The sequence below is a fragment of the Pedobacter metabolipauper genome (genome assembly GCF_004362715.1).
Classification (GTDB): Bacteria; Bacteroidota; Bacteroidia; order Sphingobacteriales; family Sphingobacteriaceae; genus Pedobacter; species Pedobacter metabolipauper.
In genome coordinates, this window is the sequence record NZ_SNYC01000010.1 from 1 (window position 1) to 83,887 (window position 83,887).

79 protein-coding genes are annotated in these 83,887 nt (G+C 39.9%); 35 read left to right on the forward strand and 44 right to left on the reverse strand.

Going from position 1 to position 83,887, the window contains the following annotated elements; translation table 11 throughout:
* The coding region (locus ATK78_RS22200; protein WP_208112424.1) for a putative Ig domain-containing protein at window positions 1-7,259 on the reverse strand (7,259 nt) is incomplete at its 3' end.
* 220 nt (window positions 7,260-7,479) lie between these two features.
* Window positions 7,480-9,444: a glycoside hydrolase family 97 protein gene (locus tag ATK78_RS22205; protein ID WP_133578345.1), complete on the reverse strand. Its 1,965-nt coding sequence runs from the start codon at window positions 9,442-9,444 to the stop codon at window positions 7,480-7,482.
* A gap of 366 nt (window positions 9,445-9,810) precedes the next feature.
* On the opposite strand from ATK78_RS22205, the gene ATK78_RS22210 reads away from it, so the two are divergent.
* On the forward strand, window positions 9,811-10,335 hold the full coding sequence (locus ATK78_RS22210) for a protease (RefSeq protein ID WP_133578346.1): 525 nt from the start codon (window positions 9,811-9,813) through the stop codon (window positions 10,333-10,335).
* Between the two features lie 149 nt (window positions 10,336-10,484).
* Here ATK78_RS22210 and ATK78_RS22215 read toward each other — a convergent pair whose 3' ends face one another.
* The 5 genes from ATK78_RS22215 to ATK78_RS22235 form a co-directional block, all read right to left on the reverse strand.
* On the reverse strand, window positions 10,485-11,066 hold the full coding sequence (locus tag ATK78_RS22215; RefSeq protein WP_133578347.1) for a hypothetical protein: 582 nt from the start codon (window positions 11,064-11,066) through the stop codon (window positions 10,485-10,487).
* On the reverse strand, window positions 11,067-11,300 hold the full coding sequence (locus tag ATK78_RS22220) for a hypothetical protein (protein WP_133578348.1): 234 nt from the start codon (window positions 11,298-11,300) through the stop codon (window positions 11,067-11,069). It lies immediately after the preceding gene.
* Between the two features lie 44 nt (window positions 11,301-11,344).
* Window positions 11,345-12,241 carry an Rpn family recombination-promoting nuclease/putative transposase gene (locus tag ATK78_RS22225; RefSeq protein ID WP_133578349.1) on the reverse strand — a complete coding sequence of 299 codons (897 nt, stop codon included), beginning with the start codon at window positions 12,239-12,241 and terminating at the stop codon, window positions 11,345-11,347.
* Window positions 12,242-12,601: 360 nt separating this feature from the next.
* Window positions 12,602-14,515 (reverse strand): ATP-dependent DNA helicase, encoded by a 1,914-nt coding sequence (locus ATK78_RS22230; RefSeq protein WP_133578350.1) that lies wholly within the window; start codon window positions 14,513-14,515, stop codon window positions 12,602-12,604.
* 23 nt (window positions 14,516-14,538) lie between these two features.
* Window positions 14,539-15,330, reverse strand: a complete 792-nt coding sequence (locus tag ATK78_RS22235; RefSeq protein ID WP_133578351.1) for a DUF6266 family protein — start codon at window positions 15,328-15,330, stop codon at window positions 14,539-14,541.
* Window positions 15,331-15,693: 363 nt separating this feature from the next.
* On the opposite strand from ATK78_RS22235, the gene ATK78_RS22240 reads away from it, so the two are divergent.
* From ATK78_RS22240 to ATK78_RS22260, 4 genes are all read left to right on the forward strand, one after another.
* Window positions 15,694-16,332 (forward strand): cyclic nucleotide-binding domain-containing protein, encoded by a 639-nt coding sequence (locus ATK78_RS22240; RefSeq protein ID WP_133578352.1) that lies wholly within the window; start codon window positions 15,694-15,696, stop codon window positions 16,330-16,332.
* A gap of 117 nt (window positions 16,333-16,449) precedes the next feature.
* On the forward strand, window positions 16,450-16,731 hold the full coding sequence (locus ATK78_RS22245) for a DNA-binding protein (protein WP_133578353.1): 282 nt from the start codon (window positions 16,450-16,452) through the stop codon (window positions 16,729-16,731).
* A 379-nt stretch (window positions 16,732-17,110) separates the two neighbouring features.
* Window positions 17,111-17,518: a hypothetical protein gene (locus ATK78_RS22255; protein WP_133578355.1), complete on the forward strand. Its 408-nt coding sequence runs from the start codon at window positions 17,111-17,113 to the stop codon at window positions 17,516-17,518.
* Between the two features lie 259 nt (window positions 17,519-17,777).
* The gene (locus ATK78_RS22260; protein ID WP_133578356.1) at window positions 17,778-18,428 is read left to right on the forward strand and encodes a DUF6266 family protein; all 651 of its coding nucleotides are present in this window, start codon (window positions 17,778-17,780) and stop codon (window positions 18,426-18,428) included.
* 86 nt (window positions 18,429-18,514) lie between these two features.
* On the opposite strand, the gene ATK78_RS22265 is transcribed toward ATK78_RS22260, so the two are convergent.
* On the reverse strand, window positions 18,515-19,282 hold the full coding sequence (locus tag ATK78_RS22265; protein ID WP_133578357.1) for a hypothetical protein: 768 nt from the start codon (window positions 19,280-19,282) through the stop codon (window positions 18,515-18,517).
* Between the two features lie 91 nt (window positions 19,283-19,373).
* Here ATK78_RS22265 and ATK78_RS22270 point away from each other — a divergent pair, with 91 nt between their 5' ends.
* On the forward strand, window positions 19,374-19,793 hold the full coding sequence (locus ATK78_RS22270) for a hypothetical protein (protein ID WP_133578358.1): 420 nt from the start codon (window positions 19,374-19,376) through the stop codon (window positions 19,791-19,793).
* Between the two features lie 9 nt (window positions 19,794-19,802).
* On the opposite strand, the gene ATK78_RS22275 is transcribed toward ATK78_RS22270, so the two are convergent.
* The 8 genes from ATK78_RS22275 to ATK78_RS22310 form a co-directional block, all read right to left on the reverse strand.
* A complete protein-coding gene (locus tag ATK78_RS22275; RefSeq protein WP_133578359.1) occupies window positions 19,803-21,635 on the reverse strand; it encodes an ABC transporter ATP-binding protein in 1,833 nt (610 codons plus the stop codon).
* 71 nt (window positions 21,636-21,706) lie between these two features.
* Entirely contained in the window at window positions 21,707-24,406 is a 2,700-nt protein-coding gene (locus ATK78_RS22280; RefSeq protein WP_133578360.1) for a PAS domain S-box protein, read from the reverse strand.
* Window positions 24,407-24,521: 115 nt separating this feature from the next.
* On the reverse strand, window positions 24,522-25,007 hold the full coding sequence (locus tag ATK78_RS22285) for a hypothetical protein (RefSeq protein ID WP_208112425.1): 486 nt from the start codon (window positions 25,005-25,007) through the stop codon (window positions 24,522-24,524).
* The gene (locus tag ATK78_RS22290) at window positions 24,940-25,305 is read right to left on the reverse strand and encodes a hypothetical protein (RefSeq protein WP_133578362.1); all 366 of its coding nucleotides are present in this window, start codon (window positions 25,303-25,305) and stop codon (window positions 24,940-24,942) included. The genes ATK78_RS22285 and ATK78_RS22290 overlap by 68 nt, the downstream gene beginning before the upstream one ends.
* Before the next feature lie 123 nt (window positions 25,306-25,428).
* Window positions 25,429-26,613 carry a TlpA disulfide reductase family protein gene (locus ATK78_RS22295; protein ID WP_166664947.1) on the reverse strand — a complete coding sequence of 395 codons (1,185 nt, stop codon included), beginning with the start codon at window positions 26,611-26,613 and terminating at the stop codon, window positions 25,429-25,431.
* Complete coding sequence (locus ATK78_RS22300) at window positions 26,600-28,003, reverse strand: RagB/SusD family nutrient uptake outer membrane protein (RefSeq protein WP_133578364.1); 1,404 nt, start codon at window positions 28,001-28,003, stop codon at window positions 26,600-26,602. The genes ATK78_RS22295 and ATK78_RS22300 overlap by 14 nt, the downstream gene beginning before the upstream one ends.
* Window positions 28,004-28,014: 11 nt before the next feature.
* Window positions 28,015-31,311: a SusC/RagA family TonB-linked outer membrane protein gene (locus tag ATK78_RS22305; RefSeq protein ID WP_166664948.1), complete on the reverse strand. Its 3,297-nt coding sequence runs from the start codon at window positions 31,309-31,311 to the stop codon at window positions 28,015-28,017.
* Between the two features lie 263 nt (window positions 31,312-31,574).
* Window positions 31,575-32,717: a FecR family protein gene (locus ATK78_RS22310; protein WP_133578366.1), complete on the reverse strand. Its 1,143-nt coding sequence runs from the start codon at window positions 32,715-32,717 to the stop codon at window positions 31,575-31,577.
* 456 nt (window positions 32,718-33,173) lie between these two features.
* Between ATK78_RS22310 and ATK78_RS22315 the strand changes: the two genes are divergently transcribed.
* Together ATK78_RS22315 and ATK78_RS22320 are read left to right on the forward strand one after the other, a co-directional pair.
* On the forward strand, window positions 33,174-33,488 hold the full coding sequence (locus ATK78_RS22315) for a hypothetical protein (protein ID WP_133578367.1): 315 nt from the start codon (window positions 33,174-33,176) through the stop codon (window positions 33,486-33,488).
* Window positions 33,464-34,684: an alpha/beta hydrolase gene (locus ATK78_RS22320; protein ID WP_133578368.1), complete on the forward strand. Its 1,221-nt coding sequence runs from the start codon at window positions 33,464-33,466 to the stop codon at window positions 34,682-34,684. The genes ATK78_RS22315 and ATK78_RS22320 overlap by 25 nt, the downstream gene beginning before the upstream one ends.
* Before the next feature lie 128 nt (window positions 34,685-34,812).
* Here the strand turns inward: ATK78_RS22320 and ATK78_RS22325 are convergent, their stop codons facing one another.
* Together ATK78_RS22325 and ATK78_RS22330 are read right to left on the reverse strand one after the other, a co-directional pair.
* Window positions 34,813-35,385: an RNA polymerase sigma-70 factor gene (locus tag ATK78_RS22325; protein ID WP_133578369.1), complete on the reverse strand. Its 573-nt coding sequence runs from the start codon at window positions 35,383-35,385 to the stop codon at window positions 34,813-34,815.
* Window positions 35,386-35,519: 134 nt separating this feature from the next.
* Window positions 35,520-36,317 carry a hypothetical protein gene (locus ATK78_RS22330; RefSeq protein ID WP_133578370.1) on the reverse strand — a complete coding sequence of 266 codons (798 nt, stop codon included), beginning with the start codon at window positions 36,315-36,317 and terminating at the stop codon, window positions 35,520-35,522.
* Window positions 36,318-36,429: 112 nt separating this feature from the next.
* Here ATK78_RS22330 and ATK78_RS22335 point away from each other — a divergent pair, with 112 nt between their 5' ends.
* Window positions 36,430-37,419, forward strand: a complete 990-nt coding sequence (locus ATK78_RS22335; protein ID WP_133578371.1) for a 2-hydroxyacid dehydrogenase — start codon at window positions 36,430-36,432, stop codon at window positions 37,417-37,419.
* 299 nt (window positions 37,420-37,718) lie between these two features.
* Here ATK78_RS22335 and ATK78_RS22340 read toward each other — a convergent pair whose 3' ends face one another.
* Entirely contained in the window at window positions 37,719-38,204 is a 486-nt protein-coding gene (locus ATK78_RS22340) for a PRC-barrel domain-containing protein (protein ID WP_133578372.1), read from the reverse strand.
* 232 nt (window positions 38,205-38,436) lie between these two features.
* On the opposite strand from ATK78_RS22340, the gene trhA reads away from it, so the two are divergent.
* The 4 genes from trhA (at window position 38,437) to ATK78_RS22360 (ending at window position 43,136) form a co-directional block, all read left to right on the forward strand.
* The gene (gene trhA / locus ATK78_RS22345; RefSeq protein ID WP_133578373.1) at window positions 38,437-39,069 is read left to right on the forward strand and encodes a PAQR family membrane homeostasis protein TrhA; all 633 of its coding nucleotides are present in this window, start codon (window positions 38,437-38,439) and stop codon (window positions 39,067-39,069) included.
* Between the two features lie 188 nt (window positions 39,070-39,257).
* A complete protein-coding gene (locus ATK78_RS22350; RefSeq protein ID WP_133578374.1) occupies window positions 39,258-40,253 on the forward strand; it encodes an aldo/keto reductase in 996 nt (331 codons plus the stop codon).
* Window positions 40,254-40,601: 348 nt separating this feature from the next.
* A complete protein-coding gene (locus ATK78_RS22355; RefSeq protein ID WP_133578375.1) occupies window positions 40,602-41,516 on the forward strand; it encodes a helix-turn-helix domain-containing protein in 915 nt (304 codons plus the stop codon).
* Window positions 41,517-41,672: 156 nt separating this feature from the next.
* Window positions 41,673-43,136 carry a serine hydrolase gene (locus tag ATK78_RS22360; protein ID WP_133578376.1) on the forward strand — a complete coding sequence of 488 codons (1,464 nt, stop codon included), beginning with the start codon at window positions 41,673-41,675 and terminating at the stop codon, window positions 43,134-43,136.
* A gap of 41 nt (window positions 43,137-43,177) precedes the next feature.
* On the opposite strand, the gene ATK78_RS22365 is transcribed toward ATK78_RS22360, so the two are convergent.
* From ATK78_RS22365 to ATK78_RS22390, 6 genes are all read right to left on the reverse strand, one after another.
* Window positions 43,178-43,648, reverse strand: a complete 471-nt coding sequence (locus ATK78_RS22365) for a hypothetical protein (RefSeq protein ID WP_133578377.1) — start codon at window positions 43,646-43,648, stop codon at window positions 43,178-43,180.
* A 43-nt stretch (window positions 43,649-43,691) separates the two neighbouring features.
* Window positions 43,692-43,892 (reverse strand): hypothetical protein, encoded by a 201-nt coding sequence (locus ATK78_RS22370; RefSeq protein WP_133578378.1) that lies wholly within the window; start codon window positions 43,890-43,892, stop codon window positions 43,692-43,694.
* Complete coding sequence (locus tag ATK78_RS22375) at window positions 43,889-45,040, reverse strand: PepSY-associated TM helix domain-containing protein (protein WP_133578379.1); 1,152 nt, start codon at window positions 45,038-45,040, stop codon at window positions 43,889-43,891. Before ATK78_RS22375 ends, ATK78_RS22370 begins: the two co-directional genes overlap by 4 nt.
* A 191-nt stretch (window positions 45,041-45,231) precedes the next feature.
* Entirely contained in the window at window positions 45,232-47,685 is a 2,454-nt protein-coding gene (locus tag ATK78_RS22380; protein ID WP_133578380.1) for a TonB-dependent receptor, read from the reverse strand.
* 249 nt (window positions 47,686-47,934) lie between these two features.
* On the reverse strand, window positions 47,935-48,174 hold the full coding sequence (locus ATK78_RS22385) for a hypothetical protein (RefSeq protein WP_133578381.1): 240 nt from the start codon (window positions 48,172-48,174) through the stop codon (window positions 47,935-47,937).
* A 171-nt stretch (window positions 48,175-48,345) separates the two neighbouring features.
* Window positions 48,346-49,299: a hypothetical protein gene (locus ATK78_RS22390; RefSeq protein ID WP_133578382.1), complete on the reverse strand. Its 954-nt coding sequence runs from the start codon at window positions 49,297-49,299 to the stop codon at window positions 48,346-48,348.
* A 239-nt stretch (window positions 49,300-49,538) separates the two neighbouring features.
* Between ATK78_RS22390 and ATK78_RS22395 the strand changes: the two genes are divergently transcribed.
* Window positions 49,539-50,132 carry a hypothetical protein gene (locus ATK78_RS22395; RefSeq protein ID WP_133578383.1) on the forward strand — a complete coding sequence of 198 codons (594 nt, stop codon included), beginning with the start codon at window positions 49,539-49,541 and terminating at the stop codon, window positions 50,130-50,132.
* A gap of 177 nt (window positions 50,133-50,309) precedes the next feature.
* Here the strand turns inward: ATK78_RS22395 and ATK78_RS22400 are convergent, their stop codons facing one another.
* The gene (locus ATK78_RS22400; protein WP_133578384.1) at window positions 50,310-50,900 is read right to left on the reverse strand and encodes a hypothetical protein; all 591 of its coding nucleotides are present in this window, start codon (window positions 50,898-50,900) and stop codon (window positions 50,310-50,312) included.
* 83 nt (window positions 50,901-50,983) lie between these two features.
* Here ATK78_RS22400 and ATK78_RS22405 point away from each other — a divergent pair, with 83 nt between their 5' ends.
* From ATK78_RS22405 to ATK78_RS22415, 3 genes are all read left to right on the forward strand, one after another.
* Window positions 50,984-51,652, forward strand: a complete 669-nt coding sequence (locus tag ATK78_RS22405; protein ID WP_133578385.1) for a DUF6624 domain-containing protein — start codon at window positions 50,984-50,986, stop codon at window positions 51,650-51,652.
* 97 nt (window positions 51,653-51,749) lie between these two features.
* Window positions 51,750-52,097, forward strand: a complete 348-nt coding sequence (locus tag ATK78_RS22410) for a hypothetical protein (protein ID WP_133578386.1) — start codon at window positions 51,750-51,752, stop codon at window positions 52,095-52,097.
* Window positions 52,098-52,226: 129 nt separating this feature from the next.
* Window positions 52,227-52,937, forward strand: coding sequence for a membrane or secreted protein (locus ATK78_RS22415; RefSeq protein ID WP_133578387.1), 711 nt, complete (start codon window positions 52,227-52,229; stop codon window positions 52,935-52,937).
* 1 nt (window position 52,938) lies between these two features.
* Here the strand turns inward: ATK78_RS22415 and ATK78_RS22420 are convergent, their stop codons facing one another.
* Window positions 52,939-54,390 carry a TlpA family protein disulfide reductase gene (locus ATK78_RS22420; RefSeq protein WP_133578388.1) on the reverse strand — a complete coding sequence of 484 codons (1,452 nt, stop codon included), beginning with the start codon at window positions 54,388-54,390 and terminating at the stop codon, window positions 52,939-52,941.
* 184 nt (window positions 54,391-54,574) lie between these two features.
* Here ATK78_RS22420 and ATK78_RS22425 point away from each other — a divergent pair, with 184 nt between their 5' ends.
* The 5 genes from ATK78_RS22425 (at window position 54,575) to ATK78_RS22445 (ending at window position 58,581) form a co-directional block, all read left to right on the forward strand.
* Entirely contained in the window at window positions 54,575-55,330 is a 756-nt protein-coding gene (locus ATK78_RS22425) for an SDR family oxidoreductase (protein ID WP_133578389.1), read from the forward strand.
* Window positions 55,331-55,541: 211 nt separating this feature from the next.
* On the forward strand, window positions 55,542-55,904 hold the full coding sequence (locus ATK78_RS22430; RefSeq protein WP_133578390.1) for a VOC family protein: 363 nt from the start codon (window positions 55,542-55,544) through the stop codon (window positions 55,902-55,904).
* Complete coding sequence (locus ATK78_RS22435; protein WP_243732606.1) at window positions 55,898-56,506, forward strand: Crp/Fnr family transcriptional regulator; 609 nt, start codon at window positions 55,898-55,900, stop codon at window positions 56,504-56,506. Before ATK78_RS22430 ends, ATK78_RS22435 begins: the two co-directional genes overlap by 7 nt.
* Before the next feature lie 92 nt (window positions 56,507-56,598).
* Window positions 56,599-57,579 carry a quinone oxidoreductase family protein gene (locus tag ATK78_RS22440; RefSeq protein WP_133578391.1) on the forward strand — a complete coding sequence of 327 codons (981 nt, stop codon included), beginning with the start codon at window positions 56,599-56,601 and terminating at the stop codon, window positions 57,577-57,579.
* 12 nt (window positions 57,580-57,591) lie between these two features.
* The gene (locus ATK78_RS22445; protein ID WP_133578392.1) at window positions 57,592-58,581 is read left to right on the forward strand and encodes a toxin-antitoxin system YwqK family antitoxin; all 990 of its coding nucleotides are present in this window, start codon (window positions 57,592-57,594) and stop codon (window positions 58,579-58,581) included.
* 263 nt (window positions 58,582-58,844) lie between these two features.
* On the opposite strand, the gene ATK78_RS22450 is transcribed toward ATK78_RS22445, so the two are convergent.
* Window positions 58,845-61,325, reverse strand: coding sequence for a TonB-dependent receptor (locus ATK78_RS22450; RefSeq protein ID WP_133578393.1), 2,481 nt, complete (start codon window positions 61,323-61,325; stop codon window positions 58,845-58,847).
* Between the two features lie 213 nt (window positions 61,326-61,538).
* Between ATK78_RS22450 and ATK78_RS22455 the strand changes: the two genes are divergently transcribed.
* A complete protein-coding gene (locus ATK78_RS22455) occupies window positions 61,539-62,726 on the forward strand; it encodes a winged helix-turn-helix domain-containing protein (RefSeq protein ID WP_133578394.1) in 1,188 nt (395 codons plus the stop codon).
* Window positions 62,727-62,773: 47 nt separating this feature from the next.
* Here ATK78_RS22455 and ATK78_RS22460 read toward each other — a convergent pair whose 3' ends face one another.
* Window positions 62,774-63,298 (reverse strand): tetratricopeptide repeat protein, encoded by a 525-nt coding sequence (locus tag ATK78_RS22460; RefSeq protein ID WP_133578395.1) that lies wholly within the window; start codon window positions 63,296-63,298, stop codon window positions 62,774-62,776.
* Window positions 63,299-63,672: 374 nt separating this feature from the next.
* Here ATK78_RS22460 and ATK78_RS22465 point away from each other — a divergent pair, with 374 nt between their 5' ends.
* From ATK78_RS22465 to ATK78_RS22480, 4 genes are read left to right on the forward strand one after another with little or no spacing between them, the layout of a single operon-like run.
* Window positions 63,673-64,185, forward strand: coding sequence for a hypothetical protein (locus ATK78_RS22465; RefSeq protein WP_133578396.1), 513 nt, complete (start codon window positions 63,673-63,675; stop codon window positions 64,183-64,185).
* 1 nt (window position 64,186) lies between these two features.
* On the forward strand, window positions 64,187-65,773 hold the full coding sequence (locus ATK78_RS22470; protein WP_133578397.1) for an ankyrin repeat domain-containing protein: 1,587 nt from the start codon (window positions 64,187-64,189) through the stop codon (window positions 65,771-65,773).
* A gap of 47 nt (window positions 65,774-65,820) precedes the next feature.
* On the forward strand, window positions 65,821-66,792 hold the full coding sequence (locus tag ATK78_RS22475) for an ankyrin repeat domain-containing protein (RefSeq protein WP_133578398.1): 972 nt from the start codon (window positions 65,821-65,823) through the stop codon (window positions 66,790-66,792).
* A 14-nt stretch (window positions 66,793-66,806) separates the two neighbouring features.
* On the forward strand, window positions 66,807-67,364 hold the full coding sequence (locus tag ATK78_RS22480) for a hypothetical protein (RefSeq protein WP_133578399.1): 558 nt from the start codon (window positions 66,807-66,809) through the stop codon (window positions 67,362-67,364).
* A 47-nt stretch (window positions 67,365-67,411) separates the two neighbouring features.
* Here the strand turns inward: ATK78_RS22480 and ATK78_RS22485 are convergent, their stop codons facing one another.
* A complete protein-coding gene (locus ATK78_RS22485; RefSeq protein ID WP_133578400.1) occupies window positions 67,412-67,966 on the reverse strand; it encodes a DUF7010 family protein in 555 nt (184 codons plus the stop codon).
* A gap of 166 nt (window positions 67,967-68,132) precedes the next feature.
* On the opposite strand from ATK78_RS22485, the gene ATK78_RS22490 reads away from it, so the two are divergent.
* The gene (locus tag ATK78_RS22490; protein ID WP_133578401.1) at window positions 68,133-68,666 is read left to right on the forward strand and encodes an SMI1/KNR4 family protein; all 534 of its coding nucleotides are present in this window, start codon (window positions 68,133-68,135) and stop codon (window positions 68,664-68,666) included.
* Between the two features lie 61 nt (window positions 68,667-68,727).
* Here the strand turns inward: ATK78_RS22490 and ATK78_RS22495 are convergent, their stop codons facing one another.
* Window positions 68,728-69,033 (reverse strand): hypothetical protein, encoded by a 306-nt coding sequence (locus tag ATK78_RS22495; RefSeq protein ID WP_133578402.1) that lies wholly within the window; start codon window positions 69,031-69,033, stop codon window positions 68,728-68,730.
* Window positions 69,034-69,153: 120 nt separating this feature from the next.
* Window positions 69,154-69,597 (reverse strand): hypothetical protein, encoded by a 444-nt coding sequence (locus tag ATK78_RS22500; RefSeq protein WP_133578403.1) that lies wholly within the window; start codon window positions 69,595-69,597, stop codon window positions 69,154-69,156.
* Window positions 69,598-69,933: 336 nt separating this feature from the next.
* Here ATK78_RS22500 and ATK78_RS22505 point away from each other — a divergent pair, with 336 nt between their 5' ends.
* On the forward strand, window positions 69,934-70,281 hold the full coding sequence (locus ATK78_RS22505; RefSeq protein ID WP_133578404.1) for a hypothetical protein: 348 nt from the start codon (window positions 69,934-69,936) through the stop codon (window positions 70,279-70,281).
* Between the two features lie 321 nt (window positions 70,282-70,602).
* Here the strand turns inward: ATK78_RS22505 and ATK78_RS22510 are convergent, their stop codons facing one another.
* From ATK78_RS22510 to ATK78_RS22530, 5 genes are all read right to left on the reverse strand, one after another.
* The gene (locus ATK78_RS22510) at window positions 70,603-71,481 is read right to left on the reverse strand and encodes a hypothetical protein (protein ID WP_133578405.1); all 879 of its coding nucleotides are present in this window, start codon (window positions 71,479-71,481) and stop codon (window positions 70,603-70,605) included.
* The gene (locus ATK78_RS22515) at window positions 71,481-72,944 is read right to left on the reverse strand and encodes a DUF3696 domain-containing protein (protein ID WP_133578406.1); all 1,464 of its coding nucleotides are present in this window, start codon (window positions 72,942-72,944) and stop codon (window positions 71,481-71,483) included. Before ATK78_RS22515 ends, ATK78_RS22510 begins: the two co-directional genes overlap by 1 nt.
* A gap of 331 nt (window positions 72,945-73,275) precedes the next feature.
* Complete coding sequence (locus tag ATK78_RS22520) at window positions 73,276-73,716, reverse strand: protein-export chaperone SecB (protein WP_133578407.1); 441 nt, start codon at window positions 73,714-73,716, stop codon at window positions 73,276-73,278.
* 3 nt (window positions 73,717-73,719) lie between these two features.
* The gene (locus ATK78_RS22525) at window positions 73,720-74,268 is read right to left on the reverse strand and encodes a hypothetical protein (protein WP_133578408.1); all 549 of its coding nucleotides are present in this window, start codon (window positions 74,266-74,268) and stop codon (window positions 73,720-73,722) included.
* A 6-nt stretch (window positions 74,269-74,274) separates the two neighbouring features.
* Window positions 74,275-74,673: a hypothetical protein gene (locus ATK78_RS22530; RefSeq protein ID WP_133578409.1), complete on the reverse strand. Its 399-nt coding sequence runs from the start codon at window positions 74,671-74,673 to the stop codon at window positions 74,275-74,277.
* 252 nt (window positions 74,674-74,925) lie between these two features.
* Between ATK78_RS22530 and ATK78_RS22535 the strand changes: the two genes are divergently transcribed.
* Window positions 74,926-75,936 (forward strand): helix-turn-helix transcriptional regulator, encoded by a 1,011-nt coding sequence (locus tag ATK78_RS22535; RefSeq protein WP_133578410.1) that lies wholly within the window; start codon window positions 74,926-74,928, stop codon window positions 75,934-75,936.
* A gap of 74 nt (window positions 75,937-76,010) precedes the next feature.
* Here ATK78_RS22535 and ATK78_RS22540 read toward each other — a convergent pair whose 3' ends face one another.
* The 5 genes from ATK78_RS22540 to ATK78_RS22825 form a co-directional block, all read right to left on the reverse strand.
* A complete protein-coding gene (locus ATK78_RS22540; RefSeq protein ID WP_133578411.1) occupies window positions 76,011-76,661 on the reverse strand; it encodes an SEC-C metal-binding domain-containing protein in 651 nt (216 codons plus the stop codon).
* Complete coding sequence (locus ATK78_RS22545; protein WP_133578412.1) at window positions 76,654-77,598, reverse strand: CBASS cGAMP synthase; 945 nt, start codon at window positions 77,596-77,598, stop codon at window positions 76,654-76,656. Before ATK78_RS22545 ends, ATK78_RS22540 begins: the two co-directional genes overlap by 8 nt.
* A gap of 1 nt (window position 77,599) precedes the next feature.
* Window positions 77,600-78,622, reverse strand: a complete 1,023-nt coding sequence (locus tag ATK78_RS22550) for a CBASS cGAMP-activated phospholipase (protein WP_133578413.1) — start codon at window positions 78,620-78,622, stop codon at window positions 77,600-77,602.
* A gap of 189 nt (window positions 78,623-78,811) precedes the next feature.
* Entirely contained in the window at window positions 78,812-79,522 is a 711-nt protein-coding gene (locus ATK78_RS22555) for a HEPN domain-containing protein (RefSeq protein ID WP_133578414.1), read from the reverse strand.
* Window positions 79,474-79,668, reverse strand: coding sequence for a hypothetical protein (locus ATK78_RS22825; protein ID WP_166664949.1), 195 nt, complete (start codon window positions 79,666-79,668; stop codon window positions 79,474-79,476). Before ATK78_RS22825 ends, ATK78_RS22555 begins: the two co-directional genes overlap by 49 nt.
* A gap of 368 nt (window positions 79,669-80,036) precedes the next feature.
* Between ATK78_RS22825 and ATK78_RS22560 the strand changes: the two genes are divergently transcribed.
* The 3 genes from ATK78_RS22560 to ATK78_RS22570 all read left to right on the forward strand — a co-directional run bounded on the left by ATK78_RS22560 (window position 80,037) and on the right by ATK78_RS22570 (window position 81,329).
* A complete protein-coding gene (locus ATK78_RS22560) occupies window positions 80,037-80,294 on the forward strand; it encodes a helix-turn-helix domain-containing protein (RefSeq protein WP_133578415.1) in 258 nt (85 codons plus the stop codon).
* A 170-nt stretch (window positions 80,295-80,464) separates the two neighbouring features.
* The gene (locus ATK78_RS22565; RefSeq protein WP_133578416.1) at window positions 80,465-80,962 is read left to right on the forward strand and encodes a hypothetical protein; all 498 of its coding nucleotides are present in this window, start codon (window positions 80,465-80,467) and stop codon (window positions 80,960-80,962) included.
* Window position 80,963: 1 nt separating this feature from the next.
* Entirely contained in the window at window positions 80,964-81,329 is a 366-nt protein-coding gene (locus ATK78_RS22570) for a hypothetical protein (RefSeq protein ID WP_133578417.1), read from the forward strand.
* A gap of 137 nt (window positions 81,330-81,466) precedes the next feature.
* Here ATK78_RS22570 and ATK78_RS23030 read toward each other — a convergent pair whose 3' ends face one another.
* Both ATK78_RS23030 and ATK78_RS23035 read right to left on the reverse strand, forming a co-directional pair.
* On the reverse strand, window positions 81,467-82,126 hold the full coding sequence (locus tag ATK78_RS23030) for a site-specific integrase (RefSeq protein ID WP_243732607.1): 660 nt from the start codon (window positions 82,124-82,126) through the stop codon (window positions 81,467-81,469).
* 49 nt (window positions 82,127-82,175) lie between these two features.
* Entirely contained in the window at window positions 82,176-82,682 is a 507-nt protein-coding gene (locus tag ATK78_RS23035) for an Arm DNA-binding domain-containing protein (RefSeq protein ID WP_243732608.1), read from the reverse strand.
* A 293-nt stretch (window positions 82,683-82,975) separates the two neighbouring features.
* Between ATK78_RS23035 and ATK78_RS22580 the strand changes: the two genes are divergently transcribed.
* Window positions 82,976-83,341 carry an ISAon1 family transposase N-terminal region protein gene (locus tag ATK78_RS22580; RefSeq protein ID WP_133578418.1) on the forward strand — a complete coding sequence of 122 codons (366 nt, stop codon included), beginning with the start codon at window positions 82,976-82,978 and terminating at the stop codon, window positions 83,339-83,341.
* A 10-nt stretch (window positions 83,342-83,351) separates the two neighbouring features.
* The coding region (locus ATK78_RS23040; protein WP_449415940.1) for an ISAon1 family transposase at window positions 83,352-83,887 on the forward strand (536 nt) is incomplete at its 3' end.

Sequence of the window (83,887 nt, forward strand, 5' to 3'; positions counted from 1 at the left end):
AAAGCAGGACTAATGCTGTAGCTGGTTACTGCACCACCGCTAATGGTCGGAGATAACGAGGTAATCGCTGTTCCTTTTGTAAACACGTTTGGCGTAGTATAGCTCAATGCAGAAGGGGTAACATCATTAACCGTAATGTTCAAGCTCGCCGTGGTATTGCCACCAGTATTAGTAGCAGTTACGGTATAATCGGTTGCTGTTTTAAGTACGGTTGGAGTTCCGCTGATTACACCAGTTGTGGTACTGAAACTTAAACCAGTCGGCAAAGCAGGACTAATGCTATAACTGGTTACCGCACCGCCACTCACTGTTGGAGACAACGAAGTGATTGCAGTTCCCTTAGTAAACACATTTGGCGTAGTATAATCCAATTCAGACGGAGCAACGTCAATAACAGCGATATCAAGCGAAGTCGAATGACTTCCGCTTTCATTAAACCCAGTGATGGTATACATATTTAATTCAGTAGGCGCCGTAGGCGTGCCGCTGATTATACCCGTATTATTATCGATAGTCAGTCCAGCTGGTAAAGCCGGACTCACAAAATACCCGGTTCTAAATAGCTTTGAAACAATGGCATCGGTATTATCCACTCCATATAAAGCTCCTGAAGGATCGACGGTAAGACCAGTTAAGAAATTTGAGTAGGCAAGCGTGCTGATAGATCCATTAGCTGCATCAATCCTTCTGACCGGACCTTGCTCTGCGGCTACATATACATTACCTGTGGCATCTATAGTCAAATCTATTGGTGTAAAACCAGTCGCTATAGTTGTGATCGAACCATCAATTGCCGAGATTTTTTTAACAGCACGATGATCAGTATCCGATACGTAGATATTTCCAGCGACATCAAGCGCTACGCCGAATGGATGGCTAAATTCAAGCGGTGGGCCAAAGTAAGTGACCTGAGACGTTGAGACATCTATTTTTCCGATGGCATTATTTCCACGGTCTGCAAAGTAAATATTGCCGGCGGCATCTACTACCAGGCTTTGTATATGGTTAAAACCAGAAGCGATGGTGACGGTATTTGCCCCATCTGCAGTTCGCCTTTTAATTGGACTAGTCAGACCACCGGGGCTCGTTTCCGCATAATAAACATTACCTGAGGCATCTAAAGCCAATCCTAAAAATCGCTGATTTGTATGTGTAGCAATCGTACTTAAAGATCCATCTGTTCCCGATAGTTTAATGATCTTAGGAATGTAATCAGCACCATCAATACTGAGGTACATATTTCCAGCAGCATCCAATGCAATGTCATTCAATCGACCATAATCAGAGCCAATGGTGTAAGTTGGTGGAGATGATGGAATAGTGCCTCCGGTATTCACAGGCGACAATGATGTAATGGCATCATTTACAGTATATGTCTGCGGACCATTATAAGCAATGACCGGTGAAGAGACCGCTACAGAAATCCGGATCACCGCGGTGATGCTTCCGCCACTGTTTGCAGCGGTTACCGTATAATTTAACACCGGACTAAACTGAGATGGGGTTCCGCTGATGATTCCGGTTTGAGAATCAATGTTAAGGCCAGCAGGTAAAGCCGGACTAATACTGTATGCGGTAACCGCCCCGCCGCTAACTGTAGGTGTGAGGTCGCTAATTGCAGTGCCTGCTTGAAACGCGGAAGGTATTTGATAACTTAAAGAGGATGGAGCGACATCATTTACCGTAATATTGAGGGTAGTCTGATTGCTTCCAGACGCATTAAATGCAGTGATCGTATAATCTGCTGATGCTGAAATACCTGTCGGAGTTCCACTGATCTCACCCGTCTTTCCATCAAATGCCAATCCGGCAGGTAATTCCGGACTAATGGTATAGCCGGTTATCGCTATCTTTTTCACTACATTTTGTCCGGGCTCTGTCACATAAAGATTCCCCAGATCGTCACATTCCACGTCTCCCGGCGCATCAAATCCGGATCCAATTATACTGATCGTTCCATCGTGAACAGATATTTTCTTCACCTGAGAGTTGCCATGATCTGCAATGTAGAGGTTTCCGGAAAGGTCAGCAGATATCCCGGTTGGATGGGAGAATCCAGAACCGAGGATGGTAACTGCTTGGTTGATATCCATTTTCTGGATCTCGCCGGTTGCATCGTCGCCCATGAAAAAATTTCCGTTGGCGTCTTTTTCCACAGAGATTATTTTTCCACCGTTATAAAAAGGATATCCACGACCGCTGGTTACTCTTTTTAACCCGCGTCCGTTAGCTACGTAACGATCTAATAATGCATCAGTGACTAAACGTGTTGCTCCCAGTACCGTATCACCACCAATGTATTCAGATAGTCCATAAGCCCGTACTACCATTCTATTATCATATTGAGTGTTATTGCTTATGATCATATTAATATCACCATTGCCATCTATTGCGACATCATACGGGAACTTTGTATTGCCACTCGCAGGTGTAATAGCACCATCAATTGACGAGATTTTTTTTATTAATTTATTATCTGTATCCGCGATGTACATATTACCAGCACCATCTTTTCCGGCGCCATTTGGGTTATTAAAACCGGTAAAAGTTTCGGTAACGGCTCCATAAACGGTTGCGGGAACTGTACCGCCAGTATTGGAAGGGGAGATGGCGGTAACTGTAGTTCCTTTTTGATAAATCTGCGGCGCTGAATAGGCGATGGCCGGAAGGGGCGGCCTGGTCATAAAACTTATTACAGAACCATACGAAGTGCCTGCCGCATTGGTTGCATACGCCCTTACATAATATAGGGTAGCCGGATTAAGTCCGGATGCAGTAGCATAAAAAAATCCGGTACCGCTGCCAGATGAAACTTTGGTATCTGATAGCATTGGTATAGTATTGGATGATGACAACACAATTCCCCTTTCGCTTACCTGGTTTCCACTGTCCGATGTTACCTCACCAGCAATAGTCGCATTGTTTCCCTCAAGTGCAGTTAAACCAGAAGTGGTTACGTCAGCCGATATAAGCATTTCGTATGCCCCGAGGTCTATGGCTGCGCCGGCTATCCTGCCGTTGCCATCCAGATCCCTGATGATAGCTGATAATTCAGGTGTTTGTCCGGAATCAAAAAAGCTATTACTCCCCATATTATTTAAAGGACTGCCAGGTTGTAAATGATAATCACCATCAGATGTAGTTGCCGGAACTAAAGGATTAACGAATAACGGATCTGCATTGCCATCGATGTTTCCATTATTAGTGTCAGATAAGCCCTGGATCAAACTGTAGTAATTGGTTAATGAAGAATTGTCGTTATTTACAATTCCAGAGCTATTGTTATAAATAATACTGTTGCGGATATTTATAAGGACACCTTGCCAATTCATCATGGCAGCATAGACATTACCACTAATTGTGACATTTGTCAATGTGATTACTCCCCCGTAGTTTTCCATAGCACAGCGATCATTGCCGCTTAACACTACATTCGTTAATATTGGAGAGGATTGTCTGTTAACCATACCGCCTCCACCACTAGCATGATTACCCGTTATAGATACATTCGTAATTATTGGATTAGAATCTATATTATAGATACCTCCACCCAAATGAGCACTTGGAAGTGAATTGTTACTAATTACTGTGTTTGTAATGATTGGATTTGAGCCGGAGTTATATATGCCTCCGCCGTAATCCCGGGTTGTATTTCGATCAATGATCAGGTTGGTCAGTTTTGGAGACGAAGATTCACTATATATTCCACCACCAGCATAGGTATGAATCCCGTATCCATTGATCAGGTAATCGGGATTATTTCCATAATCAAATATGGTTGAATTTCCTCCGGTAACTGTAAAACCATTCAACTCTGCTGTACCAACGTCCCCAACACTTACAACTACATGGAATGCATCAACTCCATTGGTTTGTGTTCCGCTATTGTCAATATCACCGCTTAAAATGGTTGTATTGGCTTTCCAATCGCGACTGGCTAAGTCTGGTTCTGTGCCTGCGAAACCACCAAATATCTTCACGTTGGGTAAAAGAACAAAGGTCTTATGCTGATCTGTAGCTCCATTTCCAGCTTTTTTTGCGGGTTTATATGTACCCTTTGCCACCCATAGTTCATCATTAGGAATGGCTGCTTCCAGTGCAGTCTGCAAATCTGTAAACGCATCCGTCCAACTATCGCCATTATTAGCACCTGAAGCATCCCATTTTACAAACAATGTCTTCGGGTTTCTAACGGTAATGGTTATTACCGCAGTTGTTGTCCCTATACTGTTTGCAGCACTTATCGTGTAATTTGCTGTTGGAGTAAGTGAAGCAGGTGTTCCACTGATCACACCTGTGGTGGGGTTAAGACTTAAGCCCGCCGGAAAATTTGGACTTACGCTATAATTTGTGATGGTTCCACCAGTATTTACAGGCGTCAAGTCTGTAATGGCTACACCTGGGGCATAAGTTTTTGAGGTATTATAAATTAATCCAGAGGGTGCTATTTCATTAACGGTAATGTTTACAACGGTAGTTGTACTTCCTTTAGAATTTGTCGCTGTAACTGTATAGTCTGTAGCGGCGCTAAAATTTGCTGGCGTTCCGCCGATCACACCCGTTGTTGTGTTTAAATTTAATCCTGCAGTTAAAGCTGGACTGATGCTATAGCTAACTACGGTTCCGCCATCAACAGACGGCGTTAGATCGGAAATGGTTGTTCCTCTTGTAAATGTATTTGGTGTACTGTAACTTAAGTTAGACGGAGGAATATCATTCACTGTAATATTGAGGGTGGTCTGGTTGCTTCCTGAGGCATTGTAAGCGGTAATCTTATAATCCGTAGAAGCTAATATACTTGTTGGCGTTCCACTGATTTTTCCTGTAGTTCCATCGAACACTAAGCCGGCCGGTAATTCCGGACTAATGGTATAGCCAGTTATAGTCATCTTTTTTATTTGGCCTTGATTTAATTCCGTTATATAAAGGTTTCCTAAATCATCACATTCCACATCCTGGGGGCTATCAAATCCTGGTCCGACTGTAGAGATGGATCCGTCATGGACTGAAATTCGTTTGACGTTCTTATTACTCCTGTCGGCGACGTATAAATTGCCTGCTGGATCTAAAGATAAACCAGTAGGCTCGGAGAATCCTGAAGCAATTGTTGTAATTATACCATTAACATCTCTTTTTCTAATCTCTCTGGCTCCGAAAACAGCAATAAACAGATTTCCGTTAACGTCTTTATCTATAGATGTGAGGAATGCGGAAGAACTAAAGGGTGTGCTGGTTAAAACGCCGCTTATTTTCCTCACAATTGGTCCATCAGTTACATAAATGTCGCTCAACTCATCAACAATTAAGCTACGTGGTTCATTCATGTTAGCGACTATTGCTATAGAACCATCTGCAGTAGAAATTTTCTTAATCTGATGGTTAAGAAAATCCGAAACATAGATGTTTCCGAAGATATCCGTTGCAGCATCTAGAGGCGCATTAAAGCCAGTAGCTAATGTAGTAATTGCACCATTACTTGCGGCAATCTTTTTTAGTACATTATTGTATGTATCTGCACAATAGATATTACCTAAACCATCTTTCCCGATACCAAGTGGACTATTATATCCCGCGAAAGTTTGTGTAACCGTGCCGTAAATGGTCGCCGGAACAGCACCTCCGGTATTTGATGGAGATATATCAGTTATAGCAGTACCTTTAGTGTAAACTTGCGGTGCTGCATAAGAAATATTTGGCGGGGGTGGAGCGGTTGTAAAATCAATTATATTACCATAAGCGGTTCCTTCGGTATTGATAGCATATGCACGTGTATGATATAATGTCCCTGCACTTAATCCGGCTGCAATTGCGGAGAAAGCACCCATGCCACTGCCAGATATTATTTTAGTGTCGGAAATGGTTGGCCTGGTATTGGATGCGGATATTACAATACCACGTTCTGTTACCATGGTTCCATTATCTGCTGTCACGTTGCCTCCAAGAACCGCTTTGTTTTGTGTGATATAGGTAAGCGGACTGGTACTGATCGTTGTGATCATAGGCAATTCATAAGCGCCAGGTTCAGGGGCATTTCCCATCATCCTGTCATTTCCATCTAAACCCGTTTTTATAGAAGAAAGATCGGGTGTTAGTCCGGCTGCATAATAAGTATTGCTGCCTAAATCTCTTATTGGACTGCCAGATTGTAAATGGTAATCGCCTGAAGATGTAGCGTTGAACGATGGATTTATTGGATTAACAAATAATGGGTTTGTACTCCCATTGATGTTTCCATTGGTTGTAGCTGTCATCCCTTGCACCAAACTGTGGCTGACGAGGAGGGTGCCTAATATTCCGGTATAGATTCCAATCGCATTGTTATATATAATGCTGTTAAATACCTTTATCTGAGTATTACTGGAAATGTCTATACCATACATACTCCCACTTATGGTCACGTTGGTTAATGTGGCGGTTCCTGAATAGGTTTCTATTGCATTCATGCGACCGTTTCCGCTAAAAACGGCATTTGTTATTGTTAGATTGGAAAATTCACTATATATCCCTCCGCCATAAAGTGCTGTATTGCCAGTTACCTGGACATTGGTAAGTGTGGGATTGGAATTTTTCACATAAATTCCTCCACCCCATTGTGAGTCGGACTCTCCATTGTTGCTGATTACTGTATTACTAATCATCAAATCTGAATTGGAAACAAAAATGCCATGACCATTCCCAACCGCGCCCTTATTTCCGTAAACAATCAGGTTAATCAATTTTGGAGCAGAGGATTCACTATATATTCCTCCGCCATAAGATGTGGATATTTGTAATCCATTCACTATGCGTGAATCGCTGGGCACATATACATTCCCTCCGGTAATCGTAAAGCCGTTCAGTTCAGCAGAACCAACCGCTCCGGAACTGATTACCACATGTGCTGCATCAGCGTTAGTCAATGTTCCGCTGTTGTCAAGATCACCGCTTAGAATGGTTGTATTGGTTGTCCAGTTGCGACCGGCTAAATCCGTCTCTGTACCTGCAAAGCCACCAAAGATCTTCACATTTGGTACCAGCACGAAAGCTTTATCTTGATCCCTAGTTCCATCTCCAGCTCTCACCGTTGGATGATACGTTCCCTTAGCCACCCAAATCTCGTCGCCAGCAACGGCAGAAATCAACGCAGATTGCAAAACGGTATATGCATCATTCCAGCTGGTGCCATTATTTGCACCCGTAGCATTCCAGTTTACGTACTTAATGGCTGCAGAAGTATGTAATGCAATTAAAGAAAAAATTAAAAGTAGAAGTTTTTTCATCCGGGATAGATTGAGGGGACCATTTAGATTCTTGTTAAAATGGCTTAAATTTAATACAAACGAAAGGCTTGTACTCCTAAAAAGAGTAAACCTACCCCAATGGGTAGTCTGATCAAACTGCATAAAAAACCCCGGTAAAGTTTCTTACTTTACCAGGGTTTCAAATAGTCAATAATGAAGGGGCATTGCCCTTTTGATCAGTACCGTTTTAAAAGTACGATTACTGAATCACAGCAGCAAAACCACCATTTCGTACCATTTTTACCGGGATCTGATCGCCGGATTTTACAGATATTGTTTTCTTACGGTAATCCATAGCTTGTCGGCCGGCATTGATGCCATCTTCAAAATAGGTCATGGTATAGGTTTTTCCTTTTTCCAGGAAATCCAGGTTCAGCTGTACATTCCGTTCCTTCTCTTTACCATTGGTGATGCCGCCGATAAACCATTTTTTGTCTTTTCTTTTTGCGACAACGGCCAGTTCACCAACCTTTGCAGCCAGTGCTTTTGTTTCGTCCCAGGTTGTCGGCACCTGCGTAATAAATTCCGTGCAGTCCAGGTTTCTGTAATACAGGGTAGGATTGTCGGCCAGCATCTGGATGCCGCTTTCAAAAACAACAAACAGGGCCAACTGATATGCGCGGGTACCGATACTTGCCGAATTCGGACGTTCAGAACGGTATACTTCCGGCTGCATGCTGATCATGGCTCCAGGCGTATAGTCCATCGGGCCAACAGCATTCCGCATAAACGGAAGGAAGAGGCTATTGTCTGGCAAGGTTCCGCCCATTTGTTCCATCCCGCGAACGCCCTCGTAAGAAATTACATTCGGATATTTGTACTCTAGTCCAGAAGGCTTAAATGAGCCATGAAAGTCGACGAACAACTCGTATTTTGCCGCCTCTTTCGCTACATTTTCATAGTACTTTACCATCCATTGGTCGCTGCGGTCCATGAAGTCAATCTTAACCCCTTTAACGCCCCATTCCTGGAAGGTTTTAAATACATCCATGTTGTTGTGTACGGTAAGCCAGGTGAGCCACAAGACAATGCCAACACCCTTTTCTTTTCCGTAACGGATCAGCTCATGGACATCAACGTCTGGATTTGGTGTATACGGATCGCGGGTGGTTTTGGCCCATCCCTCATCCATAATGATATATTTAATACCAAACTTAGCCGCAAAATCGATGTAATATTTATAAGTAGCGAGGTTGTATCCGGAAACAAAGTTTACATCCGGTCCATAAGGGGCAGCATCGTTCCACCATTCCCAGCTTGCCTGTCCGGGTTTAACCCAGCTGGGGTCTTTTATTTCACTGGGTGCAGCGAGTTTTAAGGTCATTGTATTTTCCATCAGCTGCTTGTCGTCCGCTGTAATGACAAAGTAACGCCATGGAAAATTACGGGAGCCGGCAGTCTTAGCGATGTAACCGGCCTCTTTAAGGATCTTTAAACTGCGGTCGCCATCATCACCAAATTCAAGCGGTGTTTTAGGAAAAGTCGACACCATGCCGTTATTCCCGGAACTTTTTAAGAACATACCCGGATAATCAGAAAGGTCTGATTCACTGATCAGGATCTTATATTGTTTCTTCGTATCAATCAGCAGCGGCAGGTTAGACATTTTATCTGTTGCCTTCCAGTCTTTGGATTCCATCTTCGAGTACCGTTCTTCATAGGCTGTTTTAAAACCTCCCGGCTGCTGCAGGTGCAGCAAATAATCCGCTGGAAAATTGACGGCGAAGTCCTCGCTTAATACTTCGATGCTGTCTTTTTTACTGGTGATGAACCGATAAGCAACGCCATCATCAAATGCGCGGAACTCTACCGCATAACTGCCTTTAAAAGAAAGCAGTACGGAGTTGTAATTGTTTTTAACCGTAGAAAACTTTAAAGCGATATAGGGCTTAATAAGGGTATTGCCTGTTTCTTTTTTTGTGCTGGTCAGTTTAGGGTTTTGACCGGAAGTACCGTCCTTTAGTTGGAGCGACAAGTAATTTTTGCTCAGTAAAGGTTCGTTGTTCGCAGAAATGGTGTAATAGATCTTATCAGAAACAGTTAAGGAGACTTTAATGCTGCCATTTGGAGATTGCAGATCCATTCCTTTTTCCTGGGCAGACAATGCATTGGAGAGTCCGAAGAAAACCAGGAATGTGCATAATAATTTATTCGTAAAGTTCATTATAGTTGGTTATGGTTCATATTGTGATGCCTTAAATGTAATCATTCTCCTGCAGGATTTTAATAGCGACAGGAATCTTTTACCTAAAGGAACCAGCTTAATTTATAACAATAGTAATTTCATTTGCTTGCTGCAGGCTGTTGGTTAATATGTCATAGCACGATGAAGCTGGTGCTTTTAACTAATGTCCAAACAGTCTTTGATTTGGGCAAAAGAGACGTGCTTTGAATACACTAGATATTTGTTTCATTTGCCGGATTAATTTGAAACCGATGCATTGTGGTACGTGCTTTGATTAACAATTAAATAATAAACGAAGCGCAATCTCAGAAATAATCAACACATAAAAAGAATTACTTTTGCCACATGAAAAACCTTAAGTTATTATTACCTGCTGCATTATTGGCACTATCAGCCTGCAGCCAAAACACACGTACAACAGATAAAGATGCGGCGACAACCGACTCAACAACTACAGTGACGGATTTAAAATCAGAAGAAAAAGGGTTGTTTGCAACGATGCAGATGGCTGATACCATTAAAACCGGTCAACCGGTACAGTTAAAATTTACAGTGTATAATCACGCAGATACCGCTCAGCAGTTTTGTAAATGGCATACTCCATTTGAACGGTTAATGAGTAAATACCTGGATATTGTAGACGAAAATGGGGCAGAAGTGTCTTATAAAGGTGCTATGGCAAAAAGAATGATGCCGCCTCCTGCAGACAGCTACATTAAGATCAATCCAAAGGACAGCCTGGTATCTGATGTAAATGTATTGGAAGGATATGACCTTAAAAACTCAGCCAAATACACAGTTAAATATGTTGGACAAAATATGAGCGGTCTGATTGTTAAAGACAGCATCTCTTTCGTTTACATCAAGTAATCAAATTGCTTTTCTTTCAGGATTCATTACGGATTGAGCCTGCAATTGTAACTTGTCAATCCGCGGTAAATGAAGGTCTGGAACAATAATAATGGGGCTATGCATTAAGTATGGCCCCATTTTAATTAAATGGGAGCAATGGTATGTGATTACCCGGCGTAAGTAATGTCGATTATAGAAATTTCCTGACCATTCATCCTAAAACGGATTAACTTATCGGATCCATAACACTCGGAGCGTCCGTCCTCATCCACCATATAGTAGTTTGTTACCTGAAAGAGGTAACTGTCATCTTCTTTAATGTGCCTCAATGAGATTTCATCCATACATTCGCTTGAATCCCGATAAGGGGCGAGGGATTTTTTAAAATCATATTTCCTGGATGCCCCGGATTCTGAATTTACTTTTGAAAGATCGGCATCTGCAAAGAAATCTTTCAGGTAGCTGTCAGTCAGGGTAACTACTTGGTTGTCTTCCTTGTATTTGGATGTGCTGTCCCCTTTTTGTTTATACCATGAATCAATGGCATCCAATAAGGCCTGCTGCATATGCGGCTGCTTCAATTCATCTATAGGATTGTACTTCGGCTCAATATGGATTTCTGCGGTGCTGACCTCAGGTTGTACTGAAACGGCCGTTGCAGAATCTGTTGTGTCAGAAGTTTTTTTCTCCGTATCATTACAGGCCGAAAGCAAAATGATCAGAAATAATAAAAGCGTATTTTTTTTCATTTACAGCTCTTCAATTTTTGTAATAGAAAATCCGGTTATTTCAGCGATTTTAGAATCAGGCATTCTTTCTGTTTTTAATTTAACAGCGATCTCAAGCTTACCCTCAAGTTTCCCTTTAATAATGCCCTTAATTTCCCCTTCAAGTTTGCCTTTCAGTTCTCCTTCAAGCTTATACGCTTCAGCAACACTATAATTATCGCGTTCAACTTTTAAAAATCTTTGATATTCAGTCATCTCTTCTGGATTTAAGCCACCTGTTGTTGGTAAATAATAAACACTTAATTTATTTTTAGGCCTTCAATTTTTGTAATAGAAAATCCGGTTATTTCAGCGATTTTAGAATCAGGCATTCCTTCTGTTTTTAATTTAACAGCGATCTCAAGCTTACCCTCAAGTTCCCCTTCAATAATGCCTTTAAGTTCCCCTTCAAGCTTATACGCTTCAGCAACACTATAATTATCGCGTTCAACTTTTAAAAATCTTTGATATTCAGTCATCTCTTCTGGATTTAAGCCACCAACTTTGGCTATTGAAAATAATTTTACAAATTCCTTCTTAACTAAAGATACGGGAATTCGTTCCATTTTGTTTAAATTATTTAACATAAAAAGCCATTTGTCTTGTGCGGTTTCAAGCTCATTTATCTTTTTCCTGAATTTCGGCATCTCGACATAAATATAGGTCAGCTTGTTATAAAATACCTGCTTGGTATCGATGTCTGTAAGCATTACCCGATGCAGGTACTGTTCTGCAGGGCTATCTTCAAAACAAAAATCCATTATGGCAATCAGATAAACTTCGGGAAGTAAATAGTTCCAGCCAGGTTTCACAGATATTCCCTGTTCCTGAATTAAAGCAGAAGTATAAAAGATACTCCGGTCTTTAAAATACAACGGCTTTGCCCGCTGCATCTCGATAATAAATTCCTCCCCGTTTGTTCCGGTACAATACAGATCAAACAGGGTCTTCCGATACTTATGCTGTGGTCCCCGCCGTTCTGAATTGCCATACTGTAAATCATAGATTACTTTATGGCCTTCAAGAATGCTGTTCAAAAAATCAATCAGCAGGTCTTTGTTCAGTTCCTTACCGAAGTAATGCTTAAACCCAAAATCACTGTAAGGATCAATATATTCCGGAATTAAAGGTATAGCTGGTCTCGGTTGGTTTTTCATATGGATTGCCCAATGCGACCTTATCCAATATTAATCATCAAGCCAAGTTTTGCACAAAACTATTTTTTGAGAAATAAATCAAAAAGATTATGAATCGGGCAATTGAGCTTGATTACGCAGAATTAAGCTGCATTTTAAATCCAGTCCAGGTTAATTTTAATAACAAAATAAATTAAGGATAGTGGCGGCGTGCCAGACTTTCATGAAGGTTGCAGGATCTAAATATTTAAATCGGCCCGTTGAATGAGATCGTATTGGGTTGTGTCTTCCCATTGATTTTGCCGAAAGGTACTTTGTATGATAAAAAATGGAGGGCATCAACAGCTAAATTGTAACCATTGCCGTCTCGGTAATGAAAAACTAAAACAATTGTAGCGTAACCGATTGAGGCCCTGACGATGAAGTGCCTGGTTTCGCATTGGCTTTCGCTTTTTGCATTTCAATCCAGCTACTATATACTTCAGGCCTGACCGGTTCTTTCAATAGGCCTGAAGCCACCTGCATCAGCGCAATCCTGTTTTCAATCACGGACCTGTATTTTTGCAGTTCATGCTGGATTTGCTGCTGGATCTTATTCTTTGGCTTAATGCGGATGTTCTTATTTACCGGGTTTAACAGTTGCATGGTAATCTCTTTGGTAAAATAGGCAAGGGCCGATTCGATCCGTGTCTGCAAGGCCTGCTGGTCTGTAAAGCCACTTTGCTTATGCAGCTGTCGCACTTGTGCCTGGAACCGGTCAGACACTACGATCAGATCGTTCACCGATTTATTCAGCTGGGTCAGTACCGCTTTAAATTCCGGAAGATGGGATTTAACAATTTCTGGGTTAGCAGCGATAGTATCCAGTCCGCTGAGGATGGTATAGAAAGAGAAATGATCCAATACCAGCTGCAGGATGAATTTTTCCTGTTCTGCGATCAGCATAGCGTCCAGTTCTTCTGCTTTGGCCGGGTTCATATATTTTATTACTTCGGCATTTGACCGGAGGCTTTCTGTACTGATCTTCGACTTTAGAACAAGCCCGTTAAGCGTTCTCACGCGGCTTAGCGCCACATAGACCTGTCCGGCTACAAACGACTTGCCTGCATCAATGATGGCACTGTCAAATGTTAGTCCCTGGCTCTTATGAATGGTCACCGCCCAGGCCAGTTTGATCGGGTATTGCGAAAATTCACCAACCTGCTGCTGTACGATCACCTGTTCCGGATCTGTCTTGTATTCAAAGGATTGCCAGGAAGCTTTTTCCAGCAGCAGGTCTTCCTCCTGTGGAAACGAAATGTAGATCTCGCCCGCTTTGATGGACTTCACCTTTCCAATCTTACCATTATAGAACTTGCGGTCGTCACCACTATCGTTCTTGATGAACATGATCTGGGCTCCTTCCTTAATTTTGAGGGAATGCTCTGCCTGTAGTCCAAGATCGCGGAATTCTCCGCTTATTTCTCCTTCAAACGTATGTTCCTCAGTAGTCAGTTCATCCAGTTTCTCTTTATTGACTGCATTTGCTTCTGCATTGTGCGAGGTGATGATGATCGGGTTCAGTTCATCCGAAGCACTGAACATCGGATCATATCTTTTATTTAAAATGAGCAGGTCACTTTCGCTGATCTGGTTGTTACGGATGTCATTCAGGATATTGATAAATTCGGGTTCCGTTTGCCGGAAAACCTTACTCAGTTCAATCTGCAGAACAGGATTCCGGCGAATCACCAAGGCATCAAAAAAGTAGGGTGATGGATAGGCCCTGCTTAAAAAAGCCCAGTCCTCCCGTTTGGTAACCGGTGGCAATTGGAACAGATCTCCGATCAGCAATACCTGTATGCCTCCAAAAGGGGCATTGTTTTTCCGCACGGCACGCAGGATTGCATCAATCACATCGAGCAGGTCACAGCGCACCATCGACACCTCATCAATCACCAGGAGTTCCAGGTCATTGAAAAGATTTATCTTTTCCCTGCTGTAACTCAGATCGGACACCATCGACTGGATGGACAGGATGCCCGACTGCAAATTTTCCAATGCAATGTCGCCCGGAAAGAATGATCCTGGAGGCAGTTGGAAAAAAGAGTTGATGGTGGTACCTTTCGCATTCATCGCTGCAACGCCCGTTGGTGCAACAACGACCATCTTTTTTGAGGTGGTTTCCTTGATCTTCTTTAAGAGCGTAGTTTTTCCGGTACCCGCTTTTCCGGTTAGAAAAATGGGTGTATTGGTATACTCGATAAAAGATAAAACCTTGTCAAAAATTGAATTGGAAGAACCGTTAGCACTCATTGTGCAAATTTAACCAAATACCGCTACGTCACATACTTATTTTTTACTAAAAAAGGCAGGGTCATGATGGTATGTCTTTTCCAGGTAAACCTGTAAACAGGTTTTTCGGCAGTGATGGTTGTATTTACGGTTTTCCCTTCTTTCAGCCCGCTTATGGTGGCCTCGCTGATGATCTTACCCGTATAAACGCTGTTTGCAATCGAATTCCTGTCCTCCGTAATAAAGGAAATATAGGTTTCCAGTTCCATACCTTTCAGGGTAGGCGGAATCTCCAGTACATAGGTTCCAGTGCTTCTGTGTGCACCGTACAAGGTATAAAAGGACTGGTTGCTGGCCGGGCAATACACCAGTACCATAACCTGGTTGCTTCCGGTTTCAAAGTCTGTCCGCGGATTGTACTCCCAGTTAAACCGGATTCCCTCATTATTTGAGGTCACTGTAGGGCTCAAGGCCGGACTTAAGTTACCCTCTGTTAACCGTACGGCAGAATAATCGATCTTCCAATTGGCCTTAATTCCGGTTATCGCATGATTAAGCTGGTACGATTTTGCCGCATTGTTCTTGTTCATGTTGCTGCCATTGTACAATTTGCCCTTTACTGCCAGCCTGAAACCTTCACCTGCAAAATCTGTCATGCTGTCTATAAATGCATTTACCGCACACATTTTGCTTTGGGCGACGGTTTTAGGGCGTCGTTTCCTTTTGCCGATCTTCTTTTTACCCCGAATGTAATTTACCCCATTGATGACGTAGCCTTCTGCATCGCCTACTTTTCCGCTGAATCCTCCAAAGATTCCGTTCAATAATCTTCCCATAGTTCTAAATTTTAGTTAAATCAAATGTATAGAAAATATAACCAATTGAAAATCAGATAAAAACGATAAGTGGTTAACTTTAATGAGAATGAAAAGCCATCCATCAAAGATTGTATCACACTGGCTTGACGGTTGCAGACCGTAAAGCCACCGTCAATACACCGTTTTATGAGCGTTGTATCACCGGACATTAACCCTTAACTTAAACAATAATAACCTGTCGGATAGATTTTTGAAATGTAATTTTTTGTGATATTTTATTGAAAATAAATGCATTGTTTTGCTAAAAAGCAAAAAATGTAATTTATTTTTTGTATATTTTTGGTCAACTAATCTTAATATTAACCCTCAATTAAGCTCTCTATGTCTAAAAAGACCAATTTTATCAAGAAAGACAGCATCAGCCAGTTTTTTAGCCAAATGCTGTTTACTGCTTTACAGATCGATTCCATGGCAGAAATAGAAGCCCAGCACTTTAGAGATGAACTGGTCGGTTATTATTCGAAAAATACGGTGGATTTGCCGGAGTTTAGAGGATCTAAGGATAAGTTCTGGTTTATAAATACCGGAATTGTTTACCTCTATGCTTATACTGAAGACCAGAGTATAAATGTGTATGCCTTTTTTGAAGCCGGGAACATTATTGTAATGGACTACTTATTTAAAAAGGAGGGAAATGTAGAGTTTTATTTGGGCGTGATGAAGACGACTCATTTAATCTGCGCAGACGCCGAGCTGATCGATAACCTGGACAAGGTTAAGCAGGGCACAAAGGCATTATTTAGTCAACTCATCGCCAACCAAAATATAAAGATGACGGAGAAAAATACGCTTCTTGGTTTCATACCCGCCGAACGTGTCAGGTTATTTGTAAATAAATATACGGAAGTGCGGGTAGGCCAGAAGAATATCATGCCAGCCAGGATTGCTGCCGCCTATATGGGCATGAATGTTTACAGTTACAGCAGGACATTGAATACGATTGAAAATAACAGAATTTAAACCCCTTTATTCAAATGTATATAGATCAATTAATCCAATTCAGTTTCACCTTTCCTGCAAATTCTTTCCGGGTAACTTTTGACCGCGAATGGATTTGGGGACCAAATTATTATTTGTATGATCAAATTATTACGATGTGTAATCGAATTACTGCGGGGTATTGACAGCAACCTAAGGCTGCTCTTTGAAGAGATGCAGTCTTACCATTCTGCACTTAAGCTGGCCGCTGAGAAAGACCATTGGCTAGACAGTACAACGGTTAAGTTTATGCTCCGGGTCTCTGACCGGACCCTGTACACGTATGTGCGAAACGGAAAGATCACCGTTGAAAAACGTGGTGCGGCAAACTTCTATCTGGAGTCTACCGTGATTAAACTCATGAATAATAGCGGGCGATGAGTGTATATACCTGCTACACCTTCGGGCCAGCACTTCCCTCGTATTTTTATCTGATGCCTGACCATGCGATCAGACGTTCCTCAGAATTTTTAACCGTGCACCGTAAAGCCCCTGTTGAAAAGGTACCGTGTTCCAGACTTCGGAAAATAAGGGTATTAAAATCTACTGCACGGTTCCTTATCGCTGGATTTATGAATCGTCCAGCAGTCTTTTTTACTACCGGTCTGCCGTTGTTTACCTTGAATTTTTATTTAGATTACCGGATTGATTATGCTGGACTGGTTCATAGGATTGCTGGTATTTGTGTTGGAAAAATTATCAAAAAAGAGTGTAAATACTAAAAATATTAGCATAAATTTGTTATCTAAAATTTATCTATATGCCTAGACCTTACAAATCCTATCCATTAGAACGGGCTCCTGCTTATTTCGAAAATGACTATAGAGATGTGGTTAAACTGCTTGAAGAAAAGCTGCATAACTACATCAGGCTGAATTCGCGGCTCCGGAGCCACATTGGTAACCGCCGGCGATTTCTGGAGAATAAACACGACGCGATCCACATCAATCTGATCGAATTTTCTGAACGTTACCGCGTCAAATTCATCGATCCTAATTTTGAAGGTTACTGTCTGAAATTTATGGAACTTTTAAGGCCGGTACTCCTTGATTTTGTTAAGGAAATAGGATATAACGCACGCGGATTCACCTATCATTTTCGGCTGGGTCCAAAGTTGTTTGAACGAAACCAAACGGTAATCCTGCTTAAAGAAGATCACAAATATTGAAAAGTCTATAAAACTAATCAACAGGTGTATTCGAATTTTAACTTTATTTTTTTGCATTCCCTAAAATTTGACGCAGCAGGATCTTATAATTTGCTTAATCTTCTTCCGCTCTTCCGCTCCTCCGGAAAGTTCCCAGCAATAGCCGGAAGCAAGCCTTTCATTATTAGGTTGTTATATTAATTGTGAATACGTTTGACCTGTTGACTTGCAAGTACCAACAGAATTAACAGATTTATTTACTTTTTAAAACCCTAAAAAAATGGGAAAATTAAACAGAGGCTTCCTGGGCGGATTCAGGGGCCGATTAGGTCCAGCATACGGCTGTTTCTGGAGAGGCATGGATTTGGTGAAAACCTTGCCGAGAAAAAGCGGCAAGCCGGGAACGCCGAAGCAACTGGTGATCCAGCAAAAGCTCGCCGTAGTAACCGGCTTCTTAAGCGGAATGGGTCCGCTGATCGAAATCGGCTTTAAAGGTGTCACCAACAGCGGGGAATCAGCAATGAATGCTGCGGTTTCGTACAACATTCAAAATGCGGTTACCGGCATAGCACCCAATTTCGTAATGGATTACACAAAGCTGAAGTACAGTTTTGGTAAATTGCCTTTACCTAACGAGATCCAGGTAACGATGCTTCCTCTAGCTAAGCTGGAGGTAAACTGGTCGCCAAGATCTTATGGGGTCGTAAAAATTCATCCTGACGATCTGGCAACTTTTGTGGTGTACAATCCAGAAAAGAACACTTTCGTGGTTCTTGAAGATGCTGCAAGACGGGATGAGACCACGTACACCATCCAGATGCCGTCTGAGTTTATTGGAGATACTGTATTCTTCTTCATGAACTTTATTACTTCCGACGGCAAATTGGTGAGCGAAAACTCCAATCTTGGAAATTTGGTGATCCTGCCTTAAGGCACACCCGGACGATTCCAGCCTGGCCAGCTGGGACGGAATAAACCAATTGAATAATAAGGTTGCCCAGGTTAACGGGCAGCCTTTTATGGTTTACCCCAGCTTGTTTTTACCAGGTCGAACCTTTTAATCTTTGGATTAAATTTGAAGGTGATCTCATTGCCATTGAAGCATTCAGCATTGGCTTTCTTAGTAAAATAGGAAGAAGAGATGCTGATCAGATTTGGATCTGAAAAGTCATAGGTAAACATTCCATAGTCATCCAATAAGGATTTACAGGCTTCATTGCTATTTTTAAGCAGTAAGTTTCCGGGATCTGCGCCGATCAGATGATCCATGCTTAGGGCTGTGATCTGCTTACCCTTCACTTCGAACGCATTAACGTCACTTCCATCGCCTACCATGTCGTTCGTAATTACGATATAATGATTTTCTGAGACCTTGTAAAGTGAGGCTGTCCATACCCCATCTACAACTTGCGTTTCGAAATAATGGGGTGTTACTTTGCGTATGGTGTTGTAATTTTCTGTGGTATCTGTAAACTGGTTGCTGGTAGCTAAACTGCGTACCATACCTTCTCTTTCTTCTTTTTTCCATCCCCAGCTGGCCATACTGCTATCGGGTAATAAGGGCAGAATGTTCAGGATAGACTGGTTTTCCTGATAATCTATTTTGATGATTTTTGAATATACGGCTTTGTCTGCAGGTGCTTCTGAAATATCGTTTGATATCTCTGCAGAATCGATCCGCGTTTGTAAAGAATCATTAGGTTCGCTGCTTTTAATGGAATTGGGAAATTTACAGGCACCAAGCAGCAAAAGGCTACCTAAGAGCAGTGGGTAGAATTTTTTCATAAGGCAATGAATAATATAGATCTCCAAAAATAAACAAATGTTTTATACTATATTTAGCAACTAATCTAAATTAAAGTTAATTAACGTTTTTATGAAAATTAAATCTCTATTGATCGCTGTTCCTGTTCTATGTGTATCACTATTGGTTCTTGATTCGTCAAGCAGTGTATATGCGGTGTCCACTATGGAGCAGCCAGCAGATTCAACCACCAGAAGCGCATTGGCCTGGGATGTACAAACGAGTCAGCAATTATTTACGGTTGAAATGACTCCGGTTAAAAAATTAAGAAAGAAAACCATTATTAACATCAAAGCTGAATTGAGAGATGCGTTCAGAATTATCAATTGCGGAACGGATAGCAGCTATACTGAAATAGACTGGACGATGGCTACTGAAAAGATCTCTCCCAAATTTGGTACTTATATGGCCGGAACTCCAGAATATAACCAAGTGGATTCTATAGTAAGGGAATTAAAACTTAAAGCTGCGAAAGAAAAAGCTTCTAAATAGCCTGTTGATTTACAAATAACCCATTGCCTGTAATTTAAAGAGTTCTGCATACCGGCCATTGATGGCCAGCAACTCGTCATGTGTCCCGCTTTCCATTACTGTTCCTTTCTCTAACACCAGGATGCGGTCTGCAAGTCTGGCGGTAGAAAACCGGTGAGAGATTAACACGGCAGATTTGCCTTTGGTCAGTTCGGCAAAGCGTTGAAATACTTCATATTCTGCCCGTGCATCCAATGCGGCTGTCGGCTCATCAAGGATCAGCACCTGCGCATCTTTCATGTATGCCCGTGCCAGGGCCACTTTCTGCCATTCGCCTCCGGACAGTTCTACGCCATCGTTAAACTTCCTGCCGAGCCATTGATCATACCTGCCCGGTAGTTTTTCTGCCAGCAAATCGGCCAGGCTTTCTTGTGCGGCTTTTTTAATCAGCGCGGTATTTTCTATTTCTGCGATGTTTCCTACAGCGATATTCTGTGAAAATGTCATCTGGTAACGTATATAGTCCTGAAAGATGATGCCCAGGTTTAAGCGCAGGTCTTCCAGGCTGTATAGCTTCAGATCAATTCCATCCAGCAGGATGCGTCCTTCTGTGGGATCGTACAGCCTGGCCAACAGCTTTACCAGCGTAGTTTTTCCGGCCCCGTTCTCACCCACAAGTGCCAGTTTCTCTCCCGGCCTCAGTTGAAAGTTCAGATAACGGTTGGCCCATGTGGTTGTGTTGTGGTATTGAAAACCAACATTCTCAAAGATAAAGCCCTGTTGGATGGGGTTGGGAAAGGGGAGTGGATTAACGGCGACTGTAATCTTTGGTTTGATCTCAAAGAACTCAATGAAATCATTGAGGTAAATGGCGCCCTGAGACACCACCGTAAAGCGGGCCAGCATGGTTTCCATTAAGCCACTGAGCTGCCGGAAGGATCCTGCCAGGAAGGTTAGGCTTCCTACAGAAGCTTTCCCGATTATGGTTTGATAAATGATAAATCCATAGGCTGCGTAATAGCCTACGCTGCTTAATATAGAGAAGAAGGTGCCCCAGCCTGCACGCCTGACGGCTAACTTGCTGTTGTCAGCATAGAATTTATCAGACAGGGTTTTAAACCGGGACGTAATGAAATCAGTTAGTCCGAATATCTTCACCTCTTTGGCGGTTTCATCGCTGGCTCCCAGGAAACGGATATAATCCAGCTCCCGTCTTTCTGGTGTCTGGCTGCGGGATAGCGCGTAATTTTTACTGTTAAAATAAGATTCTCCGAGAAATGCAGGAATAATGGCCACGAGCAGGAGCAGGATGAGCCATGGATTGAAGGCCAGTAATCCGGTGATGAGGAAGGCCATGGAGATGAGATCCTGTACCTGGCTCATCACTTGCGACAATAACATGGTCCGCCCGATGGTTTGCTGCCTTGCCCGTTCCAGCTTATCGTAAAATACGGAATCTTCAAACTGATCCAGATCCAGCGTGGCGGCATGGCGCATGATGCGCATGGAGGTATAGTTGGAGAACAGATCGCCCAGCAGGCTATCCATTAAATTGATCATCCGGTTTAAGCCATCCGTTAATATGGCAAGGCCAAATTCAATGGCAACCAGTTCCCACAACCGTTCCTGACCTCCGCCAGATTCCCCGTTTAATTGTACCACCTGATCAATGATCAGCTTGCCTACATAAAGCAAAGCTACCGGCATTGCTGAACGGACAATGCGCAGCAGGAAACTTATGGTTGTTTTTTGCGGACTGCTTTTCCAAACGAGCTTAAAAAAGCCGGGAAGGTTTTTTAAGGCCGACAGTCGTTGTTTGAAGGAGATCTCGTCAAAAGATAGGGTATTTCTTGTTTTAGCCATTTAAAGGGTTGCAGGGAAAGAATGCAAATTACCATTTCATAACCTAATACTGACGGATAATGTTTTAATCTTCAATTTGCTGTTTTTACATTGACCAGGGTGCTGATTTCGCTCTTAGCAATGATCTCCCGAATGGTATGATCTAGTTCTTTTGATGAAATGTCCAGGTAGGACTGTAAGGTTTTTAACGTTTCTGCATCGATATCCGGATCCCGGATCAGTTCTGAGATGCCCATGATCCGTGCCAGCGGACCCCTGACAAGATGCGCCTGTGCCCAGCTGATCTCTTTTAGCAGCTGGTTATGATCTGCTATGGCCTGTATGTGGTTGATGCGTTCGGTAATGTCCTGCATGGCCCCGATCATTCTTATTGCCCTGCCGGCTTCATTAAATATAAGGAAGCCGCGGTCCAGTACCACTTTATAATTCCCTGCTGCATCTAAAAAGCGGTATTCACTGGTCCACCTCGGTCTTTTTTCCTGAATATTTCCGTCAATAACCGCGATTACCCGATGGATGTCATCCGGATGAACGCGTTCATGCCACCATTGATAATTGGTCATTACATCGGTGTATCCAAACATGCCTTTTATGCCATTGTTCCAGGTTAATTCATCAGTAATGAGGTTGGCATCCCAGATGCTGTCACTGGTGGCTTCTGACACGATGTTGTACCGGTCCAGGTGTTCCTTGATCTTCAGCTCATTTTCTACGCGGCTGGTTACGTCCCTGGCATTGGCAACGATGCCTTTAATGGCTGGATCATTACGCATGTCCGTTAGTACCGTTTCTACCCAGCGGATCTTATCATTGCTGTCGATAAACCGGATCGGGGCAAGTTTGAGTGTTCTTTTATTTTCGAGTTCCTCCAGCATATTCTTTACCCATTCTTTATCGCCCTCGTACATAAAGCTGAACGCATTCTTTTCCAGTAAATTTTCCTGTTTCACACCGATTACACGCTCGGCATTCGGACTTACATACTGGAAGTTCCCTTCATTATCCAGTATAGCGATCAGGTCTGACCCATCCTGGATCAGGTTTTTAAAGCGGTGCTCACTTAGAATCAAATCTTCTTCTGCTTTTTTAATATCGGTGATATCCAGACAAGCACCGATCATTTTTAACGGGTTTCCTTCTTCGTCGCATTTGAGTGTAGCCCAGGATTTCAGATACCTTAATTCACCATTTGGCCGCAGGATCCTTTCCTCAAATTTTACATCTTTCTTGTCGTGTAAAATGTTCTGGATGGTTTGCTTTACCCGGTCCCGGTCGTCCGGATAGAGTAATTCCAGGTAGCTTTCAAACCTGGCTTCAAATTCATTTTTATTCAATCCATAGATCGTATACAGGGTATCTGACCAGGTTACCAGGTTGTTTTCTACATCCCATGACCAGTTGCCGAAATTGGCCATACTCTGTACCTGGATCATAAACCTGGATGTTTCTCTGAGCTCTTCGGCAAATTCACGGTTTTCGAGGATGACCTTTAAAAAGGAAGCGGCCCGTTCAATGAGCTTCATTTCTTCCATGTCTGGTGTTCTTACTTCCTGGTAATAGATGCCAAAGGTTGCAAGTACATCGCCTTTGTAGTTGATGATGGGGTAGGACCAGCAGGCATGAAGGTTTGCTGCCAATGCAATGGCCTGATGGGAGTCCCATCTTGGATCATTGGCGATATCACTGGAGATGACCAGTTCTTTTAAAAATGCCGCAGTGCCGCAGGAGCCTATACGGTCTGCAACTGCAATGCCCTCAATGGAATCCAGGTAAGGCTGCGCGATTGATGGTGATGCCCATGAAAACAAACGGTAATTTTTAACCTGCATGATGGAGCATAGCATATCTGGAAAGATGGCCTCAATTCCGGATACATAAAGGAGCAGCACCTCTTTAATGGGCATTTCTTTTTTTGAATTCAGCTCCAGAACTCTCTTTTCCAGATGTTCGAGGTCATGGTGTACTTTGCTGGCCAGCCTTGACCTGACTCTTTCAGTGATGTCAATGGCCATTACAATGCGTGTATTGTTGCCCCAGGATGGGAGCGGAGTCGATTCTGCCTTTACATCTATAATTGTTCCATCCTTTTTAACGTGTCTTACATAGGCTTTATTGGATAGGCCGGGCACAACTTTACTTTCGATCATTTCCTGCATAACCGGGAGATCCTCTTGCGGAAACAGTGATTCAACGGTTAGTGATAGAAATTCGTCACGGGTGTATCCATAATCTTTTTGAGCGGCAAGATTGACAGCAAGGATCTGCAGGTTAATGGTATCGTAAACCATTATAGGTACCGGGCTAAAGTTGAACAGGTCGAGATTGCGGTTGCCTATTTTTTCCTCATTGTCTTTAATTTCCTGTTCTGCATGATATTGAGCAGAGATGTCGATTAAACTTTGGGCAATATATTGGACTTCGCCGGATTCATTGAGTAACGGGTATATTTCTACCCGCCAGTATCGCTCTTCGGCATGTTCTGTGTTTGCAGGAAACAGGTTGTATTTATGAAGCTCAATGCGATTTGTCTGTTTATTAAGGGCTTGCCTGAAACCTGCTATGATGGCCTGTGTTCTTGTTCCGTCGTCATCTGGATTTTTAGGGAATGCTTCAAAGAACCCTTTGCCGATAAGATCTGACCTTTCCCGTTGCGTTGCCTGAAGAAATGCATCATTTACTGAGGCAATGCTAAACTTCGGATCATTTGTTTCCAGAATGATACCTGGTGTTGGCTGGCAATTAAAAAGTAGCTCAATCTCATTCAATTTCATACGTAAGGAATTGATGAGTTTAAGCTACCATTTATTTTTGACTAATCCTCAACTGCGCCAGGAAAATCGGTAGCGCGGTATAGTAAATGGATCGATGTCTTAGCTGCTGGTGTTATTAGAGGTTAATGATTTCGTCCCAATTGCCTTTTTGAAATACGGTAATTGTTTTCTGTTCTTCTTTTTCTGTGTACCCATTTAGTGCAATTCCAATTTCAGCAAAAATCAGGAAACCATATTTGTATACAGAAGCATATTTCCCGGTTAGAAATGCTTTAAACGTATTTGAAAAAACATCATGACCGTCAAATAGCACGTTCGCTGTATCGAGAATGGAAAATTCGAGTAGCTTATCATCCTTAAATTTAAGAGAAACGGGGCCGTCGATAATTCGCTTCCCCTTTTTGTTCTCTATAATTTGGATATCTGTTGCTAAGTTCTCCTTTATTTTGTCGAAAGGACTACCTAACAGATAACGTTCTGTACCGACAAAAGGGATAATGATCAATTGATCTGGGGTGCTGAACGTCATGTCGTTATGCTGGATCATCATCCGGACTTTCAAAGTCGGCATCACCTTCTGAAGTTCCTGATTCTGCGTCATCGTCATCATCAAAGTTTTCATCGTCGTCACCGTCAATGTCGTCATCTTCCATGTCTGCATCCTCATCTTCGCTAAGGCTTCCCGTTTCCTCATTAAGCTGCGTGCCTTCACCATCGGCAAATTCTACTTCGTCCTCAGTATAGCCTGCATCGTCTCCCGATGCATTCGCATTGTCCTGATTGGTAATTTCATCACCATTCCGCTCGTCTTCTTCTATAGAGGGGCTGCGTGAAACTTGAAACTGTTCAATGTTCGGAATCTCTTCTTCCTGTAATTGGTCTTGATTGTAGTTTTCCATGATTTTAGGTTTTGTATCAACAGAACATTCTGATAAGAGAATAAGTTTGAGGAAAATTGAACAGTACAAAAAATCCCCGGCTAGCGGGGATCTTTAATGGAGTGCGTGGAGAATAAGAATTGATTACTTCAGTAATTCTCCAATTTTTTTATACAAGGCTTCTCCGCGTAATCCCCTGGCTACTACTTTGCCATCGGCATCCAGCAGGAAGCTATCGGGTACACCGCTTATTCCATACAGTTTGGCGATAGGTTCATCCCAATATTTTAAGGATGATACATGATACCAGGGCATGCCGTCAGTTTCGATGGCTTTTTTCCAGGCTTCTGCCGTGCGGTCCAGCGAAACGCTTAAGATGTTAAATCCTTTGTCGTGAAATGCGGTATATGCTTTTACCACATTTGGATTCTCTTTGCGGCAGGGTGCACACCAGCTGGCCCAAAAATCTACCAGGGTAACTTTCCCTTTTTTAACTACCTGCTGCAGGCTTAACGGTTGTCTGAGGGTATCCAGTGAGGTAAAGCCGGGCAATATTGCACCCACTTTGCTCTGTTTGGCCAGCTCCAGCGATTTGCCAATCTCTACGCCGAGGGGCTGCTTCTTTACCTCTGCCGAAAGGCTTTCATATAAGAGTCCGCCTCTATTGTAGTCAACCGGGCTTCCGGATACATACTTTAGTGCGATTAAGGAAATGAACGATTTTGGGTGTGTTTTGATAAACGCTTTGCGTACCATTACAGACGAATCAATCACTGCATAGTATTCCTTTTCCAGTTGCTTAAATTCTGCCGTTAGCTGTTCCTCCTTAGTGGTTTTAATGGCTTTCATTTTAAGCTTTACCAGCCTGTTCAATAAGGGTTCCGTTTGTGCTTTTAGCTCCTGGTTCTCTTTGTTGAGCAGATCATCTGGTGTTTTTGCATGGGCCAGTGAATCTGGTGCAATGATCTTAATGTTTACAGGCGATAGTATAAAAGAAATGCGGTCATTACTGCCTTTTCCTCTTGGTGAATATTGGTATATGGTAGCTTCTACCGGCTGCAGCACGTGACCGGAATACTTAAATGTTCCATCTAATACTTCTGCCGTATCTGAAATCAGGCTATCATTTTGGCGGTACATGAGTACGATGCCATGTTTATCTTTCCAGCCGGTAACTTTCCCGCTTACCGTATATTTTCCGCTTTGTGAGAATGCAGCAAGTTGTGTAAGAAAAAGCACAGCAAAAATGCTGAACCGCAGGGTTTGTAACGCCGGGTTGATGGCCATTATTTTGATTGATAATGGGTTTATAGGTTTAGTAACCATCATTTTGTTTAATGTTAGGGTTATATAATAATTCTCTCTCCGGGATCGGGAAGAATGCATCAGTTTGAGAAATCGTAGGTTTACGGGTACCAAAGAATGCGGCAAGATCCTGCGGTTCTGCACGTTTCGCATCGAACCACCGGTGTCCGAATTCAGCAAAAAGTTCGGTCATGCGTTCCTGGTAAATCGCCGTGATCAGTTCAGGCTGGGTCATTAGCGGACTTGCAAAGCGCAGGGTCTGGAAGTTTTTGGTGGCATTTGCAACGGCACCTGCGCGAACGCGGATCACATCGATATCGTCAATGGCACCATTGAGGTTATTCTGCATCGCCCTTGCTTCTGCACGGATCAGGTACTGCTCTGCAAGACGTAGCGGTGCTGCTGATTCTGCTTTTGCACCTGCTTGTGTATTGGACAAGGTTTTGAATTTGAACGGTGCCGTTGTTCCGGTAAATGTTTTGGTCCATTTTACCAATCGCTGGTCGTCTGACTTAAACTGCCCCACGAAATATGGGGTTAACCGGAATACAGTGTTAGATGTCGCGTTGCCGCCTACTGAACTTCCTTCACCGGTATAAATGTTGGCACCTGCATTGGTGATGTTCCATATGGATTCTGTAGATGCTACAAGAAATGCATTGTCCAGGGTTTCCATCTTATACACCGCAGACTGCTCAATGAGCTTGGTAGCCTCTTTCTCGGCATTTACCCAATCTTTCTGGTACAGATATACCCGTGCAAGTAATGCTGTTGCCGCCCATTTACTTGGTCTGTGACGGTTTCCGGCCTTGATGTTGTCATCTCCAATGTTTGCATGTGCATAATTCAGATCTTCAATAATTTGCGCATAGACCACCTGCTGGCTGGAAACCGGCAGCAAACCATTTACGGCATAATCTGACTTTACGGTAAGCGGAACCGGACCGTACAGATTGGTGAGGTAAAAGAGGGAAAGGGCGCGTATAAAACGGGATTCTCCCATTAACCTGGCTTTAACTTTGGCACTCATACCGGTTGATCGTTCTGTGCTTTCATAGATCACATTGGCCTGGTAAACATAGTTGTAAAAGGCCGCCCATAAACCGGTTACTGAAGAATTATTTGGGAAAAGGTTATTGTCCAGCAATTGCTGCTGCGGGTCACTGTAAGAGGTACGATCCAGTTCATCGGAACTTAATCCGAGCGGACCGCTCATGGCGCCCTGGAACGGAGCGGTGCTCAACGCATTGGTCATAGATGCATAGATGCCTTTCATCGCTGCCTGTGCAAGATCGTCGTTGTCAAAAACAGCGGTGTTTGTAAATTTACCCATAGGCACGTCTACCTCAATGGCCTGGTTACAGCTGCTGAATGCGATGGCTAAAATGAAGACTGATTTATATATAAATTTCATATCCTGTAGAGTTAAAAGTTAAATTGGAGACTTCCAATAATGGTACGTAATGGCGCAAGCCTGGTGATGAACACGCTTTCCGGATCGGTGGTTTTGAACGATGAAGGGGTAAAGGAGAACAGGTTTTGTGCCTGAATAGATACGGTAACGGCCCTCATGTTCAGTTGTTTGATCAATGGTTTAGGAAGGTTGTAACTCAATACAACGTTCTTCATCCTTACCCAGAAGGCGTTGGTGTACTTCGCATCTGATGAGAATACGGCATACTGACCAACCAGGGAAGTAGATGGCTGTGCAATGGTGGTGAATTTCTGAACATCGGTGATGTCATTCGGATTTTGCCACCTGTTTAACACGTACCTTGGCACGTTTCCAATATCGCCTACCGCCTTGGTTTGTGACAAGGCAGTCATCCAGTTTTGGGTCTGCTGTTTGTTAAAACTCAGGAATACACTCAAACCAAAGTTTTTATACCTGATGCTGTTGTCAATACCTCCATAGAATTCAGGATCACTGTCAAAATCAGGCGTAAGGTCGCCGGTATTACTGATCTCATATTTGCCGGAGTTGTTTACATCCTGTGCCTGGTATAGTCCTGTTGCCGGGTCTACACCCAAAGAGTTACCGATGTATACCACATTCAGGGAGCGTCCAACAATATACCTGGTGGCATAGCTGGACTGCTCGAGTCCCGGATATTTGTGCAGCTTGTTTTCTGGTACCGTTAAGTTGAAGTTTGTACTCCAGTCGAAGTCTGTTTTTTTGATGTTGGTGGTGGAGATGGTAAGCTCCAGTCCCTGGTTTCTAACTACGATGCCACTTAGATTGGCGGTCACTGTACTGAATCCGGTGGCCGTTGGCAGCGGATATTGTACCAGCGGATCACTGGAATCATTTCTATACCATCCTGCGGTTACAAGGATGCGGTCTTTAAGGAAACCAAGTTCAGCAGCGATCTCGAACTTCTTGCTTTTTTCCCAGTGCAGATCTGGCTTAAACAACGATAGCGGGGAGATGGCCAGGGAGTCTTTATAAGTAGGTGAGAACGCAGATGATCCATATAAGGCAAGGTACTGGTAATCTCCGATCTTGTCATTTCCGGATGTACCGTAACTGGCCCTGATCTTACCGAAGCTGATCACGTCATTTTTAAGGAATTTCTCTTCAGAGAATACCCATCCGGCACCGATAGCCCCGAAATTTGAATAGCTGTAATTTGGTCCGAACCTGCTGGATCCATCTCTTCTTCCGGTTAGGTTTAACAGGTATTTATTGTCGTAGTTGTAGCTGATCCTTCCGAATGCTGCTGCATATTTATACTGCGAGTTGAAACTATTTGGATTGATGAAGTTGGTACCGGTTACACCGAAGAGCGTACCCAGCAGCAAGTCACTGCTGTAATCTCTGAGGGTAAAGTTATAGCCGTCATTGCTTTGCGTTTGGAAGGTTCCTCCGACGAGCACATTTAATTTTCCGAGTCCGAGTCTTCTGGTGTAATCCAGTTGCGGCTCCACGATCATACTCTCAAAATTGTTGTTCCCAAATTGCGAGTTGTTTGATGGAACGGCCTCCATCGGGTTCTTGGCACTTTTTGGACTGTTTCTCAGCTCGTTTGTACGGATGGTGTTGTAACCGATGCTGGTGCGGAAGTTCAGGTCCTGGCTTATTTTATAGCCCAGCATCAAATTGCCGTTCAGGTTGCCTGTTTTTGCTTTGTAGGTTTCCTGAAGCACGGCCAGGGGGTTATCGTCTGTCCGTATTCCACCTTCATTCCAGGATAAGCTTCCGTCCGGATTGTACAGGCGGTAGTTTGGCGGAAGGAGTAATTTACTGGCCAGATCGCTGCCAATACTTTTGTTGGTTGATGAGGTATAGCTTCCTGTAAAGGTGAATGAGAACTTTTCGTTTTTTGTCTTTCCATTTAAGCTGGTGAACGCTGATCCCCTTGTATTGGGCATGGGTTCTGGATAGACGTTGGTTTCGCGGGAGTAATTTCCGCGGAGCAGATACTGTACCTGAACGCTGCCGCCAGAAATACTCGCATCTGCCGTAGTAAAATGTGCGGTTCCGCCGATGAGGTCTTTGGCCAGGTTGTTTGTAGTTGTGGTATCCCACAGCAGGAGGTCGTACGCATTGGCATTGGTCATTTCCTTATTGTCATTTCTGAATGCTTCTTTACGCATGGCCACATATTCGCTTACAGAAAGCAATTCTGGCAGGCGTGCCTTGCTGATCCCGGAATTTATCCTTGCGGCGATGGTCATGTCGCCGGCTACACCTTTTTTAGTGGTGATCAGGATGACACCGCTGGCTCCTCTGGATCCATAGATCGACGTGGCATCGGCATCTTTCAGTACGGTAATGCTTTCAATATCTCCGGCATTCAGGGTACTGAACGGACTGATCCCGCTTAAGCTGTTTGCAGAAATGGCTGACGACAGGATGTTCAGGTTGCTGTTTCCACTGGCCATAGGTACGCCATCAATGATAAAAAGCGGAGATTCGTCTGCACCAAACTGCTGGTCTACACGGGTACGTCCGCGAATCTGCACCGTAACTGCCGATCCTGGTACCCCGCTTGTTTGGTTGATGATTACCCCTGGAATGCGGTTTGCAATAGCTGTCATCACATTATTTACCGGCGAATTTTCGATAACCTTTCCGTCTACAACACCCTGACTTCCTGTTGTTAAGCGTTTTGAGGTAGATCCATAGGCAATGACCTGGATCTCATCAAGTTTGGAATCGCTCAGCGAGAGTCGGATGGCAGAAAGATCTGCCTTTGCACTGATTTCCCTGGGCTCATACCCGATGTAGGTAATTAAGAGCGTGGCATTTTCGTCTACTCCGGGAAGGATAAACTCACCCAGTGCATTTGTACGAACGCCGCTTTTGCTTCCTTTGATGCTTACTGTGGCTCCGAAAAGGGGCATGCCTTTCTCATCCAGCACCACACCGCGCTTATCGTCAGCCGTAAAACGGTCTACAATATTTTCCCATACTGTTTTTTCCTTTTTCTTAATGATGACCGATTTATCTTCAATGACGTAGGTTAAAGGGAGCCCGGCGAGCGTTTGGTTCAGCACTTCTTCCAGGGCGACATCTTTAAAGCCTGCGGTTACCTTTAATGAACTTTGTACCAACTTGGGCGACCAGAATACATTATACCCGGTTTGTTTATTGATCTCGTTGAATAATTGTTTAAGTGTGGTTTCTTTTTGTGTAAGGGTAAGGCGCTGCGCCAGTCCGGCGGCACTTACCTGAAGCAATGTAAAGAAGAGTATAAAAGCGGTTAGTTTTATTCTCATAAGCCATTTTTTTTGGGGCAGAATGTTTGGGATGTAGCCTTTCAGCGTACAAATTTTTTGTGTAAAAATTTTATACATTTACGTATCTGTTAAAATTAAAAAATGTGGTTGGCAAATTGCATTTCAGGTTTAAGCAGTATTGATCAGGGGCATTGCAGTGCTCCTGATCTTTTTGTTTAAAAACCCGTTTCTTTCTACACGCAGCTAGGTTGGTTTTCTGAAGATCATTGGTGGTTTGGTTTAGTTGATATTAAACGATTGGTTTATTTGTTAGTGATGATAATTCTTTTTCCGTCTATTTTAAATCTGGCGGTTCCGGTTTGCTGCAGCTTGTTGAGCAGGGCTGATACGTTATCAAACCGGGTGGTTACCGCTCCATATTTTTCTCTTCTCAATTCATTGTCTTCAAAGCTGACCGTAACATTGTACCAGCGTGCTACCTTTAACATGATGCCTTCCAGCGGTTCGTCATTGAAATTGAAATATCCATTTTTCCAGGCTACTGCTTCTTCAGTATTTACATGGTATACCAGCAGTTGTTTTCCAATGAATGCTGCTTGTTCGCCGGGTTTGAGTATGGCATGTGTCTCGGTGAAGTCACTGTTAACCCTCACACTTCCTTCCAGTAAGGTTGTTTTTGTTTGCGGCTCATCGGCATAGCTGCTGATGTTGAAATGTGTTCCCAATACTTCTACCTGCTGGTTGCCGCCTTGTACCCGGAAAGGTTTTATTTTATCTTTTGCAACCTCAAAGTACCCTTCGCCGCTTAGCTTAACGCTGCGTTCGGTATTGGAAAAGATGACTGGAAAGGTAAGGGAAGAGGCTGCATTGAGCCATACCGATGTGCCGTCTGGCAAAAGAATGCGGTATTGACCGCCCATTGGGGTTTCTATGGTATTAAATGCCGTCTTATCAGTTTGGAGAGCGGTTGTTTTGGCTGCGGTATAGGTGATCTGTCCATTTGCAGATTTGCTGATGGTTATGCCGGATTCTTTGGCTACCTCACCTGCACCAGCATCATCAAGCATGATCTTCTTGCCATTTGAGAGGGTCAGTATGGCTTTGTTACCGCCGGTTTGGATATGTGCTGCATAAGGGATGTGGTCAGGATCCTGGTTGTCTGAGAACCTGGTAAAATATAAGCCTCCACCAAAGATGATCAGGATTGCTGCTGCAGCTGCAATTCGGGTGTATAATTTCCGTATTTTTTTTACCGGTCTTATTTCTGATCTGATTCTTTCCAGCATAAGTACTTCCAGTTCATTGGGATCTCCCATGGTATTGATCTCCCATTTCTGATCTTCCTGGTATTGGTTGTACCACTGGTTATATAAAGCTATTTCTGCAGTTGTAGCCTTTGCTGATGAAATTTTCTCGGTAAGTTGTAATAATTCCTCCCTGGTCATATATAGTTAGTCACTTGTAAAGTGCCCAGCCCCCAAGCCGTCTCAAAATATTTTTCAATAAAAAAGGAACTCTTATTCAAGACTGCATTAATTCCGATGAAGGATCGGAAAGAACGCTGAGGTCTTTCATTAAGAGTTTCTTTTTTACGAGAGTATACTAAGAATTGAGTAGGATTAGATGATGATAAAAGGAGTTCTTGTTCAATGCCGCATTGATCAACAGAAATTATTGCCGGATTAAAAAAGGAACTCTTATTCAAGACTGCATTAATTCCGATGAAGGATCGGAAAGAACGCTGAGGTCTTTCATTAAGAGTTTCTTTTTTACGAGAGTATACTAAGAATTGAGTAGGATTAGATGATGATAAATGGAATTTCTGAAGAATTAAAACAGATCTTAGGCAGGTTGCATTGCAACCTTTTTTGCTTAACTTTCGTCATGGACAAAACAGCTATATGAAAAAGTTACTTGTAGCGATCGCTTTTATCTGCATCACATTCTGTTCAAATGCGCAGAATAACCTTCAGCAAGACAGCTCACAGATACGCTATCTGGAGGAACAGAAAAAGCTTGGCAAAAAGTTCTCCGATGATTTTTATCCCAATTATGTTCAAATGCACAAGCTTTCTGAAAAGACCTTTACCAAGATGATCGATTCGTCTGCCAATGGATTTACGCACTGCTTGCCGCTTGGAAAAAAGATCTCCCTTCTGCTTACCTATCTTCCCAGCAATTTGAGATTAAGATGTATTTTGATAAGATACTTATAGAATATCCTGCCGGTCATGAGATCTATTCTAAGGATCGGCCAGAAGGGTATCCAATTATAGAACAAAAAATCAAGGGTAACCTGCTGCTTTTTAACGACCCTTCATTATTGGGAAACTCTGATCTAATGCCATTTATACAGAGTTTTCTTGGATACAAGATCAATAAGGAATTGAATAAACCGATTTATGCCGGCCTTTACAATAAGCGGCTTTATGCGATGTGGCATCTTTTGCCACAATATGTCAGAGAGGAGCGGTGTAAGAACTTTCATCAATACCGCTTGTTGTTTGATCATGTTACTCATAACGGAACTAAATATACCCAGGAACTATTTCAGGAATTCAAGAAACAGTGCAGGGATTCTACTTTAACAGCAAAGCTGGAGCAGGTTTACCAGGACTCGCGAAATGACCTCAAAGACCATCAGGTGGTTGAATATAAGCAGATTGGAAATTATGGTTTAGATCTTCATATCTTTAAGAAAGACAATCCGGCAGGGAATAATAAAAAGCCTTTAATTGTTTTCTTTCATGGCGGAAGCTGGTCTGAAGGGCAGCCTTCATGGCATTTTCAAGCCTGCCGCAAATATGCAGAGAACGGCTGGGTAGCATGTTCTGTAGAATATCGTATTTTCGGATCACAAGGTACGCTGCCATTTGCCGCAGTTATGGATGCCAGATCTGCCATTCGCTGGCTGCGGGAACACGGAAATGAGTTGGGTATCGATACTGGAAAGATCGTTGCAACAGGAAATTCTGCTGGCGGTCACCTGGTATTAACTACAGCCCTCTCGGATCAATTGAACGAAAAGAGTGATCACCTGCAATTTAGTCCGGTACCTAACGTTCTTTTGGTTAATTCCGGGGTATATGATCTAACAGATGAAAAGACCGCATGGATCAGAAAGGATCTTTTGAATAAAGATTCGGTGATAAGGATTTCGCCAAATGAACTGATCAGGAAGAATATGCCGCCAATACTACTAATCCATAGTAATGTCGATCAAAACGTTCCTTATGCCTCTGCACAAAAGTTTGCCAGGTTATCGCAGTTGGCTGGCAATACAGTTGAGTTTAAATCTATGAATGAGGGCGGGCATTTTATATTTGATGATCCCAGGTATGTTCAGACTGTGTTTGCCTGGCGCAGGGATTTTTTGAAAGCCTTGGGTTATCCCGACAGTGAGGGCCAATAAGATATTCTTATTCAAGACTGCATTAAGGATATCTCTTTTATCAGAATATTCTGAGGACCGGGCAGGTTTTAATAGGGGCAAGACCGATCAGGAGTAGCAAATTGAGTAGGATTAACAGGTGATATGGATTACAAAATAAATCCAATCCAGCAGAAATTATTGCCGAGCTGGCCTCTGAGTTTGCGGAGTGCAATGGTAATTTGGTTTTCTACAGTTTTTTCAGAGATACCCAGTTCTTCAGCGATCTGCTTGTTGGTCATGTGTTCGTTTCTGCTCATTTGAAAGATCATTCTGGATCGTTCAGGCAAGTTTTGTGTAAAGGTGTAAATGGCGGCTTTAAGCTCTTTAACTTCGAGTGTGGTATCTAAAAAAGCAGGGGCAGGTTTAAAGCGCTGTACTTCATCAAAAAAATCCTGACGTACCTTTTTATGGCGGATGTAATTGGCAATGCGGTATTTTACGGCAGCGAGAAGATAGGCTTTGAAGGATAGTACCTCAGTCAGATTCCCATGGTTTTTCCAAAGCAGTACAAAAACTTCCTGCACAATATCGAGGCAGGGTTCTTTATCTTTTAGGATATTAAACGCAGATTGGTATAGTGTTTTCCAGTGTCTTCTATAGATTTCGTCAAAAGCATCCTGGGCACCGTCTCTGAGCAAAATACCGAGATCATGATCATTGTATTCCGGAAAACTTTTCATCAGTGTCTAAATATACTAATGAAAAGTGTTTTTTTAGCAAAAATAGGGATACATTGACTGATATGATGTTTTTGATCAGCAATTATATTATTTCAAATGGCCGTTGAGCCACATTATATTTGTTATGATAGTTGTCAATTGCTGGTGCTTTGTCCCCTCAGTTTTACTTCCAGCAGGATGTTCTTATTTTTTAGTTTTCCTACCGGGATGGATAGCCGGTCGTAACCTATATCACCTACAGTTATATATCCTATATTATCTGTTTCGAATATCTGTACATAACTTTGTCCTTTTTCATTGGTGAAAAAGTTCATGATTGGATTATTTTTTTTATCTCTCAGTCCGATGCTGCTTCTCATTTCGGATCCATCTGTGTCGAAAACCTTAATAGAAAGGTTAACGAAATTTACGTTTATTCCCTTTTCCGTAAGTTTATAAGTACTGCTATCTGCAACCTTTTTTTTATATGAATCTGTTGCAGGTTTTTCAATTTTAACGAAATCAATGATTGCTGTCCGGTTTACTATAGTTAGGTCTGCTTTGTTCATTTTATAGCCTTTAGGCAATTTCTCTATGATGTAGAAATCATATTTGTTATTGAAGTTTGCCCAATATTTTGATGCCAATGCCTCTAATTCTCTCCATGATAGCATTTTTTTGGTGGGGACGTCTTTGAAAACTTGTTCGAAATAATTTCTATCTGAAACAACAAATGTTAAGTAAGAATCATAAGGCGGAATGCATTTACAATAAAATGCATAATAGGTTAGACCTTCTTTACCTATTTCCAGGATTTGATTTTGCTTTCCAACATTTGTCGTGTCAGCCAGATAATAGATGGTTTCTTTAACCTGGCTAAAGGAGTTCGATGGGAGGTTGGTTAATGTTAATATTCCGATTAGGAGGGCAAGCTGAGTGGTGAAGCGTTTCATGGAAATGTGAATAATTTCAGGTAAGATATTGAAATAAATAGACTAAAATGAATAAGTCCTATGGTGAGTATGAGATTTAATTGTCTTACCTTACTTGAAAACCCTGATGCTTATGAAAATTGCCGTATTCAGCACTTGTCAATATGACCGCGACTTTCTGGAACGTTTTAATACCGGCCATGATCTGACTTTTTTTGATGCGCCGCTAACTATGCAGACCGTAGCACTTACACAAGGCTTTACTGCGGTTTGTATTTTTGTGAACGATCACGCTGATGCTCCTGTACTGTCTCAACTGTCGGCCAATGGCGTTGGTCTGATCGTTTTACGTTGCGCAGGTTTTAATAATGTTGATCTGCCGCAGGCTGCAGCATTGGGAATTAAAGTACTTCGGGTGCCTGCATATTCTCCTGAAGCTGTAGCAGAACACGCCATGGCAATGATCTTAACGTTAAACCGCAAAACCCATAAAGCCTATAACCGTGTGCGGGAAGGAAACTTCTCGTTGGAAAAACTGATGGGATTTAACCTGCATGGCTGTAAAGTAGCTTTGATTGGAACGGGTAATATTGGCAAAGCATTTTACCGTATTTTAAAGGGGTTTGGCTGTGTGATTACTGCTTATGATCCTTTTCCAGACCCTGTTCTGCAGTCCGAAGGTTTAACATACAGTTCACTGGAATCGGCTTTATCTGATGCAGAGATTGTATCGCTCCATTGCCCGCTTACAGACGATACCCATCATATGATCAATGCAGAAAGCCTGAAGTTGTTTTGCAAGGGCGCTATGCTGATCAATACCAGCAGGGGAGCACTCATTGCAACAGCAGATGTAATCGAAGCTTTAAAAACCGGTCAGCTGGGATATTTAGGAATGGATGTTTATGAGCAGGAGGGAGAACTGTTCTTTCATAATCTTTCTGAGGATGTGATCCAGGACGACCTGATTGCGCGCCTGATATCTTTTCCAAACGTCCTAATTACGTCTCATCAGGGATTTTTTACCCGTGAAGCCATGGAACAGATTGCTACGATCACCTTCCAGAATGTTGATGCATTTGCTGCTGGCGGCATTCTGAAAAATCAACTGATTCCACAATAACATTGATCTCTAATTCTTCGAATATTCTTTATCTAACTGTACTTATTCGTCGGATATTCTAGTAAAAAAGGAACTCTTAATGAAAAGACCTCAGCGTTCTTTCCGATTCTTCATCGGAATTAATGCAGTCTTTGAATAAGAGTTCCTTTTAAGGGGGGATTCTATGCTGCTAAAGCTGTTTGCTATCCGGCTATCTCTATTTAACAATGTGCATCGCAAAAGGAACTCTTAATGAAAAGACCTTAGCGTTCTTTCCGATTCTTCATCGAAATTAATGCTTCTTGAATAAGCGTTTCTTTTTACTTCTTTAGGAAATGTTCATCGCTGAAATGCCCGTGATTGTAAAAATCTTCAGGATGTGCCTGATAGGTTGAATCTCCTTCGATCTCTAACCCGGCGTTTCCTAAAAAAGCATACCTTACTGCTAATTCTTCTGCAGGTGAGATCACTGTACCTTTTTGATAGGTTGGCAGCGTATTCAAATTAATTAGAGAATGCTCAGGAAGAATAACCTCATCCTCATTATTATCGAGACGTACTACGCCAATCGGGATAAGCACCAATCTTGAATCCTCATCGGTTTCTGAATAGATACTACTGACCAGGTACCGTACTTTCATCGCTTCTTTGTCGAAGATCAGATCTTCTACCTCGCCAATTTCGTTTCTTTGACTATCCACAATTTCCCAGCCTGTAATGTCGGGCTGATGGTCTGCTACTTCATAATTGCTTTCATTAAGCTCTTCAAGCCTTAATGCGGTATGGTTGTGCTCATCTTGTTCCATGATCTGTTCGTATAGCTGTTTAAAAGAATGTTATTAATTTAATGGGCAATGTAATTACCTGTTGTTATAACTGCTTAAATGAGTTTTTGTTTAAATAATCAGGGTTCTTAATTTGCATTGTTTGGAAATCGGTGTTTCCTGGTTATGGTACATTTGAAATCAAAGAATTTAGCGGTATGAATAATTAAGGAACCTGCAACTTTTTTGACCCTGTATTGTTTTACTGTAAAGAATGATGTCTATTCCTTATACCCGTAAACAAGAGCTGATCCACGGACTAATCCATGGCCTTGGCGTAATATTCGGTGTTAGCGGCCTTCCTGTTCTCACTGCGCTTGCTACCGAGCATCACAATACCAGTGGAATTATTGGCGCAGGAATTTATGGCTTTTGCTTTCTGCTGCTCTTTACATCCTCCATGGTTTATCATTTATTGGAAAATGAACAGGTTAAAAAGCTTTTCGAGATCTTTGACCACATCAGCATCTATTTTCTGATTGCCGGAACATATACTCCTTTTTTGCTGGTATATGTGAATGACAGCTTTGGCATTACATTGTTGGCCTGTTTATGGGGACTTACCCTTTTAGGTATGTTTTTTAAGATTTGGTTTACCCGAAGATTTAGAGCCTTATCTATCATCATCTATGTGCTTATGGGCTGGGCACTGGCAGCAGGAGGAAACCGCTTTTTTGCTAATCTTCCTTTTTCAGCGATTGTGATGATCTTTGTTGGTGCAGCATTGTATATGATCGGTGTAGCTTTCTATGCCTGGGGAAGGCGCCGCTATACCCACGCACTCTGGCATGGTATTGTGCTGGCTGCTGCCATTTGTCATTATGTAGCTGTATTGCTGGTCATGTAAAACCTGGCGTTTGTTGGTGATAGAATGCTGATGGTAGTTTACTGGTATCTTATTGTTGCGTTATCACAGATCCCCGGGTCAGTCTTCATTTTGTATACAACATTCCGTAATTCGGATAAATTTTGACTGAGCATACAGAATACATTTGTATCATTAGATAAACAGAAGTTTTAATAAAATTATATACTATGAAAAAAGTAGCATTAGGTAACCAGGGCCTTATAGTTCCGGCTATTGGATTGGGTTGTATGGGGATGACCACCATTGCGGGGATGGATATTTATGGAAAGGCCGATGAGGCAGAATCCATTGCTACCATTCACCGTTCTCTTGAACTTGGCGGCAACTTTCTGGATACCGCTGATCTATATGGTCCGCTAAAGAATGAACGACTGATTGCCAAAGCGATTAAAGGCAACAGGGATAGTTATACCATTGCCACTAAGTTTGGTTATGAAATAGATGATAGCGAACAGCTGACCTGGAAAATTAACGGGGGTAAAGATTATGTGAAAAAGGCGGTTGAACGTTCGCTTAAAAACCTGGGTACGGACTATATAGATCTTTACTATTTACACCGCTTAGATCCTGAAACCCCTATTGAAGAAACTGTAGCTGCAATGGCCCAGCTTGTTAAAGAAGGTAAGGTTGGTTACATTGGTTTGTCAGAGGTTTCTTCAGACGTAATCAAAAGAGCACATACTATACATCCTTTATCCGCACTGCAAACAGAATACTCTTTGTTTGAGCGCAGTGTTGAACAAGCTGGTATATTAGACACTTTAGCAGCACTTAATATTGGCTTTGTAGCCTACTCTCCTCTAGGAAGAGGTTTCTTATCGGGAGAGATCAGCAGCCCTAATGATTTTGCTGATGACGATTTTAGAAAATCTACCCCTCGTTTTCAAGGGGATAATTTTTACAAGAACATTGAACTGGTCAATGAGATCAAAAAACTGGCAGAGGAGAAAGAAGTTACTGCTTCTCAGCTGGCTATTGCCTGGGTAATTGCGAAAGGTCATTTACCAATTCCAGGTACTAAACGCGTAAATTATGTGGAGCAGAATATTGCAGCAACCGATATTGAGCTAAATGCTGCGGAGCTGGAAAAAATAGAAAAGCTGGTTCCATTGGATTATTCTGCTGGTGCCCGCTATGATGCTGCAAATATGCCAAACTGGTAATCTGATCTGGTTTAAATTGATGTTAATCTGTCTCATGCTGACCTGTTTCATATTGATCTTAATTTGTTCACATTAATGTTATCTGTCTCACGCTGACCGTTTCATATTGATCTCAATTTGTTTCATATTAATGTTAATCTGTCTCAAGTTGACCGGTTTCATGATTCTAATTTGTTCACATTAATGTTATCTGTCTCACGCTGATCTGTTTCATATTGATCTTAATTTGTTTCATATTAATGTTAATCTGTCTCGCATTGACCTGTTTCACGTTAATGTTAATTCGTTCGGGTTAGATTTAAGCCCAATTAAGGACTATCTTTATGGGTAGTCCTTTAACCTGTTGTTATGAAAAAAGCAGTAAATACTCCTTTGCACATCCGTTCAATTTCTGAACTGCACCGTCATTTGTCTCTGCCTAAGCCAGAGCATCCACTCATTAGTGTTGTCCAGTTTGAGGATATTAATTTTGAAGAAGACAGGGGGCCGGAAACAGTGATGCTCGATTTTTATACGATCGCAATTAAAAAAGGTTTCAAAGGGAAAATGAGATATGGTCAGAATTACTATGATTTTGATGAAGGGGTGATGTCCTTTCTTGCGCCCGGACAAATTACGTCATCGAATCATGCGGATGACCAGATTCCCAATGGCTGGATGCTGGTTATGCATCCTGATTTTATTCTGGGCTATCCATTGGCAAAGGCCATCAAAGATTATGGCTTTTTTTCTTACGAACTTTTTGAAGCCCTCCACCTTTCTGAAAAGGAGAACGTGTTGCTGGAAAGCATCATCCTCAACATTCAGCAGGAATACCGGTCGGGGACTGATATCTACAGCACCAATCTGATTGTTTCTTACATTGAGCTCTTGCTCAATTATTCCAACCGGTTTTATAACCGGCAGTTTATCACCAGAAGACGATCTACCAATGATCTGCTTACCCGGTTAGAAGGTTTGCTGGATGCTTATTTTGACAGCGATATCAAAGAAGGATTACCTACTGTGCAGTATATTTCCAGCCAGCTGAATGTATCTGCCAGTTATCTTAGCGATATGCTGCGGTCTGTAACCGGGCAAAATGCACAACAGCACATTCATAACCATTTGATTGAGAAAGCAAAGGTTATTTTAACAACTACTACGTTTTCTGTTAGTGAGATTGCCTATCAGCTGGGTTTTGAATATCCCCAGTATTTTAGCAAGCTGTTTAAAAGCAAGACCAACGTTTCGCCACTGGAATTCAGGCAATCGTTTAGTTGATCATGATCTTGTATCTTAGAATATTAGTTGACTATAATTTTTAAACAGAGTAGATCGTAAACTTTAGCATCCTGATAAAAAAGTTGTTTACAAGCTTATTATGCAGTTGGAAAGTTATTTTGATTTTTTTAAAAACAGCATGTTATCTTGCTGTATATGTGTAAAAAAAAGAAACTCCTTTTTGCCCTTTCTCTAACGTGCTGGATGCTCTCGTCTACCTATGCACAAGTAAGAACTCCTGACAAACTGGTAAGAACTTCTAATAAACAGGTGAGGACTTCTAATAACCAGGCAGGTACGGTCAATAAAATTGATTCTGTGATGCGCCTGGCTAGTAAGCGGGGCATCTTCAATGGGAATATTCTGGTTGCTGTTCGTGGAAAGATCATTTATGAGCGTTCTTTTGGATATGCTGACGGCGGTAGGCAAAGGCTTTTGTCACCAGAGATGCGGTTTGATATCGGTTCTATAAGTAAGGAATTTAACGGTACGGGCATCATGATATTAAAAGAGCGCGGCCTGCTTGACCTGGATGATCCTATTGAAAAATATCTTCCGGGACTTCCACAATGGTCGCAACAGGTAAAGATCCGCAACCTGATCAATTATACCAGCGGCATTCCCCTTTTCGCGCCGACAGCAACAGAAACGGATTCGCTCATCTGGCAAAATCTAACCGGACTTAAAAAACTGGAGTTTGATCCTGGTACCGCCTATATTTACAACCATTATAATGTTTACCTGCAGATGCGGATCATCGAAAAGTTAAGCGGACTTAGCTACGCTTCTTTTATTAAACAAAATATCCTGGTGCCATGCGGCATGATGAGCAGCATGATCGATTATCCTGCGGACGGTTTGAAGATGGCAAGGGCCTTTGATAGTGAGTTTAGAGAAACACCATATGCCCAGGGTATGACCGGGTGGATCAGGCTGCCTATAATGGATCTGTTTAGCTGGGTTACTAATCTGGATAGTTATAAGATCATTAGTCATGAATCATACCTGGAACTTGCTTCCAACTTTCCGGGTGGCGAGAGTAGCCTGGGCAAAACTGAATTTCAGGATACTCAATTAAGCTCGCACCAGCACCAGGGATCGAATAGTAATTATGAAGCCTTATTTTATAATAGCCCCAAAGACAGCATTGTGATCGTAATGATGACCAATAACCAGCAGCTTAAAGTTCATGGTATTAAATCTGCTCTTTTAGGCGTATTAAATGGAGAAACTGTTACAGTCCCCAAGAAATCGGTATACCTGGAAGTTCGTGAAAAGATGCTTGCTGATCTGCAAAAAGGGCTTGTTTATTACAAAGTGCTGAAGGACCATCATCAGGACCAATATGATTTTTCTTTTGAGATTGGCGATGTGATCAGTACTGGCAAGTACCTGCAGCGCCGTAAAAAATTTAATGATGCCATATCTGTTTTCAAGCAAGCATTGATGCTCCGGGCCAAGCCACAGGATCTGTCTTATGCGTATGAACTGATTGCTGAGTGTTATCTTAAATTAGATTTAAAAGAACTTGCTGCTGCAAACTACCAAAAAGCTTTAGAAATGGATCCGAACAATAAGAATGCGGAAGGTATGCTGGCAGCCTTTAAAAAACTTGACTAACTAAAGTTTTTTTAAAAAAAGCAGATCAGAAATATAGTCTATTATTGATTGATATAAATTACATGATAAAGGGTATAGAATTCTGGATGATTAAACTTGAAGTATTTTTTTTCTTTCAATTGATAAGGCTGGCCGTTTAGTGTATAAGTGTAATCGTAATAAGGTTCGCAGGCATCTTTTTTGAGAATCACTTTGTATTTCAATGATGTTTCCTTGTTATTGGCAACGATCTTGATCTCATAATTACCTTTTCTGCTTTCGAATTGAACATTTAAATAAAGGGCTTTTGTTTTTGTAGAGTCTTGAACGACATTAAATCCCGGGATATTTCCATTACCATCCTTAATTGAGATCTTTGACACATCAATGGTGTTGTTTTCCAGTAAGTTTGTACTATCTGCATCTATAAAAGAAAATACAACAGGTATTGAAATCCTGTCTATAATTACATCGCATTTATTGTTACATCCAAACAGCACCGTAATAACAAGTAAGTAAACAAAATATTTCATGGAGGTTTGGATAGGTGAGCAATGGTTTAGCGAGGAATGATTACTATAACTGTTTCGCATCTGTTTTCTTTTTGCGCGTTAAATTCACGATCAGGTAATATCCGCCAACAATCAGGGGTACGCCCAATGCGAGCCAGGATATGGTATCCCAAAGGTGATCACCGATCAAGGCTGATAACAATCCTACTGCACTGATTACGGCTAAAATGATTGGGGCCATCCAGATCTTTAAAAAGGTTTTCATGCGTTTGCGGTTAGGTTATAGTTAGACTCCATGCGGGCCAGTTGTTCACGGCTTGATTTTCTCCGTGCAAACCACAGGTACAGACCACTAGCTAGTATTACGATGGTAGCGATGTCAAATATTGCCCAGATGATCTTTAACGGCATTCCGCCATAATCCCCAAAATGAAGGGGCTGCGAAATAAAGAAGGCGTTTACAAAGAACGGCATTTCCCTGATGTCTGTGAGCGTACCTGTCTTGGCGTCGACCAGGGCTGGTTTTAACAGTTTTTCAGTTAATGGTGTTCTGCCCCTCATAAATATGGAATAATGGTGTTTACTGGAAAATGCAGTTCCCGGAAATGCAATGAGATAAGGTTCTTTTTCCGGTGCCTGTTTTTGGACTAGACCCACTGCCTGATCCAGGGAACTTAAACTTCCGCTGAGGGGAGCTGCATTCTTATATGGGGCGGTCATCTCGTTAAGCTGGCCCTGCTGCCACATATAAAGCACCACATCTGACAAGGTATTGATCACACCGGTAAAACCAACTACCATGGCCCAGGTCAGCGTAATGATGCCCAGCATGTTGTGCATGTCAAGCCATTTCAGGCGTGTTGATTTTTCGGTCCGGATCATTCCGAAATCAAACTTTTTCATGATCGGGCCATAGAGCATAATACCTGATATAATGGCGATTACGAACAAAATACCCATCAAGCCCATAAATAATTTGCCGCCTATGCCGGCAAACAGATCTACATGCAGGCGGAACATGATGTACATAAAGCCTTCCGTTATAACTGGTGTTTCTTCAACCTTGCCTGTATACGTATTTAAGACAATGTACTTATCAGTTTCATAAGAAGAGGATGGGGTATCGCCAACGGTTACGTTTAGCGTACCCGGATGTTCTTTATCCCAATACAGCAATTTCTCAACCTTTCCAGGGAAATGTTTTTTTGCAGTGGATACCAGCTCGTCTACTGACTTTTCCGGGGTGCCGGCAGGATAGTGTACTGTTTTTTCTTCTTCATTGAGATGCTCGATCTCTTCATGGAAAATTAATGGCAGTCCGGTTAAACAGAGCAATAAAAGAAAAGCAGTACAAATTAAACTGGTCCATTTATGCCACCAAAACCATCTTTTTACACTTTTTATTGTTGCCATTGCGTATTGTTTATTAGGAGTTAGACCTGGGTGTATGTGTATTAGAAGTTGGTGTATCAATTGGGTATTGAAAGGCCTGCCTGACCAAATCTCCTTAAATACATAAAGGCAGTTTTTCAACTGCCAATTTTTTAAAATTAGCCGGTCCGGATATTATTCCGCTCCGGCTAATGGAATGATTAAGATCTTAATTACAATTTATACGAAGCGCTCAATACGAACTGACGTAAACGTTGTGGGTTTACCGTAGTATAACCGATAAAGTAATGTTTGTTGGTTATGTTGTTTACACTTAAACCAAAACGGTATTTGCTGCGGTCCAGGAATACAGATCCGTTAAATAGGTAATACTCTGATAATTCAAGCGTACCAGAGCTTACACTGTTGATCACTTTATTATTGCTTGCATAGTTACCACCTAAACCAACACCCAGGCCATTGATCAGGGTTTCTGGTAAACGGTAGCTTAGATAAAGATTAGCCAGGTATGGTGATCCGGCAACATTTGAACGAAGTCCCAATACATCAGGATCGCCTTTTGTATATTTATTGTCGTTGTAACTGAAGCCTGCTACTACGTTAAGGCCGTTAAATGGTGTAGCAATGATCTCGGTTTCAAAACCTTTACTGGTTTGTGTACCATCTTGCTCCTGCGCAAATACCGGTGAGTTTGGAATGGCGCGAAGGCTGTTCGTTAATTTAATGCGGTAATAGCTGATGGTACCGTTTAATTTACCATCGAATAAGCCCAGTTTAACACCACCTTCAATTTGGTTCGCATTTTGAAGATCTGCAACAGTGGCATCGCCATTGGCATTGGTATATAATCCCGGGTTTACAAAACCATTCTGTAAGTTCGCAAAAAGCGACAATTGGTCTTTAATTGGCTGATAGATCAAACCAAATTTAGGTGATACCGCAGTTTGGCTAAACGGCTCAGCCTGTTTAACACCATCAAAGTTATAAGTTCCTTTATTTTCATAATGGTCTACCCGAACACCTGCAGATGCAATCAATTGTTCAGTGATGTTTACCACATCTGATACGTAAGCACTGTAGGTATTGGTTTTATAGATATAGGTGTAGGTATTTGCTGCAGTAAGCGGGTTAGCTGCATTAGTTGCATCTACAACTTGTTTATTAAACGCACCATAATCGAATGATGGATCATTTAACGGAGCTATGCCATAGAAGTTACCGAAATATACCTGGTGAGAATTTTGATGCTGCAAGTCTAATCCTACTACAAAACGGTTGCGTACAGAACCTATTTTGAAATCGCCATTAAAGTTTTCCTGAACCTCTATTCCTTTTAACTTACTATCTGCGGTAGACTGATCGTAACGGCCAATATAATTGTGACCTGTTAATGCTGGATTTCCAAATATGGCAGCATCAGTCATTAAATAATAATATGGGTTTGCACCATCAGAAAAGCTATTTGATGCGCTGAATATGGTTTGTGAGGTAAATTTATCAGAGATCTTATAGGTTGCCTGGGCAAAGTAATTGGTACTGCGGCTAAACTGGGTAACGTTATCATTAAGATACGCGTTTTTATAATCGATGTTTAACTGCTTGGCATTGGTAACACCCATCTCTTTAGGTGTGGAGCCAAAGAAGAAAAACGGTTTTGCAGATGCACGGCCGTAAAACATTTCCGCTTCCAGTAAAATAGAAAGTCTATCGCTTGCTTTGATCGATAATGTTGGTGCTAATGCAAACGTACGGTTCTTGCCATAGTTTTGGAAGCTGCCTTCATAGTTGTAAGCGGAGTTTAAACGGAACAATACATTTCCATCAGCAGTAACCGGGGTATTTAAGTCAATGCTGGTACGGTTAAGGTCGTAGTTGCCAACGGTGTGGCCAACTTCTAAACCAAAAGCCTCATAAGGTTTTTTTGTTACCCTGTTGATCAATCCGCCGAAAGAAGATAATGTACTTCCAAATAAGGTTGCTGAAGGGCCTTTAATGATCTCGATTTTTTCTACGTTAACTGCATCAACGCCATTGGTTACCAAACCGGCAACTCCATTACGAAGGCGACTTTGTACGGTAAAACCACGAAGGGTAAAATAACCACCGCCATCACCTGCACGGCCGGTAGCATCCCACATTTTTTGTACGCCTGGTGCATTTCTTAATGCATCATCAACGGTAAAAAGCTGCTGCTCTTTTAATAAACCGTTGGTTATGGTGGTATAACTTTGAGAATTTTCTAATGCATTCAATGGTATTTTAGCAGCATCTGTACTGATGCGGCTGGTGAAACGGTTTGCGCGACTTGCAATTACGTTTACTTCGCTTAACTGCGACATGCTTGCATTGATGGTGATTTGAGGTACGTCAGTGGTTTGTCCGGCAGTAACGGTAACCGGCACTTCAACGCGTTGAACACCTACATAAGAAATGATAATGGTAAAAGATCCTGCTGGTGCCTTGAATGAAAATTCACCAAGTTCATTGGTTGCCGTTCCATAATGGGTACCTTCTAATCCAATGGATACGTTACCTGCCGGTTCATTTTTTGAAGTAACTACTTTACCGCGAACTGTTCCCCTTGCTGTCTGGGAAAAGCTGTCGCCGGTATAGGTTACCAATAAAATAATTGTTAGTTGTAAAATTAAGAGTAATTTTCTATGCATTTTTATTAAGATTAATTATAAATAGAAATGCAAAAGTATATATTATTCTATAAGTCACAAGTTATTTACAAGAAATATATTTACTCCTGGTTTAGAACTGTACTAATTGGTTCTTAACCTGCGTGAAGAAGAATAATTTGTTTACCGGGGAGAGAGCTTAGGGCTTTAAAATGGCAATGCACGCCAGATGAGATATTATCGAAATAGCATGAAGATATCTATCTATAGAAAGACATGACAGTTAGGGATTTAAACAGGATTGGAATTTAATTCTTTATGTTTTTTTCCAGCTGTTATTATTTCCCTGCGGAAAGGAATTAACCGTTTCAGAGACTTTTTGGGTTGTAAGAATAGCACATCTGCAGCAAGGGCCTTATAAGCTTCTTTTGAATCCTGGTCGGCTTCCATAAAGCCAGGTACAGAGTACATGGCAACGCTCATTGCACAGTCAACCAGCTGGTGTTTAATATGTTTTGTATTCAATTTCATAGATACTTGCTGCAATGCAAAAGCTGTGCCTATTCCTGCTTAGAAATTAAATAAATACCTGATTTGGTGAAATTTAACGTACTGATTACAGAATTAATGATAAAATGTAACCGATATACCTGTTTTTAAAATTTATCTTTGGTTGAATATGTCGTAAGTTTCTACAGCGAATCAAATTCCGTTAATTTCAGCGATCAGATGATCACAGGCTGCAAACGCATTGTATAGGAATTTATTCCGATGCTTTTCACCTTGTCCGCTAAAGGCTACGGACTTTTTGATAAGTCCCTGCATCCAATCTTTGGTTTGCGTACAGTAAAACTGATCGTCGGTTTTAAGATAATTAAAGGTATTGAACCTGTTATAGCACAGCATACTATCTTTAAATTGTATTAAATAGGCCAGGCTGCCCAGCACATCGCAATTGTACCAGTTAAAGGTGTGATCCGGATCTATTGTCTTTTTGGCACTGATGGCATACATGTTCATGTCGGTAAGGCAGTAGCGGATCTGTTCTACAATTTTTTCTGCAAGCGACTTATCGCTAATGTGTCCGGCTTCAAATGCATAACGCACCTGGTCTATCGTACCATGTACAGTATCTTTAGACCATATTTCTGTGCTGGGAATTTCAAGATAAATCTGGTTTAATTCTTTAGCAACGGCAACAATCTCTTCACTTATGGCTGAGTAATCGAATTTAAGCGCAGAGTTGTCGGCCCAAAAGAACAGTTTAAAGCAGGTAAGTTCCGGATATTTAAAGAAGTGAAAGATGGGTATATCATCTGTGGTAATCAGGATATGTTTTTCTTTACGCTGCTGAATAAATTTTAGGTTCTGCAGTAAATCTTTCAGGTAGTCGAGCATGTTGGGTGTTTCCCGGTTTACATACAGGTAGCTAAAGCTTACGGAAGGCAATTGATTGGGCTGGTAAGAAAATGGGGTTGCAAATGAATCAGATAGCTTAATTAACTGGGGCATGCTTAACGTGCTTGTTCCCCTGATCTTTTTATAGGCCTCATTGGCACTAATATCCAATACATCTGCTACACTTTGAGCCAGATTCTGATATTCTGGTAATGCACCGCTGATGGCTTCGAAGAATTTAACCTGTTCTTGATTCATGAAATAATAATCTAAAAGATGGTTTAATATAAATTATTTAAACTGAAAATAGAAATAATGCTTTGAATTAATCTTAAAGATTATGGATAGTATTTCGTTTTAGACACAAAAACTTTTGAGATTACTTTAAGTTAAAACGTGAATTTTTTAGGATTATTTGATCGTTTTTATGGTGGTACATTTGATTATTGAATCAGGGATACTTCAAATCGGATATCTGATATTTAAATCAAAGAACCATGAAAATTAAAAAAATAGGAAGATCGAATTTCGATATTAAAGTAAAGATTGCTGCTGCGGCAATGGTTTGTTTGTTGTTTGGCTCCTGTGTGAGCCTGAAGACACCGAAAAGAGACGATTTGGTTCGGCTAAAGACGCCACAGTTAATTGGGAAATATGCAACCTGGTCCTCTGATCAATTTAAGACACATTTGGGCAAGGATACGATCATTCCTGTCGATTTGTGGAGGCTTCTAGGCACTTCTTCTGAAACCGATTCTGTTACACGAAAACAGGCAACGCACATGGAATTAAGACTGACTGATAAAAATCACGTTACTGCCATATTATACAAGGGTGATGTAGCACTTAAGAAGGAGGTAATTAAGGGCCGTGTGAGAAGAGGTTACTTCAGAAAGAAAACTGAGGCTGATCTGATGGGTGTACCGCCATTTTACTGGTCGCTTAGTTCCCAGAAAGTTCAATTTGGAATTGGTAAGGAACAGCAGTTATTTGTTGATGCAGCTGCTGAAACCGGAGGGAGTATCCTGATTATAGGGGCTTCATCAGGTGGTTTTACAAGGAGCTATACGGTGCCATTATATGTAAAATAAGAGATCATTGGAATCATTTCCTTTTAGGTACATTATACCTATGTTATACCATACATTGGGTGGGGCGAAGAAAAATAGCGAGAGCGCGGATGATCCGATGATGTGAAATGCTTACGGTATGGCCACGTATTGAGTTGCCTGGCCATACCGGTAAGTTTAGTTCGGATATACTTGTACCTACAGGTCGCTATCTTTAAACAGTTTGTTCAATGCACTTTCAACTTTTGCTACGTCAGTTCCGATGGTTTTAGAGATCTTAGCGTCCAATGACGAACCGAATTCTGCGGTTACCTTAACTGCTTCAGGATTGTTGATCACATCAAGTTGAAACTTATGATCTCCAAATTTAAACGCGACAGTTAAGCCGTTGGTTCTTTTTTCAATGATTTTTACAAACTCGTAGCTGGTACTCAGCGTATCAAATGAATCTTTTACTGCCTGGAAGATGAATTCTGTTTCAATGCTTAAACCATTGACTATAATAGTAGCCTTTTGTAATGCTGCTTTAAGTTTGGCGTCCGATTTAACACTTTCATGGATATCCTGCAGCGGCTCTAAAAGGTCTTCACTATATAGAATCTCTTTTTTGTCTGTGATATGAATGGAAATATTGCTGCCCTCGGTTGTCTGCTCGATCTGGATGCTGTCGTTTCCGTCTTTTATTATTGCTACGGTTTCTGATTTTTGCTCAACTTTTGCATCTGCTATTGCATCTTTAATCAGATCTACAATATATCCCAGAACTGGATCCTGTTGTATTTTAGTCATTGGTTATATTTAAATTTTGGCAAAGGTAATAAGATTGGTCTTTATGTAGGGTACTAAGTAAAGGAATATCTATCTTTATTATCATGAAACCTTTCGCCATTTTAGTTGCCATCTTATTTTCAAGCCTTTTATCTTTAGGTCAGGTAACCTCATTTAGCATCGATCCTGCCAAACTGGATAAACAGCTGGCCGACCGTTTAGATTCTATTTACAACATCGATCAATCTACCAGGATGGCTTATTTCAATGCCAAACAACGCAATGAAAGTGCTGCGGTGATAGATAGCCTTTATCGTCATATGCACAACGCAGATAAAGATAACTTATTGAAAGTTAATGTAATTATAAAGCAGTACGGTTGGCTGGGGCCTCAAAAGGTTGGAATTACCGGTAGTCAGGGTTTATTCCTGGTAATTCAGCATGCGGATTTAAAAACACAGGAGTACTATCTGCCAATGATCAGGGCTGCAGAAAAGAATGGTGAAATATTATCAAGTAACCTGGCTATTCTTGAAGACAGGATTTGTATGCGTAATGGTAAGAAACAGGTTTACGGGAGTCAGGGGTTTACAGATAAAGAAACCGGAAAGAAGTACATCTATCCGATCATAGATATTGACAATCTTGACGAAAGGCGCAAGGCGATGGGGATGCCGCCGATGCACGAATATGTTGCCGGATGGAATGCGGAGGATTATAAAAAGGATCTTTCAAAGATTGAAGGGATCGTTAAGCAGCAAAAAATAGAATAGTAGAAATGGTTAATTGAGCTGTGTGTAATAATGCTGATAATAATTTGATTGTTATCCGGTTAGTCTTATTTTAGCTAAACACACAAAAACCAATTATATGAAACCATTTCATTTATTTTGCGGAATAGGCATCGCTTTATGCCTTTCTGCATGTTCAATCGGGAGCCCGACTTATTTTGGTGCTAAATATCCGCCAACGGATTCCGTTCAAACTTTTTATGCGGCTAAAGACATTCATCAGCCATACAAGGTAATTGGTCGCATGATCGCACCCATCACCGACTCTGAAAGCAACCAGGAATTGGTAAAGCGCCGTTTAATTGAAAGGGCGAAAAAGGTAGGTGCCAATGCGCTTATTTTCTCAGATATCAGCCGGGAGACACATGCGAAAACTACCGATGACTTTTCTATCAAGGCGGAAGCCATCATTTTTACCGACAAATAACCACGAGAATATTGTTGCCAAATACTTTATAAAGCCACTGTACTATGCAGTGGCTTTATAGTATGCTGATATCTCTGATTTTTATTATCTTTAAGGTATCTGTTTATGAATACCTTAATCATTTTCCTCATGAAGACTATCAAACTTTTAATGTTAACAATGCTTACGTTTGGCATCATGGTTTCAAATTTAAAGGCACAAGTTGCCATAACCGGTGCCTGGCGGTTTAGCGAGGGTAGTGCTACGCACCAGTTATTATTTCAGGATGGATTCTTTTTCCATTCGGTGTATGAGGGCGATAAATTTATCACCACACAAGGTGGGAAATATGAGGTAAATAATCAAACCATTAAAGCAAGCATACTCTTTAACAGTTCAGATTCTGCAAAAGTAGGTACCACTATGGATGTGCCTGTTAGCGTTTCGGCAACTCAACTCGTTATTGAGATTCCTGAAGGCCGTATTGCTTTTAACCGGGTGGATGACAGTAAGGCTGCTATTGCAGGGGTGTGGCACATTACAGGCAGGATGGGAGCGGATGGTAAGGTTGAGGCAATCCATCAGGCTGGTACACGCCAAACCTATAAGCTGCTGACTGGGACAAAATTTCAGTGGGTAGCCATAGATCCTGCTAAGAAACAATTTTCTGGCACTGGCGGAGGTTCATATACATTTAAAGATGGTAAGTACATAGAGAACATCGAATTCTTTTCACGCGACAATACCCGTGTTGGTGCTTCACTGAGCTTTGATGGTAAACTGGAAAATGGCGACTGGCACCACAGCGGACTGAGCAGTAAAGGGGCTAAGATCTATGAAGTTTGGAGCAAAGTAAAATAATCTACTTTGAAAGTATATCCTGAATATCTTTTGATAACTTTTTCAGTTCCGAAGGTCGGGAAGCATTGGCTGTTTTAGTTTTTCCTCTATTGTCAATTAACAGGTAAGCAGGGAATCCACCGATATTAAAATTCCCCATTAATGTTTTTGAATTGTCATCGTCAAGAAAGTAATTCTCACCCTTAATCTTCTTTTCTTTAATTAGTTTTTGCCAGTTTTTCTCGGTTGATTGCAAGCAGAGATTTACAAAGACTACATCCTTGCCTGCAAATTTCTCATGCAATGCCGGAGCAAATTCCATTTCTTTAAGGCAGGGCATGCACCACGTGGCGTATACATCCAGGTAGATTACCTTGCCTGGGTATTTTGTTGACAACAAGTTTAAAAAATCGACATTTGGTATCGTTGATACCTCATCATTTTCCAGGTATTGAATTTTCGACAGTACTGTTTTCTGGATGGTCAAATTATTCGCCTTGTTTACTGAAAGCTCAAAATATTGGTAAATGGCTGGGTCTGTAAAATACTTTTTCAGTGCAGGTATTTCATGCTGTAATGCTGGTGTTTTATTGATCAAAGATGAAAGATAGCTGAACATCATATAATCACGGCTAATACCGGGAGATTCTTTTAGAAGTATTTTTGCGCCTGCTTCCAGGGCTTCTTTAATGTGTTCTGGTTTTACTGCTTCGTTTATTAAACCGTTGCTTCCTGTTTTCCAGCTTGCATAATATTCCAGATGATAGGGATACATCATGGTGATAAAGTTGGTATCATTACCCAATTCAAAAAAGGTATTCTTAAACATATTTATTCTCTCAGATCTGGTAGATGTTGAATCGCTGCCGGCATCCACATAGTCAGCTATCCAATTGGATATTCCATACTTCACATCTCTTTTAAAAAAATTAATTATTATGGGGTCAATATTGTACTGTGCTGCATATTGATGGATTGCTGTTAAATAACGGTCATAGTCTTTTTTTACCACCTGGAACATTTCTGGTACGGACCAGGTATAGTTGTATTTTTGATATGGAAGCCCGGCCAAAAAATGATGGAACAAATTTAATTGTGTGCTTAGTTTAGCATGGTCTCCAGAAATACTTAACCATTTAAAGTTGGGCTGGTTAAGTAAAGCAGCATCGATCACCAGATGTACAGAGTCTCCGGGTGCCACATATAAATTGATGAAGGTATCGTTGTAAGCGATGGTCATGTTTTGTGTAAGGGGCATATATTCCTGAACTGAAAATCCCATCAGGCTGTCTGGAGTAGCACTCTTACGGTTTTTATCAAAGGGATTAAGAAAGTTAATGCCCAAAACCTTTGGTGTTTCTGCTGTACTGTTGATGATGCGTCCGGTTATGATTACCCGTTTAGGGGTTAATTGTGCCGTAGCGCTGCTTGAGGCAAATGCGAGTATAAGAAAAAAGAGCCGCTTTAGTTTCATTGTATGACTAAAATAGACTTTATTTTTTAGAATAACAACCTCATTTCATTGATGTTGCCTTAATGTCAGGCCGTTTATTGCCGGAATTAAAATATTGAACAAAGTCCATGAATAAATAAATTAAACAATTTGTCCAATTCTGATAATCCAGTTGTCATTCTGATATAAACTTAAAATATATCAAATGAAAATTGTAGTAATTGGAGGTTCTGGCCTCATTGGAACTAAATTGGTTAAAAGTCTGCGTACACTTGGACATGAGGTTATTGCGGCATCACCAAAATCTGGTGTCGATACCATCACTGGAGCAGGTCTGGCCGACGCGCTGAAAGGTGCAGAAATTGTAGTTGATGTTGCGAACTCTCCGTCATTTGAAGACGCTGCAGTGCTGGCATTTTTTGAAACCTCTGGTAAAAACCTGCTTGCAGCAGAAGCTATAGCTGGTGTTAAGCATCACATTGCCTTGTCTGTTGTTGGAACGGAGCGCCTTCAGGAAAGCGGATATTTTCGCGCTAAGCTTGCCCAGGAAAAACTGATCAAAGCATCAGCCATTCCTTATACCATTGTTCATGCCACCCAATTCTTTGAATTTGTAAGCGGTATTGTACAAGCAGGAACAAAGGATGATACAATTGTAATGTCTACTGCGATGGTACAGCCGATAGCCTCAGATGATGTGGTTGCGAAAATGACAGAGATTACCCTGGGCAATCCCTTAAATGCTACTGTTGAAGTTGCAGGTCCGGAGCTGTTCCGTTTAAATGATCTTGTGAAAAAATACATGCTGCTGAAACAAGACGAGCGGGAAGTAGTTAGTGATCGAGATGCGCCATATTATGGAGCAAAGCTGGAAACTCATTCACTCATACCAGGTGAAGCTGCAAGTATTGGAAAGATACCGTACGACAGCTGGATCAATGAACCGGGCAATCTTAAATAATTGGGTCATTAAATCTTAGGCAAACTTAAAAGCAGCATTGATCAACCGTAATGCTGCTTTTTGTTTTATATCTCTTCGTCTTAAACTTCGTCTTAAAATGATTTGATAACCCCGGCGATTAATAGCCTTGAGAACTCATTTTCCGGATAAAAGACATTGTTAGGATCTGCTGATTTTGTTTAAATTTACTTTTGCACTTAAAGACGCACATATGGATTTTATCAAATTGGTTCCCAATGTATTTTATACAGATATCGATGAAGGTTTAAAGCTTTTTGTCGATTGTCTTGAGTTTAAAGTTACGCATAACGAACTGGGTTCCTTAAAGCGATTTTGTGTATTGGAAAAGGACGGATTAAGAATAAATCTGTTTGAAGATGCAATTCTGGCGAAAGAACACCATCCTGAATTCCGGCTGGTGACCAGTGATATTGAAGAAGTTTACAGGAAAGTATCTGCATCGCATGCTGAGTTCTTACATCCTAATCTTAAAACAGTAACGCTTAGGCCATGGGGTGCCAAAGAATTTGCGCTAATGGATATGCAGCTGGGTATTATCATTCAGCAATGGTAATCATGACTAACTCAGGGATGTTCGAACAGCTTAAAAATAAGTTATCGCCAGATGCAGAGATGTGGGTTGCATATAAAGGGTATTTTACGCGTATTGAAGTCGCTGCAAAAACAAGTTTACTGAAGGAAGGTGATGTTGCCAATAAGCTATTTCTCATTGAAAGAGGTAGTATCCGGGGATGGCACAATTACGACGGAAAGGAAGTTACAGTTCAATTCTTCTTTGAGAATAATACAGTTTCCTCTATTGAAAGCCTTAGAAAAGATATTCCGAGTTCAATTACGATTGAAACTATTGAACCCAGCATTATCTGGTGGATTGATAAAAAAAACCTAAATAAGATCATTTCAGAGATCAAAGAGATTCCCAGACTGCGCGATATACTTATTGATACGGTTTTTGAACGTACTTTTGATTACATTAAACAGTTCTCCACATTTATACGTGATTCTCCCGAACAGCGTTATTTAAATCTTATCAAAGAACGTCCGCAAATTGTGAGGCGCGTTCCGCAACATTACATTGCCTCATACCTCGGAATTTCTTCCGTACATCTTAGCCGGATTAAAAACAAACTTGTCCGAACCAAGTCGTCTATTTGATAACAAATGTTATCGTTTGCTGGTGATGCTGTCCTCTACCTTTGTATAAAGAAATAGAATGGAAGCACATCCATTGACATAAAAAGAAGAAGATGAAAGCAATAGTAATGTTTCAAAAAGGCGGAATTCCAAAGTATGTAGAAAACTTCCCTGAGCCTGAAATAAATAATGAAGAACAGCTGATCATGACCGTTCAGGCTGCGGCTATTAAACACCTCGATAAATCGAGTGCAAGCGGCACACACTATTCGACAGAAGGCGACCTCAGTACGGCAAAAGTAATCGGTGGTGATGGTGTTGGCTTTTTGGAAGACGGCACTAAAGTATTTGCGCTCGGTATAACCGGGATGATGGCAGAAAAAGCTGTGATTGAAAAAAGCAGAATGATCATACTGCCAGATGGTATTGATTTGGCGGTAGCTGCCGCTTTACCCAATGCGGTTGCTGGCTCGGCGATGGCACTACGCTACCGGGCGGAAATTAAGGCCGGTGATACTGTACTGATCAATGGGGCTACCGGCTTTACAGGCAGGATTGCCGTTCAGTTGGCAAGGCACTATGGCGCAGAGAAAATCATTGCTACTGGCAGGAACGAGCAATCGTTACACTATTTACTGGGTCTGGGTGTTGATGAAGTGATTTCTATTCGGCAGGACGATGAAAGTTTTGTGGCACGTTTAAAGGAAATACATAAAGCAACTCCGATCGATGCCGTTGTTGATTATTTGTGGGGGCATCCCGCAGAATTAATCCTGGAGGCCATTAAAGGCCATGGTAATTTCACGCATCGCACCAATTACGTTACCGTAGGTTCAATGGCCGGCGATAAAATTCAACTATCATCAGAAATATTGCGAAGTGTAGACCTGCATTTGACTGGATCCGGAATGGGGAGCTGGACAAAACAGCAGATGAAAGTACTGATCTCGGAAATTATTCCTGAGATGCTTCAGCTTGCCGCTGAGGGTAAGCTAAAAGTTGACGTCCAAACTGTACCTATTGAAGAGATTGAAAAGATCTGGGAGATGCGTGTGGAGGATGGAAAAAGATTGGTAGTCTCGATTAAAAATTAGTATTTTAGATTCATGAAATTAACGTTCACCCTCCTGTTGTTCATGGTAACAACGCTATCTATATCTGCTCAGGAAACCCAGCAGCTTAAATTCTGTAATTGTATAGATAAGGTTGACCAAATTTCTCCTGTTTTAAATGGAAAGTATGAGCGAACCTGCAATGGAAAGATCAACGAAACTGGTGCTTTTAAAGATGGCAATAAGGATGGTGAATGGACAACCTACAATGCAAAGGGTGGGGTGATCAAGAAGGTAAACTATGTTAATGGGAAGTTAAATGGTAAATCTGAACTTTTCTATTTCAATGGGAAGGCAAAGCTTAGTGCCTCTTTTGTTGAGGGAAAGCCAGATCAGGAGTGGGTATTTTACAATAGTAATGGGAAAGTGATGATTCAGGGGAAATATGATAAGGGCAAGCCTGTGAATTTGTGGGATGTTTATAATGGAAGTAAAATTGCTGTGCAGTATGATTTTGCTACTTCTAAATATATAAAACAAGATAGGCCCGGTTTACGTAAATCCGGCAGCTTTATGCGCAATGATAATTCAGGCGAGTATTTCTTTTTTTATTTCTCTAATGAGGCAATGATCGGTGAAACCGCACCATTGGGCGGTCAGAAGTTTGCGATCAGTTTACTCCAGGATCTACATGAAATGCCATCGGACTATTGGGATACGTTTGTGAGCTACGAATATTTGGCGACGGTTTCTGTGTCTCCTGATCACCAGAGTTCTTTCTCGTTGAGCCGTTTCGACGGCGATTACGATTTACAGAATGCCATTGTCTATCCATTTGTTGTAAAGACAAATCCGGAGTCTAAACTGAAGAAAGTAGATCATACGGATTTATCCAGGAAGTTGCTGGATTTTAAGATCAATGAGACTTTCAGTTTCCTGCCGCCCTGGGTATTTGCCGGAAAGCCGGAAGTTAAGGTCCATTTACCTTACGTGATTAACCGATTGGTTGATTTAAATAGGCCGGCAGAGAAGAAGTACAATTAGGCAGGCCAGGTTTGATTAATACTTTTATACGCGGCCGCAACGTTGCAGGTAGATAATAAGTGGACTTTAGGATTATTGGCTAACATTTAATTCTTTTCATAACCATTCATAGAGATACCGAAAGGTACATAAAATTTTAAACGATGATCCACATCAATATAAACAAAAAAGCCTGAAATCTTACGATCTCAGGCTTTTTGATGGTTTGGTCTTATGTGCCTGCTGGTCTCTCAAGCCGGCACACGATTCATTTTATGATAGATTTAAAACCGGTAACCTAACGTAGTAATAAACTGACGTGGGGCAATCGGATTGATACTATAATTTTCATGAACAAAATAATTCAATTCATTGGTAATGTTTGAGATCTTGGCAAGAAGCGAAAGCTTTTTCCAGGAATACCCGCCAGAAAGGTCAAACGTTGTAAAACCACTTAAAGGTATTAGTCTGCTAACAGTTTGAGTTTTGGTGTCGTTGTAACCGCCATTACGGTTTCCTGTATAATAGGCTGATGCCCCGATTTTTAAACCTCTTAACTTACCATCCTGAAGGGTATAGAATAGAGATCCGTTTGCCGTATTCTTGGTTGTACCTACCAAACGCTGCCCTTCAACTGTGCCGCCGACTGTTGAAGTAGCTTTGCCAGTTGGGTTTGCCGTTGTAACAGGCACATCGTAAGTGATTACAGTTTTGTCTCTGGTTTCTGTATAACGAATGAAGTTATAGCTATAGCCGGCAATAAAATTTAGTCCCGGTAATATGTTCCCTGTCAGGTCAAATTCTACACCATTGCTTAATGTTTTACCATTTAATTCTTTCACATTACTGTCCCCATTTCCTGTACCATCAGCTTTTACAAGTGCTTGCTGTGCAAAGTTGCTGTTTTTGATGCTATAGGCAGTTATGTTTGCCGATAACCTTCCATCCAGGAAGTCGTTTTTGATACCTGCCTCGTATTGATCAACAAGAGAAGGATCGAGTGTAGCACCATAGATATCAAGACCGGTATTTGCAATTAGATTATTTGCATAGCTCACATAAACCGAAGTTGTTTTTAACGGCTGATAGATTAAAGCAAGTTTAGGAGAAAATGCTTTCTCTGTTTTGCCTACAGCTGTTCCTTTTGAATTGACCCCTGTAGCTAGTGTATTGATGCTGGTAGCCGGGGTTTTCTGAAAAGTATACCTGATACCTGCCAAGACCTTAAATTTATCAGTTAATGAAACCAGGTCCTGAACAAAAGCACCCATTCTGTAGATCGGGGCATTCGTTCTGGTAGTATTGGTTGCTTCAGGCTGAATTCCTGTTCCTGCAAAAGTAGATGGGTCGAGGAGGTTTACGCTGCCGTAATTAAATGAGGCAACACCGGAAGGTCCGTAAACAAAACCATTAGATGTTGTTTTAGATTGATCGGCATCAGCACCCACCAACAATTTGTGGTTAATGCTGCCAGTATTGAATTGACCATTTAAGTTAATTTGCTGATTGTAAGAAAACTCTTCCGTTTTTGAACGGGTAACATTACGCAAGGCAATACCTTCTGTATTGGCGAAAGGACGTTCTGCACTATAATAATCTCTATTGTAAGATTGTACAGATCCGAGTACATTTATTTTCCAGCTTTCATTAAACTGATGATCTATACTTAGCTGTGAAGAAACAGTATTGGTGTTGTTGTATGCCCATGGTGCATTGATGTAAGACCCACGACCGATATTTACAATTTTATTGTCAATGGTCCCGATCCCAAAATCAGGGGTGAAGTCACTTTTTAAATAATCGCCCTGAAGCACGATCTCTGTTTTATCAGATAGTTTATAAAGCAATGATGGATTAACATAAACCCTGTCTGCATGTACGCTATTTCTATAACTTGCAGCTTTCTCATACGTACCGATTGCACGAAAAGCCAGCTTTTGACTGATTGGGCCGTAAAGGTCAAGCGTTGGTTTGTACAGATCGTAGCTTCCTGTACGGAAAGACACCTCTCCGCCATTTTCAAACTTAGGTTTCTTGGTAACCATATTAACTACAGCACCTCCGCTTACACCGCCATACAGCAATGCAGCACTTCCTTTTAGAACCTCTACAGATTCCAGTGTGCTTGTTTCCGGCATACCACCGGTACTGGTGCGTGCGCCATTTTTGAATACATTATTACCCCCAAGACTATAACCGCGGGCAAAGAACGTTTCGCCACTTACGCCACCGCGGTTTTCACCATAGGCAACTCCATTGACATTCTTTAGCACGTCGCTCAGGCGGTTTGCTTGCTGATCAGCAATGATCTGCGCACCAATAATTTGAACTGCCTGTGGGAGATCTCTTGATGGAATGTCGATCTTACCAGTGCGGATTGATTTTGTATTTGGTGATTTGTAAGTTGAGATCACAATCTCATCCAATTGAGAACCACTTTCCGTTAATGTGAAGTCTGCCGTTGTAGCCTCCCCATCAGTAACCGTTACCTTCTGGGTTTGTACCTGCAAACCAACTGATGAAGTTTTAACGGTATATTCACCGCTTTTAAGATTATTAAAAACGAAAACCCCAGATTCGTTAGTGGCCGTTTTCTTGTTGTTTTCAACAATTTGAACGGTGACATAAGCTGCGGGCTGACCATCGTTAGTTTTTACTTTCCCCCGGATAGAGCCATTGGCAATTCCAGAAGCAGTTTGAGCAGAGAGCGTAAAGTTTGAGAGTAAGAGCGCAGATAAAAATACGATTGTGTAAAAATATTTCATAAGCTTATTTAGATTAATTCCAGGCCGCAAAAGTAATCCCGCAATTTCAAACCGCCAAATTTATTTAGAACTATTTTAAATAACGCGATCTATCATGCGATAAGGTGTTAAACTTCCATTAAATTTATTACCATTGCTGACTCTCAAAAACTAATATTAAGCTTTTACCAAAACCAGGCATGGAACCGGGTTATTTAACAATATTGTCGTGTAATGGAATCTATTGTTCTTACCAAACAGCAAGCGCGGAAGATCATTCTTAACGCCGCCGGACTTGCTCATAAAGCACAATTCGGGCTGGGAATTGAGGCTGTTTATCGGGTAATTGACCATTTGGGTTTTGTACAGCTGGATACAAACTATGTTGTGGAGCGTGCCCATCATCACGTCATGGCCGCGCGTATACCTGACTATCAAACGGAATGGCTGGCCAATCTTTGTGAAGATGGCCGTATCTTTGAGTACGTGACTTCAGACGCGGGATATCTTCCCATGTACGATTTCCGCTATTCTCTGCCTGTAAAAAAAGCTTTTGAAACACAACGGAAGCCGCTTACTAAGCCGGAAATTAATTTGATGAAGCAGATTCTTGATCGGGTGGAACGTGAGGGGCCACTTATGGTTGGAGATTTTGACAATGACCGACAGGAAGCCAGCTCTGGCTGGTGGGACTGGCGACCCGCTAAGGTTGCGCTCGAAAGACTTTACCTCGATGGAAACCTGATGATCAGCCGTACCAAATCCTTCCATAAAGTATATGACCTGCCGCTCAACTTAGTACCCCAGGATACAGATCTGTCCATGCCTGCAATAGAAGAATATGCCCGCTTTGTTATCTGCCGGACTTTAGGTGCGCTCGGCATTGCATCTGCCAAAGAAATGGCCTGGCGTGCCCGTCATGTAAAGGGTAATTTGGTAAAGAAGGAACTGGAAAAAATGGCTCAGACTGGCGAGGTAAAATTGGTTTTTGTAGATGACCTGAAAGGCCCGCTTTATATGCTGCCCAATCAGGAAACCAACATTGAACTGTCAAATGAGGTCTTCATCCTTTCACCTTTTGATATTCTCAATGTTTTCCGTCACCGCTTGAAGGATTTTTTCAATTTTGATTACCAGATCGAGTGCTTCGTGCCCGCCCCGAAACGTAAGTATGGTTATTTTTCTTTACCTGTTCTTGCCGGGGATGTATTTATTGCAAGGATGGATGCCAAAGCAGACAGAAAACAAAAAGTGCTGATTGTACATAATATCCATTTTGAACCTATTGATCCCGACCAGGTCATTATTGAAAAGTTCATCGAAGCGTTAAAGGCATTCGTACAGTTTAACCAATGCCGGGACATCATTTTCAAGAGATCCAATAATGAAAACTATCTAGAATTGATCAGCAAAAGTTTTTAACAAAAAAGCCCGCTAATCTTATGGTTTCGCGGGCGTTGGTAAAGATATTACTCATCTGTATACGTATACATTATTTTCGCTTTTGAATTTTGCTTTGCCGATATACGCTTAATATGATCCTGAAAAGTTCCATATTCAGTTTGGTCAGTAGTAACCAGTATCGCTTTTTCAAAGTGTTCTTTTGCGGCAACAAAATCTTGTTGCTGTTCGGCATACTTACCCAGTAATTCATGAACTTCTCCCAAGGCTACCCCTGGTACCAGTAATGCTTTTTCGGCAGTTGTGGAAATTGCTTTATCCATTTTTAGCGTAACTAAAAGTTTTAAATAATCAACGTAGCTATCCGGGAATACCGGATCCAGGTCTACACATTTTTTGAAATGGTATCCAGCAGTTTGATAGTTTTTAAACTCGTAAAAATAGCAATAGCCCAATTGATAATGCGCCCTGGCATAATTTGGATCAATGTCTATTATTTCATTAAATAAATGAAGTGATTTTGGTAGCTCTCCAAAAGTCAGTTCATCTACTGCTTGCAGATATTTCTCATCCACAGTATATAAAATCTCCATAAGGATCTATTGTATTTGCAAGGATTAACCTTGACAAATGGTTATTATTAAAATTTATTGATTGGTGTTGAAGGTGAAGCCCTCCTGAAATTGGAATCCGGTGATTACTTCATGCCTGAACCTGTTAACGAACAAGAGTCGCTATTGAGGTTAAATGGTGTAAAAATTAGATATAGCATGGTCATTTTTTTTACAAAGATATAAAAAAAGAAAGAATAGCCTCAATTCTAATCGCTTGAAACGTCAATCCAATTGTTAACTCGTAATGTTTCACTTCAATGGAGTAAGGTGAAAATTAATTCCTCTCTGGGAAATGTAAAACTTATAGCTCTTGTTTTTTGTTAAAGATTTATACTTAACGCAGATAAAGAGTTATGCTCATCAACCCAAAAGCAGATATTCAGCTGAATGAATACGAATTATTTTTAGAAGGTGCCTTGTGCATCAATTCCTCACAATGGTTACCGGCCTATTCTATTTTTAAACAATTGACGGATGGAGCAAAGAATCCATCTGTTGCCAGACTTTACAATATGGCATTGTGCCATTTTTCTGCTAAAGAATACCTGCAAACTATTTCTGTTTTAAATGAAGCCATACAACATATGGCTGTTCCATCTGGTTTTTCAAAACAATCCTCCCGTGTGCCCGATGTATTGTTAGCACATGAATACGAACATAATGCTCATGAATCAGCGATTACCGAGAATATAGTTAGCCTCAATGCATCAGTTGTCAAATTAAGGATCCGCAGGCTTTTGGTTGATGCCAATCTGGAACTGGAAAACTGGGAAGAGGTTATCCGCCTCTCTACCTTACCCGACATGGACAAATGTAAAAATGTAATGCAAGCAGTTACCATAGCAAAAACTAAAATTAACAATTAGAATGATAGATTTAACTGCAATACGAAATGCCTATATCAACGGAAAGGACATGGCTGAGGTCAATCAAATGTACAAAGATGCCTTTTCGGAAATAACTGAAGAACAACAATTGCAGGTTTGGAAACAGGTTTGTGGTTTTGCCAATTTTGAGATGATCGATTTCCTGATTTCACAAGGCTGGAGAGCGATGGGTGTGGAAGACCAATACGGAAATACCTTACTTCATCTTATGGCAGAAGCGGAGTTTGACAGCAGCTATTTTATAGCTGAAGGCCGGATTTATGAAACGACCAACCGGCTATTGGCAAACAAAGTAAGTCCGCTTAGAAAAAATACTGAGAGCAGAACAGCGTTGATGATTGGTGCCAAAGCTGGTTATTACGAAATGCTTAAGGCATACCAGGAAGCCGGTGCAAAAATCGATTGGGTAGACAGAGAAGGAAACACCTTGTTACATATCGCTGCACGGCATTCAGCGCAATTTGTCTCCTCTTTAGACGATGCACAGCAGCGTTTGGAAGCAAATCTTCAAAACCCAAATTTTGATCCTGCTAACGCTCGTGATGTACAGAACAGGGCAGAGCTGCAATCCCGGTTTAATGAGAAGCAAGCCAGGTTTACCCAGGTTACTTCTTTTGTTTCGTTGTGCATGGAACTTGGATTAGATCCTGATCAGAAGAATAATATTGGGGAAACAGCCATAGATCTAGCAATCAGATATAAAGCGAAAAGTATTGGCGCAATGCTGAAGAGGGTTGATCTTTCAGATCCGGAAACCACACCGCTCTATTTACTTGCCGGCGGACAAGATATTTTCCAGGCTTGTATAAACCAGGATTTGATGGCAATTGATGCTTTGATCAAACTCGGAGAAAATCTGAACGACGAATACGATAAAGAAGGAGACCGGTACCATGGAATGTCACCCCTTTCTATTGCCATCATCCTTCACAATTTTGAAAGCGTGGATTTGTTGCTTAAAAATGGCGCAGACCCGATGTTGCTGGATAGTAAATCCTGGCATCCATTCCGGTATTTGTATATTCCGATATCAAATATCAATACCAACTTCGACCAGTTGCAAAACAAGGCTTTTCAGAAAATGCTGCAGTCCTTTGTCAGCGCAGGTTTTGACATCAACTCGCTTATGGATGATGAGGAAAATACGTTATTGACAATTTCTGCCAAATTCTCGGATAGCTTACAACTTTACAATGGCAATTCTGTGGCTAAGGCAGTAATTGAAGAAGCAATTTATGCTGATGCCGATCTAAATAAAACCAATCGCGATGGAATTTCTGCTTTGATGTATTTATGTCTTGCCGATCAGCCAAGGGCTGAAAAGGAACTCTTAACCATTTTGGAGCAGGGTGCATCCACTGAGTTAAGGGATAAAAACGGTAAAACGGCGCTTATGTATGCATGTGCCAATTCAGAAAGATCAATCGCCAAAACCTACAGTGAATTACTGGAGCAATTTGGTAATCTATTGGTTGATGTGAAAGACAACTCGGGAAAATCAGCCCTTGATTATGCTGCCGAAAAGAACAATGAGCCTTTAGTAGCCTGGCTATTAGAAAGGCAATAAATTCAGCCCTATACTAAACAATTATTATCATATAAAACACCGATACGATGGATACAATTTTTTTAAATGCCTGTAAAAATAATCAGAAAGGAATTGTACAAACTTTCCTTAAAAAAGGAGGGATTAATCTCGATAAGCGTGATGCAATGGGCAATACACCTTTGTTTTATGCTGCTCAGAAAGGGGCGAGGGATATTGTTAAATTGCTGTTAGAGGGGGGAGCAGATGTAAATTTGGCCAACAATAACAGTATGATGCCGCTGCATATCGTTTCTCAAAGCGGAAACAAGGAAATTGCAAGTGCATTGCTGGAGAACGGCGCGGACATTAATGTAACGGACAAAGAAGGCAAAACACCACTTATTTACTCGCTTGCCATTGGAAGAACAGAATTTACAAAATTCCTGCTCGCTAAGGGAGCAGATAAAAGCATCAAGGACAACGATGGCCACAGTGCGCTGGATTATGCCACCAGCAGGGGCTTGAGGGATACTGTTTCGCTTCTTGTAGGTGATGCAGAAGATAAGAACAGTTCAGGCAACACGCCACTTCATCAGGCGGTTTGGAACAATGAAGCAGAAGTTGTAAATGAATTGTTAAAAACGGGGTTTGTTAATCTGAATACACTCAATGATGATGGAGAAACGGCCCTTGTGATGGCTTGTATGAATAACAACCTGAGGGTAGCTGAGCTATTGATAAATTCTGGTGCAGACTTATCACTTAAAAGGTTGGATGGAAACTCCGTGCTTCATTATGTAAGTGGAAGGGGAAACAAAGAGATTGCCAGATTCCTGATTGAAAAAGGAATGGATGTGAATACTAAAAACAATGAAGGTGAAACACCGCTGATTGTTGCGGCGATGTGTGGTTTTAATGATATAACCGCACTGCTTATTGAGCGCGGGGCAAGTGTAAATGAAAAAGACAACGACCAGCAGTCGGCTTTACATTATGCATCCCTGAAAGGCTATAATGAGATTGCAGAGCAACTGATCATGGCAGGGGCAAATTCATAAACTAATTACATGCAATGAGTCTGATAAAATTTGAAGAGGTTCTGAACGACCTGGTAGACTATTTTTTAATTGGAGATCCTGTGCTGTTAATGGACTATAAGAACGATAAACAGTTGCCTGATGACCTTATGGCTGAGTTTACGACTAGTATAGATGGTGACCATGTAGTGGAGGAGGGTATATTAATCCCCTTGTCGCGCGTTGAGAATTATCCATATACGGTATATTTTAATCTGGGGGGTGATGCTCCCGAGTTGTTGAAAAGTACCAGCCGTTTACAGGTTCAGCAGGATGGATATAAGATGCAGGTTAAATATGGCACTGTTTATTTATTTACCGTTCCATATCTGCGGAGGTTTACGGGTGAGGTACTTGAAAATCTGGTTAAGACGAGGACTACAAAGATTACGCTGCCTAATGGCTGGTATCAAGTTTCTGTACTTGGTGGAGAAACTGAACAGGAAACCGGCATGGAGCCAACCTTTGAGTTCCTGATTACCCCAGTAACTGAAGAGACGGAGTTTACCGCAGATCTGATGTATCCATTTAATATATCGGCATCAGAATATTAATACCTGTTCGTATTAAGCCAATTTGTTCTTTAATGGCAATGATGGTGTTAAATTTTTTGCTTCGTTCTATTATTTAAAATAATGATCGTAATAATATATATAACGACAATTGCCAGGGGAATAGATACAAATCTATTTGCCGGGAACAAATACCAAAGTGCCAATACGGAAACTGTACGAACGAGTGAATGAAATATACCTACCCAATGGTCGATAATCCAGCTAAGAGGAAGCCACATTAAACCCGTCAGTATTCCAACGGTTAACGGTAGCGAGGTATAGTTCTCAATAAAAAAAGGAATTGCGATGGAGTACACTAAAATTGCTTGCGCAGCGGTATAAAAAAAGAGTCTGTCAAAGGTGTTTTTTGGCTTATTCTTATCAAGAAAATCTTCGCCAGTTAATTTTGAGATGCCAAGGCCTAAATAGACAATTGAGCCTGTTGCAAAAAACAGCACCCAAACAGTAATTTGTTCAGAAAGAAATAAACCTGAGATAAAGACTATAAGCCAAGCTATTAAACCCGCTATTGGTGTAGCCAAAAGTTTACTTTGTTTGAACTCATTTTTCTGTTCTTCGAGTGTCCTTATGTTGGTTTCCATATCTTCTATAGGTATGTTATAGGTCTTATGATCAGTTTACCAATAGTTTAATTTTGCAATTTAAAAATAGTTATTTTTTTGAAAATATTCACATTGAAATTCAATCGTCAGGCAGTAACTGATATCATATATATTTGTGTTATGTTCAACCTTAAAGATCCATGTTATGCTGACAGTTAGACCAATAGACGATATTGTAAAAGCGCATTTATCGGATAGACACGCAGTAAGGAATTTCCCTAAATCCTTACATTTTTCTTTTGACAAATCTTACATTGACATCGTAACTCAAATTAGGACTACCGAAATTTCATCAGAATGTGTATTGTTTGACAGTGTACAATCGGTGAACGAAACAAAAGAGTTTTCTGACCCGGACTATTGGATTGAAAATTATGCAAAAGGAGAAATTGATCAATTTTGGATATTTGGACAAAATGGTCAAGGAGATCTCTGGTTGTTGGACTTTGATCACAAAATTTATTTTTATGACCACAACAAAGAACAAATGTGTAAAGACAATTTTGTAGAGCTTGACTTGAACTTTGAAAAATGGCTGCAATTTTCTGACCTAAATAAACAGCTTGATTATATTTATAACACGGAAAACGAAATTAGCGAACACTATAAAGCAGAATTCAGAGAAAAACTAAATGAAATAAGCAGCACTTTGCTGGCCAAATACCCATTCGACATTTAACTTGTTTTTAAACGAATGTAAAACACTGCAGCGATGCTGAAGCGTTTTACATGCAATTAAACTAAGTTGCATGCTTATTTTTGACTTCTGCAAGTTTGGCAAGAAGTGGCCCTTTGTGTTGCAGGGTAAAAGCGACAAATTTATCTTCTTTTATTGCTAAACGCACCAACATGGGAAGCCATGGATAAATCTTGCGGGCAAGGGTTTCGAAAGTTGCATCGTCCTGAGCAGCGGCTAATGCCTGATCAGCATAAGGTTCGATTTTGGGCCAGTGTTCTGCAATTACTGGTCCTATTGAATTCATGATTTTACTGTTAAGGTCGCTACTTTCAGCGCCATTGTCGTTGCCTTTAAAAGATGATAACATTGGATTTTCGTTTTTAATAATTAACTCTCAGGCTATCAACAACCAGTAGCTATATTAGTTTCAACTATAAGTAAATATCTTTTTGCGCTTCACTATTTACTATAATTGAGGAAGCGTCTTTTAATTTTTGGGTGGGTTGATGTGCCATTTATAATCAACCATTGCCCAGCCGTCAGCCTCACTCATCGGAACCTCCTGGTCAGTTCCATTGATTAACAAAATCCCACCTGGCTCAACGGTATATTTTGCATGTGGTTTTTTGTGCATCATTGCCGCAACGTTGCTTGCATTAAAATCACATCTGGGACAACCCACAACCGTTCCGTCATTATAATAGCCAATGATCCCACCATTTGCAAAATAAAGGTATCTCAGTTTCTTGTTTTCTAAACTGTCGGTATTCTTTTTTCGGTTATTTAGGTGACCCGGAGTATTTTTCTGCTGAGTTATGAGCTCCACTTTTTTATGATCGTTTCTTTTTGGCTCGTCGCTGCTTGTGCAGCCACTACAACTGATCGCCACTAAGGCAAAATTGATCAGAAGTGATTTTAAGATTATTGCCATTTGATTTTACAGCTTCGATGGGGCTTCCGTTACAATAGATCTCCCAATTCAATTTATTAACTTATAACGGTTGACTCTTCCTAATTGTTTAAATAAAGCCCGCTCGAAAAGGCGCATATCACATTGGTTTGGCAATAATGTGTATATTTCAATGAATGTTACTAGGTCATTTTAATTCAATTGCCACTTACATGCTTTACAGAACGAGAATTTAATTTACCTTCGAGGCTTGTCTAGAATAATGGTGTATAATCAGCGCGGTAGAAAGGTAGTGTTCGAGAATAAGATAAACAACATGGAGAGATATGGTCAATTTTTCAGTCTAAATTTTTAAAAATGAAACTTCTCAAGCCCTTTCTTAAGCGATTTTTTTTAGTTGCAGTCCCAATTTTGGCCGTTTATCTGTTTGCGCAAATGGCGGCAAAGGAGAACAGGAGAAGTGAGCATCCAACCGATGTGGGACTCGGTATTGCATTTTTGCTGGTATTCATCTTTATTGTCATGTTTGTCGCATTCATTGCTGATTTGATTATTCGGATACGTGGTAAGCAGGTTTCGCTCGCGTGGATGGACGCTGGATTTCTTCTGTTGTTTAGTATTCCGATAACCTATATTGGCTGTCTGATTGCCAGCAGGGACTGTTTTTGCAAATGGGTGATTGATACTATTGATCTCATTGGATAGGTGAAAACACTTTAAAACAAAAAAGCCTGAAATCTTATGATTCCAGGATTTTTGTAGGTTTTGATACCTCTGCGGAGAGTGGGGGAATTGAACCCAAGCCTAAAATCCCGCTTTAATATGGTGTCTTGAAGGTTTTTAATTGTTGACTCACCGAATCACTCATCTTTTTTAATTTCTTTTATAACTGCAAATGCTATAAGTTAAATTTAAGTGTAAAATTTATTAAAAGCAAAGATTAACTAAAATAAGCAGTCATTATGTTAATCATCAAAACCGTTTTCTTACGTCAAGTATAAAAATAATTTTATGTAATGCTTATAGTCAGCGTATGCGGTACACAAAACTCCCCTTTTTCTCATTTATTTTATTGCTTACATGAGGACAATATGTTACATCAATTTTCCAAGTATTTCGTTGAGGTTGTAAATTCCAAAAATCATCATCAACTTCAATAATTAAGTTATTAACAAGTATCCTTCTCTCATGAATATGGTTTCGATTTCCAGTTGTAAATATTTTAACCCTTTTGAATTTACTATACAGTGAGTCGGAATTTCCCCTATATGCACCAAAAAGGGTGTAGTAGTGGACTAGGTTATTTTGATTAAAAGCATCAAAAAAAGCATGATCAAGGTTTACCTGTTTATCAAAAATATCAACTTGAGAACCTGAAGATATTACAGAAAGGATTTCTTTGAAAGTTTTAATAACCAAATTATTGGAATTGAAGTCATACCATCTTAACGATATAGAATTTGGATGAGAGCCTGCTAATTTTAAAAAGATCCAATTCTTATTGGGTTTATTAACTTCATCTAGTATAATATAATTATTTTCAGTGCTGGTTGTGTCTGCTTTCAAAGCAACCACTAGAAAAATATCTTTCTTTGTGATAGATGAATTCAACTTGTATCCGTTTTTTAAATCTTCTGTTAAATCTTCTCCTGAAGAAGCTTGTGGCTTAATATTGATACTTTGATTATTGATAATATTAGTTAAAAAAGGCAAAAGAAAAACTTGAGCATAACTTGATCCTTCATTCCTTTTTTCGAGATGTTCTATTAGAATTTTGCAAATTACAAACCTATTATTATGGTTGTTTATTAATGCAAATAAATCGGTTAACGATTCGTCCTTTGAATGATTATTAAGATTATCAAAGTATTTTTGAAAAACCTCTTTTGAGAGCAGAATATCCATTAGTCCAGTAACTGTTTAGCCAGTGTAAAAGAGTTATCAAAAAAACCTGATGGGAATTGCGGATTCAATAAGCCATTCGACTCTATTTTGTGATGGGTGACTTCAGATTGATGCTCTACTCGTAGTAAATAGTGTATAGTAACATCATCTGCATTTAAAGCGTGACTTTCTTCTTTAACGAGAACTTGTAGTTTCCTGATGATATGCTCACTATGAGTTTCAATGAAATAAGTGGTATTTTTAGATAATTTCAATAAGGCATTTATTAATTCAGCATGAAGTCTTGGATGCAAATGAACCTCAGGTTGTTCTATCATTATTATGGTATTCTTATTTCTGGCAATTCTATCTGCTAAAAGAGCTTTTAAAATAATTGGAAGTTGTAATGATACACCATATCCAACGTCTTTGATATTACTTAACAAATCTTTTACCTTAACTCTTAGTTCTCTAACGGGTAATCTTTCATCTTGAATGATTTCAAGATTTTGGGCAATACCTAAATCTCTTAAGATCTGTACGAAGTCATCAAAAACTGCTAAAGTAAATTTATCTCTTCTGCTAAAAAATTCTATTACATCATCTAAATCTTTAACAGATGAAATTCGTCTTTGATCAGTTAATAGATACACCCTTGATGGATGAGTATTAATTGGATTAATATAATCTATTCTATCTAGAAAATATCTTAAGTAATTTTGGGAAATCAATAAATATGCAATTTTGTTAAAAATTGTATCGCATTTGTTTTTTTTCGTTAACTCTTCGGCAGTTAGCTCATGATCTGGTTTGTCTAAAGTTGAGTTAGAGATATTTAAAGATTTCCTTATTTGTTTTAATAGACTACCTGCAGTGATCAATGTCATAAATCCATCTTTTTGATATTCCAATTCAATAAATTCATATATCATATTCTCCGAGTAATCTAAATAACGAATACTACATCGAGGACGATAAATATATGTTTTATCATTTAGTGATTCTTCTGGAAAGTGATAGATAAACAAGTCTCCAATTTGGGCACATTTAAGATTCGTTTTTATGGAATTATGATCATTTAATTCTCTAGTTAACTCATACCTAACAGACGTTTCTCCTAAGTTAGGAATATCAAAGATTCTATCTAATATTTTACGATCTTCTAATTCTTCACCATTGTCAGTCATGAAGTTTTTGAAAAATTCTAAATATTTTTCATCGAATAAAAATGTAAAAGATAATGGCAGGTTCTCATCTTGATAATATATGGATTCTTTATAACTTCCTAAATCTGCAAATTCACCTTTAAAAAGTAAATTAATTTCTCTACTGGCCGGTGTTTGAAAACTTTGCTTCAATGCCAAAAGAAATTTTAGAATGCTACTTTTTCCTGAACTGTTTTCACCAATTAGAATATTGAATTTACTAAAATCGAATGTTTGCTTTTTAAAACTTCTAAAGTTTTCTAGGGTTAAAGAGAACATATATCAAATTTAAATAATACCAAGTATATGCATTAAAAGTGTAACCTTCTAACTTATTTTTTACAATTTTATTTTAAATTCAAATCGTGAATAGCTAAAATTTTAATATCGAGTATAATACATCAAAGCTTAAATTGATGAGCGTTGCAATAACATCACGCTAATAAATAGCTATCAAGTCATCAGAATTGATAGTAGCAGCTATTTCAACTAAATTAACCCTAATTATAGATTCTAGTTTGATTCTAACTGAAATTAGAATCTTGTTAAGATCCGTATTTATTTAATATTTTGGAGAAGTCAAGACTGAAAATTATTAAAGTATATAAGGTTATTTAAGTGGCTTAGGAGCTATTTTTTTTATTTTATTTTCAGCAGCGAGTTTAATGAAATTAATTGCGGGCAAAAGTATTGGCTTTATCCCGGCTTTCAATGATACTGAAGCCAGGTGTTCTCTTAAAAATGGAAACATGATTGCAGGGCCATTAGCTTTCGAGAATTGTTCTACCGATAATTGGGCATCACCAGAGCAATTAAATATTCCTACCATAATAATCTTTGCAGAAATATATTTTTTATTACTTATACCTGCTGAAAAATTTAGTAGAACGGTGATTTCAAGTATTTTATTTTCCTCGTTATAATTATAATCAGTTTCTATTGAAACTTTATTCTTGAAAGAAGGATGTTGGAAATCAATTTTGTGCTCACGCTTAAATTGGCTGTCCAATAAAAAGATTTCTGAGATTTGAAATGAGGGTGTTTGAGACATAGTTTAGGCAGCCAAAGTGTAAATATTCTCACAATCAAGATTTTCATTCTCAAACTCTTTAAAGGAGCTAGCCTTTTCTATTATAATATTTTCTAAAATGTTATAAGCTGAAGGAAGTGTATTTACATCAATGATTTTTTGATTGTAAGACATTTGCTCCAAGATCACTGGACTATGAGTGACGAAAATTTCTTTTAGAGTATCATAAAACTGATTATCAAAAACCAGACTGACTAACTCTTGATTGGCAGAATAATTATCCGATGCTTCTTTAAAATCCTTTCCAAGAATGCTAAATTCTATATGCCCAATTGGCAAGATAGCGTCATCAGTTAATATGCATAGACTTTCGTTAGGAAATTTTTGAATAAATCCAATAATAAAATTCAGCTCCCAAGCCTTTAAAACGTCATTAGAATGATAAATTTCATTCGGAATTACTTCAACCGAATGTGTTGACGATAATTCGTGAAAGCTGTAACTTGCCTTCAAAGTTTTAATATCTTTAACTAGAGCTGACATTTTCGATTTTATATATTCTCTTGAGGTCATAGTATTTTAGAGAGTGCTTTTTAATATTTTGTTAATTTCATCTGATAGATGTATTGAACTTTTTCCCTTATCGTGATCAATGGTAATTTCGCCGTAGTCAGCTTCAACGCGTAATTTTTTTAAATTGTTAATGTTATTATAGAACAGGGCTAAGTCTTTATTGTTTTTAAGTTTTAAATAATTAAATGTCTCATTAATCATGTAAACATGTGATCCGCCTGATGTAGAAGAACTCTCCGACTTGATTTCTGCTTCAGTTTTTCCAATTTTATTTAAGAGAATATGTTTCATCAATTGTACGGAACTATAATAAGAGCAATGGACAACTGAACAATAGTATGTTAGTTTTTGGAGATGTCCCGCAGAAGCATAATTCATTTCAGATTTTTGAGAGAGTAAAGCCATTTATATTTTTTGGTTTGACTAAAGTGCAAATTAAAAATGATTTTTTTGTTTATACAAGAAATTATTTTTTTGTGCTTAAGGTAACTTTGTGCTGGGCGATGATAAGCGGTGTATAAAGATTAGCTTTTTGACTTTGACCTCTTTTATGTAAATGTACATAATGATATACTTTAGATTATGAGTTAAAAGTGACCCTGACCTGTGCAGTCTATTTGCATAGTAATTTATATCTTTAAAAAAAAATGCTCAATTATGCCTCCTGTAAAAAATGCGCTTATTAGATATAGAGTATTAGATAGATGCCTTTCTAACCCAGTAAAAAAGTATTTTATTGAAGATTTGGTAAATGCTTGCGATTTGGCATTAAAAGAAATCGAGCCGGATTCCAGTGGCATAAAAAAAAGAAGTATACAAAATGACATTAAGCACATGGAAAGTTCTGAGGGATGGAGTGCTCCAATTGGTCGTTTTGAAGAAGGAAAACGAATTTATTATAGATATACAGAAAAAGGATTTTCCATTGATAAGCAGCCACTAAATCAAGCTGAATTAGAACAAATTAAGGCCGCAATGAGATTGTTATCTCATTTTAAGGGGATGCCTCAGTTCGAATGGCTAAATGAGCTAAGCTCAAAAATGGAAAATTCCATACTAATGGAAAATGAGACTAGTCCAATTATTAGCTTTGATAATAATAATTATTTAAAAGGGATTGAATTTTTAGGAGGACTTTTTCATTTTATTCTTTATAAAAAAGCACTGTGTATAAGTTACAAATCTTATAAGACTGAAAATAAAAGTAAGTTTGTTTTTCACCCATACTACCTTAAACAATATAATAACCGTTGGTTTTTGCTAGGTCTAAATGATCGTTTTCAAAAAATAAATAATCTAGCACTAGATAGGATATTAACTATAGAAGAAGATTCAACGTCCTTTGTGGAAAATACGACGTATGATTTTAATGAGTATTTTGAAGATGTAATTGGAGTAACGTTAAACGAAAATACTATTGTAGAAAAAATTGTTTTGCGTTTTGCTCCAAAATCAAAACCTTATGTTTTATCTAAACCGATTCATGGCTCTCAAAAAAACATATCAAAAGAAGGTGAACATTTAGTAATTTCTATCGAAGTAATTCCCAATTATGAATTAGAAAGCTTGATTATGTCATTTGGTGATTTAGTTGAAGTTATTTCGCCTGAAAGTTTTAGAAACAAAATTGCTGAAAGGTATAGCTGTGCAATAAAACAATACAACTGAAAAAATTATGTTTCGATTTGACCTCTTATTTCTTTCAGGATACGCTTGAACTTATAGATATGGATATAAATAACCTAATCAATTCCTAGAACTTCAAACATAAACTCAAAATCAGTTGTTGAAAGTGTAGATAATTTATCATACGTATCTCTGTGGCATTTCCTATACTTTTCTCCACTACCACAAAAACACAATGACACGCGATCAGGTTTTTGTTTTTTTGATATGAACTTTAATCCTTCTTTGATTAAGTTCATATCTGTCGTATTAAATGTCTCTTTGAAAAACTCAATCCATCCTTTCAACCCATGAGATCTTTCTTGATAAAAGTATCCATTTAATCTTCGGAAGGTTTGATTAAAAAAATATGGTTTCACTTCTTCCTCTATGAAACCAGACAATGTTATTCCCTTCTTACATGCCAGCATTTCTTCCGGAGTAGTTTTTATACAACAATGGCCGTCTGTTTCATAAACATGCCAATCATAATTTATAGGAATTTTTTTTCCAACCTCAAACACAACCGGAAATGAGTTAGGGAAATTGCTTGTAGCTAAAATTTCAACAGAATAAGTATCTATTAAACCATTTCCATCATCAACTAAATTTATTTCACCTTTTAACCCCGGAATCCCTTCTTTTACAAAAGAAGTGAGACCGGGATTGGTTTGAGATACCAATTCGACTTGATTAACAAATAATCTGTAGCCATCGCTATTAACCATTTGCCCAAGGTTTTGATGTAGATGCTCCTGCAATTAGCGCAGCATTACTAGATAAATTTTCAGATATATCCTGGCCTAAAGGGAAACGATCACCCAAGTGTTTCCGCCAAAGTTTACTCGCTTTAAGTTGATTTGGCTCCTTTAGTGCATTTTCTGCATCTTCGATGAAGCAATCTAAATTATCTAAGAAGTTTTGACGGCGACTACTGCTATAATGTTCAAACAAGTCATCATTTGGAATTGCAGGAACAATGCACTGAAAACTGTTTTTTAAGGCTTTTTTTATTTCTTTCAAAACATCAGTTAATGCAATATCCTCCCTAGCATTTAAGATGATTTTGGACTTTGCATTAGATGCCAAAATTGTCATAGCTAAGCCACTTGGCATTTTATTACGTTTAAAATCACACCAAGCTTTTAAGTCCTTGACGATTTTAATGAGCATACCTTCTATATCTTTTTGAGCATTAAACCATTTTACAACGGCTTTTGGGTCACTATCTTCCCAACCAGTATTTTTAACCGCAATCATATATTCTTGGCCATCTATTTTGTAATAGATAGGGAAGTCAATTTCATAATCGCCAGCGAAAACTTTTCTAATGCATTTTTTTCTATGCTCAGGATCGGTAGTTGTATATCCATAGACAGCATCCCAAACCCAAGATTGAAGCGTAGTTGCAGTTACATCCGGTTTTTTGAAAAAGTAAATGCCGTCATCTAAGTCGCAAATATCATCCTTTGTTCTTATTGCGGAGCCCATTTTATAAGATCCTTGGATGAAAAATTTTGGTATATATTCTGGATGATTTTCCTTAAAATACTTTCTAATGCGTTCACGTAGCGCATTTTTTGAAGTAGTCATTTTGGATTTTTTTTCAGTAGTTAGGGAAATTTCTGTTTGAAATTCTTGGAAAAGTTTTTTAGTATCTGCCATATTATTTAATATTTAAAAATTTAAGAATATTGAAAAGGTTATTTTTTGATAATTCATCGCCAATAGCCTCCATTCTTTGCAAAGATTTTTTATCCGAAGCGTTGAGTTCAATGCTATCTCCAGCCATATCGTGTTGAACTCTCAAATAATCGAAAGCTAGATCATTCTTTTTTAAAGCTCGATTTAAGAAAGCGATATATTGTTCTGTTATTTGAGCTTGAGTATCCAAAACTATATCTACAATTCTGGGATTAGGGAATAGCCAGAAAAAAATAGATTTGGGCTTCCAACTCTTTTTGATTATTTGTCTACCCTTACCTGTTCCCAGAGACAATAGACTAATTTGGGAAAGATTATAACCTAATTTATCTGTAGCTTCAAAAATTCCAATTAAAGCCGGATTATTTGCAAAAAGGCCACCATCAATCATGTTTACATTTTGTCCGCTACCGTAATTGTTTTTGAAACTAAATGAATGAGGAGGGAAGTAAATCGGTGCTGATGCACTCGACATTGCTACATGATGAGCTGGTAATTTATAATCTCTAGTGTAGTCGGAGTGATGTTTGGTTTTCAAAACATTAATAGCTCCGTCATTGCCATTAAAAGTCGGAATACAAACATTTGTCTTTAAATCTTTCAACAATGGAACCACTCCATTATTGGCTGCTGCATACACCTCTTTAAGTTTTTTAAGTAAATTCTTATTACTATAAATCGCGCTGAAAAATGCTCTTGTTTTGGTCGGAAGGCATTTAAGGATAAATCTTGGGAAAATAATTTTAGCGTTTTCTTTATAAAATTTTACAAGATCATTAGATGGAATTCCTAAAGCAATTGCGATGGCTAATATAGCTCCGGTGGAAGTACCGCAGATTAGATCAAAATGTTCATAAAGCTTTTTTTCTGGATCTTCCTGTTGCAATTCATATTCGAGATCTGCTAATACTTTAGCCGGAATTAATCCCCTGATTCCTCCTCCATCTATAGATAGTATCCTAAACTTTTTCTTTTCTTCTGTCATAAACCATTAAATAATAATTCAAACATAAAAGCTATCTGTGCAATGTATCTGCATAGGTGGATCAAGATCTGGTTAATCATCTATAATACTGTACATATAGGCTAATAGAGGTTCATTTGTAGTAGAAAAATTATAATTTTAAATATTATTCGAAACTAGATGAAAACAAGCTATTTCAAACCCCGCAAGTCACAGCCTGTTGATCGAGTACAGCAATCCTTGGTTACACATTTCTTTGGCAACAGGTACAAAAGCCATCACCTTATTGAATAAAGCATGGGCATCACTTTCCTCTATTGTAAAGTTGTCTTTATAGCGTGCTGCTGAATAACTTTCGACCAGCAAATCAAACAACCTCACATCGTTCTTAATACCGGATTGGAATAACATTTTTGAGGGGACATCTGAAAAAACATTGCACAAACGTAAAAGACGGTGCAGGTTATGGACGTCTGTACGGTAAGCTAAATGTACTTCGATTAAGGCTATACAGACTTGCTCAACGGCTTGGTGTAACATGAAAACGCATACATTAAGCTGGTTTTCAATTAAACACTCATTAGCACCTGCTAGGAACCCGTCTGCCATTTCCATTCGGTGATTAAGATGTTTTAGGGCTTTGACACCTGCTTGGGTTGGAATAAAGGGCTGGATTGATTCCCGTTCTAAGATACCATCACGACTATAAACGATTTGTGCACTACTGCAAATGGTATTGAAAAACCTGTTGTTATCGGTTAGGGCTTCTGAAATAGTCTGTTTTCCATGTGCTAAAATGGTAACTGTACCAGCGGTGAAAATTGTATTTGCATAGTGCTGAATATCATGCTCAATTCTGGCAAGACTTTCAGTTACCAATAACAGAAAATAATGGCATTGGGTTTCTGGATCATTTTCCATAAAGCAATTGCTTTTTTTGCATTGAATACGGTGTTCTTTCCGAAGCAATAGATTTTTTCAGGTTTAAATCTTTCAACAAGCGCCTTGATGAGCAAGGAGTAATCCTTTTGTTGATTTTGAAGTTGGATTGTGGTTAGTGCTTCCATATTGATCTCATTTAATTGATTTACTATTTAAATGAGTCTTGGAGATGCAGAAGCAGAAATAGGTGCGGAACTGCATCTCGTGGTTGCATAGAGTTTCTGAAGCCTTACGTAACACGAGTGTACAGCAGTCCAGCACCTATTTTAGGAATACGCAAATATAGCATATTAGTAAATAGGCTGGGTATTCTGCTGTCTTGCGTTACGGCTTCAGATATGCAACCGCAAGACCATTAATATTTTATTTGTTGTTTATTCTCACATAATCAAGTATTTAATACTCTAAGATAACTAGATAATTTCAATACTCCAAATAAAAATACTCTTTTTATAGAGTGTGTAAAAATGGAGTATTTGCTTTACTTTATTTCATGGCAAATGCGAATCTTTTAACGAATGAAAAAGAGCTAAAGAAAATAGGTTTACGGCTTAAAAGTCTCCGTAAGTTCGCTGGGTATACTAGTCCAGATAAGTTTTCTTATGATAATAATTTAAATCGTTCTCAATATGGTAAATATGAAGCTGGGAGTGCTAACATAACGATTGGTACATTGATTGGTATTCTTAATTGTTTCGGCGTAAGCTTAAGTGAGTTCTTCAATGAAGATTATGATAATTCAAGCGCATAGTCAGTATCAAATGTGACTTCCTTTTGTAATTGTATTAATAATCTGTAATTATGAATAATATATTTTTAGTATATAGAGAAAAACTGTGTAGTATTTCAGAAATAACGTTATAATTAACAGAATTTATAGTTTGTAAATAAGTTAGGAGACACCATTAATCGAAAAATCCAATGACACTAAATGACATTAAACATCCGATTTTATATTCTACAATGACAACATTGGCATATAATATCAATAAAAAATATTTTGAGGATAAACATTATTTATGGTGTACTCCATATTTTGGATCTGATTACCAATCTCCACATTTCACAGTTCCTCCAAGTTCATCACCTATAGAAATATATAATACATTCAAAAAAGAAATAGAAGGCGCCGACTTACATAATACAAAAATAAGACTTAATCGAAAAGGAATAAGGAAGGGGGCTGATACGATGCTTGCTCTTGGTAAAATCTCACAAGAAGCATATGATGAGATAATCACAATTTCAAAAAGAGCCACTAATGAACAGTTTAGGCCATTACTTTGCGTGATTTCAAGAATTGAAGCTGTACCCTATTATAAAAAAGTCGATGTTAAAGATAGAGCAAATCCCTTGTCCCACGAGTATATACTATCAAATTTACCCCATTCAGTATTTGACATAATTAAAATCGGTTAATATGAAAACTTTAGAAAGCTTATTAGAAAGTTATAATATATTTGAAAAGAGAAGTGCTTTGTATTATTTAGGTAGATATATCAAACAAGCAGAGATTTTTGAAAACTATGAAAAGAATATTTTTATAGACGGAGCAGAAAGTAACCCTGATGAAAAAATAAAATCATTAACGCTTAATATGATAGAACATATTGAAAGAGCAGCGAATAAAAAGGCTTCTGAATTTAATGAAGATGAATTTTATTATTGGATGGATTATATAGCTGAAATTGAGGATAATATCGATAACGTACCTAACCAAGAAATAATAGAAAAAGCTCTAGAAGAATTGGATAAATTTGAGGTTCCAAAAAGCAAGGAGAATTAATAACAAGAGCAAATAATGCTATCGATTATTTAAGAAACCGGGGATGATCTCCGACCATTCCCGCTTCATCTAAATTAACGCTCTCGTATATAAAGACGTTAATCAAGGCTAGATATTGTGCTACCCGATAAATTAAATTACTGCATACTTACTTTTAAGCGTTGCCATGTCAGCACTAACTTTAATATCAGTATTTTAGCATAGTGTTGTGTAGTCTGAATATTTGTATGCCCGAGCATTTTAGAAACGCTTTCTATAGGTATTCCATTCAATAGGGTTACTGTTGTGGCAAATGTATGCCTAGCAATATGGAAAGTGATCTGCTTCTGTATACCACAGAAGTCGGCAATCTCTTTTAAATAACTGTTCATTTTCTGGTTACTTGATACTGGTAGTAACATTCCTGTATTCAAGCATATCCGATTATTCTGGTATTGATTTAGTATGGTAGAGGCAGCAGGCAACAAAGGAATGCGGGAAGGAACATTTGTTTTTTGCCTCTTAATAGAGATCCACTTTTCACCATCAATGCCAGTTACAATATCGCCTCTTTTTAAATTCTTAACATCTACATAGGCAAGGCCAGTGTAACAACAGAATAAAAACACATCTCTTACTTGCGCTAATCTTCCAGAAGTCAGCGGCTTATTGGCTATCTGATTTATTTCTTCCTCATTAAGGTAAACCCGATCAACCTTTTTAATCTTGTTTTTATAGTTTTGAAATGGGTCGGTAGCCAGCAATCCGCTGGAAAGGCAAATGCGAATAATCTTGCCGAAGTTCTTCAAGTATTTCACCGCAGAATTATTAGCGCATTTTCGTACAGATCGTAAGTAAAAATCGTATTCAGTTATAAAAAATAGCACGGTTTACTTTTCTAATGTCTATATCACTGACCTTGTATTTCCATTGTAAAAACTCAACGCTATGCTTTAATGAGGTTCTGTAACGCTCCGCAGTACCTTTAGAGAACTCAGAACCTACTAATGTTTCCATTTTGTGGTTGTGATCTTTAAATACATCGATTAAGGTGCATTGTTTTCCTATTTTTCCTTGAAATTGATCTCGCAAACGCTCGGCTGTAATGGCATCATCCTTTTCAGTTAATTGCCGACGTGCTTCAAATACCTTGTTTTGCAGGTTGTCCAAATATGCATTAAAGGATTTCATTTCTTCTTTCTTACCATTGCCCCGACCAGAAATTGCATTCCATTGTAAAGGTTCGCAACTACGGCCAGTGGTAACTTCTGAACGATTACCATTTACTGTAATTCGAAGATAGATAGGAGCAACGCCCTTTTGATAATTTTTTGGCTTCTTCATGTAGAAGAGCAAGCTGAAATTGGTTTTCATAATGTTAAACATTAATAGTGAACAACCCGAGCCCGATTTTCGGGCAAGAGCTGCATCGCAGATAAAAAGCAATAAGAATCAACGATGCAAATTTAGCTTTGCAGTAACTAGATGTCAAGATGTTTAGTCTGGTAACCTGTTTAATGTCAGTTTTTTATGAGTGATTCGGTGAGTAAATTTTCAATTTACTCACCGAATCACTCACCTATAGGATCGGAATTTTGGATCAATCCCAAATGTTGTGGAGCAGCGTTAAAATTTTAGCTTTGCGTTTTTAAACCACATTATCATTTATGCCGTCATCTACTGCCTCTTTGCTCAGATTATTTCTACCAGATTTTATATTAGAGAATTTTGAATTCAAGGGTGTTATTGAAGATTCTGAGACTTTCCACATAGAGCTTGAAGAACTCAATACCCTTCCTTCGGAATGGAGCAATATTAAAGTACTGTCCAAAGGATTCTTTGCTGAAATTGTGATCCAGGATTTTCCTATCCGTGGACATAAAGTGTTTTTTCATATCAGACGGCGCAGATGGCTTAATACAGAGACCGGTTCTGTAATTTACCGGAATTGGACTTTAGTAGAAAAGGGAACGCGAATGACAGGGGAATTCGCGGCTTTTTTAAAAGAGATCAATCGATACAGCACCGAGTAGTGTCGATACCATTAGCTCATTCTATGGTGTAAAGGCTAAAAACCTGCTTCGCCAGTATCGTGACTGCTTAAGTGACTTTAAAGGCTGGGCACAAAAGGCACATTCAAAAAAATGGCTGCTGTTTCCCCAAAATCTGGGTGAACAGCTCTCCATTGATGAGACCAGTCTGTCCCATGGTGAACTTTATACGATCCTTACCAATAAAGCAGCCAAAGGTAAGAAAGGTGCCATCGTTGCTATTGTAGCAGGTACTAAAGCAGAAACGGTAATCTCGGTACTGCACAGGATCCCGGAAAGGGCCAGGAAAAAAGTTACTGATGTCACCCTGGATATGGCAGGTAATATGGAGCTGATCTGTAAAAGGTGCTTTCCGCAGGCAACCCGGGTAACTGATCGTTTCCATGTACAGAAACTGGCTACTGAGGCTTTACAGGAAATGCGGATCAAACACAGATGGGAATCAATGGATATAGAAAATGAAGCCCTGGAACATTCCAAAAAGACAGGTATCCCATTTCAACCCGAAGTACTGCACAACGGAGATAC

Coding starts and splice junctions, on each gene's coding strand:
- ATK78_RS22290 (WP_133578362.1), bottom strand. CDS start 25,305: ATGGAAAACTACAATCAAGACCAATTACAGGAAGAAGAGATTCCGAAC.
- ATK78_RS22240 (WP_133578352.1), top strand. CDS start 15,694: ATGTCTAAAAAGACCAATTTTATCAAGAAAGACAGCATCAGCCAGTTT.
- ATK78_RS22510 (WP_133578405.1), bottom strand. CDS start 71,481: ATGGATATTCTGCTCTCAAAAGAGGTTTTTCAAAAATACTTTGATAAT.
- ATK78_RS22505 (WP_133578404.1), top strand. CDS start 69,934: ATGAAACTTCTCAAGCCCTTTCTTAAGCGATTTTTTTTAGTTGCAGTC.
- ATK78_RS22305 (WP_166664948.1), bottom strand. CDS start 31,311: ATGAGAATAAAACTAACCGCTTTTATACTCTTCTTTACATTGCTTCAG.
- ATK78_RS22255 (WP_133578355.1), top strand. CDS start 17,111: ATGCCTAGACCTTACAAATCCTATCCATTAGAACGGGCTCCTGCTTAT.
- ATK78_RS22225 (WP_133578349.1), bottom strand. CDS start 12,241: ATGAAAAACCAACCGAGACCAGCTATACCTTTAATTCCGGAATATATT.
- ATK78_RS22330 (WP_133578370.1), bottom strand. CDS start 36,317: ATGAAACGCTTCACCACTCAGCTTGCCCTCCTAATCGGAATATTAACA.
- ATK78_RS22320 (WP_133578368.1), top strand. CDS start 33,464: ATGTATTTTGATAAGATACTTATAGAATATCCTGCCGGTCATGAGATC.
- ATK78_RS22375 (WP_133578379.1), bottom strand. CDS start 45,040: ATGGCAACAATAAAAAGTGTAAAAAGATGGTTTTGGTGGCATAAATGG.
- ATK78_RS22410 (WP_133578386.1), top strand. CDS start 51,750: ATGAAACCATTTCATTTATTTTGCGGAATAGGCATCGCTTTATGCCTT.
- ATK78_RS22370 (WP_133578378.1), bottom strand. CDS start 43,892: ATGAAAACCTTTTTAAAGATCTGGATGGCCCCAATCATTTTAGCCGTA.
- ATK78_RS22275 (WP_133578359.1), bottom strand. CDS start 21,635: ATGGCTAAAACAAGAAATACCCTATCTTTTGACGAGATCTCCTTCAAA.
- ATK78_RS22295 (WP_166664947.1), bottom strand. CDS start 26,613: ATGATGGTTACTAAACCTATAAACCCATTATCAATCAAAATAATGGCC.
- ATK78_RS22480 (WP_133578399.1), top strand. CDS start 66,807: ATGAGTCTGATAAAATTTGAAGAGGTTCTGAACGACCTGGTAGACTAT.
- ATK78_RS22360 (WP_133578376.1), top strand. CDS start 41,673: ATGTGTAAAAAAAAGAAACTCCTTTTTGCCCTTTCTCTAACGTGCTGG.
- ATK78_RS22395 (WP_133578383.1), top strand. CDS start 49,539: ATGAAAATTAAAAAAATAGGAAGATCGAATTTCGATATTAAAGTAAAG.
- ATK78_RS22490 (WP_133578401.1), top strand. CDS start 68,133: ATGCTGACAGTTAGACCAATAGACGATATTGTAAAAGCGCATTTATCG.
- ATK78_RS22430 (WP_133578390.1), top strand. CDS start 55,542: ATGGATTTTATCAAATTGGTTCCCAATGTATTTTATACAGATATCGAT.
- ATK78_RS22420 (WP_133578388.1), bottom strand. CDS start 54,390: ATGAAACTAAAGCGGCTCTTTTTTCTTATACTCGCATTTGCCTCAAGC.
- ATK78_RS22235 (WP_133578351.1), bottom strand. CDS start 15,330: ATGGGAAGATTATTGAACGGAATCTTTGGAGGATTCAGCGGAAAAGTA.
- trhA (WP_133578373.1), top strand. CDS start 38,437: ATGATGTCTATTCCTTATACCCGTAAACAAGAGCTGATCCACGGACTA.
- ATK78_RS22245 (WP_133578353.1), top strand. CDS start 16,450: ATGATCAAATTATTACGATGTGTAATCGAATTACTGCGGGGTATTGAC.
- ATK78_RS22205 (WP_133578345.1), bottom strand. CDS start 9,444: ATGAACTTTACGAATAAATTATTATGCACATTCCTGGTTTTCTTCGGA.
- ATK78_RS22415 (WP_133578387.1), top strand. CDS start 52,227: ATGAAGACTATCAAACTTTTAATGTTAACAATGCTTACGTTTGGCATC.
- ATK78_RS22545 (WP_133578412.1), bottom strand. CDS start 77,598: ATGGCAGATACTAAAAAACTTTTCCAAGAATTTCAAACAGAAATTTCC.
- ATK78_RS22435 (WP_243732606.1), top strand. CDS start 55,898: ATGGTAATCATGACTAACTCAGGGATGTTCGAACAGCTTAAAAATAAG.
- ATK78_RS22520 (WP_133578407.1), bottom strand. CDS start 73,716: ATGTCTCAAACACCCTCATTTCAAATCTCAGAAATCTTTTTATTGGAC.
- ATK78_RS22560 (WP_133578415.1), top strand. CDS start 80,037: ATGGCAAATGCGAATCTTTTAACGAATGAAAAAGAGCTAAAGAAAATA.
- ATK78_RS22325 (WP_133578369.1), bottom strand. CDS start 35,385: ATGAAAAGTTTTCCGGAATACAATGATCATGATCTCGGTATTTTGCTC.
- ATK78_RS22340 (WP_133578372.1), bottom strand. CDS start 38,204: ATGGAACAAGATGAGCACAACCATACCGCATTAAGGCTTGAAGAGCTT.
- ATK78_RS22460 (WP_133578395.1), bottom strand. CDS start 63,298: ATGGAGATTTTATATACTGTGGATGAGAAATATCTGCAAGCAGTAGAT.
- ATK78_RS22315 (WP_133578367.1), top strand. CDS start 33,174: ATGAAAAAGTTACTTGTAGCGATCGCTTTTATCTGCATCACATTCTGT.
- ATK78_RS22525 (WP_133578408.1), bottom strand. CDS start 74,268: ATGACCTCAAGAGAATATATAAAATCGAAAATGTCAGCTCTAGTTAAA.
- ATK78_RS22230 (WP_133578350.1), bottom strand. CDS start 14,515: ATGAGTGCTAACGGTTCTTCCAATTCAATTTTTGACAAGGTTTTATCT.
- ATK78_RS22355 (WP_133578375.1), top strand. CDS start 40,602: ATGAAAAAAGCAGTAAATACTCCTTTGCACATCCGTTCAATTTCTGAA.
- ATK78_RS22530 (WP_133578409.1), bottom strand. CDS start 74,673: ATGGCTTTACTCTCTCAAAAATCTGAAATGAATTATGCTTCTGCGGGA.
- ATK78_RS23035 (WP_243732608.1), bottom strand. CDS start 82,682: ATGAAAACCAATTTCAGCTTGCTCTTCTACATGAAGAAGCCAAAAAAT.
- ATK78_RS22220 (WP_133578348.1), bottom strand. CDS start 11,300: ATGACTGAATATCAAAGATTTTTAAAAGTTGAACGCGATAATTATAGT.
- ATK78_RS22455 (WP_133578394.1), top strand. CDS start 61,539: ATGGAATCTATTGTTCTTACCAAACAGCAAGCGCGGAAGATCATTCTT.
- ATK78_RS22350 (WP_133578374.1), top strand. CDS start 39,258: ATGAAAAAAGTAGCATTAGGTAACCAGGGCCTTATAGTTCCGGCTATT.
- ATK78_RS22300 (WP_133578364.1), bottom strand. CDS start 28,003: ATGAAATTTATATATAAATCAGTCTTCATTTTAGCCATCGCATTCAGC.
- ATK78_RS22565 (WP_133578416.1), top strand. CDS start 80,465: ATGACACTAAATGACATTAAACATCCGATTTTATATTCTACAATGACA.
- ATK78_RS22445 (WP_133578392.1), top strand. CDS start 57,592: ATGAAATTAACGTTCACCCTCCTGTTGTTCATGGTAACAACGCTATCT.
- ATK78_RS22500 (WP_133578403.1), bottom strand. CDS start 69,597: ATGGCAATAATCTTAAAATCACTTCTGATCAATTTTGCCTTAGTGGCG.
- ATK78_RS22555 (WP_133578414.1), bottom strand. CDS start 79,522: ATGGAAAATGATCCAGAAACCCAATGCCATTATTTTCTGTTATTGGTA.
- ATK78_RS22495 (WP_133578402.1), bottom strand. CDS start 69,033: ATGTTATCATCTTTTAAAGGCAACGACAATGGCGCTGAAAGTAGCGAC.
- ATK78_RS22285 (WP_208112425.1), bottom strand. CDS start 25,007: ATGACGCAGAATCAGGAACTTCAGAAGGTGATGCCGACTTTGAAAGTC.
- ATK78_RS22215 (WP_133578347.1), bottom strand. CDS start 11,066: ATGAAAAAAAATACGCTTTTATTATTTCTGATCATTTTGCTTTCGGCC.
- ATK78_RS22380 (WP_133578380.1), bottom strand. CDS start 47,685: ATGCATAGAAAATTACTCTTAATTTTACAACTAACAATTATTTTATTG.
- ATK78_RS22310 (WP_133578366.1), bottom strand. CDS start 32,717: ATGACCAGGGAGGAATTATTACAACTTACCGAGAAAATTTCATCAGCA.
- ATK78_RS22365 (WP_133578377.1), bottom strand. CDS start 43,648: ATGAAATATTTTGTTTACTTACTTGTTATTACGGTGCTGTTTGGATGT.
- ATK78_RS22335 (WP_133578371.1), top strand. CDS start 36,430: ATGAAAATTGCCGTATTCAGCACTTGTCAATATGACCGCGACTTTCTG.
- ATK78_RS22270 (WP_133578358.1), top strand. CDS start 19,374: ATGAAAATTAAATCTCTATTGATCGCTGTTCCTGTTCTATGTGTATCA.
- ATK78_RS22440 (WP_133578391.1), top strand. CDS start 56,599: ATGAAAGCAATAGTAATGTTTCAAAAAGGCGGAATTCCAAAGTATGTA.
- ATK78_RS22280 (WP_133578360.1), bottom strand. CDS start 24,406: ATGAAATTGAATGAGATTGAGCTACTTTTTAATTGCCAGCCAACACCA.
- ATK78_RS22580 (WP_133578418.1), top strand. CDS start 82,976: ATGCCGTCATCTACTGCCTCTTTGCTCAGATTATTTCTACCAGATTTT.
- ATK78_RS22405 (WP_133578385.1), top strand. CDS start 50,984: ATGAAACCTTTCGCCATTTTAGTTGCCATCTTATTTTCAAGCCTTTTA.
- ATK78_RS22265 (WP_133578357.1), bottom strand. CDS start 19,282: ATGAAAAAATTCTACCCACTGCTCTTAGGTAGCCTTTTGCTGCTTGGT.
- ATK78_RS22485 (WP_133578400.1), bottom strand. CDS start 67,966: ATGGAAACCAACATAAGGACACTCGAAGAACAGAAAAATGAGTTCAAA.
- ATK78_RS22570 (WP_133578417.1), top strand. CDS start 80,964: ATGAAAACTTTAGAAAGCTTATTAGAAAGTTATAATATATTTGAAAAG.
- ATK78_RS22825 (WP_166664949.1), bottom strand. CDS start 79,668: ATGGAAGCACTAACCACAATCCAACTTCAAAATCAACAAAAGGATTAC.
- ATK78_RS22390 (WP_133578382.1), bottom strand. CDS start 49,299: ATGAATCAAGAACAGGTTAAATTCTTCGAAGCCATCAGCGGTGCATTA.
- ATK78_RS22385 (WP_133578381.1), bottom strand. CDS start 48,174: ATGAAATTGAATACAAAACATATTAAACACCAGCTGGTTGACTGTGCA.
- ATK78_RS22475 (WP_133578398.1), top strand. CDS start 65,821: ATGGATACAATTTTTTTAAATGCCTGTAAAAATAATCAGAAAGGAATT.
- ATK78_RS22535 (WP_133578410.1), top strand. CDS start 74,926: ATGCCTCCTGTAAAAAATGCGCTTATTAGATATAGAGTATTAGATAGA.
- ATK78_RS22470 (WP_133578397.1), top strand. CDS start 64,187: ATGATAGATTTAACTGCAATACGAAATGCCTATATCAACGGAAAGGAC.
- ATK78_RS22210 (WP_133578346.1), top strand. CDS start 9,811: ATGAAAAACCTTAAGTTATTATTACCTGCTGCATTATTGGCACTATCA.
- ATK78_RS22260 (WP_133578356.1), top strand. CDS start 17,778: ATGGGAAAATTAAACAGAGGCTTCCTGGGCGGATTCAGGGGCCGATTA.
- ATK78_RS22515 (WP_133578406.1), bottom strand. CDS start 72,944: ATGTTCTCTTTAACCCTAGAAAACTTTAGAAGTTTTAAAAAGCAAACA.
- ATK78_RS22550 (WP_133578413.1), bottom strand. CDS start 78,622: ATGACAGAAGAAAAGAAAAAGTTTAGGATACTATCTATAGATGGAGGA.
- ATK78_RS22540 (WP_133578411.1), bottom strand. CDS start 76,661: ATGGTTAATAGCGATGGCTACAGATTATTTGTTAATCAAGTCGAATTG.
- ATK78_RS22400 (WP_133578384.1), bottom strand. CDS start 50,900: ATGACTAAAATACAACAGGATCCAGTTCTGGGATATATTGTAGATCTG.
- ATK78_RS22465 (WP_133578396.1), top strand. CDS start 63,673: ATGCTCATCAACCCAAAAGCAGATATTCAGCTGAATGAATACGAATTA.
- ATK78_RS22425 (WP_133578389.1), top strand. CDS start 54,575: ATGAAAATTGTAGTAATTGGAGGTTCTGGCCTCATTGGAACTAAATTG.
- ATK78_RS22450 (WP_133578393.1), bottom strand. CDS start 61,325: ATGAAATATTTTTACACAATCGTATTTTTATCTGCGCTCTTACTCTCA.